The sequence below is a fragment of the Pseudooceanicola aestuariicola genome, from assembly GCF_045763785.1.
GTDB lineage: Bacteria > Pseudomonadota > Alphaproteobacteria > Rhodobacterales > Rhodobacteraceae > Pseudooceanicola.
Genome location: NZ_JBJGSF010000002.1, coordinates 115,344 through 228,331, shown reverse-complemented (window position 1 = coordinate 228,331; position 112,988 = coordinate 115,344). Strand labels below are relative to the sequence as shown.

The following is a 112,988-nucleotide window of genomic DNA, read 5'->3' as shown; positions in this document are numbered from 1 at the left end:
TTCACCGTCAGCTTCATCGAGACTTCGAACTGATGCTCGGCCTCACGCTTTTTTGCATCCAGCGCGACCTGCACCTTTACGTCCGGCTGCACCTGCCCCGAAGAGGGTTTCTGCGCCAGAATGTTTTCAAAGGACATGTCGCGGATGTATTGCGACAGCACGTTCATTTTAACTTGCGGCGGCTGCGCGGCAGCACCGTTTTCGACTTCGGCCATGAGTTACTCCGTCAGGATAAGAATATCGCCACGGGGCTTAACAGGTTCGTGGCCCCGTCTCAATGCTGCGCTCACTTGGGCTTAGTGGCGGGTCCAGCCCGAACCGTTGTGCGTGGGCTGTTTGGGCGGATCGACCTCGTGATAGCTGGCGTCGATGACGTCCTCATGATCGGGCGTATGGCGGCGTCGCGGTTGTGGACCCGTTGAAAACGCACGCATTTTCACGTTACGGCGCAGCCAGTTATAGGCGATCCGGCGAAACGCAGGGGTCAGCAGCGCAAAGCCGACGGCGTCGGTGAAGAACCCCGGCGTCAGCAACAGCGCACCGGCGACCAAGATCATCGCGGCGTCGGCCAGTGGTTCGGTCGGGTCGCGCAGTTCGGAAAAACTGGATCGTAGATTGTTCAGCGCCAGCGCCCCCTGCGCCCGGACCAGCCAGGTGCCAAGGATCGCGGTTGCCAGCACGATCAGCAGGGTCCAGCCCAGTCCGATCGCCCCGCCCACCTGAATGAACAGCGCGATTTCGATCATTGGAATGGCGATGAACGCCAACAGCAGCCACATGGCACCCTCCTGAAACGTAGCGGTGAGGTAGACTTACCCCAACCCAGCACCTACATAGGAACGCAACCGGGCCTTTTCCATGGCCCTAAGGTCTAAGCCCAAGGGGAATTGATGAACTCGCCACTTCTTCAGCTTTTGGTTCTGGCCGGGATCGCCGTCTTTCTGATCCTGCGCCTGCGTAGTGTTCTGGGCACCCGAGAGGGTTTTGAAAAACCTCGTTCGGTCGATACCGCGCCCGCGAAATCCGATCGCGCGAACAAATTTGAGGTGATTGAGGGCGGCCCCGATCACGACATCATCGACCATGTGCCCGAAAACAGCCCTGCCGCTGGTGCACTGGCGCGGATGAAACAGCTGGAACCCAGCTTTTCCGTCGGCGAATTTCTGGGCGGTGCGCGTGGTGCTTATGAAATGATCCTGATGGGGTTTGAGCGCGGCGAAATGGCCGAAATCAAACCCTTCCTGTCCAACGAAGTCTACGAAAGCTTTGCCTACGTCGTGAACGAACGCGAAGCCAAAGGCCTGACGGTCGAGGCGGACTTTGTCGGCGTCAAGGAACTGCAGCTAGTCGATGCAGAGCTGGACGAAGACACCCGCGAAGCGGAACTGACCGTTCGTTTCGTGGGCCAACTGACCTTTGCGGTACGCGACCGCGCCGGGGAAGTGATCGAAGGCGATCCCAAGGCGGTGAAGACGCAGCGCGACGTCTGGACCTTTGCCCGCCACATGGGCACCGACGATCCCAACTGGCAGCTTGTCGCCACGGGCGAATGACTCTGGCGCGGCTGGCTGCCCTGCTGGCCGCCCTGACCCTTCCGGGGTCGGGCGCAATTGCCGATACCACCATGAAAATACTGGACTTTTCCGACCTTAGCGGGTGGGAAGAGGATGATCATGATGCGGCGCTGACGACTTTTCTGAACACCTGCGACGATCTGAAAGCGCCCGATTGGGAAACGCTGTGCGCTGTCGCCTCGGTCCAGACCAACGCGCGCACGTTCTTCGAATTGTTTTTCACGCCTGTGATGATCGAAGACGGTCAGGACGCGCTGTTCACCGGGTATTTCGAACCCGAGTTGAACGGATCGCGCACCCGCACGGCCCGCTATCGCTATCCCCTGTACCGCCTCCCGCCTGAGGCGCGGAACCGCCAGTACCTGTCGCGCCGGGATATCGAAACGACGGGCGCGCTAGAGGGCCGTGGTCTGGAAATCGCTTGGGTCGATGACCCGGTGGAGCTGTTTTTTCTGCAAATCCAAGGCTCTGGACGCGTCCGCCTGCCGAACGGTGATATGATCCGCGTCGGCTATGGCGGTAAGAACGGTCACGAATACCGATCCGTCGGGCAGGAACTGGTGCGGCGTGGCGTCTATTCCCCGCATCAGGTGTCGGCGCAGGTCATCCAGAATTGGGTACGTCGCAATCCGGTCGAAGGCATGGACCTGCTGCACCACAACCCATCTTACGTTTTCTTCCGCGAAATCAGTGACATCCCCGCATCCGCTGGTCCCAAAGGCGCGATGAACCGATCGATCACCGCTGGGCGGTCGATCGCCGTTGATCCGGCGTACACCCCGCTGGGCGCGCCGGTCTGGATCGAAAAAGGTGGGGCCAAACCGTTGAACCGCCTGATGATCGCGCAGGATACCGGATCGGCCATCAAGGGCGCACAACGGGCGGATGTGTTCATCGGCACGGGCGACAAGGCTGGGCGCGAAGCGGGTCGGATGAAGGACCCGGGCCGCATGGTTGTTCTGCTGCCGATCCAGCGCGCCTACGCTATGCTGCCCGAGGACAACCTATGAGCCGCAAGCTGCGTCAGGACGAATTGGACCTGTGGCGCAAGGTGGCGGGGACGGCGGATCGGATGCACCGCCCCAAGCTGGCCCAGAATAACAAGCTGGAGGCCAAGCCCAAACCAAAGCCCGCCCGTCCTGATCCAAAGCCCGCGATCCCCGCCTTTCGGGTGGGGGACGCCGCGACGGGGCGGTCGAAGGGCCATGATCTGATGTCTTCCGTCGCGGATCGGATGGATGCCGCGCCCCTGAACATGGATCGCAAGACCCATACAAGGATGAAGCGTGGCAAGCTAAAGCCCGAGGCGCGGATCGACCTTCACGGCATGACCATGGACCGCGCCCACCCTGCCCTGACCGGGTTTATCATGCGCGCCGCATCCGAAGGGCGGCGGCTGGTACTGGTGATTACCGGGAAAGGTAAAGATCGGGACGAAGATGGCCCGATCCCAGTGCGCCGCGGCGTCTTGCGCCACAACGTGCCCCATTGGCTAAGCGTGCCGCCCCTGTCGCAACTGGTGCTGCAAGTCACCCCCGCGCATGTCAGTCACGGCGGGGGTGGCGCCTATTACGTTTACCTGAAACGGCTGCGTTAAAGCACGTAGCGGCTTAGATCGGCCGAGGCGGCGAGCTTGCCAATGTTGTTTTCGACGAACTCTGCATCGACCGAAACCGTGTCCCCGGATTTGTCGGGCGCATGGAACGACAATTCTTCGAAAACCCGCTCCATGATCGTATAAAGCCGCCGCGCGCCGATGTTTTCCACCGATTGGTTCACCTCGGCCGCGGTACGGGCGAGCGCGGCGATGCCGTCTTCGGTGAACTCTACCGTGACGCCTTCGGTTTCCATCAGCGCGGTGTACTGGCGCGTCAGGGCGTTGTCGGTTTCGGTCAGGATCGCCACAAAATCGGCTTCGGTCAGCGATTGCAATTCGACCCGGATGGGCAGACGACCCTGCAATTCGGGCAATAGATCAGACGGTTTTGCCACGTGGAACGCGCCGGACGCGATGAACAGGATGTGGTCCGTTTTGACCGGGCCATACTTGGTGCTGACGGTGGTGCCTTCGATCAGCGGCAGCAGATCCCGCTGTACGCCTTCACGGCTGACATCCCCGCCGCGCGCGTCGGACCGGGCGCAGACTTTGTCGATTTCATCAAGGAACACGATGCCGTTTTCTTCGACCGCAGACAGGGCAGCGCGGTTGACGGTTTCATCGTCCAGAAGCTTGTCCGCTTCTTCCCCGATCAACAGCTCATAGCTTTCAGCCACCTTCATCTTGCGTTTGACGGTACGCCCGCCGAAGGCTTTGCCGAAGATATCGCCAAGGTTCATCATCCCCATCTGGCTACCCGGCTGACCCGGAATATCCATCATACCCATAGGGTTGGAGTTATCGGCGAGTTCCAGTTCAATCTCGGTCTCGTCCAGCTCACCATTGCGCAGTTTCTTGCGGAACATTTCGCGCGTCGCATCGCGCGCATCCGTCCCGGCAATCGCTTCGATCACCCGATCTTCGGCCATCTGATGGGCCGAGGCTTTGACGTCCTCGCGCATATGGTCGCGGGTCATGGCGATCGCGCTGTCCACCAGATCACGCACGATCTGTTCCACGTCACGGCCGACATAGCCGACCTCGGTGAACTTGGTGGCCTCGACCTTGATGAAGGGCGCGCGGGCCAGTTTGGCCAGACGGCGGCTGATCTCGGTCTTGCCGACGCCGGTGGGGCCGATCATCAGGATGTTCTTGGGAAACACCTCGTCACGCAGATCATCCTTCAACTGCCGACGCCGCCAGCGCGACCGCAGCGCCACGGCGACGGCACGTTTGGCGTCTTTCTGGCCGATGATAAAGCGGTCCAGTTCCGATACGATTTCACGGGGGGTCAGGTCAGTCATTAATTATTCTTTTCCATCAAGTGTTTCGACGGTCAGGTTGCCGTTCGTGTAAACGCAGATGTCAGCCGCAATACTCATGGCCTTGCGCGCAATCTCCTCGGCGTTTTGGTCGCTGTCGATCATCGCACGGGCCGCGGCCAGCGCGTAGTTCCCGCCCGATCCGATGGCCGCAATATCATGTTCCGGCTCTAGCACATCGCCCGCGCCGGTGATGACGTACAGCTCTGACCCGTCGGTGACGATCAGCATAGCTTCCAGCTTTTGCAGGTATTTGTCGGTGCGCCAGTCTTTGGCCAGCTCAACGCTGGCGCGCTGCAACTGACCGGGGGTGGCTTCCAGCTTGGCCTCAAGCCGTTCCAACAGGGTGAAAGCGTCTGCGGTCGAGCCTGCAAATCCACACACCACATCGTAGCCGCCCGGCGACAGGCGTCGCACTTTGCGCGCGCTGCCCTTGATGACCGTCTGGCCCAAAGATACCTGCCCGTCGCCTGCGACGACGACCTGCCCACCTTTGCGGACGCCGATGATCGTGGTGCCGTGCCAGCCGGGAAACTCTGATTGTGCCATTGCGATTGCTCCTTGCGTTCGTGACTATATGCGACCGCGTCCGTCCGGCGACAACCCCGGGTCCCCGGATCGCCTTGTGGGGCAGGGGGCTTACGGCTAGCGTCGCGCCATGTCGCAGCACGTCGCCCTGTATCTGGATCCCGCCCTTCGCCAAAGCGCCGAGGCCGGAGAGCATAATTTCATCGCGCATCTTATGGCGGTGCTGGACGACCACGGGTTCAGTCTGGAAATCCGGCCCGAAGGCGAAATGGGCAAGGGTGGACGCGTTCGGGCGATCACTCACATGCGGCCACCGCCCGCTGGCGGTCTATGTTTCCGCCGCGCCTATCACTACCCTTTCTGGGGGTTGGAGCCGACGGCAGAGCGTTGGCGCTGGCACGTGGCGAAAACGGCTTATTCGCCTGAATTAGTGACTGATCCGGATGCGACTGGTTTTTACCAACGCTGGCAGAAACGGCTGTTCGATGACCTGCCCGGCACGGCGGATCGGCAGGGGTTCGTCTATGTCCCGCTGCAGGGCCGTATCCGCGAAAAGCGCAGTTTTCAAAGCTGCACGCCGATCGAGATGATCCGCCATGTTCTGGCAGCCGACCCCAAACGCCCCGTCATCGCCGCGCTGCATCCGAAAGAGGTTTATTCAGAAGCCGACGGCATCTCGCTAGAGGCGCTGGAGCGCGCGCATCCCCGGCTGAAAATCGTACTGGGGCAGATGGAGCCGCTGCTGAAGGACTGCGACTACGTGGTGACGATGAACTCGGCGGCTGCGTTCAATGGATATTTCTTCGGCAAGCCTGCGATCCTGTTCGGAGAGGTCGATTTCCACCATATCGCTTTGCGCGCCGGGCCCGACGATCTGTCGGCGTTTGAACGGGTGATGGGTCACCAGCCTGACTACGCGCGGTACGTCTATTGGTTCTGGCAGATGAATTGCATCAACGCGGGGCATCCAAGCGTTCGGGACAGGATCAGTGCGGCGTTGAAACGCGCGGGTTGGGTCGACTAGCCGCGTATCGACGGGCCGCGGTCCGGCGGGGTGTGTCCTCATTTCAGCAGCGATTTATTGAAGCCGTGATAGCGCGTCATCAGAGTGATGCGCTTGCGTCTACAGATCGCCGGGCCCGGGGGCGGCCCGTCGATGCGCGGCGGGGCTTCGCCCCTCGACTCCGCGCAGTGCAGACCTCCAACGAAAAAGGGCACCCATCCGGATGCCCCTCATTAACTCAGCATATCGCTAATCTCAGATCGACTCTTCGATCCAGGACTTCAGCGATGCTTTGGGCGCTGCGCCCGCGCGGTTCGACACCACTTCGCCGTCCTTAAAGATGAACAGCGCCGGAATGCCGCGCACGCCCATCTGCATCGGGGTGTTGGGGTTCGAATCAACGTCGACTTTGGCGATTTTTACTTTGCCGCCAAACTCTTCCGACAGTTCTTCCAGTGCCGGGCCGATCTGCTTGCACGGGCCGCACCATTCGGCCCAGAAGTCCACCACGACGGGGACATCGGAATTTTTCACTTCGGTTTCAAAGGTATCGTCGGTTACGGCAACTGTGGACATCGTCTGTCTCCTGATCGGGTGCGCTTGCGGCCACAAGGTAAGGACGGTTCCGGGGAAGATCAAGAAGGTGTGGTGTCGCGCAACGCCGCAATCACAAGATCCTGAGGCAACACCATCAACTGCGCGGTCCGGGTCCATAGCAATGCGGTGTCCACCGTCCGGCCGGGATAGATCTGCGCCAGCGCACTGGCATAGGCCCCCATTTGACGCAGCAAACCGTCGGGCACCTGCGCCGGGGTGTCCGGCACAATCGCATTGGTTTTAAAGTCCACGGCCAGCACATGGGTATCGCTGACGATCAACCGGTCGATGGTCCCGTGAATGCGCGCGCCGTCCAATTCTGACAGGTTCGCGGTGATCGACACTTCTTCTAGTGCCGCACCGTCGAAAATGTGCGCCAGATGCGGGGCGCGAAGTATCTTGTGCGCCTCAGCACTCAGATATTCTAACTCTGCGCCCTCGGCCCGGTCGGCTCCGCCGCCCAGCAGAAATGCCGCGCGATCAGTGAACTCATCGTCGGCGACATTCACCAGATGCTCCAACAACCGGTGCACCTGACGTCCTCGCCGTTTCGCGGCCTCTTCGTCCAGTCCCGCCTCTCCAGGCAGAGCTTTGGCCCCGCCAAGATCAGACGGGCTGAGCGTTATGATTGGGGCAATCACTGGCGGGGCGCGGCGCGTGGCCCAGTCGGGCAGGGCAGGGATCACAGGCGCGTCGCGCGATACGTCTTCGACCTGCAAGCCGTTCCAATCGCCCGACTCCAGCCGTAATCCTTCGCCCCCCGGCGCGTCCAAAGCCGCCGCGCCAAGCGCCATCATGCCACCGCGAATACGGTCGAACCACGTGTCGCCGTTTTTGCCCAGATCGCCGGCGGCCGCGACGATCAGCCATTTCTCGGCCCGGGTCATGGCGACGTAAAGCAGGCGGTCGACCTCTTCCAACTGCTTGCGCAGCTTGATCTCGCGCACCTCTGTCAGGGCATCGGGGGCCTGATCCTGCGCGACGTTCCACCATGCGATGGGACCGTCGGACACGATTTCCCCCTTTAGTTCATTCCGCCGCGCTTGGGTTTCCGGCAGGAAGACCACCGGCGCCTCCAGACCCTTGGAGCCGTGCACCGTCATCACCCGGATGCGCGACCCGGCGCTTTCCATCTGGCGTTTCACCTCCGGGTCGTCGCCCTGCAGCCAGACGAGGAACCCGGTCAGGCTGGGCACCTCTGTCCGCTCGTAAGCCAAGGCCTGATCCAGCAGCGCGTCGATGCCATCCTGCGCCTCGACCCCCAGCCGCGCCATCAGTTTGCGCCGCCCGTCATGGCGCACCAGCACCCGTTCCAGCAATTCGTAGGGCCGCAGGAAATCCGCATTGTCGCGCATGTCCCGCAGCACGGCGCGGGTGTCCGCGTGATCGTCCCGCATATCCAGCGCGTCCCACAGGTAGGTGGTCTTGCGCCGATGGGCGAGGTCGAAAAGCGCCTGTTCGTCCCAGCCAAAGATCGGGGATTTCAGCAGGGCGGCAAGGCTCAGATCATCTTCGGGCGTGGCAAGGAACGACAGCAGGGCGGTCAGATCCTTAACTGCCATTTCCGCCCCGATCCGCAGACGGTCGGCCCCGGCGATTTCCAACCCCTGCTGTTTGCAGGCGCGGATGATTTCGTGGAACAGCCGCGCGCGGCGACGCACAAGGATCAGGATATCGCCTTCGTGCAGGGGCCGGGCGCGTCCACCGCCAAGGGGCAGGGGTGTGACCGCGTCGATCATCTGCCGGATTTGCCGCGCGATCCGGTCGGCCAGCACCACGTTGTGATCCTGTTCGCCCTGCAGATCGACGGGCTTGTCCCAATCCTCGTTTTCCTCCTGATCCGTCTTTTCCAGATGCGGCCACAGATCGACGCGCCCCGGCAGGTCGGAATGAAAGGCGATGTGTGTTTCGTCCTGCGAAAACCCGGCGGCTTCGCGTCCTTCGAACACCTTGTCGACCAGCCCAAGGATCGCGGGGGACGAGCGGAAGGAATGCGCCAGCGCCATCCGCTGCAAGGGCGTGCCAAGCGCGGTGAGGCGTTCGTCAAAATCCTCTCTCATCCGGTCAAAGCCTGACGGGTCCGCGCCTTGGAACGAATAGATCGACTGCTTTTTGTCGCCGACCACAAAGATCGTTCGCACCTTGTCGTCCTGTGCGCCTTCGCCGCTGGTGAATTCGCGTGCGAGCGCCTGAATGACCTGCCATTGCGCGGGCGAGGTATCCTGCGCCTCGTCCACCAGAATGTGGTCGATCCCACCGTCCAGCCGGAACAACACCCAAGCCGACACATCGCGGTTCGTCAGCAGGTCCCGCGTTCGCAGGATCAGATCGTCAAAGTCCATCGCCCCGCGCAACAGCTTGGTATGCGCGTAGTCCTTCAGGAACACGCGGGCGAGGTCATATAGCGCGACGGTCTTTTCCAGCAGGGACAGCGCAAGCCGTTGATTGCGTGCGGATTCCACGCGGGCCATCAGCGGCTCTACCCGGTCCATCAGGTCTGGGTTGGCCGTGCGCACGCCCTTGGTCGGGACGCTGCCGATCTTGGCGGTGAACGGTTCTTTCGCCGATCCGCCCGTCAGGAAGCAACCTTCCAGCACCTCCAGGGCGGCAAGGTTCGGCGCGGTGATCGTCGCCAGTTTCTCTGCCAGCTTCTGATCCGATGGTCCGCTTGCCGCCGTCACATCCCGCAGCGCGGCCAGATCATCTATCTCTCCGCCCAGAAACACGCCGCTTAGCATCTGCGCCGCATCAAACCCCGCAGGCAGGCCCAGCTTATCCGCCAAGGCATCACGCCCCGGATGCACCGCCAACTGGTCCGCATGTCCGGTGATCGCAGCCGTCAGGCTTTCCATCGTCTGACCGGAATAGAAAAACGCCACACGTTCCAGCAGATGCGCGTCCGGGCCACGGGCGATGCGGTCGATCACCTCGGCGCGCAGCAGGGCGGCCTGACGGTCTTCCATCTCCATGAACTGGGGGCTGACCCCGGCCTCTAATGGAAAGCGGCGGAGGAGGGAGGCGCAGAAGGAGTGGATCGTCTGGATTTTCAGCCCACCCGGCGTTTCGATCGCGCGGGCGAACAGGGTCCGGGCCCGCGCCAGCGTTGCCGCATCCACGCCGTGATCGACGCCCAAAGCGGCCAGCTCATCCCGCAGGGCACCATCCGGCAGCATTGCCCAGGCGCCCAGCCGTTTGAACAGGCGGTTCTGCATCTCCGTCGCGGCGGCCTTGGTGTAGGTCAGACACAGGATGTTCTGCGGCGACTCTCCGTTCAGTAGCAGCCGCGCCACCCGGTCGGTCAGCACCCGCGTCTTGCCCGACCCCGCGTTCGCCGCCAGCCAGGTCGAGGCATCGGGACGCGCCGCATCCACCTGCCGTTGTGTCGCGTCGTCCCGGATCATCGTAGCACGTCCTTCCGCGCCCGGTCCGACACGTCCCATTCGCCAAAGCGGGCCAGATGGTCGTAGTCGCTGATCGAGTCCGATTTGAACATCGCCCGCCGCGCGGTGAAGGGCTGATCGGCGTCTAGGTATTCGCGGATCAGCGTGGCAAAGCGGGCCCAGACCTCATCGGCGGACAGCTTGTCCAAGGGCGCATCGACCTCTTTCGCGTTCGACCCAAGCCCGACAAAAGCGGCGCGGATCACATGTATTGGCGTCACGTTTTCAAACCCGCCGCGTTCGGCCATCGCGGCCTCTAGCAACAGTTGCAGATCAAACCGCATCTGTTGCGGCGGCGACGACATCGCCCCGGTCTTGTAGTCATAGATCAGCGCATGACCCCGCGGGTCCAGATCGATGCGGTCGGCGATGGCGGTCAGGTCAAAGCCCAAGTCGGGCAGGGTCGACCGCCCGCGCACCTCGTAAGCGGCGGGTTGTCCGGCGTCCAACCGCGCGGCTTCCCCAGCAACCAGCGGTTCGGCGATCCGCGCCATCCGCGCCAGCCAGAGGATCCGCGCTTCGGCCCATGGTACCTCTTCCGCCAGCACAGTAGCGGTGGTGGTCAACAACTCCGCAGGTGTCAGCTTGTCCGGGTTGGCCACGGCATCGCGGACGAAGACCTCCATCACCTTGTGCAGCGCGTTGCCCCGTTCCAGCGCGTCGGGTTCCTTCATCAGCGGATCCAGCGCGCGCAGACGCAACACCTCGCGGGCGTAGATTGCGTAGGGATCGCGGATCAGTGTTTTGATCTGTGTGACCGACAATTTGCGCGGGCGGGCCGCGACGGGCGGCGCGGGTGACGGGCGCGGCGCTGGGTCGACCTGTTCCACCGCGTCCAAGGCGGCGACCAGCCCCAGCCATTCCTGTCCTCGGGCGCGGGCCTGTTTCAAAACGTCCTGCCCCGTGTCACCCAACCCGGTCAGCAGGTTGGTGATCCGGTTCAGCCAACGCGAGGCAACGGTTTCCGCCTCTGACCCGCGCAGGGCACGCGTAATCCAAACCTCGGGCGCGGCGACGGCCTGTTGGAAGTCATGCGCCGACAGCCCGATGTTCCGGTCGGGCAGCAGCAAACCAGCCTCGGCTCGCATGGCGCGGTTCAGCCACGGGTCGGGCGACGGCATCTCCGGCCAAGTGCCTTCGTTCAGCCCGCCAAGGATGACCAGATCGGCGCCCTGAACCCGCGCCTCAAGCGTCCCCCAGATCAGGATATCGGGATGAGGGATCGTGCTGTCGCGCATTTCCGCCCCGCGCAGGATCGAGGTCAGCATATTCGTGAAATCTTGTGCCCCGACCTCTCCGGTCACGGGGGCAGCGTCGGTCAGCTCATTGACCTGCGCCAGAACGGCATCGCCTGCTGTCCCGTCCCACAAATGGCCAGTGCCTTCGGTGCTGCAGCCGCGGCTTAGCGCCTCGGCCCGGTCGCGCAGTAGGTCCAGCCGGTCGCTTAGCGTCAGGGTTTGATCGACGGCGGGCAAAGCATAGGCGGCGATCCATTCTGCCCAGTCGCTGGCCAAATCTTCGGGCTGTTTGGCGGCGAAATCACGGATCGTGTCCGCATCAGGAAAGGGCGGTCCATGACGCCGCAGGCGCAATTCCAGCGCGCGGGTCAGGGTCAGATGCGGGCCACGATCCTTGCCGGAATGACACAAGGGATGCTTCAGCAACGCCAGCAAATCGGCGGCGGTCCCATCACTGTGCCACAGCGCCGCGACCTGCCGCAGGAAACGACCCGGTGGCGTCAGGTGCAGCGGTTCACCGGCCGAGTCATCGGGCTGGATATCCCACCGCCCCAAGGCCGCCGTCACCTGCCGCGACAGCAAACGATCCGGCGTGATCAGCGCGGCCTTCTGCCCGTCTTCGGCGGCCTTGCGCAAACGCAGCGCGATGGCCTGCGCTTCGTCCCGGCCCGAAGGCGCCTCTAGCAGCGTGACGTTTCTCAAGGCACCGGGCAGATCGTCCAGCTTCGGCCCCTCGGCCAGCCATTGGTCGGTCACGGGCGCAGGCCGCAGCGCCAGAGAGACCAGCCGATTGCGGGCGTCATTTTGCGACGACGGCGTCCAGCGGGCCACATCGCGCGACCCGAGCCCCAACCGTGACATCAGGGTGCGGAAGCGGAATTGCGGATGGTCTTCGCTGTGCAGCGGATCTTTCAGATGCTCGGACCAGACGCGGTCCGGCATGTGGAAATCGAAACCCGGCAGAACCACCGCCCCCTGCGGCAACCGCGCAACCGCCTGCATCAAGACGTTCGTCGCCCCCCGCGACCCGGTAGAGCCTGCGATGATTACCGGATCGGTCAGCGGGTTTGCCTCCCATTCAACCGCCAGCCGTTCGGCAACCATACGCAACCGTGCGGACGGATCGGGCGCGGGGTCGTCGCCTTCGACCGTGTCGACGATGGTCAGGAACTTCAACGCCCGCGACCAGTGGTCGGAGTGGTGCGATACGTCGAGCCCGCGGATCGTATCAAAGCTGACGCCTTCGCCCCGCATTTCGTCGAACACTGCGGCCAGCGAGTCCGCCAGATCGTACAGCGCCGCGCGGGGGGCGATGTCCGGTTCCTGCTCCATCAGCGCACGGACCAGCGGGATCAGCTCAAGCCGCCGTTGCAAGGGGGAGACCGGCGCGGCGATATCGGCCAGCGCAGCACTGTCGGCCAGATCGGTGACCAGCCGGATGCGGGGGACAAGCGCTGCCGGACCCGCGTCGAACAGGTCGCGGACGCGGCGGGCCATGCGGCGGGTGTTCACGATCAGGGTGGTACGGCCCAGCACCTCTGGCGGCAGGTCGCGGGTGCGGGCGATTAGGCCGTCGACTAGATGTTTGGGAAAATCCGCGCCGGGCGGTAGGCCAAACAGGCGCGGAGCATCCGAGGGTTCAAACATGGTGTTATCAGGCATGACGGGCCAACATCGCCTCGGCCTGCGCGATCCCTTCAGGGCGACCCACGTCACACCATTCGCCATCGTATGGAAGGATGCCAAGCGTCCCACGGTCCAGCATCTGGTTCCACAGCACGTTCAGGGAAAAGGACGCGTCGGGGATGTCCTGCAAACCCTCGGTCCGGATGATCTGCGCGCCGGTATAGATCAGCCCCGGCCCGCGTGAGACCGGAGGGCCGGGCAGGAAATCACCCTGACCCGCATGACCCACCGCGCGGGCGGGATCGATACACAACAAAAGCGCCTCAAGATCGTCACGCCAGTGATCGCGCAACATCGTCAAAGGGTTCGCCCCGGCCCAGACAGCGTCCGAGTTCATCGTGAAGACCGGCCCGTCCCCCAGCAGCGGTAGCGCGTTACGCAGCCCGCCCCCGGTTTCCAGAATCTCTGGCCCTTCGCGCAGGGTTTGCACGCGGGTATCCGCCAGATGCGCCTCTAACACCTCGGGCAGGTAATGCAGGTTGGCCACGATCGGACCGCTGACGACCCTTTGGGCATGGCGCAGCGCGTGGTCGATCAGCGGCTGGCCCGCGACCTCGATCATCGGTTTGGGCCGATCCTTGGTCAGGTCCTTCATGCGCGTGCCGAACCCGGCCGCGAATAGCATCAGCGCGTCGGGGATCATCGGCGCAACCGGTCCAGAACGGCTGGGTCGGGCGCTGGCAGATCACGATGAATCAGCGCGGCCAAATCGGCCAAGGCGGGATGGGCGAGGTTCACCATCAGGTGGTCCCAGACGCGCGGCACCAGATCGATGTAATGCTTTTTCCCATCGCGTCGCGACAGCCGTCCGAACACGCCGAGGATCCGCAGGTTCCGCTGTGCGCCGACCACGTGATAGCGCGTCTCGAAACCCTCACGGTCCAGACCCATCTGGTCGCAGTAATAGCCGATCATCCGGTCGGCCAACGCCCGCGTTACATCGCGGCGCGCATCCATCAGCAAAGACACCAGATCGTAGGTGGGATCACCGATCATGGCGTCCTGAAAATCCAGCATCCCGACCCGTGCGGGGCCATCCCGCTCTGGCAGCCACAGCAGGTTTTCGGCGTGATAATCGCGCAGGATCGTCACGGTGCATTTGCTGTGCTGGACCAAGGCGTCGTGCATGGCAGTGGAAAAGTCTGCCTTCGCGCCGTCATTCGGGCCAATGCTTTCGCCAAGATACCAATCATAGGCCAGCGCAGCCAAAGGCGTGGTCGTGTCGGGATCGTATCTGCCCAATCCCCGCATCGGTTCGGCGCGGTGCAGGGCGATCAGGCAATCGACGGCGACGCGGTAGATGTCTTCTTCGATCTCGGGCTGGGCGATGGCAATGCGGGCGTACAGATCATTGCCAAGGTCTTCGAGGATCAAGAATCCGTGGTCCAAATCCCGTGCCAAGATACGCGGGGCCGACAATCCGGCGTCCAACAGATACTCCGCCACGGCGATAAAAGGCCGGACATCTTCGCCCTTGTCCACCGGCGCATCCATCAAGATCGCGGTCTTACCGTTCAGCGTCAGCCGGTCGTATTTCCGGTTAGAGGCATCCCCGGCGACCATCGTGGCAGAAGCCCCGGCCCAGTCGGTCGAAGCGATAAAAGCCGATTTCAACGCGGCGCGGTCGGTGTCAGTCAAGGGCGGTTCCTTTCGGCAGGTCGGCCCAACGGTCGGGTCCGGCGGCGTCGATCTGGCGGCTGTTTTCATCGGCCACGGTAAAGCTTAGATGCAGGGCCCCCGGCGGGACCAGATCGCCCAGACGGTCGGGCCATTCAACCAGACAGATGGCATCTTCGAAGGCTTCGGTCAGACCCAGTTCGATGACCTCGTCCGGGGCGGTCAGGCGGTACAGGTCGGCGTGCCAGACCTCTCCGCTGCGGGTGTCATAGGTCTGGACCAAAGTGAAGGTGGGGGAGGGGACGTCTTCGACGACGTGCAGCAGGGATTGGATCAGCGACCGGGCGAAATGCGTTTTCCCCGCGCCGACGGGGCCATCCAGCAAAAGCGTATCGCCGGGGTTTAGGAGGGTACCGATGCGCTGCGCAAGGTCCCCGGTATCTTCGGCAGAGGTCATGAGGTAACGGCGCGCGACGGTCATGGCCCGACATTACCGTCACCATGTTTCGCCGCAAGCCAGAAGCGCGCCTAGTGAGACTGGATTTCCCGCAGCGCGCCGATTGCCGCGACCCGGAAGGACGCCAGTGTTGCGCCGCCCTGTAGCGGCTTGAACCGACAGTCCAGCGTCCGCCCGTCGCGCATCCGAACGCGGGAATCCCATTCGCAACGATCGCCGAACCCAACCACGAAATCCCGGAAATCCCCCCAGGTCGGATCGGGGCCGCACAGCACCTGCCAAAGGCGCGACACCTCGGCCACCTTCTGATCCAGCTGTATCGCGCCGGTCGTGTCGCTGCCGTCTGTCCACAGCTCTCGGTACGCTTCGTTGGTGTAGCTCAGCACCCCCTGAGGCGAAAACACGGCCAGCGCGTCATCCAGCGAATCCATCACCGCCTGACTAAGGTCCAGCTGTTCGCGGAACCGGCGGGTCAGCGTCACCTCGGCGCTGACGTCGTCGAACAGAAAGGCCACCGCCCCGTTGGGATGTGGGCGCCCGGTAACGCGGTAGGTTTTGCCTTCGGGAAGCGTCCAGGTTTCCTGATACTGCGCGTTTTCGGCCCGGGTGATGACCTCCATGATCTGATCGCGCCAGGATCCGTAATTTCGCGGCTCTGGCATGATCTTTTCGTCGCGCAGCTTGTCGAAAAACGTCAGATGGCTGGGCCGGGCTGAAAGGAATTCTGCGTGGATGCCCGTCAGGTCGATCAAGGCGGGATTGAACAGCGCCAGATGCCGGTTCCGGTCGAATATCGCCAGACCGGTGGACAGTTGGGCGAAGGTCTTGGTCAGCGTCTGCACAAAGGCGCGCTGGGCGTTTTCGGCTTTGACCACGGCGGTCACGTCATTCGCCTGAAACAGGATACGCCCCTGATTTTGCGAACAGCGAATGTCGAACCACATGTCTGGCCCGCCGTCCTTTGGCGTCAGCTTTTCGCGGCTTTGCTGGCGATCCACGTAAGAGGTTTCGTCAGACCCGTTGTAAAAGATATGCTGACAGTCCGGAGCGTCATTGCCGATCAGTTTTTCCAGCTGGTGGTAGGCAGTGTTCGCCCATCTGACGCGCCCCGATTGATCAGTGATCCATGTCGGTTGCGGTGCTTCGGCCACGATCCACTGACCCATCTGCCGGGCGTGATCGCGGTAAAGGTCCACATGATGCGCCATCGCATCCTCGGCCGCCGGGTCGCGCAGCACGATAGAGATGACATGCGCCTTGTTCACGACGGTGAGTTCGGCGCGGTCCCCGGGTGCGCCGGCTGTGAATACTGCTGAACCGTCAGCCTCGAGGCTGGGAAAGTCGTCGGGCAGGTCATCGAACCGGAAGGCAAAGAAGGGGCGCAGATCGGACAGATCGCCATGCCAGCCTTCCCGTTCCAGTCGTGTCATCAGCGCGGGGTCACATTCGACGATCCGGCCATTGACCAGACGCAAAACCCCTGACGTCTTATCCCGAGGCTTAGGCCCACCGCGTGCGATCCCAAGCTGGAATGCGATTTTCAGCGCGAGGAGGGCCGTTAAAACGCAGACGAAACAGATGAAAACAAAATCAATAATTCCAAGCGACATACCCTTACCCAGGTTTTTTATAACTAGGCTAACTGTGGCTTGGGGATGGTAAACAAACCCTTAACGCAGCGCGCCTTTTGGCGCGGACCAGCGTCAATATTCAACTATGGCGGGAGGGCGATCACTCGATAATCTGGTTTTCCCCGATCGGCACGGGCGTCTCGCCCTTGCGCGCATCGATCTTGGTGCGCGGCCAGACGACTTCGACCACCGCGCCAGAGCGTTCGGAGTTATGCCCAAAGCGGCCATAACGGTCGACGCCATTGGCAAAGCTTAGCTCAGCCCCAGTCCGTTCCAGCAAAGTCTTGGCGATGAACAGCCCCAAGCCCATCCCTTCGTACCCCGGACGCTGGCCCGCATCCGGTGCTGACCGTCGGCGGCGCACGAAGGGATCGCCGATCCGCCCGATGACCTGAGGCGCATAGCCCCGACCGTCGTCCATGATCCGGACCGAAATGACCTTGTCGGTCCATTGCGCTTCGACCCAGACGTTGCCGGCGGCGAAATCAACGGCGTTCTGGATCAGGTTGCGAATGCCGTGGATCAATTCAGGCCGGCGCAGGATAGCAGGCGGCAGGTCTTCGCCGCCCTCATCCGGTCCGAATTCGAAATGCAGACGCTTCCCACGGTTCAAATGCGGTTCGGCTGCTTCTTCGATGACCGTGGTCAGCGGGGCTTGCCGCAGGTGCAGATCGTCTTTGCCCGCGCGCCCCATGGATCGCAGGATATCGCGGCAGCGGTCTGCCTGTTCACGGATCAGCCGTGCGTCTTCGGCCAGATCGGGACGGTCTTCCAATTCCTCGGCCAGCTCGGACGAGGTGAGTTTGATCGTGGCCAAGGGCGTGCCCAGCTCATGCGCGGCGGCGGCAACGACACCGCCCAGATCGGTGAGTTTTTGTTCGCGGGCCAAGGCCATCTGCGTCGCCTGCAACGCGTCGGACATCGAATGCAGTTCGGTGGCGATCCAGCGGGAATAGATGCCCAGAAAGATGACCGAAATCACGATGGCCAGCCATTGGCCGAACAGGAAGACATCGGCGATCTGCAGCACGAACCCCTGTGCGGTGCGCAGCGGCAGATGCACCTCGGTCAAAACGGTGACGATGGCGATGGCGATCGACCCGATAAAGATCGTGGATTTCCCCGACAAAGCCATGGCCGACACGGTCACAGGCCCGATCACGAGGATGGAAAACGGATTATGCAGCCCGCCCGTCAGATACAGCAGCAGCCCAAGCTGAAGCAGATCGAACAGAACGATCAGCAGGTTTTCAGCTTCGGACAGGCGTTTGTTTTCAGGAAAGACGAAACTGGCAACAAGGTTCCCGATGACAGAGATGCCGACCACAAGGAAACACAGCCCGTATTCCAGCGACAACCCATAGACCTGACGCGCTACGACTAGGGCCGCAAATTGCCCGCTGATCGCGCCCCACCGCAGCAGCGTGATCGTGCGCAAACGGATCCAATTGCCCCGTTCGTGCCCTTTAAGAACTTCGAATGCCTGATCTGTCATGGCCGCTGTGCGCAAATGTCCCGATTGAAACCCGTGGGGCTATTGTTATGTCTGACCGCAATCACACGCAATCACGCCAGAGGGTTGGCCCATGACACGAATTACCGCAATCATCGCAGCCGTTGTGGTTCTGGCCCTGACCGCGGGTGTCTATGTCTTTACGATGGGACGTGGCAGCGATGACAAATATGCCCAGTGCCGGGCCGGTGCGGTTGCCGGCGGCAGCGGCCAGATCGGCGGACCTTTCACGCTGGTTGATGAAACGGGTGCAACGGTGACTGATGCCGACGTGATCACCGAACCGACGCTGATCTACTTCGGCTACACCTACTGCCCCGACATCTGCCCCTATGACGCCGCCCGCAACGCCGAGGCCGTCACGATTTTGGACGACCGTGGGATTTCGGTGAAGCCTGTTTTTATTTCGATCGACCCTGAGCGCGACACGCCCGAACAGCTTGCCGATTTCACCGACTACCTTCATCCTCGCATGTTGGGTCTGACCGGGTCGCCGGAACAGGTCGCTGCCGCATCCAAGGCGTATCGCACCTATTACAAGAAGCAGCCAAGCAGTGATGGCGATGACGATTATTACCTTGTCGATCATTCGACCTTTTCCTACCTGACGATGCCCGAAGACGGCTTTGTCGAGTACTTCCGGCGCGACGTGACGGCCGAGGATATGGCCAATCGCATCGCCTGTTTTGCCGAGGCCAGATAGTATTCCCTGAATGTTTGACGCTGATCCGGTCGCGGGGTAGAACCGTACAACCTCGAAAGGCGTAAATTCAGGAGATCTATTCTATGGCCGAAGACCTGGATCTGGGCGAGGACAAGACGCTCCTGCTGCTGGACGATGATGAACCGTTTCTGAAACGACTCGCCAAGGCGATGGAGAAGCGCGGTTTCGACGTCGAAACCGCCGAGTCCGTGGCCGCCGGTAAGGCGATCGTCACCAACCGCCCGCCCGCTTACGCGGTCTGCGATCTGCGGCTGGGTGATGGCAACGGTTTGGACGTGGTCGAGGTATTGCGGGAAAAACGCCCCGATAGCCGGATCGTGGTGTTGACGGGCTATGGCGCGATTGCGACTGCCGTGGCTGCGGTCAAGATCGGCGCGACGGATTATCTGGCGAAACCGGCAGATGCGACGGATATCACCAACGCCCTTCTGGCGCGTGGTGATGAACTGCCCCCACCCCCTGAAAACCCGATGAGCGCGGACCGCGTGCGTTGGGAACATATTCAGCGGGTGTACGAGCTGTGCGATCGCAACGTCAGCGAAACCGCGCGCCGTCTCAACATGCACCGCCGCACGTTGCAGCGCATTCTGGCGAAACGCAGCCCGCGTTAATAGTCGTAGCGTTTTAGCACCTTATCGACGATCTGTCCGTTGCCCATGCGGTAGCCTTCGATACGGCCGTAGTCTTCGAACCCGCGAGATTGATAATACGCCAACCCGCCGGTGTTATCGGCGCGGATGTTGGCATTGATCCAAGCGTAACCTTCCGCGCGCGAGGCGTCTTTCGTCGCCTCGAACAAGGCTGATCCGATCCCCAGACCGCTGCGCCCCGCCCGCGCGAAGGTGGCGATTTCGGCGACGAATTCATCAGTGCCTTTCATTGGGGACACCCACTGAAAGCCCAGCAGTTCGCCAGCGTCATCTTCGGCCAGATGCCAGATGGCATGATCCTCGGCCATGCGCCCGATAAGGTATGGCGCGTCGATTGGATCGACATAGGCGGTGGTACCGCCAATCGCGATAACCTCGTTCAGCAGCTCGGCCATGGCGCGGGCGTCCATGTCCCCGGCGCGGCGGATATGCATTAGCCGATCTCCTTCAACAGGGCATTATGGCGGGCAGTAAAATCACTGCGGACCTCGACCGGCGGGCGCAGCTGGATCGACAGGCCGTCGATCACACCATGGTCGGGGCGGCCAAAGAACTTGTCGGCCTCGGCCTCGGAGAACCCTGCGATCTGCGTCGCTTCCATCCAAGCACTGATTTTGTCGGCCTGTTTGATCTTTTTCTTCAGCTTCGGTGGCGTCACGGCGGGCAGCCCGAACCGGATATGGATCGCCGCGGTCAGCCTGTCGTCCAGCGCGCCATACCCCGGCCCCACCGCCGCCTTAACCGGAGAGATCATGTCCCCGATCACGTATTCAGGCGCGTCGTGCAAAAGCGCGGTCAGCTTTTCTGCGGCTGTCGCTTTGGGGTCGATCCGGGCAAACAGCGCTTCGACCAGCAGCGAGTGTTCGGCAACGGAATAGGCGTAATCGCCATAGGTCTGACCGTTCCAGCGCGCAACGAAGGCCAGCCCATGGGCGATGTCTTCAATCTCGATATCCACCGGGGTAGGGTCCAGTAGGTCAAGCCGCCGTCCCGACAGCATCCGCTGCCATGCCCGTGCCTGTTTCGCCATGGAACTCTCCTTTTTCCCGGATGGATAAAAGCTGAATGTGACGATGTCACTGCAAGTCTTGGGCTTGCGCCTTACTGCGCGACAAAGATCGAATTATTCTCGATCGCGCCCATCAGCTTGTATTCGCCCGTCAGGTAATGATCGTTCAGCAGGTTCAGGATGGCGCGCGTCTTCCACGCCTTTTCCCCTTCGGTCACGACCATGGGCCGATATTCGGAAATGATCCGGCGCGCGCCTGTCACCGCGGCGGGTTCGAAACCTTCGACATCCAGATGGATCAGACTGACGGGCCGACCCTCTGGCACCAGCATGTCGAGCGTTTGGATATCAATCTCCAGAACGCGGTCGCCATCCGCTTCGAGCGTTTCGACCACCCGCTCTCCGGCGGAGATCGCCTTACCGCTGGGCCGTTTGACCAACAGCGGCATCTTGGACACGTCTTCGCCAACCCCGACCGGATGGATGGTCACGCCTGTCAGTTTGTTCAGCGCGATTGTTTTTTGTGCCGCCTGAAAAGACGTCGGAACAGGTTCAAACGTGTGAAGCATGGTGTTGGGCGCCATCGCCCGCCGCAGGGCGGGCAGGAAATCCCCGATAAAGGCACCGCCCGAAACAACATCCCCGTGGCCCAGATGGCGCGACAGGAAATTCAGCGTCGCGGGTTCATAAACCCCGCCAGAGGCAAGAATATCAGTGATATCGCGGCCAAGGTAATGATCGGGCATACAGTAAAAACCGTGCTCATTCGCGACGACCGAATAGTCAAAGTCCATCTGTGCCGGTTACCTTATGCAACTTGGGATTGATCTTTGGTGTGCACTCTATCCAGATCGCAAGGAAATGGAAAAGGGTCGTGCAGTAAAGACGCAGGGCAATTCATCTGGCTTGCCGCATGAGTTTCAGGGTGCTAGGCCACCCGCAACCGTTTTTAGGAGCAATCTCGTGTCTGATTATATCGTCAAAGACATCTCTCTGGCCGCGTTCGGCCGCAAGGAACTGGATATCGCGGAAACTGAAATGCCGGGCCTGATGGCCCTGCGTGAAGAATACGGGTCCAAAAAGCCGCTGGCTGGTGCGCGTATCGTGGGGTCGCTGCACATGACGATCCAGACCGCTGTACTGATCGAAACGCTCGTCGCGCTGGGTGCCGATGTCCGCTGGGCGTCCTGCAACATCTTCTCGACCCAGGACCACGCGGCGGCAGCGATTGCCGAGGCGGGCATCCCCGTCTTCGCGATCAAGGGTCAGACGCTGGAAGAGCATTGGGATTACTTGGACAAATCCTTCATGTTCGACGACGGCCCGAACATGATCCTCGACGATGGCGGCGATGCGACGCTGTATGTTCTGCTGGGCGCACGCGCCGAAGCGGGCGAAGACATCATCCCGGTCCCCTCGTCCGAAGAAGAAGAGGTGATCAAAAAGCAGATCGCCAAGCGTATGAAGCAATCCCCGGGCTGGTTCACCAAGACCCGCGATCAGATTCAGGGCGTATCCGAAGAAACGACCACCGGTGTGAACCGCCTGTACCAACTGGTCCGCGACGGTCAGCTGCCCTTCCCGGCGATCAACGTGAACGACTCTGTCACCAAGTCGAAGTTCGACAACAAGTACGGCTGTAAGGAATCGCTGGTCGACGGTATCCGCCGTGCCACCGACACCATGATGGCCGGTAAGGTCGCAGTGGTTTGCGGCTACGGCGATGTGGGCAAAGGCTCTGCCGCGTCGCTGAAAGGCGCGGGCGCTCGTGTGATCGTGACCGAAATCGACCCGATCTGCGCACTGCAGGCGGCGATGGACGGCTTCCAGGTCACCACGCTGGAAGACGTGGTTAGCACCGCCGACATCTTCGTCACCACCACCGGCAACAAAGACGTCATCCGGATCGAGCATATGCGCGAGATGAAGGACATGGCGATCGTCGGCAACATCGGCCACTTCGACAACGAAATTCAGGTCGCTTCGCTGAAGAACCACAAGTGGACGAACATCAAAGAACAGGTGGACATGATCGAGATGCCGAATGGCCATCGCATCATTCTGCTGTCCGAAGGTCGTCTGCTGAACCTTGGCAACGCCACCGGCCACCCGTCCTTCGTGATGTCCGCGTCCTTCACCAACCAGGTGCTGGCGCAGATCGAATTGTTCACCAAGGGCGACCAGTACGAAAACAAGGTCTACATCCTGCCCAAGCATCTGGACGAAAAAGTCGCCCGTCTGCATCTGGACCGTATCGGCGTGAAACTGTCGACGCTGGACAAGTCGCAGGCCGACTATATCGGTGTGAAGCCGGAAGGCCCGTTCAAGCCTGAGCATTACCGCTACTGATCCGCTTGTCATCAGACACGAAAAGGGCCGCCAGATCACCTCTGGCGGCCCTTTCAATTTGCCTGCGCCTTAGTTTTTGAAGCGCTTGATCTCACCCGACTTCAACCGCGCGACGTAGCTGTTCAGCTCTCGTTTCACGATGGGCATCAGCAGGTACAGCGCAATGATGTTGACGATCGCCATCGAGAATAGCATCGCGTCCGAGAAGTCGATCACCGGACCAAGGTTGGCCGCCGCACCGATGACGATGAACAGGCAGAAGATCACCTTGAACACGTTCTCGATCATCGCGCCTTCGCCAAAAAGATACGTCCAGGCTTTCAGACCGTAATAGCTCCACGAGATCATGGTCGAGAAGGCAAAGAGCACAACAGCGACCGCCAACAGGATCGGGAACCACGAGAACGACTTGGCATAGGCCGCCGAGGTCAGCGCCACACCGGCCACGTCCCCTTCGGTTGCGATCCGGCCAGCCGCTTCGTTCCAGACGTAAAGCCCGGTGTCGGGATCGACGTTCAGAACACCGGTGATCACGATCACCAACGCCGTCATGGTGCAGATCACGACCGTATCGATGAACGGTTCAAGCAACGCGACGTACCCTTCGGTCACCGGCTCTTTGGTTTTTACGGCAGAGTGCGCGATAGCGGCAGACCCGATGCCCGCCTCGTTCGAAAACGCGGCGCGTCGGAAACCTTGGATCAGCGCGCCGGTAAAGCCGCCGACGACACCCAGACCGGTGAAGGCCCCCATGAAGATCTGACCAAATGCCCAGCCGATCATGTCCCAGTTCATCAACAGGATGATTAGCGACACGATGACGTAAAAGATGCCCATGAAAGGAACGACCTTTTCCGTGACCGAGGCGATGGATTTGATACCACCCACGATGACTGCAAAGGTCACGACCGCAAGGATCAGACCGGTGATCCAACCGGGATAATCCCCAACGACGCCAGCAAGCTGTGCATGCGCCTGATTGGCTTGGAACATGTTGCCACCGCCAAGCGCACCCAGAATGGTGAAGATACAGAATAGTACCGCCAGCACCTTACCGCCGGGCAGTCCGCGTTCGCCGAAACCCTTGGTGATGTAGTACATCGGACCACCCGAGACGCGTCCGTCGGGGTATTCGTTGCGGTATTTCACACCAAGGGTACATTCGGTGAACTTCGTCGCCATGCCGAAAAGGCCCGCGATGATCATCCAGAAGGTGGCCCCCGGTCCGCCAATGCCGACAGCCACCGCGACCCCTGCGATGTTCCCTAACCCCACGGTCCCGGAAAGCGCCGTGGCAAGGGCTTGAAAGTGACTGACCTCGCCCGCGTCATCGGGGTCGGAATAGTCGCCTTTGACTAGTTGAATGGAATGCCAGAACCCTTTGAGCTGAATGGCCCCGAAATAGACCGTAAAGACCAGTGCACCGACCACCAGCCAAAGGGCGATCCACGAAAACGTCGTCCCCGGAAGGGGGGCGAAGATGAACGACACGTACCATCCTGTGTAGTCCGCGAAGATATTGTTGATGGTTTCGTCGATGCCCTGCGCGAAGGCCGGGGCAGGGGCCAGCGCGGTCAGCGCGGCAAGAGTTGATTTGAGTTTCATGGTTCTGCTCCTGCGCTCAGGGGACAATGACGGTGGGGACGGGGGCGACCTGCGCCAGACCGATTGGCACCGACCCGAACACCCGAGAGGCCATCGACGACGACCCGGCGCGACCGACGAAAATCATCGCAGCGCCTTCCTTCTGGGCGATCTCGCAGACCAGTTCTACGACCGAGCCGTAGCGAAGCTGGCATTCCACCTCGACCCCGGCGGCGCGGACCTTTTCCATGGCCGGATCAAGCACCGCAGACTTGGCGCGATCCATCTCTTCGATGCGCCGCGCTTTGCGTTCTTCCAGCTCTTGTGGTGTCAGAAACGAATAGGGTGACCATTCAAGGATATGCACCAGCACAAGACTGGTCCCATCCTTCTTGGCCCTATCAATCGCATAGTCGAGAAGAGTCGTATCACCGGCACTTCCTTCATATGCGACAACGAATTTTTCCGTAGTCATGATGTTCCCCCGTTGATTTTAAATGTTTTTCGAACCCGGCGATCGGCAGACATCGGTCGTGGGATATATGAAGCCTGCGGCATTCAACGGGAGGTTGTCACGAAAAAAGCGAAATCTGAGGCGCACCAAAAGCGAATTGGCAACAAAATGAGAAAAATTTTCCAGTTTTACCGGACAGGCGCTATGAATGATTTGTGGAAATCGAAATGCTGCGTGCAGCCAGTGAATTGGCGGTACCAAAACAGGGGATTATGACATGGGCAAACGTGACGATCTGATCGCGAAATACGCTGAAGACTTGAAAGACAAATGCGGGATGACCCCCGACATGGACCTGCTGACCAAGGTCACTATCGGCTGCGGCCCGGCGATCTACAACGACGATGCGTCGACCGTGGCCGGGTCTCAGCCAAGCGAGCTTGAGACGATCAAGACCAACTTCCTGATGAAGAAACTGGGTCTGCCGGATGGTCCGAACCTGATGGAAGCCATCGACAGCGTGCTAGAGACCTACGGCAAGTCCAACCGCAACAAATACCGCGCGGTCGTCTACTACATGCTGACCAAGCATTTCGGCAAAGAGTCGGTCTACGGCTAAGCCGACCCAGAGATCAAAGAAAGGCCCGTGCGTTTCGCCGGGCCTTTTTTTCATGTCTTCAGAACAGGCCCAGCACCAGCCCGATGATCCCCGGACCAAGCACGGAATAGCCCCCATCGATGATGGTCAGGCGACGGGGACGCATCGCATAGGCATAGTTCATCGCAACCCACGGTGTGATGAAAAACAGGCCAACGCCCAGCCCGGCCACCAGTCCGGCAAAGGGCCCGTCGATACCGCTGGTCGCGAACATGTGCCGCATCATGCCCGACACAAGGATCATCGCGACGCCAGAGATGACGAAAGGCATGGCTGATCCGTTGCCCTGCGGTTTGCCGTTTTCGTCCAGCGGAATCCCCGCGGCAGACATCCATGGCCGGGCCAGCGTCGTGTACCAAACGGCCCCCATGACAAAGCCCGCCAACGCGGCAACTAGTACTGCAATCACGCCCATCTCACCCTCCTGATCGCGCAAATGACTGCGATCAGCTTAGGCAGAGCCGCGGCATTCTGACCAGCTTTTTACAGGCCGCCCATTTTGCACAGCAGGTCCCATTCGTCCTGCGTGACCGGCTGCACGGATAGTCGAGAGTTCTTGACCAGAACCATATCGGCCAGTTCCGGCGTCGATTTGATCGTGTCCAGACTGACCGGCTTGGGCACGGGCTTTACCGCTTTGATGTCGACGCATTCCCAACGGTCGTCGTCGGTGGTGCTGTCGGGATGGGCTTCGGCGCAGATCTCGACGATGCCAACGATCTCTCGGGTCTTCTGGCTGTGGTAAAAGAACCCCTGATCGCCGACCGCCATTTCCCTCATGAAGTTGCGGGCCTGATAGTTGCGCACGCCGTCCCATTCTTCGCCCGCGTCGCCCTTGGCCACCTGATCGTCCCAGGACCACGTGTCAGGTTCGGATTTAAACAGCCAGTAGCGCATTAGCCGATGACCTTTTTCCATGCAGTCAGCTGGACCGACTGGAACAGCCCGGCCTTGGCATAGGGGTCGTTGTCCGCCCATGTCTGCGCGGCGTCCATATCGGCCACGTCGAGAATGACCAGCGAACCACACATCTCTCCGGCGTTGTCGAGAAGGGGTCCCGCCTGCGCCACGACGCCGGTGTCGTTGATATAGGCCAGATGCGCGTCGCGGTTGGCTTTACGCACGTCCAGCGCGCCGGGTTTGTCTTGGGCCATCAGGGCAACCAGCATTGTCATTCCTCCTTCAGTGGACGTGACAATAGCTGCGACATGGCGCGGCTGACGTCCAGTGTTTGATCGATCAACCCGACGACGACGTCGGTGATCGGCATCTCGATCCCCATCTCGGCAGCCCGTGCCTGCAACGCCCGCGCGGTTGCCGCGCCTTCGACCGTCACGCTGGTGTCAAAGCCAGACGCTTGCCCGATGGACAGCCCATAGCGGAAGTTGCGCGACAGCTCTGATGTACAGGTCAGCGCCAGATCCCCGAAGCCAGACAGCCCTGCCAGAGTGTCGGCCTGCGCCCCGAGTTCCAGTGCCATGCGCTGCATCTCGGCGTAGCCGCGGGTCATCAGGGCCGCTCGGGCCGAGTCGCCAAGCCCTGCGCCGATCGCCGCGCCGCAGGCAATGGCCATGACGTTCTTGACGGCCCCACCAATCTCGGCCCCCGGCACGTCGGTGGTACGATAGACCCGGATGTTCGGCGTCGTCAGGCGGGCCTGCAGGTCTTTGCCTAAACCCTCATCCGCACAGGCCAGCGTCAGCGCGGTCGGCAGGCCGCGTGCAATATCCTGCGCAAAGGATGGGCCGGTCAGGATAGCTGCGGGTGCTTGCGGACGCAGTTCGCTGATGACCTGCGTCGGGCTTTTTCCGGTCGACAGCTCAATCCCTTTGCAGCAGGCCACCAAAGGGCGGTCGCCAAAGTCCGGCAGGCTGTTCAGCGCATCGCGCAACTTTTGCATTGGCACGGCCAGAAGAATGGGACCGTCCGGCAGAGCGTTCAGCGAACTTGCGACGCTCAGGTCTTCGGGGAAAGGCATTCCCGGCAGGCGGGCCGAATTCATCCGCTCGTGTGACATTGCGCGGGTCTGTGCCGCGTCGCGTGCCCAAAGTGTCACGTGACCAGCGCGGGCCAGTGAAATGGCCAGCGCCGTGCCGAATGCGCCTGCGCCTAGAACGGAGGTCATGCTTTGGGCCCCTTTTTCCCACCGCCAAGCATCCCGGCGGCATCTTGGTCCAAGGGCCAGCGTGGACGGGCGGCTAGGGTCATATCGTCCTGACCCCCGCGCGCGAACCGTTCCAGCCCCGCGTAGGCGATCATGGCACCATTATCCGTACAAAGCGAGAGCGGCGGCGCCGTAAACGCCACCCCAAGATCTGCGCACAGACCTTGCAGCCCCTCGCGGATGGCCGCATTGGCCGCAACACCGCCCGCGACCGCAAGAACCGGGGTGGCGGGTGCGTCTTGCAGATAGATCGCCAGCGCCCGACGGGTCTTTTCCACCAGAACGTCGACAACAGCCGCCTGAAAACCTGCGCACAGATCGCTGCGATCCTGCGCCTTCAGGTGGTTGTCCTGCATCACCTCGTCTCGCGTGCGCAAAAGCGCGGTCTTCAGGCCGGAAAAGGACATATCGCACCCCGGCCGATCCAGCAGGGGCCGGGGAAAGCGGAACCGCTTGGCATCGCCCTTGGTCGCCTGGGACTCGACCGACGGGCCGCCGGGTTGGGGCAGCGCCAGCAATCGCGCGGTTTTGTCAAAGGCCTCACCCGGCGCATCGTCGATCGTACCGCCGAGCCGAGAGAAGTCTTCGGGCCCTCGCACCAGCAGAAACTGGCAATGGCCACCCGACACCAAAAGCATCAGGTAGGGAAATTCCGTGCCATCTGTCAGCCGGGGCGTCAGCGCGTGACCTGCCAGATGGTTCACCCCGATCAGCGGCAAACCGGCCCCGATCGCGATCCCCTTGGCGCACATGACTCCGGACATCACGCCGCCGATCAGACCGGGTCCGGCGGTCACCGCAACGCCATCCAGATCGGACAGGTTGACGCCTGCTGTGTCCAGCGCGTGGCGCACCACGACATCCATCCGTTCGGTATGGGCGCGGGCCGCGATTTCCGGCACCACGCCACCAAAAGCTTCGTGCAGGGAATTCTGCCCTTCGACGACCGAGGTCAGCACCTGCGCATCCCCCGGCAGGCCGCGCACAACGGCCGCGCCCGTATCATCGCAAGAGCTTTCCAGCCCGAGTAGAGTAAGAGGTCGCGCCATCAGACCGCCGATTGCAAGAAAGGTGCCCCGCAGGTAACACCGCCAAGACACTGAAACAATAATCTGTTCGAAGGGACCTGCCCCCGGATGACCCCGGTGATCGTGATGACACGCCCCGCGCCCGACGGCGCCACAACGGCCGATGCGCTGATGCAGGCGCTGGGCGTACGGGTAATCCTGTCACCGTTGCTAGAGATCCGGATGGCAGCCAAGTTGCCGCAGATCGACCCGCGGGCAAGGCTGATCTTCACCTCTCGGAATGGCGTTCGGGCCTATGCGGCGCTGGGTGGTCCCGCGCAACCGGCGATCTGCGTGGGCGATGCGACCGCCGCGCTGGCGCAGGAAAACGGGCTGGACGCGCAGTCTGCCGGCGGTGATGCCGATGCTTTGGTCGATTTCATCCTGTCGCAACCGGGCGATGACCCATTGGTCCACCTGCGGGGCCAGAATGCACGGGGCGACGTCGCCAAACGCCTGCGCGACGCCGGGCGGGATGTGTCCGATGCGGTGATTTATGAACAGGCGCTGACAGACCTTTCGGCTCAGGCGATTGCCGCGCTGAAGGGCGATGATCCGGTGATCGTTCCGCTTTATTCTCCGCGCACTGCCACGCAGTTCGCCGCGCGCTGTCCAGACGGTGCAGAACCCCATATCATCGCGATTAGCGAGGCTGCAGCCCTTGCCGCCGCGCCGTTGCGTGCCAAATCCCTAAGCATATCAGATACGCCTGACGCGGCGGCCATGGTCCGGGCTATAGCTGCGACCCTTCAACAGCTTGAGGGGCAGGACACCCCGGACTAAGGTGCCAGTGCTGCAAATGCAAAGCAGGGATTCGAAAGGACGGTTTCGTGGCTAGAAAGAAAGCTCCAGCAAAGACCGAGGTCGACAGCGAAACGCCCAAGACGGACGACACCCTGCCTGCAACCGACGCCGACGCAACGGCCACAGTCGCCGACGCCAGCGATACTTTGCCAGCCGAAACCGAAGACACGACCCCGCCCGCGGCCGAAGGTGATGATACCCCCCCGGTTGCCGATTCGACCGACACTTTGCCCGGTGAGTCTGACGATACCGTATCGAGCGACACATCCGGCGATACGGGCGGCGATACGACCGACAGCATCGACCTGCCTGAACCCTCGCAGGATGATGAACCCGACACGTCGACCACCGTAGCCTATGGCGATGATCCGCTGGACATCGACGGTCAGGCAGAGCGTGAAGACACACCCGCCGACATCACTCCGAACGATTACGACGCGGAAAAGCCGGTCACTGCTGGCACCGAACCGTCGCCGGAAAATGCCGCCACCCCGGCGCCTGTTGTGACGGAAAAGCGCGGCGGGTTTTTCCCGATGGTTCTGGGCGGCATCATCGCTGCTGCCATCGGGTTTGCCGCGGCGCTAGGCCTCGGCGGTCAGATCCCCGGCCTTGGCGGATCGTCCGAACTGACCGATCAGGTTGCTGCGCAGGACCAGACCATTGCCGATCTGCAAGAGGCCGTCGGCTCTATCGACCTGTCTGAAATTCAGACCATGGCCGAAGACAACAGCGCCGCCTTGTCGGAGCTATCTGATCAGCTATCCAGCCTGACCGCGCGCGTCGAACAGCTGGAAGAAACCGCGATCACGCAAAGCGTGTCGGAAGAAGCCCGCGCCGCCTACGAAGAGGAACTGGCCCGCCTGCAAGAGGCGATGCGCCAGCAGCGCGAAGAGGTACAGAACATGGTGACCGAGGCCGAAAGCCTGCGCAACACCGCTGCGGCCCGGTCGTCCGAAACGCAGGCCCGCGCGGCTGTCACCAATATCCTTGCGGCATTGAATAACGGCGACAGCTACGCCGAACCGCTGGAACAGCTGACCGATACTGGCACGCAGATCCCGCAGGTTCTGTCGGACAACGTCGATGGCGTGCCGACACTTGCCGACCTGCGCGACAGCTTTCCCGACGCCGCCCGCGATGCGCTGGCGGTGACTCGCGGGGCTGGCAACGGTTCGGTCACCGATTTCTTCAAAACGCAGCTGGGCGTCCGGTCCCTGTCGCCGAAGGATGGCAATGATCCCGATGCCGTCCTGTCGCGTGCCGAAGCCGCCGTTGCCGCAGGGGATATCCCCACCGCGCTGACCGAAATCCAAGCCCTTCCGCAAGAAGCTCAGGCTGAGCTGGCGGATTGGCGCACGGCTGCCGAAACCCGGCTGGCCACTGTCGAGGCCGCCAATGGCCTGATGACGGAACTAAATACGAACTAAGGAACGCCACCGATGCTTTGGTCACTTGTAAAAATCGTCGTTTTCGTCGCGCTGGTGGCGGCGGCTACCCTTGGGGCCAGCTATTTGCTGGACATGCAGGGCGGTGTGCGCATCGCCATGGCGGGGATCGAAATTAACCTGTCGCCGATCAAGGCGGTGATCGCGGTGCTGCTGCTGATCTTTGCGGTCTGGCTGTTCCTCAAACTATTCGGCCTGCTGATTGCGCTGCTGCGGTTCATCAACGGCGATGAAACCGCCTTGTCGCGCTATTTCGACCGCAACCGCGAACGCAAAGGTTACGAGGCGCTTAGCGAAGGCATGATGGCGCTGGCCTCCGGTGAAGGCCGCCGCGCGATTTCCAAGGCGTCCAAGGCTGAAAAATATCTGGACCGTCCCGAACTGACGACGCTTTTGACCGCACAGGCGGCTGAAATGGTTGGCGACAAGCGCAAGGCGGAAGAGGCCTACAAAAAGCTGTTGTCCGACGACCGCACCCGTTTCGTCGGCGTGCGCGGCATCATGAAACAGAAGCTGGCCGAAGGTGACACGACCACCGCGCTGGCGCTGGCTGAAAAGGCCTTTGCGATCAAACCGGGCCATGAAGAGGTGCAGGACACGCTACTAAAGCTTCAGGCCCAGCAAAGCGACTGGAAAGGTGCCCGCGCGACGCTGAAGGCCAAGCTGCGTCACGGCAACCTGCCGCGCGACGTCCACCGCCGCCGCGACGCCGTTCTGGCCCTGTCCGAGGCCAAGGGCGTGTTCCAAGAAGACGCCACCATCGAATCCCGTGAAGCCGCGATTGAGGCGAACAAGCTGTCGCCCGACCTGATCCCCGCAGCCGTCATGGCCGCAGAAGGTATGATCAAGAACGGCAACAAGCGTCACGCGGCCCGCGTGCTGAAAAAGGCATGGGAAGCGTCCCCGCATCCCGATCTTGCCGGCGCCTTCGCCGAGATTGAGCCGGACGAGACGCCCGACGCCCGCCTGAAGCGGTTCAAAAAGCTGGTCGCGACGACGCCGAACCACCGTGAATCTCGCCTTCTGATGGCCGAGTTGAACATTGCCGCCGAAGATTTCCCCGAAGCGCGCCGGTCGCTGGGTAATCTGGCCACGGAATCGCCCGATGCCCGCGTGCTGACGATCATGGCCGCCATTGAACGCGGTGAAGGGTCCTCGGACGCTATCGTGAAAGGCTGGCTGGCCCGCGCCGTCACCGCGCCGCGTGGCCCGCAGTGGACCTGTGAAAACTGCCATAACATCCACAGCCAGTGGACGCCGATCTGTGAAAACTGCGGCGCTTTCGACACGTTGATGTGGAAGGACACGCCGGCCAGCGAAGTGCAGACCCGTATGGGCACCGCAATGCTGCCGCTGATCGTCGGCCAGATCGAAGACAAGGCCGCCGACCCGGTAGAAGAACCCCCGGTTGAGGATGCGGTTGTCGAAGACCCGGTGATCGAAGCCGAAGAGGCCGAGATTCTGGCCGACGAGGTCGCGGAAAGCCGTGACGAGGATGCGCCGGAAAAGACGAAAGAATAAGTCTTTCCCTATGAGGAACGGGGTGCTATAGCCCCGCGGCACGGGGCCGCTGTAGCTCAGCTGGTAGAGCACGTCATTCGTAATGATGGGGTCGGGGGTTCGAGTCCCTTCAGCGGCACCACTTTCCCGTGAAAAATTTAATAGAATAAAAGACTTGGCGGTATAACGCTTGGTCTTAACCACCTTTTTATCCACCAGTTAAAAGTGCGCAGGCGCTTTCGCGATTATGAGGTTGCGTTGCGCACCGGGTGCGCGGCCTCTGATCGTGCTTCAAGGAATCGCCCTTTGGTCGTGTAGAGCTATTCACACTAAGTCATGGGTAATGAGAAAAGTGGTGGGGGCTCTACATCATGACAATGGCTCTGCCGGTTGGCGGGTCAGTATGTGTACAAGGTGTAAGAGTTTGCAGATTTTTTCGCGGACTCAACCGCAGCTTACTTATTAATTCAACGACGAATGGTTTGGCTTAGCCCGATAGGCTGGTCGGATTTATTGAACCTGAAGTACGATTGTCACAAAATCACGCTTACACTCTCGGCCCCACAATGCGCGCGGGTAAATCCCTGCTTAATGCTTGTCCTCGCTTATGCGCTCGAACTCTTACAACTTTACCGTTGGCGTAACGTCTTTCATGTTCGGCCACCCAATGCTCAGTAGGCGCAGCTCGGCTTGCGGCCTGTGCTTGCTCAAAGCGAATCCTGGCCTTTTGTTCAGCCAAGTGTCGCTCGCCAGCGGGTCCAATTCGAATAGTGACATGAGACTTAAGAACTTCAGTCATCCAAACCTTACCAAACTTCCGCGCTGTCTTGGCCTGTGATGTTGATAGGCTTGCGACTTCTTGCGATATTAAGTCGTCCTCACGCGCAGCGAGTGCAGCGAAGAGCATAAAGCCGATTACCATCTCGTATGTGAGGTGACCTTTGTGTTCCTCGAAGTAAGTCCTCATGGAAGCTTCGTCGGTCAACAGTCCTGCCCTCATAAATCCCGCTAGTACTGTTCGCTGAGGTTTCCAAAGGGTTTCATTAAAGTCGGGCCGACCATCTCTTGATTTTGAGATCTCCAGAACAAATGGTGCATCCAAGAAGGCCGTGTCAGTTACTGCCGAATAGAGGCGCACGAGCAGTTTGTCCGGGGAACGATTATCAAAGAGGAACCCTCGCTGGTGCCGGTTGCGTAGTTCTTCTTTGTCCAAGGTCGTTATTCTTCTAGTACAACGGTCTTCCCACAGTTTGCGGTCGACATATTCTATCCAAAAGAGGTCACGTGGAAGTTCGATATCACGCACATAGTCTTGTATATCGGACTCAGGGCGATCCTCCCATGGCATGCCTTGGACATCCATTCTCAAAGTGTCTAGATAATTCGCAGCGTTGTGGTCGAGCAGATAGATACTCGCCGAGGAGAGATTGCTGAGAACTTGTTGCCAATGCTGACGAGTTTCCTCGGACGAGACCCGGTGACCATCTGGACCGTGCATATCCATAGGCATTTCGTTTTCCAGGTGGTGTCCAAGCTTAAGAGCGATGGTTTTGTAAAGGATCATTGATTTCACTCAAACATTACGTGCGGGTATCTCGGGCGGATCGAATGCTCGTTGAGTCCTAGTTAAGCACATTGAAGCGATACGCCGGCGTGCGTTCTCTGCTAGCCTCGCTGCACTTTGGGATTAGCTCAACGGAAAAATCAGAGAGGCGGAGGCTCAAAGACTAGTTGATAATGCCTTCCGACGGTTGGCGATGTGCACATTTTGAGACGCCCGCTTTATTAAGGCCTCTTTGTAGCAACTCTGGTCTTGACGCACTCAGATCCGTTACCGTTGGAGAACAGCAGCTGTGAGGTTTCCGGCTCCTCTACCCAATGATCGGAATTGATTTGCTTACTTTCTCTTAACCGATACCCTCAATGCTCGACCTATGCGTGTGTGGAAACTCGAAGCTAGCCCGACCGAAGAAAGGTATCTCTCGAAATGGGGCTATGCCTTATCTTCTAACGCCGAGGAAGCTCTTAAGCTCTGTGAAAAAAACCAGTGGGCTTCCGAATAACTGGGTCCATGCCAAGGACCCCAATATGCTCTGGCCTGGACCGCCGGATGAACAAGTGATTTGGTCCTAAAATTGACCGGATGCGCGATCGGTGGGAAGAGAGCAAGCCCTTCAGCTGCTTTCGATTTAAAGGTGTTTCGTTCCTATTCCCAAATCGAACGCTGATATCGCAAGTGTTCAAGTGAGAGGAGGTGTTTCCGCACTAGACGCAGTGGATTTCCGGTGTTGGAAACCCGAAGATCGTCCCCTGTAGATAGGGCTCCGCGGTCCAGCAAAATATGGTGGTTTGGGCATAGGCAAAGAAGGTTTGCTAATTCATCGGGACCGTTGTGAGGTGCCCCCAAAGGGCGTATGTGCGCAGCTTCAGCGTAGGCGCCTCCTGCGCAATCCAAACGGAAACCACATACTTGACAGGTGTAGTCGTGGAGTTCCTTCACCTTGCGTCCGAGTGCTGTGTCCCTGACTATCCTTTGTACGGTTGTCGGAACCCGTCGCGTTGTGCCATCCGCGACAGGACCTGAGCTATCTATTTCTTTTAATTCCAGGGAACGGTTCTGCAGCATAACTAACCGGAATCTACAGACTTTGAAGCCATCTAAACCTGTTGACCGCCAATATTCATCAACACGAAATAATCCGTCGAAGCGATACCCCGTTTGTGGTGAGTGCTCGCTCTCGTGGCCTGCTTCACGGATTACTCTTACCGGCAGGCCTTCAAGACAGCTTTGTACCAGAGACTGGTTTTTTCCAGTAAACTCCTGGTCGGCTACTTGTCTCGTCGCGTTGGGAGCGCGCCCGCCGTCGCCTGTGTAGACAATGTATGAACCGTGATCTTCATCATCTTTGTAGCCGCCTGAAAGAACGATACTTTCAGCACCGACTGACGCGCGTCCAACAATGCCAGCCTGCAGCGCGCGATGTACGCCCGCGTCGTAGAGCTCCCGGCGACTGTCAAAATGTTCTCCAACTTTTGCACCCTCAACTTCCCCGATTGCCATGCGCTGGCCTCCACTGATTATTCCACGACCAACGTCTTCCCTGTTTGTGGCAGGGAGGAACTTTAGATTTTGATATTCTGGGTACTTGATCGCTGCAAGGTTCGTAGGCGCAATGCTCTAATCTGACTACATTCCGAAGGTTCCCACTTGAAAAGACGGCTAGGCTGAGAAGCGTCGCACTGGAGACTCTTTCGATACACTTAAGAATTTTAGCATTGAGAAACTTAGGGACAGCCATGCCAACGGGCAAAAACCACATCAAAACCGAAGCCGATGCACTGACGGAAATAGTGTCCTGGTCAAAACATCGACCGATCTGGCAGCGGAATGCGCAGTACATGTCGAGCGAGGTCTTCTGAAAACTTCCTTCGCCCAAGCCAAGACGGCTACCCCAAACCAAATGTCTATGACCGCTGCAATCAGGCGGAATATACATTGGGGTAGGATTGACGCGCAATTGACCTCAGAGTTACTTCGCCAGCTTTCAACCGATGCCGAGGCCCTATAGAAGCTCGCTAAGCTCTCGTTGTTTTGCCCTAGGTTCCTGTTTCTTGGCTTTCTCTTCAGCCCTCTGCTTGAAGATAAAATATTTTTCACCGAGCTTCCCGCTAAGCACGTTTAGAAGAAGCTTTGCATCAGCGGGTGATTTAGGAAGGAAAGGCTGGCCAATAAGTTCTATCCAGCGTTCAAAAACTACTTGATCAATGCTCTTCTTGAGTGGCTTCTGCGAACAATTCAGTTCATGCAGACTGACGACTGAAGTGTCCAATCCATCTAGGCTCATTTTCATCCGCCAGTCTTTTATTCTCTCAGGTTCTTTAACATCGGAAGAATTGTGGACTAGCCAGTTGGGTACCGCATCTTGGATCAAACTATCTAGAGCTTTGTTGGCATCCTTGCCCGGCTTCATCTTCTTTCTGATTAAATCAACAAATGAATTTGGTACGAATACTGTCTGTGCTTTCGTGGCATTTCTTGTGAAGTCGTGGGCTTCGCCCTGAAGAGTTCTAGTAAGTTTCCCTTTCATGGAGAATTTTCGCCCTGCAAACTCTTCATTTGCTTCGTGAATAAAGAGGGACTTTCTAGGGAGGACATCAACTATCTTTTTTGTAGTGTTCCAGTCGTCAGTTCCGCCATAGCGCGCAAGGGCAAACTGAGGATCATAGGCCTGCAAGAACCTTGGAGCGTTGAGAACCATTCCGTCCGAGCAGTGCAACCACCTAAAGTTGGAGCGCTCCCAAGGTCGCAGTTTGTAGAAACCGTCATAGCTGGGGAACCTGCTTTGTTCTTTGAGGGCCAAAAACCAGAGACAGGAGAACAGCAATTCATCGGTGGCCTCCGTTGCCAGTTCAGTCTGAAACGGCATTTCGCTTCCTGCGTAGGTGTTCCTCTGTAGGTTAAGCGGAAAGGAGCCAGATTTATCCCCGATTGAAAGCGCAGGGGTGCGAAATATATATGATCGCAATACTATGCCAGCGTTGTTGTTTTCGCCTGATCGCATCCGGTCGACCCGAGTACCCGAAACCCGAATTTGATTGACTGAAAGAGCGGGCTTGCCACTCTCGTAAGACCAATTCACTTCAAAATCGTCGGTTTCAAAGTAGTTCCAACCGCCCTCAAAAGAGTTGGCCTTCGTTGGTAGAAAACACTGCTCGTCCCAAGGAATATTCTTGTTATCAATGGTGTAGTTTAAGCTTGGTTCCCTACCAAAATATTGGCTAATCCCGCTGTGAAGGTCAACTTCACGTCGTCGATTATAGCCTAAGATTTCACCGACTTTTTTCTGAAGGTGCTTGGGCACCTTGATGGTGATTTTCGTTCCGACGGCACAGGCAACCTTCTCTACATTTATTGAGGTTGTCTCTACACCTGCTGAAAATCGAAGCCCATTTTTTTCTGGCTCTGAGTAGTGTCGAGTTTCTACTTCTATCTTTTCACCAATCAAGAAGGCGGCGAGCGCTCCGACACCGAAGCGCCCACTTCTTTGCACCCGAATTGATCCGTCGGCTTTTTCAAAGTGCTCCTTCCACGTGTCTGAACTTCTAAAGGAAGCCCCTGCTTTCAAGAAGTAGTTCTTAATGACGTCCGCAGTCATTCCAACGCCTCTGTCAGTGATCGCTACTTCAACAATCTTGGGATAGGGACCATCATCATCTGCATCGCTGACAAAATCTACTTGGACGTCAGCAGAGATGTCATTTCGACCTTCGGTCTGTTCAATCGAACCTTCAGAGACGAGGCTATCTAGTTCTTTGACCGCATCGGTCGCATTTTGGACCAGTTCGCGAAGACCAACAGAAATGTCGTTCGCGTAGAGTGGTCCTATAAGTAGCTTCAAAAGCTCGCTTCCAGCCGTGGTGAACGCGATTTGCTCAGGTAGGTAAGTTACGGATTGTGAGAAGCCCTCAGCATCATCAATGTTTGACCTTAGCCTGCGAATTTTAAGACCAAGCTTGTTTAGACCGCTGTGGGATTGAAGGCCGTAGACTTCGCCGAGCACGGCCCAAGACATGTCGAGTTCGCGTTGAAAGTCACCTATCCAGTACTTCAACCGCAAGAAAGTGTCGATGTCTTGAGGATAGGCAGTAATGTCAATTGCCTCGGGATCGGAGATGTTGGTTATGTCTGTAACGCACTGATGAACAGACCATTCCCGCGACGAGACCGGGCTCTTGAATTTTGAAACGTCAGTTCTTGCAGATGGTGCTCTAGCACTTTGAATTTGAAGATAATCGGCGACCCGGAGTAGAGCCATGAGAAAGACAGGATGTGCAGAACGCGTCTCTATCTTGTTGTTGTAGTGCTTTTCTAGGTACGAGAAGGTATCTCGAAGCGCCATGCCGTGGCTTCGAGCAATTAGTCCACTGATGTCATTGAGAAACCTATCTTGGTCAGAAGTGTCGGCGCAGAATTGAATGAGTGTGCCGTCTTTAGAGGGCATTCCGTACAATGCAATTTCATGCGCTAAGCGAGGGTGGTGCCTGCGAAGGAACTCACCAACTAGCAATATGTCAAATTCATTCCACGGTTCGCTGAAAGAAGGGAATTTGGTAATTGGCTCGTAGTTTCGCCCAAATAGGGCCTCCAGTTTCTTAGCGTCAAAACGCTTGGCTTCGGACAGAAAAGACACCCAAAGTTCATGCCAGGGAAGGTCGCCAAACCCTTCGATGGGAGGCATTGGGTTTTGGGGGCTAACAAGCGTCTCAAACCCATCTTTAGTCAGGTGCATGCCTAGATCATGAAGCATAACCGATGTAGTTAATGCAGCAAAGTCAATGCCAGTCATTAATTCCAGAGACTTGTCGGTCGCGAGGTCGACCGCAGTTTCTAGAACTGCTTCAAAGTGGGTGACATCATGATCGGTATACTCTGGAAAGAACACCATCTTGTTCGAAGAAATGTGGTCGGAAATCCGAGCAACGGAACCTTTGACATAAGCGTCCAGCGCATGGTCGTCTCTTATTCGTTCAAGAATTACTTCGCTAATTTTCATTTTTGCATAGCATCCGTACAACTGTTCTCCGAACCCTAACCACATTACCGAAGATTGCTAGTTGGAAGACCATCTGTGAAGCCAATCCTGTTGGAGGTTGACGGCCTCCAATTTTTTGGCGGTTAAGTCTCATATATACACAAAAGTTATTAAAAACAATAATTTATGTCGGCCTTCGTCTCCGCCATTCTGGCAACTATTGGCCGCGGTTTCTATCAGACCGCAGCCCTCAACAGGTGGCTGGTCGTCGATTTCAGTCGTTGGTGAAAACGCGGCGAATGCGCGCTTTGTCCGCGTCCTGGCCATTGCCAGCATTGGAATTGCTGCGCAGTCGATAAATGTCTGCTTCGGGGAAGCCGCGCTGCGGCGTAGGACGATGCGATGGATGTCGGCTTTGGGCCGACAACTGACTTGGCCGAATGGGCGGGAACCGGACCTTCGCTGCAAATGCAAGCAATTAGGTCGCGCTCTCCGAAAACCGACATTCAAAGATACTCATGCAGCGCCCGTGGGGCGCCGCATACCTTTGTGACGACAGAGACGTTTCTGGCGACGTTCGATCTGCCGAGCTTGCGGGACTTGCCGGAGTTGTCGATAATGACGGCCAATGGTGTGGCTGAGGCGAGCCAATGAGTGATCCAGTCGCGCGAAATGATGGTTCCCTTCCAGTTCGGAAAAAATCCAACGCCGTAGGACGCAAGGGCATATCGTTCGTACGAGATGCGGTTGAAGAGGCAAACTGTGTCTTCAAGGAAATCGATCGTGCTAGTGACTATGGTCACGATGCCTTCGTTTTGCTTGTCGACGGCGAGGAGCAACACCTATAACTCTCTGGTCTCAGGTTTCACCTGTTTGCTGCCGCCGTGATCCAAAATGAAGTCGATCTCCTCATCAATTCCTTCAACGGTGCGGAACCTTTCGATGACGTCCTGCGATCCGGATATATAGTAGCCAAACAGAGGGTCCACTTCCAGAACACCTTCGCGGCCAAGCTTCTCTTTAGTGACGTGCTGTTCCTCTTCGTCCTTGATCAGCTGAATGATCCCACTCCATTCTTCCGCGGTCATGCGCTTATGTGTGGTTTTTACTAACTCGACGACAACCTCGGAATGGCGCGTCGCAAGTTCCACAAACCGACTGAAACCACGGCTTTTGCTGCGAACAAGGAGAGGCCGCAAATAACTGGCATAGGCCCTGATGTGCTTATTCATTGCGCAAAGCGTGCGGCCAGCCTCGTAGAGCATGTCCAAGTAGGTACGCTCCGAACAACCGTACAGCAGGATATCCCTTTGAATGTCGTCGAGGAGTTGCTCAGCCACCGGCAGCTCACCCCTTTGTCTGAACAGGCGCGCCAGTAGCACTCGGTATCCCAAAGCCTCATGCTGAAACCCGTCTGCGCTTGCCCTGAATACGGCCGCCATGGTCTCCGACATGGCTTGTGAACTGGTTTTTTCGGTGTTGGCCAAGGCGCGGATTCGGTTGTGGATGAAGTCGGGGTCCCAGCGTCTGGGGTCTTGCTCCGTCACAAGGATTTCTGAGCTTAGCTCGATCGCCTCCGCGAACTTGCCCTCGAGGCACATAATATGAAGGTTCCGAGCACGAACCCTCTTCTGCAACGCGCTTCTCCCCTCCATCGTTGGCTCGTTGAGGTGCTTTCGAATTGTCCTCTCGACGGACCGGATGGTCTTTTTGGCGGTCTTGAGATCGTTGCGTTCCGTCAGCACTAGTGTCCTGTTGAGCTTTTCCTCAAGCGCTGATTTTGAGTCTTTTGCATGTTCATTCTCCAACGACTTGAAAAGCTTGTTAGCCCTTTCCAATTCGCCGAGATCAAGCAAGGCAAAGGCGCACTCGCGAAGATAGGAGACACGATACTTCGGATTGAGATTGGGGTGCGGTTTGCCAAGTTTTCTATTTTCGCCCATCAACTGCAGGAGTTCCGCTGCGTATTCAAACGCGCCGTGGCGCTTGGCTAGGGACCGGCCCTGCTGCGGTAAGTCAGCGACCTTGCCAAAGGCTTTGTTTCCGTTGATCTCTCGCTGAAAAATCCTTGAGTAGCAGAAGTTGATCACTTCTGAGGGGTCACATCCCAGCAAAGAGGGATCAGGCGCCTCCGGAAAAACGTCGTCTGACCCGCGTACAGTAAGGTCTGACGCCTCGCTGACCCCATCAACGCAGCACACTAGGTGCCGGATACACTCGCCAAGCAGGAAAATGCGTGACCTACCCCAGTGCGGCAAATAGGGGAATTCTTGCGCAAGGAGCTCTTTGCTGTCCTGGTTTTTCCATAGGTTTCTAGCCACGCGCCAATGGGCGACCGAGCGCTCGAATGGATCGACCCGGCGCCATTCATCCTGCACGATGGATCGAATTCCTAGGCTTAAGGTGAAAATCTTCTTTGCGTCTTCGTCGTCTCTCGGAAGCGTGGGGTCTTGGAGCGGGTCCGTTATGGGGCAAAGCCGATCTTTGACCTTATTTTCGAAGGCCTCTCTTGTGAGTTCTGATACCCTATTGCCCTCGGTGCCCTTCGGAGCGAAGGACTGACGCAAACTTTCCAATGCGGGCTCCGTCAGCCAATGCTTAGCTGTACTGCAAAAACGCAGCGCCCGCAGTTCGGGGCTTTGCTTCCCGGCAGACGCGCGAAGAATGTATGCGACCAGATCGTCATGAAAGAGCTCGATGCTTTTGGGAAGCGGCTCATCTCTGCCGCACAGCGCGTCGAACCCCATTGTTGGGTCGAAATACGCGTAGTTTCCGAAGTTTGAGGCGAAGTAGGCGCGTAGCCGGATCATACCTGGCCAGACGCTCCGCTCATCACTACGCCTTACCGCCTCGTAATGCCATTTGCCCCTCTTCAAGCGAGAACCGCCCTCTTCTGCACGGGATTCATCCCGGTGCGCTTTGTAGTGCTCGAAAAGCTCTCGATAGAACTCGAAACCTGTCTGTGACTTGAGTACTTTGTCCAACTGATAAGATCTGTTGTGGGACGCAACTAGAGCAGTGACTGCAGGAGACCGGCCGACCGTGATCACCGAGGCGCAGGTTCCTTTCGAGTGGACGTCCGCGGCACACCTTAAAACCTGATAGATCAGCAATTCTTTCTCATACGACTCTTTTTGAAACGGGATAAAGCAAACGTCAGACACAACCAAAAGGATGCGCTCTCTACGGAGTGCGCCTACGAGAGCCATAGGCGTGCTAGCCCTGTCCTCCCTGATACCTAACTCAGCGGCAAGCCGCTTAAGCTGGGCGTCAAATGGCGTTCCAAGGTCGGATGGCCTGATTGTGCAGATTTTGCTGAACGACTTCATAATCTCGTCGTGTTCTCGCAATAGATAAACGATGTAGCTCGCGCCCGACCACGGCTCGGCATCCCAGTGGACCACGCCGACATCCGACCGTAGCGCAAGCCGCGCGAGCATTCGCCACGCTCCGCGTTCTCCGCCAGAGAGTACCGGTTCCTGCTTGCTGTCCGAGCCCAAGCTGTGCATTTCGTAGTTTTGCTTGTGACTTGATTTGAAGAGGCTACTTCGCCGATTCAGGGTCAGCCCTAAGTCAAGTGCCGCCTCTTCCCTTAGCATTTTGTTTTCAACCAGCGTATCGACTTCGCTAGTGGTCTTGCATGCAAACAGGCCGTGAAGATCAAAGCTGTTTTCGATACGATCTCGTACCCTGTGGTCTTCGAGCGCTTTCATCACCCTTTCAGGTCTCGCTTTGCCGTTCAGAATTTTTGAAGCGTAGCCACGGGAGATGTAATAAGGCTCGTCCTTGTCCTTGTCGGACAGCGAAAACCCCATGTCGCTAAAAAGATCGTCGTGTTGATAGGTGCGGACTTGCTTTTGGAAACGTTTGTGGTTGCACCAGACGTAAGAAAGTATCTCTAGATGGTCCATTCTGCGAACTCGCCTTCCAAACGACTTAAACTGGTCGTTTCTTTAGTCGCTGAACAGCAGAGAGGAAACTTTCCTGTGTAAGACAACGATGCTCGAGGAAAGTCAAAAGTTTCCAAAGGAAAGTCAAGAAGTTTCCAACAGGCGCGGTCAGAAACTCAAGGAATCTTGCGGGACTCTTACGGAAATTGAAAAAAATTCCAGGACAAAGGTCTGGAAACAAACGTACATTCCAGAATCTTCCGTGCGTTTACCCTGATCTCTACTTGCTGCCTGTAGAGCGGCGAAATTGCCAAGCCGCTGCTCACTAGAACCAGCTAAAGGGAGAAGCAAGTGCAAGACTTAACAAAATTTTCCGCGGTGGGAGGTTGCTCCTGCAAGCTACCGGCTGACCAGCTTGACGATATGCTTAACGGGACGGGCGCCTTGGCGTTGTTAGCTGACAATGGGTCTGCCGACGACGCGGCGTTCTCTGAGCTCGCGAATGGTGACGTGCTTGTCACTTCGGTCGACTTCCAGAACCCAGTTTTGGATGACCCATACCATGCGGGTTTGATCGGTGGCTTGAACGCTTTAAGCGATATCTTTGCGTGTGGGGTTCAGCCGGAATGGGCGGAGGTAATCCTCGCGTTGCCGCAGATCGACAAGAAGACCAAAATTGCAGTCGGCCGCGAGATGATGCGTGGCCTTATGGACTCCTGTTCGAGAGTCGGCTGCCAAATAGTTGGTGGGCACACTATCGAGCAGTCCGCACCACTCATTGGTCTCGCGGTCCGCGGCACGGCGCAACCTGCGCAAATCAAGCGCAAGTCCGGTGCGCGACCGGGCGATGTGGTTCTGGTAACAAAACCCATCGGAAATGGGATTGCGGTTGCCGCCCGCCAGGTCGGTTTCCTGATCGATGCTGATTGGAAAGTGGCTCAGGAGACGCTCCTGACGGCGAATTCCGTTGGCAAGGACTTCGGTGCGATTTCAGCTGTCTCAAGCCTTACGGATATCACCGGCTTTGGCCTTATCGGCCATAGCTTGGAGGTTGCGATCGCAAGCAACGTGACGATCGAGATCAACGTCGACGACATTCCTGCCTTGCCTGGAACGAAACGCGCGGCGGAAACGGGGTTCGTTCCGCAGCTTGCTGCTTCGACCTGGGAGTTCTCGGAAGCACAAGTCGCCGGCAAAGAGAAGTTGAGCGATGGCGAGAAGATGCTTCTTGCTGATCCGCAAACCAATGGCGGGCTGCTCGCCACAGTCGCGAGGGGTGCGGTCCAGCAAGTCATCGAGGTTGCCCACCGCAATGGCGTCGAGGCTGTGGCGATCGGCGAGGTTCGTAAGCGCGCCACGCATTACTGCAAGGTAAAAAAGGGCAAGTCATGACAAAAACATCAATCTACTTGGACGCACAAGCGACCGAAATGCCGCGCCCAGAGGCGCTGGCAACAATCACGCACCACCTAACGCAAGGGTTCGGAAACCCCAGCGCCACAGCTCATGATCGCGGCCGTTCCGCACTGGCGCGACTCGAACGCGCCCGCGGCACGATGGCAAGCCACCTTGGTGCGTCTACCGACGGAGTAATCTTCTGTAGTGGCGCGAGCGAGGCGAACAACCTGTTCCTAAAGTCACTAGTTCGCCCCGGTGGTTTATTCGTGGCTAGCGCAATCGAGCACAAATCCGTTCTCCAACCCGGTGAAGCCTTCAGTCAAATCGGCACGCGTTTTCTGACTTGCGATGTCGATACTGACGGACGCGTGGATCCGAATGATCTGCGCGGAAAGCTGACTAGTTCAAATTCGGTTGTATCGGTTATGCACGCAAATAACGAAACCGGTGTCATTCAACCAATACGAGACATTGCCGAGGTCTGCCGTGAGAAGGGGGCTATTCTTCATGTTGATGCGGCACAGACTGTCGGCAAGATTCCTGTGAGTCTTGAGAAACTGGGAGCGGATGCGTTGACGGTGTCCGGCCATAAATTCGGTGGTCCTGTCGGGTCCGGCGCTCTCATCGTCAAGCCCGACCTGATTTCAAGCCTTGTACCTCAAATAATCGGCGGTGGGCAGGAGGCTGGCATTCGTGCTGGGACGACCCCAATTGCCCTAATAGCGGGTATGACTTCCGCTTTGGACGCGGCAATCGCGGAAATGAACAGTTCCGCCGAACGCATGCGTCGCTACCGCGATACCCTGATGACGGGAGTGCAAGACTTACCAGGCTTCTTCGTGAACGGGACTATGCACGGAAGACTTGCCAGTAACTTCAATGGTGGATTCGAAGGCGTGGATGCTAACCTGCTCATGCGTCAGGTCCCGACTCTACAAATCTCTGCAGGCTCCGCTTGTACGACCGGTCGGGCGTCTTCCCACGTACTTGAGGCCATGGGCGTTTCTGTCGCGCGACGGCGCGCCAGTCTGCGCGTGAGTTTAAGTTGGTCGACATCAAAGGCCGACATCGCAGAAGCGATCCAGTTGCTCAGGACTGTTGTGCCACGCCTGAGTGAACAGGCGTCGTCCGCATGACGGTCTTGATCACCAGCGGGTCGGCATACAGCGACATCGATGCCTTCGCCTGCGCGACCGCGCTGGCGGAGGCTCTTAGGCATAAAGGGCAAAATGCGGTTGCGTGGTTGCCGGGCCCGCCAAACCTCACGATCCCGGCTGAATTTCATCATCACCCGGCATTTAGACTGCCATGCCCTAAAGGTAACTCCGATGTAATCTTGGTTGATCTTTCAGATCCAGCGCATATTCCCAAGGCGCTAGCCATAGAACAGGTCGTCGCTGTCTTTGATCATCACTTTGGTCACGAGGAGTTTTGGGCCTCATCTGATGCGAAAGCCTCCATCGAACCTGTGGGCGCGGCCGCGACGCTCATCTGGGAAGAGGTTCTTTCTCTAAAAGCCGCCCAACACCTCTCCGCTGGTGTGCTTAAGGCACTTTGTTGTGCCATCGTCTCCAACACTGTATGCTTTAAGCTTCCTCTGACAACGCAACGCGACCGGGACGCCCTCGAGATGATTGAAGGGATGCTCGCCTTCGAGATTGATTGGCGAGAGCGGTTTCTTCAGGAGGTGGACTATGGGATCTTCAAGAATCTGAAGCGAGCAATTGCCACCGATACGAAGGAAATCGAATTGACGGCAACACAGAGCTTTCGCGTGGGTCAAATTGAGGTTCATGATGGTGCTCGAGCTATTGAAAGTCTTGGGTCGCTTGTCGCAGCAGGAGAAGAACTGCCTGATCTTGTGGTTGTCGCAGCAAGGAGCGCCGAGCGAACATCGCTCGTAACGACCCAGATCAGAATTGCTGAAAAACTAGCAGAATACTATGGCGTTGACCTGGCTCAAAAAAGCGCGCTGTTCGAGTGTCGCCTGCCCAATTTTCGACTGAGGAAGATGATGCTGCGAGACTTCTCACGCGTTATGCTGGATTAATAGAGTGCGACTACGTTCTCCGTCAGGCAGCAAAAAGACCTCTGGTCTGCGGTAGAAACACGTTCGACTATCAGTGTTAGCAATTTCCCCAAGAGTTCCAAAAAACCGCCCTCTTTGCCGGTAACGATAATTCTCGGTTATCGTTACCGTAAACCGATGGGACCTGGATTTGGTCCTGGACGTCCGCTTTGGGGAAGCTGCATCGCAGCATTTGGTTTCAACGTGAGCGGCAGCTCCGGGCCGGAATTGGTCGCGCGCTTTACTCAGCGCTAGGGTCGAGAAGCATTGAGGCTCATGCGCCAACTGCGTAGCTATTCTTTCCGCTGTGCCGCTTCACGAGTAATACATTTGACATAAAAAAAGTCGATCTAATCCTGGTCTGCTTCTCAACCGAACTTAGCAGCCGTTGAGTGTATACTTCGGCGCTAGGTCGCGCCATGTGCGAACTATTCAGTATCTTCGGTCTTTCGGTCTAATTGTCTCACCGATGCTGGTGTTTTGCACGAGCTCAATAGGTGGAGCAAACGCTGTTGAACAGCGCCTTCCTGCGAGGTCACAACGGCGAAAGAAACAATAATTTCATTGCAAAGGCGAAAATAGGTTGTGGTGCGCATATACATGGGACGTGGCGGTATGAGCGGGCCCGCACCGGGTGCGCAGCCGAGTTTTGCTCGCAGGTTATTCAGGCGCGCGTGGGCCGCGGCGCACATGCCTTGCTGCGTTCGATAAGGTAAGCCGCAGCTATTTCGGCACATTGTTTGCCCATCCTTAAAATACAGTACTCGACACCGGTGTCGGCATGGGCCGTGCGGTGCGGTGTGTCCGCAAACGATGTGGCTTCGGGTACCACCTTTGCTGCAGGCGACGTGCTCAAGTGTGTGAGACGATTTGGTACATCGACGCTTTTGTTGGTGCGGTCCGGCAAAATAGCTGAAGTGGATCGCGCTTGCCGTTTTCTTTATCGCGACGGTTCCGCCAAACGACAGCCGGTGCACGACATAATTCAGCTCGCGGGAGCCGTGAGTCCGTACAAACCGATCAATGTCAAACGTCGGCAAGTCGTTTAAACTAAGCGGAAGAATCCCGCTGTGCCGCCCTGAGCCGTAGCCACCCATCCGGATTTTCCTCTAAATCGTTTGGCCATTTTGCGGTCAGCTTGCGTCCGCATCGAGCGCCCGCTTTGCGAAAATGCGTATCTTGCGCATCTTTTTATCATGAAACCGCAAGCGACCGGTCCAGGCTCCAAAAGCGTAGACGAGCGACCGATGCTTTTTGTCCGTCTCTAAAACGATGTTCGAAATCTCTTCTTCACAAATCGCAGCACGCAACTCTTGATAGCAGTTGGCGCGGATTAGCCGTGCTCTCTCAGTGTTATCACGTGACATTGTAACCATGAGACGGGTTCCATTCGGTTCGAGATGATACCCCAAAAACTCAAATGGGTCCCATGGCGCCAAAAGCGTTTCGACTTTGTGTTCCCCAAGCGGCCCAGCGGGGTGCTGTTGGAGCGCGTCGCGCAGGCTGTGAGCAGCGTTTCGGAGCATTGCTCTGTCCCTTGTTTGCACCATGAAGTTGTCGGCAAAGCTCGTCACCTTGATGTCTCCAACATCCACCAAGGCGATGTGAACCAGTGACAACATCACATCCGCAATCAAAGGCGAAACCTTGCTCCCTGTGCTCAATCCGCGCCGAGCCTTTTCCAAGTACTCCTCGCTGAGACGAGGGTTCATGGAGTTAAAGGGAACACGATCCTCCCTAATAGTAGAGGAATGTTCGATAGCGAAGTTCTGTCCCGTGAGGACATTGTTCGCCACCTCTTCAGGCAGAGAAAGCTCTTGCGCGACTTTCTCTACATTGAAGCTCGAGAAGCATTCTACGACATCCAAGTGGCACGCGAATTTGTACCCTTCTTCGTAGTTTGCTTTGATCTGTTCTATGGCGGCTTTAGTACCACCGTTGAAAAGTTTTTGATCCCATGGCCGTTCGCCGAATTGAACAGAAATGAGGTTCCTAACTAGGATTTGCTGCGCACGACGTTCAACGCCGAAGTTCAAGGTAGGCCGGAAGTGACCGTCAGGCTTCGGCTTCAACGTGAGTTGCACTGGTTCATCGCATGGTGCGAAGGCGTCCATCCGCCGGGCAAGCTCAGCCGGAGAGTATTCGATCTCGCGCGGGTCAAAATCTTTGATGGCTTCACGTGCGGCGAGGAGGCGGGCTGAATAGCTTCGTAGTATGGCTTCGTTGGCTTCAAATAGCGCCACACCGGCGACGAACTTTTCAGAAAGCGAGCTCGGGGCTTCATGCAGCGCGCGTGCGGTTCGCGCATGTCTGTTAAGCTTTCTCACTTGTCGTTCAGCGCGCGCAAACGTCAGCCGCTGTAGTCGCTTGGGGCGCTTGGGTTGAACTGACGGGGCTCCATTCTCCGCCGAAACAGGCTTAGGAGTCTTCATCGATGAATTTCGTGAACGCCGAGGTTTGTCGCGGGCATCCTGCCTACGGTTTTTCTCTGTCATTAGCCTACCCTCGTCTTCCGCACCGGGTGCGGAGTGGGGTTCGTGCCAACCTCAGGGCGCTCAGCTTTCATTTTATCGAGACAATTGGCAAGCTCGGATTGCGCCCAGCGGGTGATGCCACCGAAGCGCACGGGCTCGGGCAAAGAGCCATTTGCTACATGCCGCCAAACCGTCGAAACGGAAACGCCGAGTAGCTTGGCGACTTCACCTACTTTGAGCAGTCTTTCAAAATTATCATCATCCACTTTGGCATCTCCAGGCACGTATTTGCATGGGGCGAACCTGCGGGAGATAGGACGAGATAACTAGGTAATGAAATGTGCGATTTTTTACCCATGCAATCAAAAACGCGGAATACCAATTTTTTCCAAGGTATTAGGGCGAACAAATTCCAAATCCCATCCGAGGTAGTCCAGCTGGCGCGGTTTCAATTTACCCGCTCTGAGTACGTGGCCGATTTCACTTATCGCCACATAGTATGCAGCGCGTATCGTTTCATGAGATCCAGCGGCCCAGGTGTCCTTCAAAAGAAACGACGCAATTTCGAAAGCGACGTCTTGCGTCATTTTGTCAGGGTTCAGGTCGATATTTTCAGATTTTGCGGCATTTTCCTGGGCCTCGGTGAAGCGCATTCTAGTCAGCCGGTTGGTGTGCTCCGATACGGGATCAACGGCGCCGCACCAGCGATAGACACGGTGAGCCGTTCTTGCGCGTTGACTAATTTTCAGTTTTTGGAGTTCTTGTTTGTGATTGCCCTGAATCGATTTTGCCGTGTCCTTCGTTGCCAGCGATCCGAGCATGTTCGTGGTCCAAACTACCAACCATTCAGGCTGCATCCGACCGTTTTCATGACAGATGTCTATCGCGTCCAGAACACCTGTTAGTCGGCCCAAACCGGCTCTTTTGCGGGCCCTCCAAAGTTCATTGTCGATGTTGTTCACACTTTGAAGACACGCGGCGGGCGGCATGTCGTTGTTTTCATAGATTGTTTCTATTTCAAGGCCATCAAGGTCTTCGGGAATCTGATCGCGTGGGTGACGATCTCGCCACATGTCTACGATTTCCCCCGGTGTGGGGTCCGCGCCGAGCAGGCGTTCAAGGTATCTTTCCTCTTGCGCCTTTGTCGGCCTATCAATCGGCAAACGCTGCCTCCCAGTCATTTAGATACTTCGTCGAGCCTGGCGTGTATCGGCAAGACCGTGACGCTGTCTTGCTTCGTAACAAACCGTCCCCATCGTTCCATCAGTATGCGGCGTTTCTCCAGAAAATCTGAGCGCCGGTAAGCGCGTTCGACAGCATTCCCGACGGTATGCGCCAGCGCGGTTTCGGCGATGTCGCGCGGTGTGTCAGTGGCCTCGGCGCACCATGTCCTGAAGCTTGAGCGAAAGCCATGCGGCCGGGCTGCCATGCCCAGTCTTTCCATGTATCGCGACATGGTCGCATCACTGATGACACCTTTGCGCACGCTAGGGAACAAGTAGCCGTCGCGAGCATGCGGCCGTGCTGCTTCGATTACGGCGAGTGCTTCGGTCGAAAGGGGAACGCGGAAATCGGCTTCCCTACCTTTCTGCGACTTCATAATCGCTGCAGGCACAATCCACGTATCCCCGACGATCTGTTCATGTCGACAAAACCGAATTGGTTTCGATCGCAAAGCGGTCAGTATTAGCATTCGTAACGCCAAATGCGTGACGGTTGGAGCCTTCAATCCTTCATAAAAATCCGGGACCTCCTGCCAAGGCACTGCTGCAATATGCGTGGCGTTGTGCCGGGACTTGCCTAGGAGGGCTTTGGCCTTATCTGTCGCCTGAATGTCTACGTCGAGACCTAAGGCTGCGCCGTGCTTCATCACTATGCCCAGTCGATTGAGTGCCTTTCGAGCCGTCTCGGCCTTAGTGTGCCAGAGCGGCGAAAGCGCGTCGCGGATATCACGCTGATCAATCTCTTCGATCGGAACCTGGCCCAGTTTGGGCAGAACATGGAGTTCGAGGGGCGAGAACCATAGACCTGCTCTCCCGTCTTCCTTGAGTTCGGCCTGACGCGCGGCAAACGCTGCCTCCGCGATTTGCTTTAGTGTGTTGCCTTCCCTTGTCGCTTCGCGTGCCAGTCGCTGCCGCTCTTTGATAGGGTCAGTGCCTGCTTTCGCGACGGTGCGCTATTTCTGGGCCTCTAGCCGCGCCTGTTTGAGCGATACGGCGATCTCAGAACCCAGACCCATCTCGCGCCGCCGACCGTGGATCTGTACGCGTAGGAACCACTGGCCGCCGCCATCGCTCCGCCTGTGAAACCAGAGACCTCCACCATCGTTGTACTTGCCAGGTTTTGTGTTGCGTACTTCTAGGGAAGTTAACTTATGAAGCGCGGGCATGATTATCCACCTTTTCATCCACCCATATACGTAGCACAGAATGGGATGAACTGCGACAGACTGAGAACAGAAAACTTTTGAAATCAAATTGCTGGCAACCTATCGCAATAGCATGGCACGACATGTATCAGGTATGCAGTGCCCTTCAGCGGCACCACGCACTTTCCACCGGAAAGTGCCTTCCCGGTCAGATTTCTCTAGAATTTCAGCACGCATGTTTGGGTAAACCACTTAACCCAAACAAAAATCCTGTATTTCCTGTATCTCGTGTTAACCTTTCGCGCGGGCGCGGTGATCTGGCTGAACCCCCCTGAACAGGGGGGGAGCAATTAGGCAAAGTCAGTTTAGGTTAACGCCAGCCCCAGAATTTTATCTGGTACTAGCGAAAGCACATTGAATTGAGACGACTCCACATTGCCCCGCTGATCGGTCTTGGATTGGCGGCTGCCTTTTCCACCATCCTTGTCCTGTCCGTTGCTTTGACCCGCCCTTGGGTTGGGTTGACGCTGGTCGCCGCTGATGACGCCGTGATCGTCACCGATTGGGCTGCAGCACGGGATGATGCCCTGCAAGGCGGCGATCAGGTGCTTGCTCTGCAGCAGGGCGACCTGTCCATTCCAATTACCCCGGCGGACCGTATCGAAGAGCCCGATGGCTTGCCGACGACCACCGATATGAAGGCGCTTTTCGCGCGGTCTGGCCAGATGGACCAGATGCTGCAAAGCGGAGAGGCAGACCTGCTGATTCAGCGTGGTGCCGCGCAGGTGGCGATCCCGGCGACGCTGGCGCAGAATCGGCCCGTGGCAGACCTGCCGCTGGTTTTCTGGGTTCAGATCTTCGTGGGCGTCACCAGCATGCTGGTCGGCGGGTGGGTCATGGCTTTGCGCCCGAACGAAGTCGCCTCGCGCTGGTTGGCATTGGCGGGGGTGGGCCTGATGGCGGCCTCTCACGCGGCGGCGATGTATTCCACCCGCGAACTGGCCCTGCCCGAAGGCGTCTTTGCCTGGGGGTCTGCGCTGAATTCTGCAGGCGCGCTGTCGTTTGGCTTGGGCATGATGTGTCTGTTCCTGACCTACCCGGTCCGGTACCTGCCAAAATGGCTGATCTGGGGCATATCGCTATTCTTCGGGGCTTGGATCGTCCTGTCGTTCTTCCGCTTCAGTGACGCGCCCGCGATGCTGATCCATATCCCCACCTTGGTGCTGATGATCGGTATCCTCTTGGGCGCAGCGGGTCAGGTCTGGGCGACGCGCGGCAACCCTTCGGCCCGCGCCGCGATGCGGTGGTTCGGCCTGTCGGTGACCATCGGGGCGGGCAGTTTTGTCGCGCTGATCGCTTTGCCGCAGGCGATGGGCTTTTCGCCTCAGATCAGTCAGGGCTATGCCTTCGCGCTGTTCCTGATCGTTTATGCCGGGCTGGCCGCGGGTGTCGCGCGCTATAAACTGTTCGAACTGGAATTCTGGGCCTTCCGCGCCTTGTTTTATGCAGGCGGCGTCGCGCTGTTGCTGATCCTTGATGCGCTGTTGATCTACACCGTCGCGATCGACCGCATCCCCGCGTTTTCGATCGCTTTGCTGGTGGTGGCCTTCGTCTATCTGCCCGCCCGGGATTACCTGTCGCAGCTGTTCACGGGCCGCAAAAGCATCACCACGACCGAACTGTTTGATCTGGTGTCCAATGCCGCGCTGGCCCCCGGGGCCGCCGCGCAGGAGCAGGCCATGCGCCGCCTGCTGGACCAGTTGTTTCACCCGCTGTCGATCGAAAGCGCGCCGGAGCCCGTCAGCCATGCAACCCTTCTGAAAAATGGTGAAGCGATGGACGTGCCCGGGATCGAAGGGTCGCCTGACCTGCGGATGTACTGGGCGCATCGGGGAAGGCGGCTGTTTTCGACCCGCGATCTTCACACCGTGCAGGCGGTGATCCAGATGTCGGCACAGGTCGTCGAACGCCGCCGCGCATACGCGGCCGGGGCAGAAGAGGAACGCCATCGCATCAACCGCGACATGCACGACCATATCGGGGCGCAGCTGCTGGGCGCGCTGCATTCAGGGTCGGACGACAGAAAGAACGCGCTGATCCGGCAAACGCTGACCGACCTGCGTGAAATCGTGTCGAACCCCGGCGGGGATCCCTTCCCGCTGCACACCTTGCTGGGTGATCTGCGGGCAGAGCTGTCAGAGCATCTGAGTTCGGTCGATGTTGCGCTGAACTGGACCGAAGGCGATCTGCCGGATGTGGACGCCGCGCCCATCGTGGTGTCGTCGATCCGGGCGATCCTGCGCGAAGGAACGTCAAACATTCTACGCCATTCCGGTGCCACGACCGCTTGGGTCGACGTGACAACCGACCGCACCGGCGGGCAGGAGTGGTTGAACATCACCATAGGCGACGATGGCCGCGGGCTGGCTACCCAGACGGCTATGGTCGACCCGCATTCTGGCAATGGGTTGCGCAACCTGACCACCCGGCTGAATGCCCGTGGCGGTCGGTTCAGCGCCGAAACCGGGCCAGAGGGCAAAGGCACCGTCCTGACCGCCCGCCTGCCGCTGCTGGTGGCCACGCCCAAGGTGATGGCGCTGAAAGAAGCAGGGGAATAACAGATGCGCGTCCTGATCCTTGAAGACATCAGCGAAACGAGGGACTGGCTGAAATCTTTGACGGAACGGGCCTTTCCGGGGGACACGATTGTCGAAACCGCCTCGATGATCCGGGAGGCACGGCAGATGATGCCGCGCGGCTACGACATCGCTCTGCTGGATCTGGGGTTGCCTGATGGGTCCGGCCTGACCTTGTTACGAGAGATCAAGGCCGACGCACCTGATACCACCTGCATCATCACCACCGTGATGGGGGACGATGCGACGGTGGTGTCTGCCCTGTCCGCGGGGGCTGATGGGTATTTGTTAAAGGAAAGTCCCGGCGCGGTGCTGATCCGTCAGTTGCAGCAGATCACCGATGGGGTTCCCGCGCTGTCACCGTCGATTGCGCGGCGGATCATGCAGCATTTCCGCTATACCGGACCGTCCGAGAATTCAGACCTGAACCTGACCGATCGCGAATCCGAGGTGCTGGCGCTGATCGGGCGAGGGTTAAGAAATGCCGAGGTGGCGCGCACGCTTGGCATCACCGAAAACACCGTCGCGGGCTATATCAAGGACGTCTATCGCAAGCTGGGGATTTCCAGCCGGGCAGAGGCCGCATGGCACGCCGCCCGGCTTGGTCTGGCCCCGCGTTAGGCTTTGACCGCTTTCTGCGCGACACTCAGGCACAGGTCTGTCGCAACCGCCATGTCCTGTACCGACACCCATTCCAAAGGCCCATGGATGTTCTGCATCCCCGTAAACAGGTTAGGCGTGGGGATCCCCATTTCCGTCAGGCGTGACCCGTCCGTGCCGCCGCGGATCGGGACCGAAACAGGCTCTAACCCTAGGGATTTGGCCGCATCACGAGCCAGATCGACGGGGGTCATATCCTTTTCCAGCCAATAGCGCATGTTGCGATATTGCGGTGTGATGGTGCAGCTGATCTGCGCGCGCGGCTCGGTTGCTTGGACCGCGTCGCAGACCTTGCGCACGATCTCGCCCTTCTGCTCCAGCCCGTCCATTTCGAAATCGCGCAGGATCAGTTTGATCCGCATCTCGGTCGAACCGCCCTCCATATCCGTCGCGTGGATAAACCCTTCGCGGCCAGAGGTAAGCTCCGGCACCATCGTCTGCTGCGGCAGCATATCGATGATCTTGGACGCCAGATGGATCGCGTTCACCAGCTTGCCGGTCGCATAACCGGGGTGGATCGAGACGCCTTTAACGATGATCTCGGCCCCGTCGGCGCTGAAGCTTTCGTATTCAATCTCGCCCACTTTGCCGCCGTCGAAGGTATAGGCGAAATCGGCGGCAAAATCGCGGGTCAGCTCTGGCCCGACGCCGCGCCCGATTTCTTCGTCCGGGGTGAAGGCCACGCGAATGGGGCCGTGCGGAATGTCGGGGTTTTTCAACAGATGATGCATGGCGGTCATGATGATCGCGACACCCGCCTTATCGTCCGCCCCCAGCAAGGTCAGACCAGATGCGGTGACGATGTCATGCCCCTGTTTCGACCCTAAATAAGGGAAATTGTCAGGTGACAATACCAGATCCGGGTTGTCCGGATAGGTGATGTCGCCGCCGTTGTACCCCTTGATCACGCGCGGCTTGACGCCCGTCGCGTTGAACTGCGGCGCGGTATCCACATGCGCGGCAAAGCCGATGGTCGGGCCCTCGGCCGTGCCGGGGATGGTCGCCAGAACCACACCGTAATCGGTCAGCGTGACGTCCTGCGCGCCCATCTCCTCCAGCTCGGCCTTCAGCATCCGGGACAGGTTCAGCTGAATATCGGTGGATGGCGCGGTGGGGCTGTCGGCGTCGGACTGGGTGTCGACGGCGCAATAGCGGACCAGCCGGTCCTCAAGCTCTTGATCAAAACTCATGGGCTGTCCTCAGATGTCAAAGACCACGCCCTGCGCCAGCGGCAGGTCGGTGGAATAGTTGATGGTGTTGGTCGCCCGGCGCATATAGGCGCGCCACGCGTCCGACCCGGATTCGCGCCCGCCGCCGGTTTCCTTTTCACCGCCAAACGCCCCGCCGATTTCCGCGCCCGAGGTGCCGATGTTCACATTGGCGATCCCGCAGTCCGATCCGCGCGCCGACAGGAACGTCTCCATTTCCCGCAGGTCGGTGGTGAAGATCGACGACGACAGACCACCGCCCACTGCGTTGTGATCTTCCAGCACCGCGTCAAAGTCGTCGTATTTCATGACATACAGGATCGGAGCGAAGGTTTCGCGCAGCACCGGACCGCCGTGTTCGGGCATCTCCACGATTGCCGGACGCACATAATAGGCCGCATCGCTTTCCACGTCCTGCCGACCGCCGCCATGGACCTTACCGCCCAATGCCTTGGCTTCTTCCAACGCTTTGCCCATGCCGTCGAATGCCGCCTTGTCGATCAGCGGACCGACCAGCGCGTCGGTGGTCAGGGGGTTGCCGATGGTGACGGACTCATAAGCTTTGATCAGGGCCGGAACGATCTGGTCGTAGACCGAGGAATGCACGAAGAGCCGCCGCATCGTCGTGCACCGCTGCCCCGCCGTGCCCATCGCGCCAAAGGCAATCGCCCGCAGCGCCATGTCCATATCGGCCGAGGGGCAGACGATGCCCGCGTTGTTCCCGCCCAGTTCCAGAATGCATTTGCCAAAGCGTTCGGCGACCTTCGGCCCCACAATCCGCCCCATGCGCGTCGACCCGGTGGCCGAAATCAGCGCGACTTTTTCGCTGGTTACCAGTGCTTCGCCGACGTCCGGTCCGCCGACCAAGACCTGAGACAACCCATCGGGCGCATCGCCAAACCGCTCTAACGCGCGGTCCAGCACTGCCTGACAGGCGAGTGCGGTCAGCGGCGTCTTTTCGGACGGTTTCCAGATCACCGGATCACCGCAGACCAGCGCGAGGGCCGAGTTCCAGCACCACGGCGCGCAGGGGAAGTTGAACGCGGTGATGATGCCTACGACGCCCAATGGGTGCCACGTCTCCATCATCCGGTGGCCGGGGCGTTCGGTGGCGATGGTCAGGCCATAAAGCTGACGCGACAGACCCACGGCGAAATCGCAGATGTCGATCATCTCCTGCACTTCGCCCAGACCCTCGGACGGGGATTTGCCCGCCTCGATGCTGACCATGCGGCCAAGGTCTTCTTTGGATTTGCGCAGCTCTTCGGCGAACAGGCGCACCAGCTCTCCGCGGCGCGGGGCAGGGACCATGCGCCAAACCTTGAAGGCCGCGCGGGCCTTGTCGATGGCAGCGTCGGTCGCGGCCGCGTCATCAGTGGCAAGGGTCGCCACGACCTCTCCGGTCACGGGGGACACGATCTCCATCCCGCCCGACACGTTAAGATCAGTGGTATCCCCACAGGCTTTCATGGTGTCGCGGGTGGTCTCTGCTAGCGTCATGGTCAACGGTCCTTTCGAATACGTGTTGGCGGCACCCTATCGCTGGCGTGAGGCAAAGATCTAGGGCAGCCGTTACCCTGCGCGAACTGCCCCAAGGGCATGTGCCGCCAATGCGCCCGTTTCGTAATACAAGCCGCGCAATCGGGGCAGGGGATCGCGGTAGCTGTCGATCGGCGCGATGGGCAGATCGCCCTCATCACCTGACAGAACCGCGCGCGCCATTGCCTTGCCAAACACCGTGCCCGTGCCGATTCCGCGACCCGAATAGCCGAAGGCCGACAGGCCACGTGGCCCCAGCCGCAGCACCTTTGGCAAGTGATCGGCCGTATTGGCGATCACGCCGCTCCACGCGGTGGTCAGGGGTAGCCCGGCCAGCTGAGGGAAAAGCGACGCCATTTTGTGCGCGGCCCACCGTCGATGCACCCCGGACGCCGCGTGACCCATGCCCCCGATCGCGCCGACGATCATTCGCCCTGCCTTATCCAGACGGAAAGACGTCATGACGGTCGCCGTGTCCCAGCAGCCTTCCTTGCCAGGCAGGATCCCGTCCAGCAAGGCATCGGGCAAAGGTTCGGTGGCCATCTGGAAAAAGTTCAGCGGGGCAAAGCGGCCGGGGGTGGTGCCATTGGCGTTTGTCCCTTCGATCAGCGCATCAGCCGTGATCTGGGTCCCGTTCACATCAACCTGCCAGACCCGGCCATCATGGCGATACCGACGCACCGGCGACCCTTCGACAATCATCGCCCCCGCGTTGCGCGCCGCACGGGCCAGCCCCCGAGCATACCCCAGCGGCTGGATTGTCCCTGCCCGCGGATCGAAAAGCGCGCCTTGAATCGCGCGGCTGCCCACACGTTTCTGCGCGGCATCTGTATCCAGCAAAACGATCGGTGCGCCGGTTGCGACCAGTTGGTCATGCCGCGCAATCAGGTTGCGCATTCCGGCTGACGAATGGGCGCAGTGCAACGTGCCATTGCGCACGACCTCACACTCTATCTGGAAGTGTTCGATCAGCTCAAACACCAGCGCCGGACCTTGTGCCAGCGCCTGTGTCAGACGGCGGGCGGGGGCCTCCCCCATTTTGCGGGCGACCTCTCCGGGCGGCAACCAAAGGCCCGCATTCACCAGCCCCACGTTCCGCCCTGACCCACCGAAGCCAATGGTCTTGGCCTCGGCCACCAAAACCCGCGCGCCGTCTTGCGCGGCGTGTAGGGCCGTCGACAAACCGGTGAATCCTCCGCCGACCACAATGAGGTCGACGTGCGACGGCAAGGCGTCAGGCGGCGTCGCCTCCACCGAAGGTGCCGTTTGCGTCCAGAGGTTTGAGCTTGCCTGCGTCACGTATCACCCGAGCTGATCTTGAAAGAGCCTAGCGATCTTCTGACGGCAAAGGAAAGGGGGGAAGGCAAGGCGATCGGACCGAGAGGTTTGGGCCATGTGCCAGATTTTGAATTGTCGCCAGCGGCGCAAAACTAGCGACCGCACATTCCGCCGTCTGGAAGAAATCGGTGGTGCATGTTGCGGCGATCGTCATAACGCGCCGCGCTACCGCACAGATGAATTTCCAGCACGCCCATTTCGCCGTGCTTGGTGCGACCGTCGTCTTGGCCGCCGAAACCCGCAAGGCGTGGATCGTCGCAGACCCCGAGATGATGGAAGGGCTGGAAGAAGGTCAGGAGGTCGCCTTTACCGCCGACCGCGTGAAGGGCAAGCTGACCGTGACCGAGATCATGCCCGAGTGACCGACCGAAGGGCCGCGGTCTTGCGGCCCTTCATTCTGCTGCGTGCGTCCGCTGGCGTTGCACCTCTTGCGCCCGCTCGGGCCACGTCGAACGGATGAAGGCGAGGATATCCAGAACCTCGTCCTCGCTCAGCGTCTCTTCAAATGCGGGCATCCCGCTTTTGAACCCGGTGACGCCGCGCGCCTCCAGCGCGGCCTGTCCGCCCTTTAGGGTGTATTCCAACAACAGCGGTGTATCGTGGTGCCAGGTGTGGCCTGTCACGTCGTGCGGCGGCGCGGGCATGACGCCATCGGGACCGGGCGAACGCCAGTTCGGTTGCCCCTCAAGGTTCGCGCCGTGACAGGACGCGCAGGCCTCTGCGTATAGCTGCGCGCCTGCAGCCAGATCCCGACCCGAAAGCCGATGATCGGCCTGTGCAGTCGTAGCAGCACAGGCGATCAGAAGGACACCAAGTCTCATTTCGCACGGAAATCCGCGTGGCAGGCCCCGCAGGATTTACCCAGTTGCCCCATGGCCGGGCCAAGGTCAGCCTCGGCCTGGATCGTGCCAGCCAATCCACCCGCCAGCTCTTCCAGCTCAGTCGCGTGGGCGGTGAAGCTGTCCCAGTTGTCCCAGATTGCGGGCAGCGCCTCGGATTTGGGATCGGTTGCCTTATTCTCAAACAGCGAGGGGATGTAGGACGCCTCTTCCGAGATTTTGGCAAGCGCTGCGTTGGCCGCATCGGCGTCAAAGGCTGCCTCGCCTTTGGCCATGGTGCCAATAACCTTCATCTGTTTGGCCAGTTCCGACATGCCCATCATGCGGTTCATCACATCAGGGTTCTTCACACCGCTGTGGGCGAAGGCCGCGGTGCCAGAGGCGATGAGGGCGATCGCAATATATTTCTTCATATTCAATCCTTCCTGAGGGGGGAATTAAGTTACGTTGATCCAAGTGGTCATGCCCGAGGCCGCATGGCCCAGCATATGGCAGTGGAACAGCCACTTGCCGGGGTTTTCGGCGACAAAGGCGATCTCAAGCGGTTCGTCCGGATAGCTGAGGATCGTGTCGCGCATCGGGCCAAGGGTGCCATCCTCGGCCACCTGCCGGAAATGCATCCCGTGCAGGTGCATGGCGTGGGCAAAGGCTGTGTCGTTGGTAATCTTCAGCCGAAGGGTTTCGCCCCGGTCAAGGTCTGCAAATGGCGTGTCGGTCATGCCGACCTGTCCGGCCAGCGCCCAGAACTGTCCCTGCTGCGCCATCTGCCGGAACCCCATGCGATTGCCGTTCATCATGGCGCCGGACATGCGCCCCATGGCGCCGCCTTCCATCGCCATGTCCAAGCGGCGTGCGTCTTTCAGGCCGGGGATCTCCATGCCGGGGTTTGGCGGCAAGGGCGACGGGGCCGCGCGTTTGGCTTTTGTTGCGGTGCCCGCAACGGGCATGCGCACCTGTGGCCGCCACTGGTCGTCGTCGTCAAACCGCAGCAGGGCGGCGATGTCGCCATCTGCCGCCGTCACGTCGACGATCAGGTCAACGCGCTGCGCCGGGGCAAGGATGATCTCGCTCTCTACCGGCGCTGGCGCGTCCAAAGGCATACCGTCCAGCGCGACGGTCCAGCCGTCCAGCCCGGTCAGGTTAAGCACGAAAATCCGCGCGTTCGAGGCATTGATCAGCCGAAGCCGCATCCGTTCGCCGGATTTGACCGGCAGGGACATGTCGAACTGACCGTTGGTGCCAAGCAGATTGCCCAGACGGCCACCGTGGCTGAGGCTCATCATATGGCCGAAGGGTTGGGCGAATTGACCGTCTTCGGGGTTCAGCAACCAATCGTCCAGCATCAGGACCTCATCCCGATCCACATCCGGCGGGTCGATCTCGTCAACGATCAGTGGGCCAGAGAGGCCACGCGCAACTTGTTCGAACGAATTCTTGTGGGCGTGATACCAATAGGTTCCGGCGTCCGGCACGGCGAAGTCATAGTCGAAACTTTCGCCCGGCGCGGCAGGGGCCTGCGTCAGGTCCGCCACCCCGTCCATCGCGTTGTCGATGCGGATGCCGTGCCAATGGACCGAGGTCGGCACAGGCAGGTCGTTCTGTAGCCGCCGCACGATCCGGTCACCCTGCCGTGCCCGGATCAGCGGACCCGGTATGCCGCCGTCATAGCTCCAGACCTCGGTCGGGGCGTAACCGGGTGGGGCAAGCTGCGCCGACGAGACACGAGCGGTCAGTGTGGTCGCCTCGGCCGCGCGCAGGGGCATTGCAGCCAGCCCCGCTGCGCTGGCCAAGCCGCACAGTACGGTCCGTCGGGAAATCAAAGACATCTCAGTCGATCCCGTTCGCGCGCTGAAGTTCGCGGACATATGTGATGATGCCGGCGACATCCGCCTGTGTCAGACCGGATTGCGCGGGCATGTCGCCAAACTGCCAGTGATGCGCCCGGACCCCGTTCTGAACGGCCAGCACAAAAGACATGTCAGCGTGATGGCTGGGTTCGTAAATCTTGTGAACCAGCGGCGGTCCAAAGCCCATTTTCCCCGCAGCGTTTGCGCCATGGCAATCCGCACACACCGCGTCAAAGGCGCGGTGTCCGACCATGGCTTCCTGTGACAAGGTGGCGGGTAGCGTGACATCCACCATCGCCTCACCCTCGGCCGGGGCTTCAACCGGGGGCAACGTTTGCGGTTGGGTCAGGTAAAAGCCCGCGCCTATGATGGCTGCACCAGCCACAGCGACCAACAGTGTTTTCTTCATTTTCAACGTCCCGAATTGCGCGGCAGAACCGCGCGATTGCCTTTCCTGCGGTCCATGCCACAGCGCTTGTTTGCCAGATATTCAGATACGAGGAGGGGGCAGATCATGTCCCAAAGCGATGGATCGCAACATGGCGAAATCGTCCGGGTTCAAATTTGGCTGGGCCTCTGGTGCTGCAATGCGGAAGCTGGCAGATGACAGGCTCATTGGGATCGCCGTGGCACAACCGGCACCATGATGACAATCATGCGCGGCACGTTGGTGAGAGGTCTGATCCAAAACCGGACAATCCGGGCAGTTTGGCTGCCGATCGGCCATCGCCATCGCATCATGCGGCATGTCGTGCGCCTGCGCAGCACCGGGCAGAATAACCCACGCTGTGATGAGCAGGATGAAGATCGCAAAGACGTGTCGCACGGTAGTTTCCTTTGATCCCGACTATGCCTTGCGAAGCGAACCGGGGTCAATCGACCCGGCCAGAGAGTTCAGGATTGCACAGTCCGGGGCGTCATCGCCGTGGCACTGGCCGATCAAGGACTTCAACTCGTCTTCCAAAGCGCGCAGCTGGTCTATCTTTGCCCGCACGGCCTCCAGATTACGGCTGGCCAATTCGCGGACGTCCCGGCTGGCTCGGTCAGGGTCGGCGTTCAGATCAAGCAACTGGCGACATTCCTCAAGTCCGAACCCAAGATGCCGCGCCTGCGCGAGCATCCGCAATTGCGTGATCTGCCGGTCGCCAAAATCGCGATACCCGTTTTCGGCCCGATCCGCATCGACCAGACCGATGTCTTCGTAATAGCGGATGGTTTTAACCGACAATCCGGTCTCTTTCGCGGCGCGTCCGATGTTCATAAGGCGATTCCTTTGCCGCATAGGTTAAAGTCTCCACCGGCTGGAGGGTCAAGCCGAACACTGTCACGCCTTGGTGACGGGGCCGCGGCACGGCGGCCCCGTGAGCAATCACAGTTTCTTCGCCCGCAGACGCAGGGCGTTCCCGATGACCGACACCGACGACAGGCTCATTGCCGCAGCGGCAAAGATTGGCGACAGAAGCACGCCGAGGAAGGGGTAAAGGATACCCGCCGCAATCGGCACGCCTGCGCTGTTGTAGACGAAGGCAAAGAACAGGTTCTGCCGAATGTTCTTCATCGTCGCCTCGGCCAGCCGCCGCGCCCGGACGATGCCGCCCAGATCGCCTTTGACCAGTGTGATGCCCGCGCTTTCCACCGCCACGTCGGCGCCGGTGCCCATGGCGATACCGACATCCGCCTCGGCCAGCGCTGGCGCGTCGTTGACGCCATCCCCGGCCATAGCAACGGACAGACCTTCGCCCTTCAGCTTCTTCACCAGCGCGTTCTTGTCCTCGGGGCTGACCTCGGCGTGTACCTCGTCGATCCCCAACTCTTTGGCGACGGCCTGTGCCGTGGCTTCGGCGTCGCCCGTGGCCATGACGATGCGAAGACCCAGATCGTGCAGCGCGCGAATGGCCTCCGGCGTCGTTTCCTTGATCCGGTCGGCAACCGCCACCAGACCCGCCGCCTTGCCATTGACCGCGACGAACATCGCGGTCTTCCCCTCGGCCTGAAGCGCCTTGGCCCGGTCTGCCAGATCACCCACCTCGACCGAGAGGTCTTTCATCAAGGCGCTGTTGCCAAGCGCGACGCTTTGCCCGTCCACCTTGCCGGTGACGCCTTTGCCGGTGACGGCCTCGAAATCGGTGCTGTCCTTGCGCGTCGCGCCCCGGTCTTCGGCCCCGGCAACCAGCGCCTCGGCCAGCGGATGTTCTGACCCGCGTTCCAGCGCGGCGACCAGCGTCAGCAGCTCCGCCTCTTCCATGCCTTGCGGTTCAACGTCCGTCAGGGTCGGCTTGCCTTCGGTCAGCGTGCCCGTCTTGTCGACGATCAGCGCATCGACCTTGGCGAACCGCTCCAGCGCCTCTGCATCGCGGATCAGGACGCCTGCGTTCGCGCCACGGCCCGAGGCGACCATGATCGACATCGGCGTCGCCAGACCAAGCGCGCAGGGGCAGGCGATGATCAGCACGGATACGGCGGCGACAAAGGCATAAGACAGCGCGGGCGACGGACCAAAGGCCCACCAAACGACAAAGGCCAGAAGCGCACAGGCAACGACCGCAGGCACAAAGTACCCCGCGACCTTGTCGGCCACCGCCTGAATCGGCGCACGAGACCGTTGGGCGCTGGCGACCATCTGCACGATCCGGTTCAGCGTCGTTTCCTCGCCGACGTTCTGCGCTTCCATCAGGAAGCTGCCGGATTTGTTCAGCGTGCCGCCGGTGACCGGCTCTCCTTCGACCTTTTCGACAGGGACGGGTTCGCCCGTGATCATGCTTTCATCGACGGACGATCGCCCCTCGGTCACCACACCATCGACGGGCACAGAGTCACCGGGACGGACGCGCAGGATATCGCCGGACTTCAACTCATCCAGCGGCACGTCTTTTTCGTCATCGCCGTTCACCCGGCGTGCGGTTTTGGGCGCAAGGTCCATCAGGGCACGGATCGCATCACCCGTCCGTTCGCGTGCGGCCAGTTCCATCACCTGCCCGATCAGAACAAGTACAAGGATGACCGCCGTCGCCTCGAAATACACCGGCGTCATGCCCATGCCGTCCGACATCTGGTCGGGCAACAGCCCAGGCGCCAGCATCGACACGATGGAAAACAGGTAGGCCGCCGCCGTGCCCAGCCCGATCAGGGTCCACATGTTGGGGCTTCGGTTCTTGATCGAATTCCACCCGCGTTTAAAGAACATGCGTGTGAACCAGACCACCGCCGTGGCCAGCACAAACTGAATTGCGACAAAGACGTTGTGGCCGAGCCATTCCGCAAACGGGATGCCGACGTGGCTGCCCATTTCCAGCAGGAAAACCCCCGCCGCCATTGGGGCGGTGATCCAAAGACGCCGTTTGAAATCGACGTATTCCGGGTGTGGACCGCTATCGAGCGACGGCGTCATCGGCTCCAAAGCCATACCGCAGATCGGGCAGTCGCCGGGGTGATCCTGCACGATCTCCGGGTCCATGGGGCAGGTGTACATCGTGCCTTCCGGCATCGGCTCCGGCTCTGGCCGGTCGCCAAGGTACTTCTCTGGCTCGCCCTCGAATTTGGTCTGGCAGCCGGAGGAGCAGAAGTAGAACCGCTCGCCCTCGTGTTTGGTCATATGCGCCGCTGTCGCCCGTTCGACCGTCATGCCACAGACCGGATCTTCCGAGGTGCGATAGGCCTCGGGATCGCCTTCGAACTTCTTGCGGCACCCGTCCGAGCAGAAGTGATACGTGTGATCGTGATACTCGACCGTCGGCTTGCCCGCGTTGGGATCGACCGTCATCCCGCAGACAGGATCGCGGATGATGTCGTTGGTGTCAGAGTGCTGGGTTTTCGCGGCGGGCATGACGGGTCCTTTCCTTCACTGAAAGATATGGACCACTGATCTGGGGTCTCCAGTCGCTGGAGGGTCAAGGGGGTTTTTGTGATCTTGTTTCGGCGACCGGTAAGATCAGGTGTCTAACAGCGTATCTCGACCACGCGAAAAATCAGGCCGCGCGGTGGAAGTCGATCTAATCATTGGGAAAGTCCGGCAGCGGAGGAGGGACTTGGCGGCAGACCCCACTTTCTGACTATTTGTAAAATCAGAGTTCGTAAGAGAGATCGATGAGGTTCGAGGCAGACATGGTCAGAAATCTTGGCTCACGCAGTGGAATCCGTCAGTTCGCGGCGCTCGGAGCCAAAGTCTAATCCGGGCGGAGAGGGGAAGTTCACTGCGGCCGCGAAGGCACCCCTGCCGCACCGCCGAAGCGGAGATTCAGGCGAGGGTAAGGCCGAAGCCCGTACCCCGCTTCCGCGGTTGGATGGCGGGCTAGGACAACCCGCCCGTTCGCGGGACCTGTTGGCAAGATCGCTGTATGCGATGCGCGTGTGAATCGGCCCAAGATCAGTCTAATCCAAACAGTGCGACCAAAAGCGCAAAGACCGGGATGTTCGCCAGCATACAAAGCAACCCATAGGTCAGGTTCCAACGCCATGTCAGGACTGTCGTCCCGATATTGCCGACCCGGTTGATCATGATCACCACCGTGGACAGCGGCGACAATAGCATCGACACGGACCAACCCATGGATATCGAAAGCGCAATCAGGGTGGGATCTGCAGGCAGAACCGCAAGCCCCCCAAAGAAACTGCCGAAGAATACGGCGGTCATGATCGGAGAGAGCCCGAACAGGCTCATCGTGGCGATGGCGGGCGGAATTGCGGATAGCAGCAGGAAATCGGGAACGCCCTGAAGCCCAAGTCCGTCCGCCACCGCCTGTGCGGGTATTAGTCCTGACGCGGCCCGACCGATAAAACCGGCGCATCCAAGTGTGACCGCCATACGTGCCGAATTTGGCAGGTTCCCGAACGCTATGCCATTCAGGCGCTGGCCCAAGGCCGACCAACGGATCTGGGCACCCTTGCCGTTCTGGACAGCAAGCCACCCGACCAGCATGACCGGACAGGCCGCCATAAGGCCAAGGATGATCGTTTCGTCGAAGATCGTGCTGACCGTGATCGCCAGCGCGAAAAGCCATCCACACGACAGCGCAAACATCGCAACGGCGTGACCGGGAAAGGATGGGCTGTGCTGACCGGGGCGCGGTTTGTAGGCGCGGAAACGGATACGGTCCTCGATCGCGCCGAAGACCATGTAGGCTAGGAATATGCACATTCCCATGATGATCCAGAGCTGTCGGTCAATGTCGGGTATCAGCTCCATCAGGGCCAAGGGGGCGACGGCCGTTGGCGACCAGATCACCGCCCAGGCAAAACCGCGCAACAGGGCCGACACCTGACGTCTTTCGCGCACCGGGTTCAACGGATCGTCCGGGGCCGTCGCCTGAATTCCGCGCTGGATCAGCGGCACAAGGAAACTGACCACCCCGAGGTTGAACAGGATCGACATAAGTCCCGTCCCACCGAACAGAGCATAAAAGCGCCGACCAGCCGGCTGCCGGGAGAGAAACTGACCCAACGCTGTGATCGAAGGAGAGGTACCCGCAGCTTCGTGCAGCAGCCCCAGAAGCATTACGAAGGCCATCAGAAAACTGGCCTGCGACAGGGCGGGGCCCAGTTCAGCGACGGGATCATCGAACCGGATCACCAGCATGACGGACAGCGCCACGCAAAGGCTAAGCATATACGCTTCGCGAAAGCGGAAACGGGGTATCGCCATCACCACGGTGATGCCCATCACACCCCATGCAGCGATCTGAAGACCCACTGCATCTGTCATGCGTGCCAGCAGTTCGCAACCCATCAAAGCCAGGATCATGCCACCCAGGATTCGATCCGCTGGAACCCGTGGCCTAGGCCCGACGTCGGTTGTTTGCGTCGTCATCATGTTCTCTTGTACCGAACGCGGAGGCGCGCGGGGCAACGCGATACGGCTTTCGTCATGATCACCGTTTTCACTTGTTGGCCTAGTTTCGCACAATAGGGGAGCATGCGGCGGGCCGGAATGCAAAGGTTGGACACCGACCAAACTTGGCCTGCGCTGCCAGAGGGCAACATCCGGGCCCGTTCGGCCCGTTTCTGCGACATGGCTCGCCCTAGGCCGACTTCATCGAAAGGTCGATGATATTGACGGGCTGCGTGACGTGGTCCGGGTTATGTGACTTGGGAATCGCGTTCAGAAGCTTGCGGGTATAGGGCGCTTGCGGTTTGGCAAACAGCTTCTCTGTCTCTCCGCTTTCGACGACCTGACCGTCTTTCATCACATAGACATGATGCGCGATCTGGCGCACCACGGCCAGGTCATGAGAGATGAACAGATACGACAGGTCCAGCTTCTTCTGCAGATCGGCCAGTAGGTCTAGCACCTGCTTTTGCACGATCACATCCAGCGCGGATACAGCTTCGTCCAGCACGACCAGGTCCGGCTCAAGCACGAGGGCACGGGCGATGGCAACGCGCTGACGTTGCCCGCCGGACAATTCCGAGGGAAGGCGGTGGATCAGTTCACGCGACAGGGCGACGGAATCCAACGCCGCCTCGACCTGTTTGCGTCGCGACGCATCCGAGCCGATGCCGTGCAGGCGCAATGGTTCGGCGATCGAGGCACCGATCGTCCATCGCTGATCCAGTGATCCGTATGGGTTCTGAAAAACAGGCTGAACCCGGCGTCGAAAATCCCTGAGGAAGCTTTTCTTCAGGTTCGTGACCTTCAGACCGTCAAACAGGATTTCACCGTCCGTCGGATCTTCGATACGCAGCAGCATCTTGGCAGTTGTCGATTTGCCGGACCCGCTTTCGCCCACAATGGCAACAGTCTGGCCGCGTGGGATCCGCAGATTCATATCATGGACCGCGACAAAGGGTTTGGCCTTGCCGAACAGTTTTGCGGCGCCGGGGTATTCCTTTCGCAGACCGACAAGTTCGACCAGAGGCTTTTTGGCAGTGCCGACTTGTTCCTGTGTTGCCGAACCGACAAGCCGCTGCGAGGCAAGGGTAGGCGCGGCTGCGATCAGGCGCCGGGTGTAGTCGGATTTGGGCGCGCGCATCACGTCTGCCGCCGTGCCACGTTCCATCATCTCACCGCGGAACAGCACCAGCGCTTCGTCGCAGCGTTCCGAGGCTAGGGCCAGATCGTGTGTGATCAGAATGACGGCAGTGCCCATTTCGGCGGTCAGTGTCTGTAGTTCATCCAGGATGACCTTCTGGACGGTCACGTCCAGCGCCGAGGTTGGTTCGTCCGCGATCAGCAGTTTGGGTCGCGAAACCAGACCCATAGCGATCAGGACACGTTGGCGCATGCCGCCCGACAGTTCGTGCGGATACTGGCGTGCGCGACGTGCGGGTTCGGGTATACCGACACGGTCCAGCATCTCGATCGCGCGGGCCATGGCGTCGGCGCGGCTGGCACCTTCGTGTACGCGCAGCACTTCGGCAATCTGCGGGCCGACGCGTTGAATAGGATTCAGGTTGGACATTGGGTCCTGTGGCACCAAACCGATGCCGCGACCGCGAATGCGGCGCATCGTGGCTTCATCTGCGCGGGCCAGATCGGTGCCGTCGAACAGGATCGTCCCCTTCGCGACGCGTCCGTTTCCAGCCAGCAGACCGTTCACTGCGGCGGCCATGGTCGATTTTCCCGATCCACTTTCACCGACAACCGCAACGGTCTGGCCGGCCCTGAGGTCAAGATCGACCCCGCGTACCGCCGATACCGGCCCTTTGGGCGTGTCAAATTCGATGTGCAGGTCGCGGATGGAAAGCAGTGGGGCGTCAGGGGAAGAGGTCACGGGGAATCTCCGGTCTGTGCGGGCGCGATGCCCTGTATCTTTCAGGGACCGGCGGGACGTTGCGTCCCGCCGGTCTGGGTCTTATTCGGCGGCTTCGGCCTGGGGCATCCAGGCTTCGGCCACATCAGTCGTCTTGATGACCTCGCCAAACGACCAGCCCATGCCGATCAGCGCGTACTTGTTGCGCTCTGGCGTAAACTCGGCCACCGCGTCCTCAACCACGAACGTGCCGTAGTCGCGCTGTCCCGCATCCCGCACCGTGGTTTCCACGCAGATGTTGGTGGTCACACCACAAACAACCAGGTTGCGGATTCCCATGGAGGTGAGAAGAGGCTCAAGTCGGGTGCCGTAGAAGGACGACGGACGTGACTTGTCGATGACCAGGTCATCCGGCCGCGGATCGAGTTCGTCGATGACTTCGATTTCCTCGGTCCCGAAGGCCAGTGTTTCGGCCTTCAAGCGGTCTTCGCCGCGTGCCCCCTTGTGCAGGCCGAAATCGACCATGCCAGGGTGATAGACGTACCGGGTAAAGATCACCGGCACACCCGCGGCGCGGGCCATGTTCACCAGCTTGATGCATCCAGGAATGGCATCCTGCAGGGGCGTGACGTCCATGCCGATCTGACCAAAGCTGTACTGGTTGTCCAGAAAAGCTTTTTGCATGTCGACAACGATTAGCGCTGTATTTTCAACAGGTACTGTCATGTGTCAGACCTCACCGGAAAACCATCATGCCATCGGGGCGCGACGACCATTCGATGTCTTTGGACACGCCGTAGATATAGCTGTCGATGAACAGCGGCGCGTAGATCGTCCGCTCGTAGTTGATCTTCGAAATCTCGGCCAGGTCTGCGGCACGGGCTTCGGGATCACCTTCGCCAACCTGTTTCGCCATCAGCTCATCGATGCGGTCGTCATAGATGTAACCTTCCTGATCTTTCGCCAGCAGCATGTAGAACGGCAGGTGTGCGTCCATCACTGACGGCGCAAAGGCAAAGATGAACAGGCCTTCAAACTTGTTGCCGAACCAGTTGCCGTAGAAGGTGTTCTGTTCCTGCGGGTCCAGTTCGGTCTGGATGCCGACCTCGTTCAGGAAGAAACCGACCGCCTGTGCCAGCTGGTCAACCTGCGGCAGACCCGTGGTGGGGTAAGAGATCTTGATCGGCGTGCCGTCATACCCGACTTCTTCCAGCAGGGCTTTGGCGCGATCCACATCCTGTTCGGTCGCTGGCAGCGAGGGGTCGAAGCCGAAAGTCACCGGTGCGATGAGCTGTGCGGTCGGGGTGGCCGCACCGTTCAGCAGACGTTCGGAAATCAGCGTACGGTCAATGGCCAGATCGACTGCCTTGCGCATGCTGGGTTCGGACAGGAAGGGCACGGTGCCGTTGAAACCAACATAGACAACGCGGTTGGCATCCTGTTCCTGAATATTGACCGAGCCCTGAGCTTCGACCGCTTCGACCTGTGCCGGTCCCAGCAGGGCGACATCCACATCACCCGACTGAACAGCCGAGGCGCGGGTGGTTTCGTCCGGGATAGGCTTGAACGTCACCTTTTCGTATTTGGCGGGTTCGCCCCAGTAGCCGTCGTAGCTTTCCAGTACGATGGCGTCACCGGCGATCCAGTCAGTGACCTGGTAAGGACCCGAGCCAACGGGCGACCGCGCGAAGGCGTCCTGGCCCATTTCCTCGTACGCTTCCTGGCACACGATCGGGATCAGCGAGACCTGGCGGTCGAACGGTGCAAAAGCCTGCTTCAGGTTGATGACGACCTCGGTGGGTGTGGTCGCCTCGACCGAGTCGACAAGACCAAGGTAACCACCGAGGCGCGATGCGCTGTCGCCGGTGGCGGTGTCGAAGGTGAACTTGACGTCGGCGCTGTCCATCGGGTTGCCATCCTGGCAGGTCATCCCTTCGTTCAGAGTGAAGGTCCAGACGTCAGCGGTTTCGTTCGCGCTCCAGCCGGAGGCAAGGTTGGGCACGACATCGCCATTGCCGTCGATCGTCGCCAGACGGTCGAAGACGTTGTAATAGACGTTCAGCGCCGGAAGGTTGGTTTCGAAAATCGGGTTCAGTGCGTCCGGCTCGCCGTATAGCGCGGCGGTGACTTCGGTCGCCTGCGCATGGGCCGCCACCGGCAGCGCGGAAAGCAGCGCCATCGCCGAAAGGGTGGATTTTAAGGATCTGTTGGTCATGTCTGTCTCTTCTTTTTTGCAGTGAGGAGTTTTGGTTTTCAGTTGCGGGACGGCTTTGCGGCCGCCAACCCCTGCCCGGCAAACTGAATGCCGCCGATCAGGCAGAAGATTACGAAGGCTGGCAGGATGGTCAGATGCGGATCGGTCTGCAGATACCGCTGACCTTCCGAAATCATCATGCCCAGCGAAGGGGTGGGAGGCTGGATGCCCAGGCCGATAAAGGACAGCGAGCTTTCGATCGCGATCACCACGCCGGTGTCGAAAGCCGCAAGGATCAGCACCTTGGGGGCAACGTTCGGCAAAAGATGGCGGGTCAGGATCCAGCTATCCGAAGCGCCAGCTGTCTGCGCGGCGATCACGAATTCCTGCTCGCGCAGACCCAAAACCATGGACCGGGTCAGGCGGCCATAGTTCACCCAGTTTGTGAGCCCCAGCAAAAGCACCAGCAACCAGGTCGAGGCGCCAAGCGCGGCGACAAGGACGATCAGCAGCAGAACCACCGGGATGGCCAACTGAACATTGCCCAGACCCATCAGAAGGGTATCGGCCCAGCCACGGTACCAGCCTGCGATCATCCCCAGAAACAAACCACAGCACGCGCTGATCGCGACCGCAGCAGAGGCAATCAGGATTGAAACCTGCGTGGCCTTTGCCAGCCGCGACAGCACATCCCTGCCCAGGGCGTCGGTGCCAAAGGGATGCGCCATGTCTTCAAAGGCCGGGGCCATAGACCCGAAAAGATCCTGTCGTAGCGGGTCGTAGCCTGACCACAGTGGGGTCAGCGCTGCGATTGCGACCGCTAAGCTCAGCATCGCGATGGCCATCATGGTTGAAATGGTCGGCAGACGGCGACGGGGACGGAAAGTGGCGGTATCGGTCATGAAAGCCTCACACGCGGATCAAGCGCCGCATAGATGAAATCGACACACAGGTTGATGATGACAAAGGCGGTCGCGATCATCAGCACGCCCGCTTGGACGACGGGAAAGTCGCGCTGGCTGACGCTATCGATGATAAGGCGGCCAAGACCCGGCCAGTTGAATACCGTCTCAAGCACCACCAGACCGCCGATCAGGACACCCAGATTGACGCCGGCGACGGTGATCACGGGCAACAGCGCATTGGGCAACATGTGGCCCAGCACTAGGCGCGAGCGGGAAATTCCCTTGGCGCGGGCGGTCCGCACCCAGTCTGCCGTGCGCATTTCGTCAAAGGCCGACCCGATCAACCGTAGGTACAGCGCAATTTCGAATGTCGCGATCGTGGCGACGGGAATGACATAGCTGGCCCAGCTGTTTCGTCCGATCGCCGGCAAAAGGTTCATCTGCACCGACAGCAACAGTACCAGAAGGATACCGAACAGGAATGGCGGGATAGACTGACGCGCCGTGGCGATCCAAAGCACAACAGTGCGAAACCGGGCAGAACCCGACACCTCGCTTGTGGTGGCCAAGGCAACGGCGGCGATGAAGCCGACCCCGAAGGAAAGCAATGCCAGTTCCAGCGTCGCGGGCATGCGTTCCCACACAACCTCTATCGCGGGCCGACCCTGACGGATCGAGTCGCCAAGTGATCCGGTCAGCGCATTGGCAACAAAGTCCAGGTACTGAGCGATCAGACTGCGGTCGAGGCCCAGGGCCTGGCGCATTCTTTCCACGTCTTCGGCAGTCGCCTGGTCAGGCAGCATCAGCCGCACAGGATCGCCTGAAAATCTGACAAGCAGAAAGACGAAGGTCAGCACCGCCAAGAGGGTTGCTGCGGCCGCGAGGACCCGGGACAAGAGGAAACGCGCCATCGTATTCTCCGGACTTCTAACATTTTCGCCTGAAAACAGGTGTCTGAAGCTTTTCGCAGCCAAAGGAACACCCGTCAGGTGATGCCTCAATGCTGCGCTTGCAACATTGGCTCTGTCAACCAAACAAATTCATTATTTGGACATTTCTAAAAAATAGTTTGATTATAGAAATTAGTGTGTCAATATTTGAACAAAGTGATTAGTTGATGGTCACGTGCCTTGAGTCGCTGCTTCGCATCATTCTCTATGGGGCGTCCGACGATCCCGTACACAAAGGATCGTTGGGCGTGCAGCGACAGGAGGTAACGAACGCAATGCAAGAAAATGCCGAACGAAAGGGCAAAGGCGCGCAGGATGAAAGTCAGCCCGCAAAGAAAAAAGCCCCACAGGGAAGTCAGACGGTCGATAAGGCTATGGGTTTGCTCAAAATCATCGCGGCATCCTCGGCGGATGGGTTGCGCCTGATGGATTTGGCAGAGCAAAGCGGCTTGGATCGCGCGACCACCTACCGCCTGGTGACCAGCCTGGCGAACCACAACTTCGTGGATCAGGATACCCTGTCCAAGCGCTATACGCTCGGTTTGGAATTCTTCGCGCTCGCCTCTGCCGCCTCGAATCGTCACGACCTGTCTGATCGAGCGCGCGAATCACTGGAACATCTTGCCGATGCGACCGGGGACACAGCGATGTATTGTCTGCGGTCCGGTCTAGACGTGATCTGCATGGACGTGCAGATGGGCAACTTTCCGGTTCGTACAATGCCGATGGACATCGGGTCCCGTAAACCGGTTGGCGCGGGCGCCACAGGCATCGCAATGCTGGCCCCCCTGCCAGATCCCGAAGTCGATGAGATCATTGCGCGGTCCGCGTCCCGGCTGGCGCGTCTGCCGGGATCGGACCCTGAAACCATCAAACGTGAAGTGCAGCTCTGTCGCGATCGGGGCTGGGCCCTGGCTGCTGACGATACGCACGGGCGGATCATGGGGCTTTCGCTTTGTCTGACGTCCCGCAATGGCCGCCCGCTTGGCACCCTGACCCTGACCGGCATTCCCGAACGATTTGCCGATGATCGCGTGGCCGGTCTGGCCGCATTGCTGCGCGAAGAGGCGCGCGCGCTTGATGAGCAACTAAACCGACTGCCGGATACAGAGCGTCACAGGACGCGTTGGTCCGGCGGGCGGGGACAACAAACCTAATTCCCGCCCTGTCACTGCGGTGAGCCACGGGGCATTCTACAGAAAGGAAGTTTTCAGAATGACTACGACGGAATTTCTTGGGGGACGCCTGCGTCTGCCTGTTATCTGTTCGCCCCTGTTCATCATCTCGGGGCCCGAGCTGGTGCTGGCCCAATGCAAGGCGGGCATCGTCGGGTCATTTCCCGCCCTGAACGCACGTCCGCCCGAACTGCTGGACGATTGGTTGGCGCAGATCACCGAAGAGCTTGCGACTTACAATGCCCGCCACCCCGAGGCCCCGGCGGCCCCATTTGCCGTCAATCAGGTCGTCAATAAGATGAGCAAGCGTCTCGATCAGGACATGGCGATCTGCGAGAAGCACAAGGTCCCGATGCTGATCACGTCGCTCGGCGCGAGAGAGGACATCAATGAGGCCGCGCATGGCTGGGGTGGAAAGGTTTTCCACGACGTCACAACGAATTTCTTTGCCCACAAGGCAATCGACAAGGGCGCCGACGGTCTGATCGCGGTTGCTGCAGGCGCCGGCGGACATGCGTCCGATGTATCGCCATTTGCCCTGATGCAGGAAATCCGCGCCTGGTGGGATGGCCCGCTTGCTTTGGCGGGGTGCATTTCGACCGGCCGGTCAATTCTGGCAGCCGAGGCCATGGGCGCCGATTTCGCCTATATCGGTTCGCCCTTCATCGCAGCGGCCGAAGCCGATGCTGCCGAGGCTTACAAACAGATGGTCGTCGACAGCGAAGCCAAGGACATCATGATGACCGATCTCTTCACCGGCCACCCCGGCAACTATCTGCGCCCTTCGATTGAACGCGCTGGGCTGGACCCCGCAAAGCTGCATCTAGAGACGAAGGAAACACTGGAATGGACGCTGAACCACAAGAAGGTAAAGCGCTGGAAGGACGTCTGGGGTGCCGGTCAGGGCATCGGGGCAGTAGATGCCGTTCGTCCCGTGTCCGAGATGGTGGATCGTTGGGTCGAAGATTACGATCAGGCCAAGTCTGGCCTTATGGGAACAAGCCCGCAGATGCGCTCGGTCGCGTAATCGACTCAAAGCATGAAAAAAGGCGCGTAGGTAACCCTGCGCGCCTTTATTTTATTGGTGTGCGTTAGGCTAATAAAAGCGCGTCCAGCACTGCGGGTTCCGTTTTGCGGCCCAGGAAGATGGCGGTCGCATGCGCCTGCAACATTTCAAGATCCGGCACTTCGGGCAGGGGACGCTGATGCGCCGCGTCGCGTTGGAACCAGGGATCATAGCTTAGCCCGTCGCGGGCCCGCCACCAGGCCGCCATCAGATGTGCTCCGCTCCAGTCGCTGTCGATATGCTGGATATAGGCTGCCCGCAGCGCCGCAAGATCTTCGCCCACGGGCAGCGGATCGTGGATCTGGTCAATCGTGAAACGGTCGCGCGGCAGGCAATCAGCAACGCGTGCGCCGGTGAACCAGGCGGTAACGGTCGCCTTTCCGGGGACCACATCGGACACGATGGCGGCCATCCTTTCGGCGAGCGGCACGGGGTCGTCGCCAAGGGCCGCTGATTGGCCCGATCCGGGAAGATCCGGAACCCAGACCAGACCCGCCAGCGTTGCGGCATGCCGCATCAGCATCTGCCCCGATCCGGGATGGCTGTGTAACAGAAGCTGCGCAGGTCCGTCGTTGGACCCGATCCGCCGCATCATCATGCCTTCGCCCGTGAAAAACATCCTGCTGCTTTGTGGCGCAAGCGCGGGCGAACGGCCCGGATGATCCAGCAGTTCACCGATGGCAGCGCCCCATGGCGCGGGGTCCGGCGGCAGGCCGATGGTCTGGGCCTGTGGGGCTACTTCGGTGACGCGGGCCAGATGAGGGAACAACAAGTCATCCTCGCGACAGATATATTTTACGTCCAGGTTCTGGGTTGCTGCGATTTTCGCTGCTGCATGGGCGTCGTAGCGGAACGCAGCCCCGTAACCCGTGGCATAGTTTGGGGTATCCGCGACACCAGCCGCCAATAGATCGGCGATGACCTGATCGTGGAATTCGATCGGTGGCGGATCAAAGCGCAGGCGGTTGGCCTCGCCATGGGCGTACCAGGGATAGAACATCAGCTGATCCCGGACGCGCGCCCAGAGGGCCGCCATGTGTTCTCCGGACCAGACCGTGTCGAACCGCGGCAGGTAAAACCGCAATTGTTCTTCTTTTTCCTGCCGGGTGAATAGCGGCAACCCGTCAACGACCACGCGCGTGCACAGTGCCGGGTGCCGAACGGCAAGTTCCAGTGCGATCTCGGCGCCGGTATGGGTGCCGTACAGGGTAGGCGCGTCAAGGTTCAGCGCAGCTATCAATGCAGCAGTCGCATCCGCCAGATCGGCGATCTCGGGTCGGGCCAGGGCGAGTGGTTCTGACTGGCCATAGCCCGGCGTGTCCGGGCAGATTACCGTGAATCTGTCGGCCAGCATCTGCGCAAGCGGCAGAACCTGCACCGAGGATCGCGGTGACAGATGTAGCAGGACGACAGCCGGGCCTTGGCCCAGAATGCGAATGTGATGCACGCGACCGGCGACGTCGACGGTGCGGCGGATGACAGGATGAATCATGAATCGGGGTCCAGTAGAGAGCGTCCGGGTGAAATCGCATCGATATCGGCGCCCCGGTCGCGACCGATAATCAAATATTGAGCACCGCTAGGATTCGCTTCGATCTAAGTGACTGCAAACGAATTCCCCCAAAACCTGCCCATTTCTAGACATTCCGCGCAGGTTAAAGATGAATTTTTCACCAACAATTTCAAATAGTGAACTAATTATGTACAAACTAGGCATTATTCGAAATCGTTATTGACGCTGGGTATGCTGCGGCGCAACATTTCCCTAAAGCGGTGCAGTGGCGCAGCGACGCGTGCCGCAAGACCCGACGCCATGCAGGTATCCACTATGTCTTTAGACTCAGAAACAGTCCCGTCCTCTGCGCAAGATGGAATGGACGATCCTGGCCTTGAAATGATCCGCGACCAGGTCAGGGCCTTTTTTCAGAACGATTTCGATGAACCTGCGATACGGGCGGCTGACCGTGCGCGCAAGATCCCGGCCGAGATACTTCAAGCCATCAAACGCTTGGGTTGGACCGGTCTGACCATCGATCAGGATTATGGTGGCTCGGGGGCGGATGTGACACACGGCGTCGTGCTGGTGGAAGAGGTTTCGCGCCGCTTCCCGTCGCTGGCGACGAACCTTGTCGGCTTCTTCATGAGCGCCCGCGCCGTAGCGGAACACGGTACCGATGATCAGAAAGCCGAGTGGCTGCCCAAAATGGCCACCGGTGAATTCACCTTCGCCTTCGGTATCTCGGAACCCGACGGCGGCACCGACGCCCTGCGCGGGCGCACCCGCGCAGAACAGATGGAAGACGGCCGATGGAAGGTTAACGGCCGCAAGCTCTATACATCTTTCGCGGCCGAGGCAGATGCCGTGCTGGTTATGGCGCGCACCTCTCCTGCGCCCGAGGACAAGCTGGCGCGCGGACTTTCCCTGATCATGACGCCCACGGATCAGCCCGGCCTGGAAGCGCGCCGTATGGAACTGATGGCGCACAGGGCCGCCTGTACCTGCGAAACATATTATGATGACGCTATTGCCCCCGCCGATGCCCTTCTGGGCCAAGAGGGGCGCGGCTTCTATCACCTGATCAAAACCTTGGACGAAGAACGTATCCTGGCCGCGGCGATGTATATCGGCATCATCCAAGGCGTTCTGGATCAGGCGCTTCAATATGCCAAGGATCGGCCCGCTTTTGGTCGCCCGATCGGGGCCTTCCAGGCCATCCAGCACCCGCTGGCAGATATTGCCACCGATCTGCACCACGCGCGCCATTTCACGATGTCCGCTGCCGCTAAAATTTCGCGCGGACAGGAATGTTCGATGGAGGCCGCCATGGCCAAGCTTTTCGCATCCGAAGCCGCGCAGCGCGCGACCGACCGCGCCATGCGCGTTCTGGGTGGGTATGGCCTGGTCGAAGAAAGCCCGATGGAGCGCCTGTTCCGCGACGCACGACTGGGTCTCTTCTCCCCGGTCTCGAACGAGATGAGCAGAAACTATATCGGCGAACGGCTGGGCCTGCCCCGATCCTACTGAAGATTTCCGACTGACTGTCGTAACGCAAGGACCAAAACAATGAACGCGATCACCGTAATCGAACCCGACAGCTATCCGTGGCTCGACTATAAAAAATATGCCTTTGCGCTTGGCAAGAAGACACCTGCAGGCCTGTTCCTGTCGGGCAAGACCGGATCGGCATATGCCGATGGTGCCGTGTCCACCAAAGGCACGATGACGGATCAGGCCAAGCTGGCCTGGGACAAGATCGAACGTGTGCTTGCGGCGGAAGGTTTCGACCTGTCGGCCATCACGCGGGTCGTCGAATACGTGCCGATCGGATCGCTGGAAGCCTATGAAGAAGCCGTCGCAGTGCGCCAAAATGTGCTTGGCGATCGCGAGGTCTGTGTCAACACGGTGCCGGTGAAGGCCCTTCTGCGTCCCGACAGCCTGATCGAGATCGAAGTGACCACCGATATCGCGGCCGAGGGTCTTTCAAAAGGCATCGTCCACCTGCCGACGATCCAGCCGCTGAAGGACGGAGAAATTGCCTATCCCGGCGACGTGGTCGGTCAGACGGCGCGTATCTTTGAAATCGCTGACGACATGCTGACCAAGATGGGTCTGGGTCTGGACCACGTGGTGCAGACGATCGACTATCTGGTCCCTGAGGTGCGCCGTGACTATCGCGCATCGGGCAAGCCACGTTTTGATGCGCTTGGACCGGTTTATCCCGGTGCGGCGGGCATCATGATGCCTGGGCTGCTGCATCCAGATGCGGTCGTGCAGTACGACATCACCGCCAGCCGCGACACCCCCGAACGCATCCGCGTGCCCGGTTGGGATCGCTACGACAACCTGTCCTATTCCGCCGGTGTAAAGGCAGGCAAGTTCATCTTCGGGTCAGGTTTCGGGCCACTGAACCCAGCGACGGACGAATGCTTCCACGATTATGACGTCGTGGCGCAGGCCGACATGATCTATGCATCGATCCAGACGATGCTGGCGGTGGCGGGGGCCAAGATGGCCGATGTCGTTCACACGCTGGAATTCGTAGAAGCGCAGACGTTGGACGAATACAAGGCTGTCGCGGACGTGCGGCGCAAGTACTTTGGCAAGACGCTGCCGGCTGCGACTGGCGTTGTCTGCGAAGGCATCTTGAAGCGTAGCTTCGTCATTGAAATCGTCCCAATCGCCCTGATCTCGGAATGAGCGGGCTGCTGACAGATCAGATCCGCGCCATGATTGGCGCGGAGCGAACCTATCCCGCGAAGGAAGAGATCGGCGGCATGGCGATCCGCTATTTCGCGATTGCCGTCGGCGACACCGACCCGCTGTACTACGACGATGAGTATGCACGTGCGCAGGGTTATCCGTCGCGCATTGCGCCGCCCACCTTCATCACGGAAAGCGGCCAGTACGCAGGTAATACACCCAATGCCCATGGATACCTTCCCCATGAATGGGATTGGCCTGCTGGTTTTCGCACCATTCGCGGTGGACAGGATTACACCTTCGCGCGGCCCGTTTTGCCCACGGACCGCATTTCCGTACGGTACCGTTTGGAAAGCATCGAGGAAAAATCCTCTCGTGACGGGCGCGGGCAACTTCTGGCAATTTCTCTGGCCGAGTTCATCGACGCCGATGGCGCAGTTGTCGCGACAAACCGCGAATTGTTCTTCCTGCAACCTTTGGCGACCAAGGGCGCGGCATGACCCTACAGACCGACATACACCTGCCGGGCGCAGATCTACCGGTCATTGAGAAAACACTGACCGCAGTGGACCTGATGGCATATGGCGCGGCGACCTGGGATTGGTATGCCTGCCATTTCAACGATGCCGCTGCGCAGGCGCTTGGTGTTGACGCCCCGTTTGTAGACGGCCAGATGTGGGGCGCCTGGTTTGGCCGCCAGCTGCGCGCCCATTGCGGACCCCAGGCCTTTGTCCAGTCGATGAAGCTGCGCTATCACGCCATGTGTTTCGCCGGCGACACCGTTATCTGTCGCGGTCGTGTCGAAAGCGGCGCGCCAATTTCCGCAGGCCATGTGCTGACTATCCGCCAGAGTATCGAAAAGGATGGCAAACCGGTCGCCTCGGCCGTGTCGATGGTCCTTTTGCCCGCTGAAAATCCGTCTTCCTCACCTGCTACAGAAGGCTCTGATTCGTGAACGTAGGTCATCATCTTACTCAGGCCGCTGCGCGCTGGCCGGACAAAACCGCGATCATCTTCGAAGGCAAGCGCTACAGCTATGCCGAGTTCAATCGTTTGTCGAACCGGGCCGCGAATGCCTTTGCTGCGCAAGGGATCCGGCCCGGTGACCGTGTTGCATTCATCACCTGGAACCTGCCCGAGCAGATCGCCTGCTTCTATGGCCTGATGAAGATGGGCGCCGTGCCCGTGCCCATCAACTATCGCCTTGCGCCGAACGAGCTGAAATTCATCATTCAGAACGCCGGCGCCCGTATGGTCGTTTTTGATGACGAACTGGTAGGCCAGATTGCGCCCATTGTGCCGGATCTCGATGTACTGGGATTTGTGAATATCGGTACAGCGCGGCCGGGTTTCGCGGCCGAGTTCTATGATTTCATCGGTCCCGCTGCGGATACCGAACCGACGCTTGGCGCGGGTTGGGACGACACTGCGTTTATCATGTACACGTCGGGCACTACCGGCCTGCCGAAGGGGGTGCTTCGGTCCCACCGGGCCGAAACCATCGGCGCTATGATGATCGCGCAGGAGGTGGGCTTCCGCCACACCGACACCTGCATCCACAACAAGCCGCTATTCCACATCGCCCAGCTTCAGTTGCAGGTTCTGCCCTTCATCATGATCGGCGGAACCGCGATTATCACCCGCGGTTTCGACGTGGAAGAAACGATGAACTACGTCGTGTCGGATCGCATTACGGTGCTCCACGGTGTTCCAACGCAGCTGGTCATGATGATGCAGCAGGATTTGTCCAAATATGATCTCAGCTCTTTGCGGACTGGGTTCTTCGGCGGGCAGAACCTGAACGACGAAACCACGCGGGCGGCCATGTCGATTTTCAAAGACCGGTTCCTGAACCTATTTGGCATGACCGAAGCTCTGACCTGTACCGGTATCGATTATTTCCAGCGTCCTGATCGCATCGGATCGGTTGGCCATACACTGCCGTCTGTTCAGATGCGGATCATCAAACCGGATGCCACCGATCCGAACGACGTGGTTGCGCCCGGCGAACTGGGCCAAGTGATCATGAAGACACCAGCAGTCATGGATGGCTATCTTGGCCTGCCTGAAAAGACTGCGGCTGTTCTGAAAGACGGATGGTATTTCACGGGTGATGGCGGCAATCTGGACGACGAAGGTGGGCTATATGTGCACGGGCGGATGGATTTCACCATCAAGTCCGGCGGCGAAAACATCCACCCGTCCGAGGTCGAAAACGTCCTGTTCCGTCACCCCGCCATTTCCGACGCAGCCGTCATCGGCATGCCGGACGCCAAGTGGGGCGACATGGTGACAGCGGCTGTTGTCCGAACCGATCCAGACCTCAGCGCCGACGCGCTTGACCGCTGGTGCCGGGAAAGCCCCGACCTGGCCGATTTCAAGCGTCCGCGCAAATACTTCTTCGTGGATGAGATCCCTTCGAATTCGACCGGCAAGGTCGAACGGATCAAACTGAAGAACCACCTGATGTCGCTGCTTGAACCGCAAGCTACGTGACCGGAGACACCCAATGAATACGATCGCAACGCCCACCTTGCTAGATTATCCCTTTCCCGAACCGCCCGCGCCAGGCGCTGCCGTAACGCTTGCGCCCGGCCTGCTGTGGATGCGATTGGCCCTGCCATTGGCGCTGGATCATGTGAATATCTATGCAATCGAAGACGGTGACGGGTGGTTCATATGGGATGCAGGCATGGGGGATTCACCCAGCCTTGAGGCTTGGGAAACCCTGCTGAACGGACCTTTGGCGGGTCGCCCTGTGACGCGCCTGCTGGTCACACACCATCACCCGGACCACGTCGGCGCGGCCGGCTGGTTGTGCGGCCGCACCGGCGCAGAACTGCTGATGGTAAAATCCGAATTCCTGCTGAGCCGGGTACGTATCGGCGGGCTGTTCAAGGACACCGACACTGCTGACCGCCAGTTTTATCGCGAGCGCGGTTTGTATGACGAAGCCGCCGACGGTATTCTGGGCCGCGGTCCGATCTATATCGACACGGTTGGCACCCTTCCGGCCGCCTACAGGTCGATCAAGGCGGGCGATGTTTTGACAATTGGGGGGCGCGACTGGCACGTGCGTACCGGCGGAGGCCATTCTGACGAAATGGCCATGCTCTGGCAGCCGGATCAGCGCGTCTTTCTGGCCGCCGATCAGGTGATGGAAAAGATCACCCCGAACATTGGCGTCTGGCCTCACGAACCCGATGCACGTCCACTGGACGATTTCCTCACCTCGCTGGCCGCCATCCGGGACGAGATTCCGGACGACACGCTGATCCTGCCGGGTCACAAACTGCCATTCCGCGGCCTGCACCAGCGCATCGCCGAACTTGAGGCGCACCATGCCAAAATCTGCGCCAAGATCATGAAGGCCTGCGACGCGGGTCCGGCCAGCATCGGCGATTTGATCCCCAAGCTTTTCAATCGTGAACTGCCGCCACATCACGCGGGCCTCGCCTTTGCGGAAACGTTGGCCCATGTGAATTCGCTGATCGAGCAAGGCGACCTGATCCATGACACCGAAGCCGATGGCATGATGCGACTGCACCGTACCGATGCCTGATGTTCTCGTCACTGTCCGGGACGGCGTCGCAGTCCTGACCCTGAACCGGCCCGACCGTATGAATGCCTGGACGCCCGGTATGGAAGAGGCCCTGAAACAGGCGTTCACACAGGTCGAAGCCGACCCGGAAGCGCGCGTTCTGGTCCTGACCGGGGCCGGTCGCGCCTTCTGCGCAGGCGCCGATATGGACAGCGCCGAAGCGGATGCCGCGACGGCCATGAAGTCACCGCCCCCCCGCGAAGGCGATTTCAACCAGCGATATTCCTACCTGATGGGCGGGTCCAAGCCGTTGATTGCCGCAATCAATGGCGGGGCGGCCGGCGTCGGATTGGTGCTGAGCCTTTTCGCAGATATCCGCCTCGCCCGCGCCGGGGCCAAGATGACGACCTCTTTTGCGCGGCGGGGCTTTATCGCGGAACATGGTTCCGCTTGGCTATTGCCCCGTCTGATTGGGCCGATGAACGCGGCCGATCTGCTGCTGTCGGGGCGGGTCTTTACCGGCGCCGAAGGGGCCACGCTTGGCTTATGCCGCGCGCTTCCAGATGACGGTTTTCTGGACGCCGCGTTGGCCTATGCCGCCGACATGGCAGCCCAGTGTTCCCCAAGGTCCATGTCGGTTATCAAGCAGCAGCTTCGCGCCAGCTATTCACAGACGCTGACCGACGCGACCCGGCTGGCCGAACAAGAACTTGAGGTCTGCGCGACCGCACCCGACATGGCCGAAGGCGTCCAAAGTTTTCTGGAAAAACGCGCGCCCGCTTTTCCACCGCTTTAAAGTCCGTAGAACTGGCGGGCCGCCCCGCCCATCAGCGCATCACGCGCCGCATCCGGCAGGGCCATCCGGTCGATCTGGGCCAGGGCGCGCATTGGATCGACAACAGGCCAGTCGGTGCCAAAAATCACCTTGCCCAGACCCGGACCTTTCAGGAAGTCCACCAGTTGCGCGGGCCATTTCGACGGTGGATAGGCATCGGTCATGATCCTGACGTTAGGATGCTTGAACGCGACCGAGATCATTTCGTCCGCCCAAGGAATGCCGATGTGGCTGCCGATCAGCTTGGTTTCGGGCAGATCACAGGCGATCCTGTCCAGTGCCATGGGATGACCTTGGCTGCGGGGCGGGCGCGTCGGATCATAGATCAGCGCATGTCCGACTTGTACCTGTACCGGAATATCCAGCTCGCAACACTTGGCGTAGTATGGATAAAGGCGGCGATCATCGGGTGCCATGTCGAACCAGTGGGGATAGACGTGGGCACCTACGAACCCCAGGTCCCTGACCGCATGTTCCAGCTCGCGTAGGCCGGTCATGCCTTTGGTCGGATCAATACCAGCCAGACCACGGAACCGATCAGGGTGGTGAGCGCAGACAGCGGCCACGCGCGCATAAGGGATCTCGAAAGACCCCTGCATTCGCATGTCGCCGGCCCGCACGGCTAAAAGAAAGCTCAGGTCGATGCCCGCGGAATCCATCCCTGACAGCAATCCGCCCACGCCCAGCCCGTCCGAGGCATCGCTACCCAAGTTCAGCTGATCGCGAAAGGCAGCGGACATGCCACCTCCGTGGCTGGTTGCATCTGCGGGTTCGTGCAGGTTGCAGACAGAGTCGATGATCCGAGGTTCTGCCATGGATCAGTCTACCGGCTGAGGGCTTTCAGCCCATGTTGGATAGTCGATGTAGCCCGTTGCGCCCCCGTCGTAGAAGGTCATCGGGTCGGGTTCCGCCAGGGGCAGGCTGTGACGTAGACGTACCGGCAGATCTGGGTTGGCAATGAACAAGCGACCAAAGCCGACGGCATCGGCGCGCCCCTGCTGGATTACATCCCGCGCGAGTTGCGGCGTTAGTCGCGAATTCATCACAAGCGCGCCGTCGAAATGTGGTTTCATCAACGGGCCGATGGCCTGATCGGATTGTTCCTCGCGCAGGTAGACAAAGGCGATCTGGCGGTCCGACAGCATCTTGGCCACGGCGACAAACAGCGCTTCGGGATCGCTGTCAGACATCGAAAACCCGTCACGCGGGGAAAGATGCACGCCAATGTGGTCACTGGGCCACTCCTGCGACACAGCATCTATAAGTTCGGCCAGAAAACGGATGCGGTTGGATATAGACCCGCCATAGTCGTCCGTCCGTAGATTGGATCCATCCTGCAGGAACTGGTCGATCAGATAACCGTTCGCGCCGTGCAGCTCGACCCCATCGAACCCGGCCGCCTTGGCGCGCCGTGCGGCCGCGCGGAAGGCATCAATGTTGTCGTCGATATCGCTGCGGTCCATCGCGCGGGGTGTATCCCAAGGTTTTTTCGGACGGATGCGTGTCGCCGTACCCTGAGCGGCAACTGCACTGGGCGCGATCGGTTGTTGACCACCGTTGATCGAGGGATCAGACAACCGCCCTACGTGCCAAAGCTGCGCGACAATCCGGCCGCCGGCGGCATGGACGGCATCCGTCACGATCCTCCAGGATGCTGCCTGTGCGTCGTTCCACAGACCCGTCACCCCGGCATATCCGACCCCGATGGGTGTAATCGGGATACCTTCGGACAGGATCAGACCGGCACCCGCGCGCTGCACATAGTACTCTGCCATCATGGGGGTCGCCAAACCTTCGGGGGTCTCTGAGCGGCATCGCGTCAGCGGCGACATCAGGATCCGGTTTGGAAGAGAGAACGCACCGATTTGTATCGGATCGAAAAGGGTCGTCATGGTCTGGTGGTCCATTGATTTTGCCCACCAATTTTCGCAGTTAAGGCGCGGATAACAATGGTCGGGACTACAAAGACCTGGCCAGGAAGCGCGTATGCCTATCTTATCGTCATTCCACAGAAATCGCCTTAGGTTTGCGTGTCTGTCGGGCAGGATTTTCGCATAAATTCAGCTCTGACATCGACATCGATCCGCCTTGTCTGGCCACCGCACACGGCGTCCCCCGATGCGTTGTCAGCACGGATGCGTCTGCGCCTGCCCGACAGAAACAGATCAAAGGGGCGCGTGATTGGCTAAGCGATCCGGGATACGCTCATCAACGCCCTGGTTTCTAGTCAACGTTAGGGAAAGTCTGGTAGCGGAGGAGGGACTTGAACCCCCGACACGCGGATTATGATTCCGCTGCTCTAACCAACTGAGCTACTCCGCCAGACCGGGGCCGTTTAGGCCAAGCCGCAGGGTAGGTCAAGCCTGAAAACCCGGTGATCTGCTTGCCGCTCGCCCCTTGCCATTCCCTGCCTGTCCGCCGCATCATCGCCCCGCTTGGGAGGAGCGCGCATGATCGAACAACTGGCCGCCATCGTTGGGGAAAAACACGTACTGACAGGGGCGGATCGCGCCCCCTATGCCAACGATATCTCTGGCACGCGCGAAGCGATGCCTCTGGCCGTTGTGCGTCCCGCCGATACGGCCGAGGTTTCGGCAATCGTCCGGTTGGCGAATGATATGAAAATACCGGTGATTCCAGTGGCCGGTCGCAGCGGGCTATGCGGGGGCGCGGTAGGTGAGGCGCTGATCGTCTCGGTCGAGCGTATGACCGCCATCCGTGAGATCCGCGCCGACGCCCGCACTGCCGTGGTCGAAGCGGGCGCGATTCTGTCCGACATCCACGACGCGGCCGAGGCGCAGGACCTTGTGTTCCCGCTGACCTTCGGCGCCAAGGGCTCTGCCCGCGTCGGGGGATTTCTGGCGACGAATGCAGGCGGCTCTAACGTTCTGCGTTACGGCAATACCCGCGATCTGGTTCTGGGGATCGAAGCTGTCCTGCCGACCGGAGAAGTCGTCGACCTGATGAGCGGGCTGCACAAAAACAACTCTGGCTATGACCTGCGTCATCTGCTGATCGGGTCCGAAGGCACCTTGGGCATCATCACCGCCGCGACGTTGAAACTACACCCCAAGCCCGGGGCTTATGCGACCGCGATGATCGGGATGCAGTCTTTGTCGGACGCGCTGCCCCTGCTGAACGAGGTTCAGCGCGAAACCGCCGGATCGGTGGAGGCGTTCGAATATATGCCGGACCGCTATATCGAAGATCACATCGCCCTGAACCCGGCGCACAAACGCCCCTTCGACACCGCCTACCCGGTGAATATCCTGATTGAAATCGGCGCGCTTGCCCCGCGTGATTGTCAGGTGAACGACGCGGGCGAGATTCCGATCGTCAGCTACCTCGAAGATATTCTGGGTCGCTACCTTGAAGACGGGCGGATCGACGATGCGGTTGTCGCCAAGACCGAGGCGCAGCGCAAAGAGATGTGGGCCCGGCGCGAAGCGGCCGCCGAAATCGCCACCGGCCGTGGTGTGCGCCTGACTAACGATGTTGCCGTGCCATTGGACCAGATCGAAACCTTCCTGACCCGTGCCGACGCCGTGCTGGCTGAAGTGGACGCAGGCGCCGAAACGTCGGTCGTGTCGCATCTGGGCGATGGCAACGTGCATTACACCGTCTTTCCGTCGCAGGCCGATCCGGAATTGAAAGAAACGATCATGGAGCGGGTCGAAGATATCGTGCTGGACCTGCGTGGATCCTTCAGCGCCGAACACGGCATCGGCACGGCTAAACTGTCGTCGATGCAGCGCCGCAAGGACCCTGCGGCCTTGGCGGCGATGCGGGCGATCAAGGCCGCGTTGGACCCGAACGGGATCATGAACCCGGGCAAGGTTCTGCCTCCAGCTTAAGGTCGAAATAAGAGACTAAATAAGGGAAATCGCGATGCTGACGAACTTTTCCACCACGCAGGAGATCCGCAAAAAGGTCACGCAGACCATGGGCGGGGTGGTGGCGTCGCAGCATTCGCTGGCGTCGCGGGTGGGCGCACAGATCCTGAAGGATGGCGGTGATGCGGTGGATGCGGCCATCGCCACCGGGTTCGCGCTGGGCGTGCTGGAACCTTGGATGAGCGGCCCGGGCGGCGGCGGCGCGATGGTGATCTGGCGGCAGAAGGAACAGCGTGCTTATGCGCTGAACTTCGGTATGGCCTCTCCGGCCGGATTGAACCCCGCTGATTACCCGCTGACGGGGCAGGGGCGGGTGTCCGACCTGTTCCCATGGCCCGCGGTCCGCGATGATCGCAACGTCACCGGTGCCACGGCCATCGCGATCCCCGGAATGGTCGCGGGGATGGAGGCCGCCTTTGGCCGTTTCGCCACAATGGATTGGGCTGACCTGCTGGACCCGGCAACGGCCCTAGCGCGTCAGGGGCCGCTGGCCGATTGGTACTCCGCGCTGCTGACGACATCCTCGGCCCGGTTGATTGCAAAGGACCCCGATCTGGCAGCAATCTTCCTAGAGGACGGCACATGGCCCCGCATCGGCGGCTGGACGGCAAGCGGTCAGATGCGGTTGGATATGTCCGGAATGGCCCGCACGTTGGAGCGATTGCAGATCCACGGCGCCCGCGACTTTTACGAAGGTCAGATCGCGGGTGATCTGGTGATGGACGTGCAAGGCAAGGGCGGATGCCTGTCGCTGTCGGACCTGCGCGACTACAGGGCCGAATTTTTCCAACCGCTGACCTTCCAGCGGGCAAGCACCACCTTCCACACGATGCCCGGCCTGACCGCTGGACCGACGCTTGCCGATTATTTCCAACGCCTTGCGCCCACGCCAGACGTGCCCGCCATGGCTGATGCTTTGGCCGCTGCTTATGACCACCGTCTGGCCACGATGGGCCACGACGGCGAAACCCATACCAGCCCCGGCTGTACCACCCATTTCTCGGTCGTCGATCGGGACGGCAACATGGTGGCGGTGACCCAGACTCTGCTGTCGATCTTCGGGTCGCGCGTCCTGTCGCAATCGACCGGCATTCCGATGAACAACGGCATCATGTGGTTCGACCCCGAACCGGGCAAGCCGAATTCTCTCGCCCCCGGTCAGCCCTGTCTGATGAACATCTGCCCCACCATCGCCCGCGATCCGACCGGAGGGTTCGCCATTGGCGCGTCCGGCGGGCGCAAGATCGTCGGAGCCGTCGCGCAGCTAAGTACCCTGATGGCCGAACAGGGCCTGACGCTGGAACAAGCGTTCCACCACCCCCGCATCGATATCTCGGGGGACCAACTGATCGCGGATGCCGCGCTGCCAGAGGACGTCATTCAGACGATGGAGCAGAGCCACCCGGTCACCCCCCGTCCGAACAACATCTACCCGTTCCACTGGGCCTGCCCCTCCGCCGTGCGGCGTGTCGACGGCTGGAACATGGGCGCGACCGAGGTGATGTCGCCCTGGGCCGATGCGATCAGCGAAGATGTGGTTTAGGGCAGCGGGTCGGTCCGGTAGAGTTTGACCTTCAGCCCACCGTGATCGATCGCGCGCTCTAGCGGCAGAAACGGCAGACCCGTCGCCTTGGCCAGCCCGCCATCGTCGGTGATGATCCCCACGCGCCAGCCGGAAAAGCGCTGCGATAACACCTCTCCCATCGTGCCGTAGAGCGAAAAGAGCATTTTGCGGTTGCCGATCCGCCCACCGTAAGGCGGGTTGATTATGACCAGACCGGGATCGCCCTCGGGCCGCTGCAGGTCACTGATGGCTGCGCGAGTAAATTGCGTGACCTCGGAAACACCTGCCCGCTCTGCATTGGCGGTGGCGTTCTTCACGGCCCCCTCGTCCCGATCAGAGCCATAAAACCGCAGTTTAGTCTCTGATGTCGGGGCATCACGCAGGGCGGCGACCTGCTCCAGGTCAAAGCTTGCCAGATGTTCGAACGCGAAGGATCGGCTGCGCCCCGGGACCAGCCCCAGCGCCATCTCGGCCGCCTCGATCACAAAGGTGCCGGACCCGCACATCGGGTCCACTACCGTTTCGGCCCCGGTGTACCCACATCTGCGCAGAAACAACGCGGCCAAGGTTTCCCGCATCGGCGCTTTGCCGACAGCGGCTTTGTGCCCACGCTTGTGCAGCGATTCGCCCGAGGTATCGACCGACAACGTCACAAGGTTGTCGTCGATCCGCACCATCACGCGGACAGGCGCATCCCTCTTAACCTCGATCCCGGCCTCTTCGGCGATGGCTTTTTCGACCCTCTGTGCCGCGGCGCGGTCATGGTAGATCTTGGATTTCAGGCAGGTCGCTTCGACCGAGACCGGCACGTCGGTGCGTAGAAAATCCAGCCAAGGGAATTTGCGCGACCGCTTGTCCAATTGGGCAAGGTGAAAGGCGCGGAATTCGCCAATCCGGGCCAACACCCGCGTCGCGCCACGCAGAGAAAGGTTCGCGCGCCAGACATCCGGCCAACCGCCCGTGAAACTGACCCCGCCCGGCACCTGTTGCGCATCATCAAAGCCAAGGCGCAGGGCTTCATCCCGCAGCTGCGGTTCCAGCCCCGGCGCGCAGACCAGAAAAATTTCGAAAGGATCGCTCATGCCGCTTCATACCCCGAAACTGGAGTGGACCCCATGGGGGAATTCGGCCACCGATCTAAGGGAAATTGGTGGAGCCTAGCGGGATCGAACCGCTGACCTCCTGCATGCCATGCAGGCGCTCTCCCAGCTGAGCTAAGGCCCCAATTGCACGGGCTGAATCGCCCGTGCGGCGCTGTGTATGGGAAGGCGAGAAACGGATCAAGCGAAAAACGCGATCCTCGGCCTTCCGGATGAATCAGTCGTCGTCGTCGTTCGACACGTCGGCGATTTCGTCGAGAGAGACGTTATCGTCATCCTCGTCGTCATCCAGCAGATCATCATCCAGATCCACATCGACGTCGTCATCGTCCAGAACCACGTCTTCGTCGGCGTCGTCCTTGACCTTCTTCGCGGATGCATCTTCGGCGTCTGCCGCGATCATCCGGTTCTTGCTTTCGTCGAATTCGACCACTTCGCCCGTGTAGGGGCTGACGATCGGATCCTTGTTCAGGTCGTAAAACCGCTTACCGGTCGTGGGGCAAACGCGTTTGGTACCCCATTCTTCCTTGGGCATGGACATTCCCTCTTAGATGACATCACTTGCCGACAATCCGCGTCCCCTGCCATACACGGCTGGGTGTGTCAAAGCCTTTTGGCGCGGTGCGGCGAAGAACGGTGGACATATGGGCCAGCATGTCCTGCCGGGCAACCCCCCGGTGGAAATCAACTTGAAACGATCTGCACGGGCTCGTCGGATATCGCTGCGCGTCTCGTCGCTGGATGGCCGTGTCACGCTGACCCTGCCCAAGGGCGTGTCGGATCGGGCCGGGTTGGACTTTGCCCGCGAAAAGGCCGACTGGCTGCGCACCCATCTGTCGCGCCATGGCGGAACCGTGGCCGTTGGCGCAGGTGTCGAAGTGCCCTTGGCCGGTCAGCCCTTGGTTCTGACCCCGGCCTCTGGCCGGTCGGTGCGGGTCGAAGGGTCACAGCTTCTGGTGCCCGGCGCGCCGGACCGTATGGGGGTTCGCTTGGCAGCCTATCTGAAAACGCTGGCGCGCGATCGTCTGGCCGAAGCGTCGGATCGTTACGCTGCCCGATTGGGCCGCACATATTCGCGCATCACCTTACGCGACACGCGGTCCCGTTGGGGCAGTTGTTCGTCGCAGGGCGCGCTGTCGTATTCCTGGCGCCTGATCATGGCCCCAGCCGAGGTTCTGGACTACGTCGCCGCGCACGAGGTCGCGCATCTGGCGGAAATGAACCATTCCCAAGCCTTCTGGGACAAAGTCCAGGACATCTACGGCCCCTACAAGGCACAGCGGACGTGGCTGCGCACCCACGGATCAGCCCTGCATCGGTACCGGTTCGAGCCCTTGGATTAACGCCCATTGACCGGCCTTCTTTTTGTGATCACAGTGCTCCCATGTTGATGCAAACCCGCCCAGATCCGTCGCCCGCTGCCCATGAACGCGTCTATCGCGGTCTGCGAACGCGCATCATGCACGGAGAGATCCCTCCCGGAGAGGCGCTGACCCTGCGCGGGATCGGTAAGGAATACGGGGTATCAATGACGCCTGCGCGCGAAACCGTGCGCCGTCTGGTGGCCGAAGGGGCGCTGACCCTGTCTGCCTCGGGCCGCGTGTCCACACCCGAAATCACCAACGACCGGATCGAAGAACTGGCCGCCCTGCGCGCGCTGCTCGAGGTCGAACTGGCCTCTCGTGCCTTGCCGCGCGCCCATATCGCGCTGATCGATCGTCTGCAGACCATCAACGGCACGATTTCCGAGATGGTCGAGCGTCACGATGCCGTCGGCTATATCCGCACCAATCTGGAATTCCACCGCACGCTTTACTTGCGCGCACAGGCGCCTGCGATGCTGGCCATGGCAGAAACCGTCTGGCTGCAGCTGGGGCCGACGATGCGCAAGCTTTATGGCCGTCTGCAACGCAAGGAATCACCGCAGTACCACCGCCTAATGATCGCCGCGCTTAAGGCCGGGGACGAACCGGGCCTGCGGTTGGCGGTGCGGTCAGATGTGACCCAGGGCCTGCGCCTTCTGACCACATGATTCGCCTTTGGGGGTTTCGCCAGTCGGTTTATGTTCGGACTGTCCGTATGGCCTTGGCAGAACGAGCCCAGAGCTATGAGCTGATTGAGGTCGATCCCTTTGACCCCACCCAATCCAGCCCGCACCCCTTTGGCCGCGTGCCGCTGATGGCGCACGAGAGCTTCCGCCTTTACGAAACCGCGGCGATCACGACCTATATCGAGGCGGCCTTTCCCGGCGACGCTTGGACCCCGTCGGACCCGGCGACCCGAGCACGGATTGCGCAGGCGATCGGCATCATCGACAGCTACGGGTACCGTCCGATGGTGCATGACGTTTTCGCAAATACGGCTGCAGGCCCGGAACAGATCGATCGCGACAGACTATCGCGCGGGCTTAAGAAAGCCGCCCCCGTTCTGGACGAATTAGAGACTATTGCAGCGGAAAACCGCATTCTCAACGGCACGATCACACGTGCCGATCTGCACATTGCGCCGATGTTGGACTACTTTGCACGCTGGCCAGATGCGGCCGCGATGCTGGCCGATCGTCCCACGCTGATGGGGTGGTTCACGATGATCCGCGCGCGGGCTTCTTTCCAGCAGACCGACCCGGATCAGCCGACGGCTGATTAAGCCGCCAGCCCCTTGGAGCCCATGTCGAGGAATTTGCGCCGCCGATCCTGAATCAGCTTGTCGCGGCTTTGGCCTTCCATGCTGTTCAGCATCCCGTGCAACGCCTGCCGCACGCTGTCGATGGCGACAGTGCGATTGCGATGCGCACCGCCCAGAGGTTCCGGCACGATGCGGTCGATCACGCCAAGTTCCTTCAGGTTCTGCGCGGTCAGGCGCAGCGCTTCGGCCGCTTCGCGCATCTTTTCGGCATCTTTCCAAAGGATCGACGCGCAGCCCTCGGGCGAGATCACGGAATAGACCGAATGCTCCAGCATGGCGACTTGGTTCGCGGTGGCGAACGCCACAGCACCGCCAGACCCACCTTCGCCGATGATGACCGACATCAAGGGCACGCCGATCTGCAGGCATTTCTCGGTCGAGCGGGCAATCGCCTCGGACTGACCGCGTTCTTCGGCACCCTTACCCGGATACGCACCGGGGGTGTCGACCAGAGAGATCACGGGCAGGTTGAACTTGTCCGCCATTTCCATCAGGCGGATCGCCTTCCGATAGCCTTCGGGGCGCGCCATGCCAAAATTGCGTTCGATCCGCGATTTGGTGTCGTTGCCCTTTTCGTGACCGATCACAACCACAGCGCGGTCGTCGAAGCGCGCCAGACCGCCCATAACCGAATGGTCATCGGCAAAGTTCCGGTCCCCGGCCAGCGGCGTGTATTCGGTAAAGAGCGCCTCAATATAGTCCTTGCAGTGCGGACGATTTGGGTGACGGGCCACCTGACATTTCCGCCACGGCGTCAGCGACTTGTACAGATCGCGCAGCATCGTGTCGGCTTTGGCGTCCAGCCCTGCGGCTTCGGCCTCAATGTCCATGCCTTCGGTTTGCCGCGCCATGGCGCGCAGTTCACGCGCCTTGCCTTCGATTTCGGCCAATGGCTTTTCGAAATCCAGATAGTTATGCGGTTCGTTCGCGGGTTTGTCGGTCTTTGCGTCGGACATCAGGACACCTCCGGGGTTTGGGCGTATATGCCTATGGGACGGGGTCTTTGCAACTCTGCCTGATGCAGGGGTGGCAAGCATCAGGTTCTGGATGCACCCCATCCGACGCCTTTGACGCGCGTTCAGCCAGAAATTGCCAATCCATGGCGCAAAGCCAGCTCGGGTGAGGTCAGGACAGGCGTTGCCTCATCAACCAACCGCGCAGCCCCCGCCATAGACGCCTGCGCCAGAACGATACCGTCACAATCACCTGGAACCTCGCGCACCGCGTCGGCGATGGCGGCGTGAAACGCGGTGACGTCCTGACGTTCAAACAGCGGCCAGAGGTGCGTCAGGTCCAGCATCTGCAAATCCTCGGCCCGGCCGCCCTCGGCCAGAAACAGATCGCAGCTGGGGTCCTTGGTCGAATCCAGTGCGTAAGCCATCACCACGCGCCCCAGACTGGCCGCCTTGCGCATCATCGGCTGATCGATCCGCGTCGCGCCGTGGCGCGCGGCAACCTCTCCGATCGTGGTGCAGGTGCAGATCACGGGGCCGGGCGCACCCACCAAATCAGCGATACGCGCCTCTAGGTCCGGGCTGATGCCGTCCTGAGCTTCGGCCAGCAATTCCGGATGCACCAGATGGCGCAGCGCGGCCCCCGGGGCGATCTGGTCGCGCAGGGTGTCGAAGGTCGCCACATGAACGGCGGCAGTGTGCAGCAGGGTCAACATGACCCAGCTTTAGATCAGCGGGATCAGCGACGCCACAAGAAGCGCCGCCATGGTCCAGTTGAACGCCCGCAGGCGCGTCGGGTTCGTCAACACGCGCCGCAACTGCTGGCCCATCACCGTCCAGATCGACACACAGGGAATGCAGACCAGCCCAAAGACACCCGCGACGATCCCGATGGCCAGCAGCGAATTATCCGCCGCATAGATGGTGATGGCGCTGATCGCCATGGTCCAGGCCTTGGGGTTCACCCACTGGAACAGCGCAGCCTGCAGCGCGGTCAACGGGCGGGCTTCGGTATCCGGTTTGCCCTCTGGCGGGGCGGCATTGGCGATTTTCCAAGCCAGCCATAGCAGGTAGCCGACGCTGGCAACGGTCAGGATCTGATGCGTGACCGGATACAGGGTGAACACTTGGATCAGCCCCACACCGACCAGCAGGGTCATCACGGCAAAGCCCACGGCGATGCCCGCCATATGCGGCAGCGTGCGCCGATAGCCAAAGTTCGCGCCCGAGGCCATGACCATCAGGTTGTTCGGCCCGGGCGTGATGGTCGAGACGACGCAAAAGACAAACAGCGCAGACAATAAATCGATCGGCATCGCGCCCTCCTATTTCGCGCAATCATGTCTGGAGTTCTGGTGCATTGGGTTGCATATTCACAGCGTCTAATGGCTTGTGACGCAATAATTGATGAATATGGACCATCTAAACCAAAAGATATTGCGCGAACTGGCGCGCGATGGCCGCATCTCGAATCTGGACCTGTCGGCCAAGGTCGGCCTGTCCCCGTCGGCCTGCCTGCGTCGCGTTCAGGATCTGGAGAAATCGGGGGTCATCAAGGGCTATCGCGCGATTTTGGACCCGGGCCAGCTTGGGATCGGGTTTACCGCTTACGTTACGGTCGGGCTCAACAGTCACACGAAGTCCGCGCAAGAGGCGTTCGAACAGGCCATCGCCAGTGCCCCGGAAGTGGTGGAATGCCACAACATCACGGGCGCTTGGGAATATCTGTTAAGGATCGAGGCGGCGGACCTCGCCGCCTATAAATCCTTCCACACCGATGTTCTGGGCACCGTCCCACAGGTCGGATCAATCACGTCCTACGTCGTGATGGCGTCACCCAAGGATAACCGGGCCTGAGGGCGCGACGACGCGCATCACTTACCGGCAGTAAGCAGCCTGTTCCCGGATCGCCTGACCAGAGCCAGCCAGTTCGACGGGAAGGCTTTGTCCTTCGACCTTCAGCATCCGGCCATTCCGCAGGGCCGTCAAAAAGGCCTTCTGCGCGGCCGCGTCTTCGAACGTCATCTCGTAGCCAAAGACATTGCCCTTCAGAAAATTCGGGTCCTGCGTCTTACCGGTGAAGGTGACGGGGACGCGCATATCCTTACCGTCAATGGTCACGCCGACATCTTCGGCGCTGCGCCGTTTCGGATAGGCGATGCGCACCGACTGCGCCGACCCTTCACAGCGAATGGAAAAATATTCGCCCGCGGCCGACCGTTCCTGTGTCAGATACATCAGGATACCGTTCTGAGAGGGGTCTTTGGACTGCACCCATTTCCCTTCGAAAACCTTCATCATCTCGTTTTCGAGGATTTCGGCACGCACCGGCAGGGCCAGGGTGCAGGCGATCAGGGCTAGGGACATCAGGCGCATTTGGGACCTCTTCTTCGACGTGCCCTTGTTTTAAGGCGCTGACCCGGTTTGCCAAGGTCCGATGCCGGCACGCCGTTCACTTCCGTTTGAGCGGAATTGACCACCCAGAAACGACAAAGCCCGCCGGATCAACGGCGGGCTTTGCTTGAATTTAGGCTCTAACTCAGGAGTTTTTGGCGATCAGTTCGGCCTGTTTCACGATCACCTCGGCCTGTTTGATCGACGCGATATCGACCAGACGACCCTTGTAGACGACGGCGCCAGCACCCGTGCGCGTGGCTTCTTCCATCGCGGCAAGAATCTCTTTCGCCTCGGTCACCTTGTGTTCGGGCGGGGTAAAGACCTCGTTCGCCAATGCGATCTGGTTGGGGTGGATGGCCCATTTGCCGACCATGCCCAAGGTGGCCGAGCGCAGCGCCTGCGCCTTGAACCCTTCGGGATCGGAAAAATCGCCGAACGGCCCATCGACCGGCAGAACACCATGCGTCCGGCAGGCGGCAACGATTGCGGTCTGCGCCCAGTGCCACGGATCGGACCAGTATTTGTTGCCCTCGTGCAGCATGTAATAATCTTCCTGCGTACCCCCGATCCCGGTGGTCTGCATTCCCATCGACGCAGCAAAGTCGGCGGCCCCAAGGCTCATCGCCTGCAAGCGGGGGGAGGCGGCGGCGATTTCTTCGACATGCGCGATACCGGCGGCGGATTCGATAATGACCTCGAAGGCGATCGGCTTGGTCCGGCCCTTCGCGCGTTCAATTGCGGTGACCAGCGCGTCGACGGCATAGATGTCCTCGGCACAGCCGACCTTGGGGATCATGATCATGTCCAGACGGTCGCTGGCTTGTTCCAGCAGGTCGACGACATCGCGGTACCAATAGGGGGTGTCCAGACCGTTGATCCGCACCGACAGGGTCTTCTTGCCCCAGTCGATGTCGCCGATGGCCTCGATTGCCAGCTTGCGCGCACTATCCTTGTCGTCAGGCGACACGGAATCCTCAAGATCGATGTTGATCACATCCGCGGCGCTGGTCGCCATTTTCGGCGGCAGTTTGGTATTCGACGCTGGCCCGAACAGCTGGCAGCGGTTGGGACGCGACGGCGGGGTCGGCTGAAGACGGAAAGACATGGCGGACCTCATGAGTAAGGAAATTACGTTTTTGTCGTGTTGAGGGTTATTAAGTTACCGCCCCTTTCGCAAGGAGTTATTGCGCTGCAGCAAAAGCCGCAGCCGAGGGAGGATCGGGGCGTGTGTGATTTGAAACGTGCAAATTTCTTCGACAGTTCTAGCCAATCTTCGAAGAAATCACCGAAAACCGACTTTGCAGTCGCGGAATTGCAAAGTCATTTCACGCGAAATCGGCGACTCTGCCCGCAACGACAGGAGATTCCCTATGATCGAAACACCGTATCTTCTTTTTCTTGGCGACGCCCCCGACCGACTGGCCGCGAAAGTGGCGCAGGGCATCCGTGATTGGCGACCCGAAAATGCCGTGGGCCAGTTCCGGATGGAGGGCTGCAAGGCCGACATGAACCTGCCCGACATGACCTTGACTGAGGCCAAGGCGGCTGGCGCCAAGACGCTGGTAATCGGCGTGGCTAACCGCGGCGGCGTGATCTCGGCCGCGTGGAAAAAGGTCTTGGTCGAGGCGCTGGAGGAAGGGTTTGACCTAGCCTCTGGCCTGCACAACCTGCTGCGGGATGAACCCGATCTAAAAGCCGTGGCCGAAGCAACGGGTCGCAAATTGCACGACGTACGGATCCCGTCGGTGAAATACCCCATCGCGAACGGGGAAAAGCGCACCGGCAAACGTTGTCTGGCCGTGGGCACCGATTGTTCGGTGGGCAAGATGTACACCGCCATGGCGATGGACCGCGACATGAAGAACCGCGGGCTGAAATCGTCGTTCCGCGCCACCGGCCAGACCGGCATCCTGATCACCGGCGAAGGCGTGCCGCTGGACGCCGTGATCGCGGATTTCATGGCCGGGTCGGTCGAATGGCTGACGCCCGACAACGATGATGACCACTGGGACATGATCGAAGGGCAGGGCAGCCTGTTCCACGTGTCATATTCCGGTGTGACCATGGCACTGATCCACGGCGGCCAGCCCGATGCGCTGATCCTGTGCCACGAACCGACCCGCGATCACATGCGCGGTCTGCCGGGCTACAAACTGCCCGAGTTAGAGACGCTTCGGGACACCGCGCTGCAACTGGCACGGGTTGCGAACCCCGACTGTCAGGTGGTCGGCATTTCGATCAACACCCAGCACATGAGCGAGGAAGACGCCGTCGCTTACATGAAAGAGGTCGAGGATCGCATGGGCCTGCCCACCGTCGATCCCTATCGCCACGGGTCCGACCGTCTGGTGGATGCCTTGGTCGCGCTTGGCTAACGTGGTGTCCGTGGCCGGGGGCTTATGCCTCCGGTGGGGATATTTTTAGCAAGAGGATGGAGGATACCCGTGCGCATTGACGTGACAGCCGACACTTTTCCGCTGGCCGAAGTGTTTACGATTTCCCGTGGATCGCGGACCGAAGCAAAGGTGCTGACCGTGCGTGTGACGGACGGTGACCTGACCGGCTGGGGCGAATGCGTCCCCTATGCGCGGTATGGAGAGACGCTGGAATCAGTCACGGCAGAGGTGATGCGGATTGAGGGCGTCACCGACCGCGCGGGTTTGGCAAAAGCTTTGCCCGGCGGCGCAGCGCGGAACGCGTTGGACTGCGCTATGTGGGACCTAGAGGCGAAGCGGGCCGGGAAACGCGCGTGGGAACTGGCCGGTCTGACCAAACCGGGGCCCGAGATTACCGCCTATACCCTGTCACTGGCAGAACCTGAGGCGATGGAAGCCTCGGCCCGGAAGCATGCGCATCGGCCTTTGCTGAAGATCAAGCTGGGAACGCCCGATGATATGCCACGGCTAGAAGCCGTCCGGCGTGGCGCACCCAATGCAAAGATCATCGTCGATGCCAACGAAGGGTGGAGCGCCGAGGTCTACGCCGATCTTGCCCCGCATCTGGTCCGCCTTGGCGTGGCACTGGTGGAACAGCCCTTGCCCGCAGGTGACGACGACGCCCTGATCGGGATGGAACGGCCCGTGCCCGTCTGCGCGGATGAAAGCTGCCATGACCGTGACAGCCTCCCCGATCTGAAGGGTAAATATGACGTGGTGAACATCAAGCTGGACAAAACCGGCGGCCTGACCGAGGCGCTGGCGCTGCGCGCGGCCGCCATCGAACAAGGCTATGGCATCATGGTCGGCTGCATGGTCGGATCTTCACTGGCCATGGCGCCTGCGGTGCTGGTGGCGCAGGGTGCGATGGTGACGGATCTTGACGGGCCGCTTTTGCTGGCCCAAGACCGCGATCATGCCCTGCAATTCGATGAACAGGGCGTTCACCCGTCTACCCCCGCCCTCTGGGGCTGATCCGCCGAGAAGGAGTTTCCCATGTCCCGCACCGTTTACGTGAACGGCGAATATTGCGCCGAAGAGGACGCCAAGATTTCCATCTTTGACCGCGGGTTCCTGATGGCGGATGGCGTTTACGAAGTGACCAGCGTGCTGGACGGCAAGCTGGTGGATTTTGACGGCCACGCCAAACGGCTGGAACGGTCGCTTAAAGAGCTCGACATGGCGTCGCCTGTTACCATGGACGAACTGCTGGAAATTCACCGCGAATTGGTGAAGCGCAACGATCTGGAAGAGGGTGGGATTTACCTGCAGATCACCCGCGGCGCGCCTGCGGACCGTGATTTTGCCTTTCCCGATCCGGCCACGACACCGTCGTCGATCGTGTTGTTCACGCAGGTCAAAAACCTGGCGAATGCGCCGGCCGCCCAAACCGGGATCAGCGTGATTTCCATCGAAGATCAGCGCTGGGCGCGGCGCGACATCAAGACGGTACAGCTGCTCTATCCGTCGATGGGCAAGATGATGGCCAAGGCTGCCGGTGCAGATGACGCATGGATGGTCGAAGACGGTCAGGTGACCGAGGGCACCTCGAACAACGCGTATATCGTGAAGGGTCGCAAGATCATCACGCGGCAGCTGTCCAACGACATCCTGCATGGCATCACCCGCGCCGCCGTTCTTCGGCTGGCGAAAGAGGCGCAGATGGAAGTCGAAGAGCGCGGCTTTACGATTGAAGAAGCGCAGGACGCGGACGAGGCCTTCATCACCTCGGCCACGACCTTTGTGCAGCCGGTCGTGAGCATCGATGGCGAAACCATCGGCACCGGCAAGCCGGGCAACATCGCCCTGCGGCTGCGCGAAATCTACATCGAAGAAAGCCGCGCCAAGGCGATCTGATCGTCAGAACGCGACAGTCATTCAGGCCCCGAAGCGATGCTTTCGGGGCCTTTTCTATGGCGGTCCCGATGGCGGCCCTTATGGCGGCGTAGCGAAAGTCGGTGAAAACCTCAGCACCGGTGCGGTCACGTTGCGCGCCGGATGATCTGTGGGATGGACGGGGATCGGGCTGCCGATCTAAAGTGGGCGCAGGGACAGTCGGGGACATAAGATGTATGATTTTGCCGCCATGGGCGCGTGGCTGGAATTCGCGGTGCGCTGGGTGCACGTCATCACCGCCATCGCTTGGATCGGGTCGTCGTTCTACTTCATCGCGCTGGACCTAGGCCTTCACCGGGATCGCAACCTGTCCAGCGGTGCGGACGGAGAGGAATGGCAGGTCCACGGCGGCGGGTTCTACCACATTCAGAAATATCTCGTCGCGCCCGAGAAAATGCCCGACGACCTTGTCTGGTTCAAATGGGAAAGCTATTCGACCTGGCTGTCGGGCTTTGCCCTGTTGTTCCTGGTCTATTACCTCGGGTCCGAGTTTTACCTTGTCGACCCCGCCGTTGCGGACATCTCTGGCCCCGTCGCTGTGCTGATTTCACTGGCATCTCTGGCCTTTGGCTGGGTCGCTTATGACCAGATCTGCAAATCCAAATTCGGCGACGACAACACCCGCCTGATGATCGCGCTTTACATCATCCTTGTTGGGATCGCGTACTTCTATACGCACGTCTTTTCGGGTCGCGCCGCGATGCTGCACCTGGGTGCGTTTACCGCGACGATCATGAGCGCCAACGTCTTTTTCATCATCATGCCGAACCAGCGGATCGTCGTGTCGGACCTTAAGGCCGGGCGCGTTCCGGATGCGAAATACGGCAAGATCGCCAAGCAACGGTCGACGCACAACAATTACCTGACGCTGCCCGTGATTTTCATGATGCTGTCGAACCACTATCCGCTGGCGTTCTCGACCCAGTACACGTGGATCATTGCCAGCCTCGTCTTCCTGATGGGCGTAACGATCCGGCATTATTTCAACACCATCCACGCACGCAAAGGCAATCCGACCTGGACCTGGCTGGCAACGGTTCTGCTGTTCCTGCTGGTTATGTGGCTGTCCACTGCGCCCATGTTCCGCGCGGATGAGCCGGAAGAGGCGACCGGCCCCGCCCTGAAATACGCGCAGGCCGACGGCTTTGATCAGGTGCATGATATCGTGCTGGGCCGCTGTTCCATGTGCCACGCGGCTGAACCGGCTTGGGAAGGCCTGCACTGGCCGCCCAAAGGTGTGCGGCTTGAGACGGAACACCAGATCGCCCGACAGGCGCGCGCGATTTATCTGCAGGCGGGGCTTGGACATGCCATGCCGCCGTCGAACCTGACCTATATGGAGCCGGAAGAGCGGGCCGCCATCATCGCATGGTACGATGCCGCGACGCAGTAGCGCCTAGCATCCGGTTCCCCGCACGACGGCCCCGAAGGTTTGCCAGAGGATCCTGAGGTCGGTCACCAATCCGCGCTGTTCTGCATAGGTGGTATCGATCCGCAGCCGACGATCATAATCGGAATTTCGCGCCGTGACCTGCCACAGCCCGCTGATGCCGGGACGCAGGGCCAGATAGGCCTGAACGGCATCACCGGAGTAGTGGCGCTGAAACTCTGCCAGTGGCACGGGACGGGGGCCGACAAGGCTCATATCCCCAAGCAGAACGTTCAGAATTTGCGGTATCTCATCCACCGAATAGCGACGCATCCAGCGGCCCAACGGTGTGCAGCGCGGATCATGGGTCAGCTTGGCCTTAGTGGCCCATTCTTCTGCCATCTGTGGATCTCGAAGGATTTGATCGACCCCATTGGCCGCGCCCGGAACCATCGAGCGAAACTTGATCATGCGAAAGGGCCGGCCGTGCCGCCCCAAACGGTCGTGCAGGTAGAAAACCCGCGGCCCTTGTGCCGCGCAAATGACCAACATCAGCACCAAAAGCACGGGCGCCCACAGCGGCAATGTCACCAAGACCAGAATTAGATCGAACAAGCGTTTGCCATCTGGCACGCGCAACGGCGTGGCGGGCACGATCGGAGAGACGTGATAAATCATGCCTTAGCCTAGTCAGACCACCGCTAATAATTCGTTGTCCCACCGCGCGCTGCCCCCGCCGGATTAGATCGCATTTGACACAAATCCGGCCATTCGAATTCCGCAATAAGGAATACCCTTCCACAAGCGCGCTATTCCGGTATCTTCCCGCACAGGGAGGAATGACATGGCCAATACATTCGAACAGACGACGCATATCCACACGGACGAGGCATGGCTGGGCAAGCTGACCGAGGAAATCCTTGAACCCGATCTGCCCATAATCGACCCGCACCACCACCTGTGGGACCGCCTTGGCCCCTATTTCACGGATGAGTTGCTGGCCGATCTGACCTCGGGCCACAACATCCGGCAATCGGTCTTTATTCAGTGCCGCTATGGCTATCGCACCGAAGGCCCGAAAGAGATGTTGCCGGTGGGCGAAACTGAATTCGTCGTGAAAATCGCCGAAGAAGCCGCCGGGAAACGCCCTGACATCGGGGCCTGCAACGGTATCGTCGCCCACGCTGATCTGATGCTGGGTGAGGGGGTTCAACCTGTCCTCGACGCGCACAAGGACGCCGCCAAGGGCCGTCTGCGCGGCATCCGTCACATCACCGCATCCGGGGGGGAGGCGTTTTCCGGCGCGGTCCCGAATTCTCCGCTACGTGTGATGTACGAAGACAAGTTCCGCGAAGGCTTTGCCCAGCTGGGCAAGAACGATCTGACTTTTGACGGCTGGCTGTATCACCCGCAGATCCCTGATTTCACCGATCTGGCCCGCGCCTTCCCGGACACCACGATGATCTTGGATCACTTCGGCGGCCCACTGGGCATCGGGCCTTACCGTGGCAAACGCGATGAGGTCTTTGCCGAATGGCTGGGCTACATGAAAGACCTCGCCACCTGCGACAATGTCTATATTAAGCTGGGCGGGCTGGCGATGGACGTGAATGGCTTTGATCTGCACAAAGAGCCGCTGCCGCCGTCGTCTGGTGAATGTGCGCGCCTGTGGCGGCCCTATTTCGAAAACGCGATCGAGCTGTTCGGCCCGGATCGCTGCATGTTCGAAAGCAACTTTCCGGTCGACAAGGGCGCTGTGTCTTACCCTGTCGTCTGGAACGCGTTCAAACGGATCGCAAGCGGGGCCAGCGACGACGAAAAGGCCAAACTGTTCCACGATACGGCCGCCAAGGTCTATCGACTTTGATCTAACTCTGCCGGGTTTTGCACCCGGCAGAGACCGCTCGTTTAACCACTTGCTAACCCCCCGCCGGTATCCCTGATCCCGGGTGAAATATAGGTGAGTGGATGAGCGCGCAGTCAAATGTTGCGCCAATCATCATCAAACGGAAAAAGGTCGTTGGCGGCGACGGGCACCATGGCGGTGCCTGGAAAGTTGCCTATGCAGACTTCGTGACGGCCATGATGGCCTTCTTCCTGCTGATGTGGTTGTTGAACGCGACGACAGAAAAACAACGCAAAGGGATCGCGGATTACTTTTCGCCGACGATTCCGATCAACCGTGTCTCTGGTGGGGGCAACGGGGCCTTCGGTGGCGACTCGGTCTTTACCGAGGAATCGCTGGCGCGGAATGGCACCGGTGCAAGCTCCTCTAATCCGACGGAACAGAACAAGGCCAGCGGACTGGACGGCGATGACAAAGCCGAAACAGAGATGTTGCAAGAGGTCGAGGCGCGGTTGCTGGGCCGCACCGGCGAAAGCAACGTTGCGCCCGAGATTATGAAACACATCATCACCCGCGTCACCGACGAAGGTCTGGTGATCGAGGTGTTCGATCTGGAAGGTGCCCCCCTGTTCGACGGCCCCGGCGCGGAACCGACAGAGCTGCTGACCGACATTGCCGCCATGTTGGTGCGCGTGACCCGGATGGTCACGAACCCCATCGCGGTCGAAGGCCACGTCGCGGCCCGACCTGTCGTGCTAAGCAACAACCCGGTTTGGGAAACATCGGCCGCGCGGGCAAATGTCTTTCGTGCATTGATGGATGCCAAGGGTCTGAAACGTGGACGGGTGACGCGGGTCACGGGTCATGCGGATCGCGAACCCAGTCTGCGCAACCCGATGGCGGCGCGGAACAACCGGTTAGAAATCATCCTGTTGCGCACGAAGATCTAAGGGCGTCGGCGATCAATCAGAGGAAATAGACAGCATTTTAGCTGTTAGGCGGATCTTAAATCCCTGTCGCCTAGAGATGTGGCCGACGAAGTGTCGATGCAGCAGAAAGGCGTATTCATGACGATTTCCTCCTCCCTCAATGCGGGGGTCGCTGGCCTTCAGACCAATGCGACCAAGCTTGGGACGATCGCCGACAACATCTCTAACTCTTCCACCTACGGCTACAAACGGGTGGAAGCGGATTTTCATTCGCTGGTGATTGGCGAATCCTCAGGGTCCTATACTGCCGGCGGCGTGCGGGCCACGACGATGCGGATGATCGACGAACGCGGACCGCTGGTCACCACGTCGAACGCCACTGATCTGGCTGTACGTGGTCGTGGTCTGATCCCCGTCGCGCCGGCCTATCAGGTCGAAGCCACAGGTGGATTCGACGACATGATGCTGACCACGACCGGATCTTTCCGCGCGGACGAAGAAGGGTACCTGCGGACCGAATCTGGTCTGGTCCTTCTGGGCTGGCCGGCGGATAGCGACGGGTCGATCCCTTTGCTGCCACGCGACACGTCGGACGGTCTGGCCCCGGTGCAGATCAACCCGAATCTGTTCCAAGGTGAACCGACGACGTCGATGACGTTGGGCGTCAACCTGCCCGCCACCGATACCGAAGCGGGCGCCAGCGGCGCTGCGCAGCAACTGTCGGTCGAATATTTTGACAACCTTGGCAAATCCGAAAGCGTGACCATCGATTTCACGCCGACGATTCCCGCCACGGGCGCGTCCAACGAATGGACGATGACGATCACCGACAGCGCCCAAGGCGGTGCCCTGATCGGCGAATACACCCTGACGTTTAGCGACGCCCGCGTCGCGGGCGGCACCCTCGCATCGGTCGCAGAAACGACCGGCGGCGCCTATGACCCGGCCTCCGGCGCCATCATCGTCGATGTCCTTGGCGGCCCGATGGAAATTGATCTGGGCATGATCGGCGGCACCGGCGGCCTTAGCCAGCTGTCAAACGTCTTTGCACCGCTGTCGATCACCAAAGACGGGTCCGCCGTGGGCAACATGACCGAAGTTGAGGTCGACGCGAACGGCTTTGTTCACGCCTATTTCGACACCGGGGTCAAACGCACGATCTATCAGATCCCCTTGGCCGACATGCCCAACGCCAACGGTATGGAAGCGATGGATTACCAGACATATCGCCCCAGCCCCGAATCCGGTGCCTTCTTCCTGTGGGATGCCGGTGACGGCCCGACCGGCGACATCGTGGCCTTTGCCCGCGAAGAATCCGCAACGGACGTGGCGGCCGAACTGACGGACATGATCCGTACGCAGCGGGCATATTCGACCAACGCCAAGGTGTTCCAGACGGTCGATGAGATCCTGCAGGAAACCACGAATATCAAGCGCTAAGGACAGGCGGCCCGCGCGCCGCCTTTCCCGTTTCTCCAGAATGGCCACGTTGTTCAGAAAGGATCGGACATGAGCATTTCCGGCGCTCTCTCAAACGCCCTGTCGGGATTGACCGCCGCCTCGCGGGCGGCCACCACCGTATCCTCCAACGTGGCCAATGCGCTCAATGAAGGCTATGGCCGACGAGAGCTTGAAACCACCACGCGCACCACCGGCAGCTACGGTGGGGTGCAGGTGGCAGGCATCACCCGTCACGTCGACAAACAGGTCGTGTCAGACCTGCGAATTGCCGACAGCGATATGAACTTTTCGGACACGGTCACCACCTTCCGCACCCGGATGGAGGATTTGGTCGGCACCCCCGAAGACGCCAATTCCCTCGCCGCGCTGGTCGTGAATATGGAAAGCGCGCTGGTCTCGGCCTCCAGCCGTCCGGACTTGCCCGAACGGCTGACCGCGGTGCTGTCGGCGTCGCAACGGCTGACGCAGAATTTCAACGAAACCTCTCAGGGCATCCAGACCCTACGGCAAGAGGCTGACGCCGAAATCAACGCCTCGGTCGATCGCCTGAATGAGCTGTTTCAGCAGGTCGAGCGTCTGAACAACGATATCACCCGCGCGGGTAACACCGGTGCGGATGTGGCGGGCCTGTTAGATCACCGTCAGAACGTGATCGACGACATTTCCCAATATATCCCCGTGCGCGAAATCGAACGCGACGGCGGGTCGGTCGCCCTTCTGACCCCCGGGGGCAGTTTCCTGGTCGACGGCCGCGCGGCCGAGCTGGAGTTTACCGGCACCCCGATCATCACGCCCTATCAGACGATTGATGCGGGCTTTCTATCGGGGCTGACCCTGAATGGTCGGCCGGTCACGACCGGGCCCGAGATCAACGAATTGGGCGGCGGCCGTCTGGGGGCTTTGTTCCACATCCGCGACGACCTCGCGGTTGAGGCACAGGCCCAGCTCGACACCGTGGCCCGTGACGTCATCGAACGGTTTCAGCAATCCGGTCTGGATGCCACGCGCGGGGCGACTGATCCCGGTCTATTCACTGACGGTGGCGGCGCTTTCGATACGGCTGACGAGGTCGGCATTTCTGCCCGTATCGCCGTGAACACCCTGGTCGACCCCGCGCAGGGGGGCGCCACATGGCGACTGCGTGACGGTCTGGGCGCGGCCACTGCTGGCCCGCCGGGACAAAGCGCCCTGCTGAACGACATGATCACTGTGCTGCAGGAACGCCGTACGCCCGCCTCTGGCAGCTTCGGCACCAGCGGGGTGACCGCGTCCGGCCTTGCCGCCAGCCTGCAATCGCAGGTCGGCACCGCGCGCCAATTGTCCGAACAAAGCCTCGCCTTCGACACGACGCGCCACACGGAACTGAAAGAACGGCTGCTGGCCGGCGGTGTGGATACGGATGACGAAATGCAACGCATGCTTTTGGTCGAACAGGCCTACGCCGCCAACGCCCGCGTCATTCAGACCGTGGACGAATTGATGAACATTTTGCTGGGACTTTAAGAAATGAGCCTGACAACAATCGGCGACCTCGCCCAATCCTACTTGATGCGCCGCCAGAACACTGATCTGAAATCGCAGATGAACACGCTGGTGCAGGAACTTTCCAGCGGCCGCACCGCCGACCTCGCCCGGCACCTGTCGGGCAGCTATTCCTACTTGGCCGACGTGGATCGCAACCTGTCGCTTCTGGAAGGCTACGACAGCGCCACGAACGAGGCCAAGCTTTACACCCAGACGATGCAGGACGCGCTTGAAGGGTTTCAGACCGTGGTCAGTGATCTGGGTCTGGCGCTCATGTCGTCTGCCCAGTCGAACCTGCCTCAGGCCGTGTCGACCACTTCCACTCGCGCCCGTGACGACTTTGGCGCCTTGATCGGGCGGCTGAATACGACAGTGGGCGGACGGTCGCTTTTCGCTGGAATAGACACTGATATGGCCCCGATGGCCAAAGCAGACGACATCCTGAGCGCGTTGCAAACCGCTGTCTCTGGCGAAACGACCCTTGCGGGGGTCGAGGCCGTGTTGGACACGTGGTTCGCCCCCGGCGGTGACTTTGACACCCTGGCATACGAAGGCGCGACCACCTCCCTGTCGCCGATCGCATTGGGCGCTGGCGAAACGGTTACGCTGGACCTTCGCGCTGATGCAGACGCCTTCAGGACGTTGTTGAAACACACGGCCATGGGCGCGCTGGCATCGGACCCGGTGCTGGGGTTTGACCGTAACCTTCAGCTAGAGCTTGCCCGCACTGCAGGCGAAGGTCTGACGTTCGAACAACATGCTTTGACAGAAATCCGTGCCGATCTGGGCTATGCTCAGGCCCGGATCGAGGAAAGTGGCATCCGCATCTCTGCCGAACGGACGTCTTTCCAGATGGCGCGAACCGAACTTCTGGCCGTCGATCCCTACGAAACTGTCACCCGGCTAGAGGACGTGCAGTTCCAACTGGAAGGCCTGTACACGATGACCGCGCGCCTGTCGCGCCTGTCGCTGGCGGATTACCTATGATGTTGGGCCGCGTTCTGACACTGGTCTTTTGCCTCACCGCATCAATGGCTTGGGCAAATCCTATTCGCATCAAAGACCTGGTCGAATTCGATGGGGTGCGCGGCAACGATCTGGTGGGCTACGGCCTTGTGGTCGGCCTCGACGGATCTGGCGACGGCATTCGCAACGCCCCCTTCACCGAAGAGATCATGTCCAACATCCTTGAGCGCTTGGGCGTCAACGTCACCGGCGAACAATTCCGCCCCAAGAACGTGGCGGCAGTCTTCGTCACCGCCGAACTGCCTGCTTTTTCCCGCGCCGGAAGCCAAATCGATGTGACGGTGTCCGCTATCGGCGATGCCAAAAGCCTGTTGGGCGGCACGCTCATCATGACGCCGCTGAACGCCGCGGACGGGCAGATTTACGCCGTTGCGCAAGGCACCATTATCGCTGGTGGAGCCACAGCGCAGGGTGATGCCGCGCAGGTCACCCAGGGCGTTCCGACCTCTGGTGTCATTCCCGCCGGTGCTCGGGTTGAGCGTGAGATCGACTTCGATCTCAGCTCTCTGAGCAGTTTGCGTCTGGCCCTTCGGTCGCCGGATTTCACCACCGCTGGACGGATCGAGCGTGCCATCAATCAGGATTTCGGCCGTAATGTCGCGGTGATGCTGGATGGGGGTACCGTGCGGTTGGATATTACGTCGACGCGGATGCAATCCCCGGCTCATGCAATCGGTCGGATCGAAAACATCTCGGTCACGCCGGAACGGAAGGCTCGCGTGGTTGTGGATCAACGGTCTGGGACAATCGTGATGGGCGAAGATGTTCGCATCAGCCGGGTCGCGGTATCGCAAGGCAATCTGACCCTGCGCATCGAAGAAGCGCCAGTGGTGGTCCAGCCGAACCCCTTCACCGATGGTCAGCCCGTCGTCGTACCCCGCACCCGCGCGGAGATCGAGGAAGAGCCAGGTATCGGTTTGGCCGAAGTCCGCGAAGGCACATCCCTGTCAGAAGTGATCGCCGGGCTGAACGCCTTAGGCGTCTCGCCGCGCGACATGATCGACATCCTGAAAAGCATCAAAGCAGCTGGCGCCCTGCATGCCGAGTTCGTGGTGCGGTGAGGGCTGCGCCCTCTTCCGCGCGCTAGGAGACGATACTGGTGAGTTGAGCCAGCCGGGAGATTGGCCTTCAACCTGAAGACACTGGGCGAAACGATCTGAGCAACGGCAAAAGGGCGGCTCTACCGAGCCGCCCTTTTGCTTTTCAAAGTGCCGACGTTCAGAAGTAACTTCTGACCAGACTTCCTGCGATCAATGACCAGCCATCCGCGATGACGAAAAAGCCAAGCTTAAACGGCAGCGACACGATGGCGGGCGGGACCATCATCATCCCCATCGACATCAACACGGCTGCGACGACCAGATCGATGATCAGGAATGGCAGAAACACCAGAAAACCGATCTGAAAGGCCCGGGCCACCTCGGACAGCATGAAGCTGGGCACCAGAACCGACAAAGGTGCTTCTTCACCGCGGGCCATCTGGGCCGCGTCGGGACGCAGGGCCGCCATCGTTTCAAAAGTGTCGCCGTCGACCCGTGCAGCCATAAAGCTGCGGAACGGATCGATTGCATTGGCGATGCCGTCTTCCATGGCCAACTGCCCTTGGATCAGAGGATTGATCCCGGCATCCCAAGCGGCCTGAAACACTGGTTCCATAACGAAATAGGTCAGGAACAGGGCCAGCGACACGATCAACATGTTCGGCGGGGATTGCTGCATCCCGATCGCCTGCCGCAGGATCGACAGAACGGTCACAACGAAGGGAAAACAGGTGATCATGATCGCCAGCCCGGGCGCGATGCTCAGGATGGTGATCAACGCGATCAGTTGCACTGACCGCGCCGAGATCGACCCACCGTCGCCCAGATCCAGCGTCAATTCCTGCGCGCCGACCGCCGTTCCCGCAAACATCAGGGAGAGTGCGATCAGCGCCGGGCCAAGCCGACGCGCTGTCACAGGCCGTCCTGCAGATCTGCGACTTCGGTCAGACGCACAGCCAATTGTCCGGCCTGCGCGCCTTCAAGCTCTTCCAGCTCTCCGCGCGCGATCAGACGATCGCCGACGTAGAGTTCCACCGGATCTTCGACCCGCCGGTCCAGCGGCAAGACAGAGTTGTTCTCCATCGCCAGAAGGTCGCGGATCAATGGCCGCGCACGACCGACCGCGATGGTGATTTCGATAGGGACAGAGGCAAAGGGATGACCCTTATCACCTGTGGGGTTATCCATGTTTCAAGGTCCTTTCCGTGTCATCCAATATGCCCGCCACCGCGTCTTTGATTCCGGTCATCACGGCGCTCATGTCGATCTGGCGTTCGTCCCCGGTCATCCGCAAAATCACCTGACCTTCGGCCAGACTGGCGTCGGCCCGGGCAGAGATCGGGAAGCCAAAATCGCGGTCCAAGAGCGCCTGAATGACTGGCAGATCGCCTTCGCTGGCCGCCAGTTCGATCGTCTGCGCCCCCGCCTCTTTCGCCATATCGTTCAACTGTTCCACGACGCGGAACCCGATGGTTTCGCGCACGACCTCCGGCAGGATGGTATCGACCAAATCCTGCAACAGGGGCGCCATGGATTGCATCACGTGGCTGTGCGCCTCGTGGTATGTGAACGACAAGTCCGACAGGTTGCGGGCAAATTCTTCCGAGATGCGCGCATGCTCTTCGGATTGGGATCTCAGCGCATCTTCCCACCCGGCTTTGTAACCGGCTTCGAACCCTTCCAAGCGCACGGATTCGACCTCTTCCTCGGATAACCCGGGAGAGGCCGAGGCGACCGCGCTGCCGAAGTCTTCTAGAAGATGGGCGATCGACATCACGCCGTTTCCTCTCGATCTTCAAGCCAGCCGCGCAGAATTTCCACCGTCTCGTCACGCCGTTCTCCGATCAGGGATTGCAGCCGCGCCACCGGGTCAGAGCTTTGAACGTCATCGAAACCGGGCAGGCCGCCCGTATCGAAGTCAGAGATCACCGGCAGGTCCGGCAGCGTGAAATCGTCGTCCGAAATCTCTCCGGTCAGGGCATCGCTTTCGGGCGCGACCGTGTTTTGGGACGGCGCAGGCAGGGCGACGGAATTGCCTGCCGGGCCGCGCAACACGGGCCGCACCACGAACAGGCCCAGCACGATCGCGACCAAGGCGAGGATACCCATCTGGATCAGCGCCATCGGATCCAGCGCAAGTCCATCGGTCCAGGACCCTGACGCCAAGGTTCCTTCGGGCACGATCTCTTCGAAGAGCATCGATTTGATCGTAATGATGTCACCGCGGTCTTCGTCGAACCCGACGGCAGAGGCGACAAGATCCTTCAGCGCCTGCAGTTCTTCATCAGCACGCGGTTCGATCACCTGTTCGCCCTCGGCGTTCACGCTGGTTGCGCCGTTTACCAATACCGCAACCGACAGACGTTTTACCGCCCCGGGTGCGCGGATGATCTCTCGCTCTGTCTCGGATACTTCGTAATTTACGCGTTCCCGCGTTTCGGTAGATTGCGACGACGAATTGTCCGACCCCGCCGCATCACCATCCGGCAGGTTCGACGCAACCGTGACATCATTTGCCGAATTTTCGGAGGTGCCGGATCGCTCTTCGGTATCGGTCGAAATCGCAACGCGGCTTTCCGGATCGAAGCGGCGTTCGCGAATCGACTCTCGTTCCGTCACGGTGTCCACAGACACCTCGACCACCGCATTTCCAAACCCCACGCGCGCCTCAAGCAGCCTTTGCACACGGTCGCGCAGCTGATCGGCACGGTCATCGGCGCCTGTGGCCCCCTGTTGCCGTTCGTCCCCGGCCAGCAATTCGCCGGACGAATCGATAATGGCGACATCTTCGGGACGCAGCCCCGCCACGGCGGATGCAATCAGGAATTTCAACGCCCGCACTTGCCCGGACGACAGGCTGCCGGAGCCGGTGACCGAAACGGAGGCAGTAGGTTTCAGATCCCTTTGGA

The 112,988-nt window shown here is 59.9% G+C and carries 105 protein-coding genes and 3 tRNA genes (2 of these 108 cut by a window edge); 43 read left to right on the top strand and 65 right to left on the bottom strand.

Going from position 1 to position 112,988, the window contains the following annotated elements:
• Together secB and ACI3GR_RS08960 are read right to left on the bottom strand one after the other, a co-directional pair.
• Window positions 1–215: the 5' end (the start) of a protein-export chaperone SecB gene (secB, locus tag ACI3GR_RS08965; RefSeq protein WP_407493862.1), read on the bottom strand. The gene continues 271 nt to the left of window position 1, outside the view; the window shows 215 of its 486 coding nt (coding positions 1–215); the start codon lies at window positions 213–215; the stop codon falls past the left edge of the window.
• Window positions 216–296: 81 nt separating this feature from the next.
• The gene (locus ACI3GR_RS08960; RefSeq protein WP_407493861.1) at window positions 297–779 is read right to left on the bottom strand and encodes an FxsA family protein; all 483 of its coding nucleotides are present in this window, start codon (window positions 777–779) and stop codon (window positions 297–299) included.
• 111 nt (window positions 780–890) lie between these two features.
• Here ACI3GR_RS08960 and ACI3GR_RS08955 point away from each other — a divergent pair, with 111 nt between their 5' ends.
• From ACI3GR_RS08955 to ACI3GR_RS08945, 3 genes are read left to right on the top strand one after another with little or no spacing between them, the layout of a single operon-like run.
• Complete coding sequence (locus ACI3GR_RS08955) at window positions 891–1,553, top strand: Tim44/TimA family putative adaptor protein (RefSeq protein ID WP_407493860.1); 663 nt, start codon at window positions 891–893, stop codon at window positions 1,551–1,553.
• Window positions 1,550–2,584 carry a murein transglycosylase A gene (gene mltA / locus ACI3GR_RS08950; protein ID WP_407493859.1) on the top strand — a complete coding sequence of 345 codons (1,035 nt, stop codon included), beginning with the start codon at window positions 1,550–1,552 and terminating at the stop codon, window positions 2,582–2,584. Before ACI3GR_RS08955 ends, mltA begins: the two co-directional genes overlap by 4 nt.
• Window positions 2,581–3,171, top strand: coding sequence for a Smr/MutS family protein (locus ACI3GR_RS08945; RefSeq protein ID WP_407493858.1), 591 nt, complete (start codon window positions 2,581–2,583; stop codon window positions 3,169–3,171). The genes mltA and ACI3GR_RS08945 overlap by 4 nt, the downstream gene beginning before the upstream one ends.
• On the opposite strand, the gene hslU is transcribed toward ACI3GR_RS08945, so the two are convergent.
• Both hslU and hslV read right to left on the bottom strand, forming a co-directional pair.
• On the bottom strand, window positions 3,168–4,475 hold the full coding sequence (gene hslU, locus ACI3GR_RS08940) for an ATP-dependent protease ATPase subunit HslU (protein ID WP_407493856.1): 1,308 nt from the start codon (window positions 4,473–4,475) through the stop codon (window positions 3,168–3,170). The two genes, ACI3GR_RS08945 and hslU, sit on opposite strands and share 4 nt — an antisense overlap.
• Before the next feature lie 3 nt (window positions 4,476–4,478).
• Entirely contained in the window at window positions 4,479–5,042 is a 564-nt protein-coding gene (gene hslV / locus ACI3GR_RS08935; protein WP_407493855.1) for an ATP-dependent protease subunit HslV, read from the bottom strand.
• Window positions 5,043–5,151: 109 nt separating this feature from the next.
• On the opposite strand from hslV, the gene ACI3GR_RS08930 reads away from it, so the two are divergent.
• Entirely contained in the window at window positions 5,152–6,045 is an 894-nt protein-coding gene (locus ACI3GR_RS08930) for a hypothetical protein (protein ID WP_407493853.1), read from the top strand.
• A gap of 234 nt (window positions 6,046–6,279) precedes the next feature.
• On the opposite strand, the gene trxA is transcribed toward ACI3GR_RS08930, so the two are convergent.
• The 8 genes from trxA to regB all read right to left on the bottom strand — a co-directional run bounded on the left by trxA (window position 6,280) and on the right by regB (window position 18,185).
• Window positions 6,280–6,600, bottom strand: coding sequence for a thioredoxin (gene trxA / locus ACI3GR_RS08925; RefSeq protein ID WP_407493852.1), 321 nt, complete (start codon window positions 6,598–6,600; stop codon window positions 6,280–6,282).
• Between the two features lie 59 nt (window positions 6,601–6,659).
• Complete coding sequence (gene addA, locus ACI3GR_RS08920) at window positions 6,660–10,022, bottom strand: double-strand break repair helicase AddA (protein ID WP_407493851.1); 3,363 nt, start codon at window positions 10,020–10,022, stop codon at window positions 6,660–6,662.
• Window positions 10,019–12,946 (bottom strand): double-strand break repair protein AddB, encoded by a 2,928-nt coding sequence (gene addB, locus ACI3GR_RS08915; protein ID WP_407493850.1) that lies wholly within the window; start codon window positions 12,944–12,946, stop codon window positions 10,019–10,021. Before addB ends, addA begins: the two co-directional genes overlap by 4 nt.
• Window positions 12,947–12,953: 7 nt before the next feature.
• A complete protein-coding gene (locus tag ACI3GR_RS08910; protein ID WP_407493849.1) occupies window positions 12,954–13,628 on the bottom strand; it encodes a nucleotidyltransferase family protein in 675 nt (224 codons plus the stop codon).
• Window positions 13,625–14,623, bottom strand: a complete 999-nt coding sequence (locus ACI3GR_RS08905; RefSeq protein ID WP_407493848.1) for an aminoglycoside phosphotransferase family protein — start codon at window positions 14,621–14,623, stop codon at window positions 13,625–13,627. The genes ACI3GR_RS08910 and ACI3GR_RS08905 overlap by 4 nt, the downstream gene beginning before the upstream one ends.
• Window positions 14,616–15,083, bottom strand: a complete 468-nt coding sequence (gene tsaE / locus ACI3GR_RS08900; protein WP_407493846.1) for a tRNA (adenosine(37)-N6)-threonylcarbamoyltransferase complex ATPase subunit type 1 TsaE — start codon at window positions 15,081–15,083, stop codon at window positions 14,616–14,618. The genes ACI3GR_RS08905 and tsaE overlap by 8 nt, the downstream gene beginning before the upstream one ends.
• A gap of 47 nt (window positions 15,084–15,130) precedes the next feature.
• Entirely contained in the window at window positions 15,131–16,669 is a 1,539-nt protein-coding gene (locus ACI3GR_RS08895) for a PAS-domain containing protein (protein WP_407493845.1), read from the bottom strand.
• A 121-nt stretch (window positions 16,670–16,790) separates the two neighbouring features.
• Complete coding sequence (regB, locus tag ACI3GR_RS08890) at window positions 16,791–18,185, bottom strand: sensor histidine kinase RegB (protein WP_407493844.1); 1,395 nt, start codon at window positions 18,183–18,185, stop codon at window positions 16,791–16,793.
• Window positions 18,186–18,276: 91 nt separating this feature from the next.
• Here regB and ACI3GR_RS08885 point away from each other — a divergent pair, with 91 nt between their 5' ends.
• Window positions 18,277–18,906 carry an SCO family protein gene (locus ACI3GR_RS08885; RefSeq protein WP_407493842.1) on the top strand — a complete coding sequence of 210 codons (630 nt, stop codon included), beginning with the start codon at window positions 18,277–18,279 and terminating at the stop codon, window positions 18,904–18,906.
• A gap of 83 nt (window positions 18,907–18,989) precedes the next feature.
• Entirely contained in the window at window positions 18,990–19,538 is a 549-nt protein-coding gene (locus ACI3GR_RS08880) for an ActR/PrrA/RegA family redox response regulator transcription factor (RefSeq protein WP_407493841.1), read from the top strand.
• On the opposite strand, the gene ACI3GR_RS08875 is transcribed toward ACI3GR_RS08880, so the two are convergent.
• From ACI3GR_RS08875 to ACI3GR_RS08865, 3 genes are all read right to left on the bottom strand, one after another.
• Window positions 19,535–20,011 (bottom strand): GNAT family N-acetyltransferase, encoded by a 477-nt coding sequence (locus tag ACI3GR_RS08875; protein WP_407493839.1) that lies wholly within the window; start codon window positions 20,009–20,011, stop codon window positions 19,535–19,537. The two genes, ACI3GR_RS08880 and ACI3GR_RS08875, sit on opposite strands and share 4 nt — an antisense overlap.
• On the bottom strand, window positions 20,011–20,607 hold the full coding sequence (locus tag ACI3GR_RS08870) for an HD domain-containing protein (RefSeq protein WP_407493838.1): 597 nt from the start codon (window positions 20,605–20,607) through the stop codon (window positions 20,011–20,013). The genes ACI3GR_RS08875 and ACI3GR_RS08870 overlap by 1 nt, the downstream gene beginning before the upstream one ends.
• 71 nt (window positions 20,608–20,678) lie before the next feature.
• Window positions 20,679–21,380 carry an FkbM family methyltransferase gene (locus ACI3GR_RS08865; RefSeq protein WP_407493837.1) on the bottom strand — a complete coding sequence of 234 codons (702 nt, stop codon included), beginning with the start codon at window positions 21,378–21,380 and terminating at the stop codon, window positions 20,679–20,681.
• A gap of 169 nt (window positions 21,381–21,549) precedes the next feature.
• Here ACI3GR_RS08865 and ahcY point away from each other — a divergent pair, with 169 nt between their 5' ends.
• Window positions 21,550–22,935: an adenosylhomocysteinase gene (ahcY, locus tag ACI3GR_RS08860; protein ID WP_407493836.1), complete on the top strand. Its 1,386-nt coding sequence runs from the start codon at window positions 21,550–21,552 to the stop codon at window positions 22,933–22,935.
• A 69-nt stretch (window positions 22,936–23,004) separates the two neighbouring features.
• On the opposite strand, the gene ACI3GR_RS08855 is transcribed toward ahcY, so the two are convergent.
• Window positions 23,005–24,540 (bottom strand): alanine/glycine:cation symporter family protein, encoded by a 1,536-nt coding sequence (locus ACI3GR_RS08855; protein ID WP_407493835.1) that lies wholly within the window; start codon window positions 24,538–24,540, stop codon window positions 23,005–23,007.
• A 16-nt stretch (window positions 24,541–24,556) separates the two neighbouring features.
• Entirely contained in the window at window positions 24,557–24,994 is a 438-nt protein-coding gene (locus tag ACI3GR_RS08850) for a universal stress protein (protein WP_407493834.1), read from the bottom strand.
• 256 nt (window positions 24,995–25,250) lie between these two features.
• On the opposite strand from ACI3GR_RS08850, the gene ACI3GR_RS08845 reads away from it, so the two are divergent.
• Window positions 25,251–25,592, top strand: a complete 342-nt coding sequence (locus ACI3GR_RS08845; RefSeq protein ID WP_407493833.1) for a DUF2853 family protein — start codon at window positions 25,251–25,253, stop codon at window positions 25,590–25,592.
• Between the two features lie 58 nt (window positions 25,593–25,650).
• Here ACI3GR_RS08845 and ACI3GR_RS08840 read toward each other — a convergent pair whose 3' ends face one another.
• From ACI3GR_RS08840 to tsaD, 5 genes are all read right to left on the bottom strand, one after another.
• Window positions 25,651–26,046 (bottom strand): DUF1761 domain-containing protein, encoded by a 396-nt coding sequence (locus tag ACI3GR_RS08840; protein ID WP_407493832.1) that lies wholly within the window; start codon window positions 26,044–26,046, stop codon window positions 25,651–25,653.
• 68 nt (window positions 26,047–26,114) lie between these two features.
• Window positions 26,115–26,528, bottom strand: coding sequence for an EVE domain-containing protein (locus ACI3GR_RS08835; RefSeq protein WP_407493831.1), 414 nt, complete (start codon window positions 26,526–26,528; stop codon window positions 26,115–26,117).
• Complete coding sequence (locus ACI3GR_RS08830) at window positions 26,528–26,800, bottom strand: YciI family protein (protein ID WP_407493830.1); 273 nt, start codon at window positions 26,798–26,800, stop codon at window positions 26,528–26,530. Before ACI3GR_RS08830 ends, ACI3GR_RS08835 begins: the two co-directional genes overlap by 1 nt.
• Window positions 26,801–26,802: 2 nt before the next feature.
• Window positions 26,803–27,756, bottom strand: a complete 954-nt coding sequence (locus ACI3GR_RS08825; protein WP_407493829.1) for an NAD(P)H-dependent glycerol-3-phosphate dehydrogenase — start codon at window positions 27,754–27,756, stop codon at window positions 26,803–26,805.
• Complete coding sequence (tsaD, locus tag ACI3GR_RS08820; RefSeq protein ID WP_407493828.1) at window positions 27,753–28,844, bottom strand: tRNA (adenosine(37)-N6)-threonylcarbamoyltransferase complex transferase subunit TsaD; 1,092 nt, start codon at window positions 28,842–28,844, stop codon at window positions 27,753–27,755. Before tsaD ends, ACI3GR_RS08825 begins: the two co-directional genes overlap by 4 nt.
• A gap of 105 nt (window positions 28,845–28,949) precedes the next feature.
• Between tsaD and ACI3GR_RS08815 the strand changes: the two genes are divergently transcribed.
• From ACI3GR_RS08815 to ACI3GR_RS08800, 4 genes are all read left to right on the top strand, one after another.
• The gene (locus tag ACI3GR_RS08815) at window positions 28,950–29,645 is read left to right on the top strand and encodes a uroporphyrinogen-III synthase (RefSeq protein WP_407494886.1); all 696 of its coding nucleotides are present in this window, start codon (window positions 28,950–28,952) and stop codon (window positions 29,643–29,645) included.
• A 47-nt stretch (window positions 29,646–29,692) separates the two neighbouring features.
• Window positions 29,693–31,093, top strand: a complete 1,401-nt coding sequence (locus ACI3GR_RS08810) for a COG4223 family protein (RefSeq protein WP_407493827.1) — start codon at window positions 29,693–29,695, stop codon at window positions 31,091–31,093.
• Window positions 31,094–31,105: 12 nt separating this feature from the next.
• Complete coding sequence (locus ACI3GR_RS08805) at window positions 31,106–32,632, top strand: heme biosynthesis protein HemY (RefSeq protein WP_407493825.1); 1,527 nt, start codon at window positions 31,106–31,108, stop codon at window positions 32,630–32,632.
• Window positions 32,633–32,677: 45 nt separating this feature from the next.
• Window positions 32,678–32,753: transfer RNA gene (locus ACI3GR_RS08800), tRNA-Thr, on the top strand.
• 405 nt (window positions 32,754–33,158) lie between these two features.
• On the opposite strand, the gene ACI3GR_RS08795 is transcribed toward ACI3GR_RS08800, so the two are convergent.
• From ACI3GR_RS08795 to ACI3GR_RS08775, 5 genes are all read right to left on the bottom strand, one after another.
• Window positions 33,159–34,175: a hypothetical protein gene (locus ACI3GR_RS08795; protein WP_407493824.1), complete on the bottom strand. Its 1,017-nt coding sequence runs from the start codon at window positions 34,173–34,175 to the stop codon at window positions 33,159–33,161.
• Window positions 34,176–34,817: 642 nt separating this feature from the next.
• Window positions 34,818–35,672, bottom strand: a complete 855-nt coding sequence (locus ACI3GR_RS08790; RefSeq protein WP_407493823.1) for a YDG/SRA domain-containing protein — start codon at window positions 35,670–35,672, stop codon at window positions 34,818–34,820.
• Between the two features lie 502 nt (window positions 35,673–36,174).
• Window positions 36,175–39,165 carry an HD domain-containing protein gene (locus ACI3GR_RS08785; protein WP_407493822.1) on the bottom strand — a complete coding sequence of 997 codons (2,991 nt, stop codon included), beginning with the start codon at window positions 39,163–39,165 and terminating at the stop codon, window positions 36,175–36,177.
• A 485-nt stretch (window positions 39,166–39,650) separates the two neighbouring features.
• Window positions 39,651–39,986, bottom strand: a complete 336-nt coding sequence (locus tag ACI3GR_RS08780; RefSeq protein WP_407493821.1) for a hypothetical protein — start codon at window positions 39,984–39,986, stop codon at window positions 39,651–39,653.
• Entirely contained in the window at window positions 39,987–43,055 is a 3,069-nt protein-coding gene (locus ACI3GR_RS08775; protein ID WP_407493820.1) for a hypothetical protein, read from the bottom strand.
• Between the two features lie 330 nt (window positions 43,056–43,385).
• On the opposite strand from ACI3GR_RS08775, the gene selD reads away from it, so the two are divergent.
• Genes selD through ACI3GR_RS08760 form a run of 3 tightly spaced genes read left to right on the top strand, consistent with a single transcriptional unit; the run spans window position 43,386 to window position 46,482 of the window.
• On the top strand, window positions 43,386–44,426 hold the full coding sequence (gene selD / locus ACI3GR_RS08770; protein ID WP_407493819.1) for a selenide, water dikinase SelD: 1,041 nt from the start codon (window positions 43,386–43,388) through the stop codon (window positions 44,424–44,426).
• Window positions 44,423–45,568 carry a cysteine desulfurase family protein gene (locus ACI3GR_RS08765; RefSeq protein WP_407493818.1) on the top strand — a complete coding sequence of 382 codons (1,146 nt, stop codon included), beginning with the start codon at window positions 44,423–44,425 and terminating at the stop codon, window positions 45,566–45,568. The genes selD and ACI3GR_RS08765 overlap by 4 nt, the downstream gene beginning before the upstream one ends.
• On the top strand, window positions 45,565–46,482 hold the full coding sequence (locus tag ACI3GR_RS08760) for a DHH family phosphoesterase (protein ID WP_407493817.1): 918 nt from the start codon (window positions 45,565–45,567) through the stop codon (window positions 46,480–46,482). Before ACI3GR_RS08765 ends, ACI3GR_RS08760 begins: the two co-directional genes overlap by 4 nt.
• A 1,151-nt stretch (window positions 46,483–47,633) precedes the next feature.
• Here the strand turns inward: ACI3GR_RS08760 and ACI3GR_RS08755 are convergent.
• The 5 genes from ACI3GR_RS08755 to ACI3GR_RS08735 form a co-directional block, all read right to left on the bottom strand.
• Window positions 47,634–48,995 carry a reverse transcriptase domain-containing protein gene (locus ACI3GR_RS08755; RefSeq protein WP_407493816.1) on the bottom strand — a complete coding sequence of 454 codons (1,362 nt, stop codon included), beginning with the start codon at window positions 48,993–48,995 and terminating at the stop codon, window positions 47,634–47,636.
• Entirely contained in the window at window positions 48,995–49,240 is a 246-nt protein-coding gene (locus ACI3GR_RS08750; RefSeq protein ID WP_407493815.1) for a helix-turn-helix transcriptional regulator, read from the bottom strand. Before ACI3GR_RS08750 ends, ACI3GR_RS08755 begins: the two co-directional genes overlap by 1 nt.
• Before the next feature lie 96 nt (window positions 49,241–49,336).
• Entirely contained in the window at window positions 49,337–50,137 is an 801-nt protein-coding gene (locus tag ACI3GR_RS08745) for a hypothetical protein (RefSeq protein ID WP_407493814.1), read from the bottom strand.
• A 14-nt stretch (window positions 50,138–50,151) separates the two neighbouring features.
• Entirely contained in the window at window positions 50,152–51,060 is a 909-nt protein-coding gene (locus ACI3GR_RS08740; RefSeq protein WP_407494884.1) for a tyrosine-type recombinase/integrase, read from the bottom strand.
• A 90-nt stretch (window positions 51,061–51,150) separates the two neighbouring features.
• Entirely contained in the window at window positions 51,151–51,363 is a 213-nt protein-coding gene (locus ACI3GR_RS08735) for an Arm DNA-binding domain-containing protein (protein WP_407493812.1), read from the bottom strand.
• A gap of 398 nt (window positions 51,364–51,761) precedes the next feature.
• Here ACI3GR_RS08735 and ACI3GR_RS08730 point away from each other — a divergent pair, with 398 nt between their 5' ends.
• Window positions 51,762–53,960: a sensor histidine kinase gene (locus ACI3GR_RS08730; RefSeq protein WP_407493811.1), complete on the top strand. Its 2,199-nt coding sequence runs from the start codon at window positions 51,762–51,764 to the stop codon at window positions 53,958–53,960.
• A gap of 3 nt (window positions 53,961–53,963) precedes the next feature.
• Window positions 53,964–54,599: a response regulator gene (locus ACI3GR_RS08725; protein WP_407493810.1), complete on the top strand. Its 636-nt coding sequence runs from the start codon at window positions 53,964–53,966 to the stop codon at window positions 54,597–54,599.
• Here ACI3GR_RS08725 and pepT read toward each other — a convergent pair.
• From pepT to ACI3GR_RS08710, 3 genes are all read right to left on the bottom strand, one after another.
• On the bottom strand, window positions 54,596–55,828 hold the full coding sequence (gene pepT / locus ACI3GR_RS08720) for a peptidase T (RefSeq protein ID WP_407493809.1): 1,233 nt from the start codon (window positions 55,826–55,828) through the stop codon (window positions 54,596–54,598). The two genes, ACI3GR_RS08725 and pepT, sit on opposite strands and share 4 nt — an antisense overlap.
• Window positions 55,829–55,837: 9 nt before the next feature.
• Entirely contained in the window at window positions 55,838–57,346 is a 1,509-nt protein-coding gene (gene amaB / locus ACI3GR_RS08715; RefSeq protein ID WP_407493808.1) for an L-piperidine-6-carboxylate dehydrogenase, read from the bottom strand.
• Window positions 57,347–57,418: 72 nt separating this feature from the next.
• Window positions 57,419–58,684 (bottom strand): NAD(P)/FAD-dependent oxidoreductase, encoded by a 1,266-nt coding sequence (locus tag ACI3GR_RS08710; RefSeq protein WP_497204828.1) that lies wholly within the window; start codon window positions 58,682–58,684, stop codon window positions 57,419–57,421.
• 167 nt (window positions 58,685–58,851) lie between these two features.
• Here ACI3GR_RS08710 and ACI3GR_RS08705 point away from each other — a divergent pair, with 167 nt between their 5' ends.
• Window positions 58,852–59,085, top strand: a complete 234-nt coding sequence (locus ACI3GR_RS08705) for a copper-binding protein (protein ID WP_407493807.1) — start codon at window positions 58,852–58,854, stop codon at window positions 59,083–59,085.
• Window positions 59,086–59,115: 30 nt separating this feature from the next.
• On the opposite strand, the gene ACI3GR_RS08700 is transcribed toward ACI3GR_RS08705, so the two are convergent.
• From ACI3GR_RS08700 to ACI3GR_RS08640, 13 genes are all read right to left on the bottom strand, one after another.
• Window positions 59,116–59,544 carry a c-type cytochrome gene (locus ACI3GR_RS08700; protein WP_407493806.1) on the bottom strand — a complete coding sequence of 143 codons (429 nt, stop codon included), beginning with the start codon at window positions 59,542–59,544 and terminating at the stop codon, window positions 59,116–59,118.
• Entirely contained in the window at window positions 59,541–59,975 is a 435-nt protein-coding gene (locus tag ACI3GR_RS08695; protein ID WP_407493805.1) for a c-type cytochrome, read from the bottom strand. Before ACI3GR_RS08695 ends, ACI3GR_RS08700 begins: the two co-directional genes overlap by 4 nt.
• A 24-nt stretch (window positions 59,976–59,999) precedes the next feature.
• Window positions 60,000–61,388 carry a multicopper oxidase family protein gene (locus ACI3GR_RS08690; protein WP_407493804.1) on the bottom strand — a complete coding sequence of 463 codons (1,389 nt, stop codon included), beginning with the start codon at window positions 61,386–61,388 and terminating at the stop codon, window positions 60,000–60,002.
• 1 nt (window position 61,389) lies between these two features.
• Complete coding sequence (locus ACI3GR_RS08685; protein ID WP_407493803.1) at window positions 61,390–61,818, bottom strand: c-type cytochrome; 429 nt, start codon at window positions 61,816–61,818, stop codon at window positions 61,390–61,392.
• Window positions 61,819–61,899: 81 nt separating this feature from the next.
• The gene (locus ACI3GR_RS08680) at window positions 61,900–62,235 is read right to left on the bottom strand and encodes a hypothetical protein (RefSeq protein WP_407493802.1); all 336 of its coding nucleotides are present in this window, start codon (window positions 62,233–62,235) and stop codon (window positions 61,900–61,902) included.
• 21 nt (window positions 62,236–62,256) lie between these two features.
• A complete protein-coding gene (locus tag ACI3GR_RS08675) occupies window positions 62,257–62,670 on the bottom strand; it encodes a MerR family DNA-binding protein (protein WP_407493800.1) in 414 nt (137 codons plus the stop codon).
• 108 nt (window positions 62,671–62,778) lie between these two features.
• Window positions 62,779–65,232, bottom strand: a complete 2,454-nt coding sequence (locus ACI3GR_RS08670) for a heavy metal translocating P-type ATPase (RefSeq protein WP_407493799.1) — start codon at window positions 65,230–65,232, stop codon at window positions 62,779–62,781.
• Between the two features lie 540 nt (window positions 65,233–65,772).
• Window positions 65,773–67,212 (bottom strand): hypothetical protein, encoded by a 1,440-nt coding sequence (locus ACI3GR_RS08665; protein WP_407493798.1) that lies wholly within the window; start codon window positions 67,210–67,212, stop codon window positions 65,773–65,775.
• Between the two features lie 211 nt (window positions 67,213–67,423).
• Window positions 67,424–69,115 carry an ABC transporter ATP-binding protein gene (locus tag ACI3GR_RS08660; RefSeq protein ID WP_407493797.1) on the bottom strand — a complete coding sequence of 564 codons (1,692 nt, stop codon included), beginning with the start codon at window positions 69,113–69,115 and terminating at the stop codon, window positions 67,424–67,426.
• Window positions 69,116–69,196: 81 nt separating this feature from the next.
• On the bottom strand, window positions 69,197–69,820 hold the full coding sequence (locus ACI3GR_RS08655; protein WP_407493796.1) for a cysteine hydrolase family protein: 624 nt from the start codon (window positions 69,818–69,820) through the stop codon (window positions 69,197–69,199).
• Between the two features lie 10 nt (window positions 69,821–69,830).
• On the bottom strand, window positions 69,831–71,309 hold the full coding sequence (locus tag ACI3GR_RS08650; RefSeq protein WP_407493794.1) for an ABC transporter substrate-binding protein: 1,479 nt from the start codon (window positions 71,307–71,309) through the stop codon (window positions 69,831–69,833).
• A gap of 38 nt (window positions 71,310–71,347) precedes the next feature.
• Entirely contained in the window at window positions 71,348–72,190 is an 843-nt protein-coding gene (locus ACI3GR_RS08645) for an ABC transporter permease (RefSeq protein WP_407493793.1), read from the bottom strand.
• Window positions 72,187–73,104: an ABC transporter permease gene (locus ACI3GR_RS08640; protein ID WP_407493792.1), complete on the bottom strand. Its 918-nt coding sequence runs from the start codon at window positions 73,102–73,104 to the stop codon at window positions 72,187–72,189. The genes ACI3GR_RS08645 and ACI3GR_RS08640 overlap by 4 nt, the downstream gene beginning before the upstream one ends.
• Window positions 73,105–73,310: 206 nt before the next feature.
• On the opposite strand from ACI3GR_RS08640, the gene ACI3GR_RS08635 reads away from it, so the two are divergent.
• A complete protein-coding gene (locus ACI3GR_RS08635; protein ID WP_407493791.1) occupies window positions 73,311–74,300 on the top strand; it encodes an IclR family transcriptional regulator in 990 nt (329 codons plus the stop codon).
• A gap of 58 nt (window positions 74,301–74,358) precedes the next feature.
• Window positions 74,359–75,345, top strand: coding sequence for an NAD(P)H-dependent flavin oxidoreductase (locus tag ACI3GR_RS08630; protein WP_407493790.1), 987 nt, complete (start codon window positions 74,359–74,361; stop codon window positions 75,343–75,345).
• 64 nt (window positions 75,346–75,409) lie between these two features.
• Here the strand turns inward: ACI3GR_RS08630 and ACI3GR_RS08625 are convergent, their stop codons facing one another.
• The gene (locus ACI3GR_RS08625) at window positions 75,410–76,876 is read right to left on the bottom strand and encodes an alpha/beta fold hydrolase (protein WP_407493789.1); all 1,467 of its coding nucleotides are present in this window, start codon (window positions 76,874–76,876) and stop codon (window positions 75,410–75,412) included.
• Window positions 76,877–77,257: 381 nt separating this feature from the next.
• On the opposite strand from ACI3GR_RS08625, the gene ACI3GR_RS08620 reads away from it, so the two are divergent.
• The 7 genes from ACI3GR_RS08620 to ACI3GR_RS08590 are packed head-to-tail and all read left to right on the top strand — an operon-like array spanning window position 77,258 to window position 83,922.
• Complete coding sequence (locus tag ACI3GR_RS08620) at window positions 77,258–78,409, top strand: acyl-CoA dehydrogenase family protein (protein WP_407493788.1); 1,152 nt, start codon at window positions 77,258–77,260, stop codon at window positions 78,407–78,409.
• 39 nt (window positions 78,410–78,448) lie between these two features.
• On the top strand, window positions 78,449–79,582 hold the full coding sequence (locus ACI3GR_RS08615) for a Rid family hydrolase (RefSeq protein ID WP_407493787.1): 1,134 nt from the start codon (window positions 78,449–78,451) through the stop codon (window positions 79,580–79,582).
• Complete coding sequence (locus ACI3GR_RS08610; protein ID WP_407493785.1) at window positions 79,579–80,085, top strand: FAS1-like dehydratase domain-containing protein; 507 nt, start codon at window positions 79,579–79,581, stop codon at window positions 80,083–80,085. Before ACI3GR_RS08615 ends, ACI3GR_RS08610 begins: the two co-directional genes overlap by 4 nt.
• The gene (locus ACI3GR_RS08605) at window positions 80,082–80,540 is read left to right on the top strand and encodes a MaoC/PaaZ C-terminal domain-containing protein (RefSeq protein ID WP_407493784.1); all 459 of its coding nucleotides are present in this window, start codon (window positions 80,082–80,084) and stop codon (window positions 80,538–80,540) included. The genes ACI3GR_RS08610 and ACI3GR_RS08605 overlap by 4 nt, the downstream gene beginning before the upstream one ends.
• Window positions 80,537–82,081, top strand: coding sequence for a class I adenylate-forming enzyme family protein (locus ACI3GR_RS08600; RefSeq protein WP_407493783.1), 1,545 nt, complete (start codon window positions 80,537–80,539; stop codon window positions 82,079–82,081). Before ACI3GR_RS08605 ends, ACI3GR_RS08600 begins: the two co-directional genes overlap by 4 nt.
• A 13-nt stretch (window positions 82,082–82,094) precedes the next feature.
• A complete protein-coding gene (locus ACI3GR_RS08595; RefSeq protein ID WP_407493782.1) occupies window positions 82,095–83,147 on the top strand; it encodes an MBL fold metallo-hydrolase in 1,053 nt (350 codons plus the stop codon).
• Complete coding sequence (locus ACI3GR_RS08590) at window positions 83,140–83,922, top strand: enoyl-CoA hydratase-related protein (RefSeq protein ID WP_407493781.1); 783 nt, start codon at window positions 83,140–83,142, stop codon at window positions 83,920–83,922. The genes ACI3GR_RS08595 and ACI3GR_RS08590 overlap by 8 nt, the downstream gene beginning before the upstream one ends.
• Here the strand turns inward: ACI3GR_RS08590 and ACI3GR_RS08585 are convergent.
• From ACI3GR_RS08585 to ACI3GR_RS08575, 3 genes are all read right to left on the bottom strand, one after another.
• The gene (locus ACI3GR_RS08585; RefSeq protein WP_407493780.1) at window positions 83,919–84,776 is read right to left on the bottom strand and encodes an amidohydrolase family protein; all 858 of its coding nucleotides are present in this window, start codon (window positions 84,774–84,776) and stop codon (window positions 83,919–83,921) included. The genes ACI3GR_RS08590 and ACI3GR_RS08585 overlap by 4 nt on opposite strands.
• Before the next feature lie 3 nt (window positions 84,777–84,779).
• Complete coding sequence (locus ACI3GR_RS08580; RefSeq protein WP_407493779.1) at window positions 84,780–85,868, bottom strand: alkene reductase; 1,089 nt, start codon at window positions 85,866–85,868, stop codon at window positions 84,780–84,782.
• A gap of 338 nt (window positions 85,869–86,206) precedes the next feature.
• Window positions 86,207–86,283 (bottom strand) — tRNA-Met (locus ACI3GR_RS08575).
• Window positions 86,284–86,411: 128 nt separating this feature from the next.
• On the opposite strand from ACI3GR_RS08575, the gene ACI3GR_RS08570 reads away from it, so the two are divergent.
• Window positions 86,412–87,815 carry an FAD-binding oxidoreductase gene (locus ACI3GR_RS08570; RefSeq protein ID WP_407493778.1) on the top strand — a complete coding sequence of 468 codons (1,404 nt, stop codon included), beginning with the start codon at window positions 86,412–86,414 and terminating at the stop codon, window positions 87,813–87,815.
• A 34-nt stretch (window positions 87,816–87,849) separates the two neighbouring features.
• On the top strand, window positions 87,850–89,397 hold the full coding sequence (locus ACI3GR_RS08565; protein WP_407493777.1) for a gamma-glutamyltransferase: 1,548 nt from the start codon (window positions 87,850–87,852) through the stop codon (window positions 89,395–89,397).
• Here the strand turns inward: ACI3GR_RS08565 and ACI3GR_RS08560 are convergent.
• The 3 genes from ACI3GR_RS08560 to ACI3GR_RS08550 form a co-directional block, all read right to left on the bottom strand.
• Window positions 89,394–90,500: a THUMP domain-containing class I SAM-dependent RNA methyltransferase gene (locus ACI3GR_RS08560; RefSeq protein WP_407493776.1), complete on the bottom strand. Its 1,107-nt coding sequence runs from the start codon at window positions 90,498–90,500 to the stop codon at window positions 89,394–89,396. The two genes, ACI3GR_RS08565 and ACI3GR_RS08560, sit on opposite strands and share 4 nt — an antisense overlap.
• Window positions 90,501–90,566: 66 nt before the next feature.
• Window positions 90,567–90,642 (bottom strand) — tRNA-Ala (locus tag ACI3GR_RS08555).
• 93 nt (window positions 90,643–90,735) lie between these two features.
• A complete protein-coding gene (locus ACI3GR_RS08550; RefSeq protein WP_407493775.1) occupies window positions 90,736–91,053 on the bottom strand; it encodes a TIGR02300 family protein in 318 nt (105 codons plus the stop codon).
• Between the two features lie 109 nt (window positions 91,054–91,162).
• Between ACI3GR_RS08550 and ACI3GR_RS08545 the strand changes: the two genes are divergently transcribed.
• Genes ACI3GR_RS08545 through ACI3GR_RS08535 form a run of 3 tightly spaced genes read left to right on the top strand, consistent with a single transcriptional unit; the run spans window position 91,163 to window position 93,164 of the window.
• Window positions 91,163–91,861: a M48 family metallopeptidase gene (locus ACI3GR_RS08545; protein ID WP_407494880.1), complete on the top strand. Its 699-nt coding sequence runs from the start codon at window positions 91,163–91,165 to the stop codon at window positions 91,859–91,861.
• A gap of 41 nt (window positions 91,862–91,902) precedes the next feature.
• Complete coding sequence (locus ACI3GR_RS08540; RefSeq protein ID WP_407493774.1) at window positions 91,903–92,550, top strand: GntR family transcriptional regulator; 648 nt, start codon at window positions 91,903–91,905, stop codon at window positions 92,548–92,550.
• Entirely contained in the window at window positions 92,547–93,164 is a 618-nt protein-coding gene (locus tag ACI3GR_RS08535) for a glutathione S-transferase family protein (protein WP_407493773.1), read from the top strand. Before ACI3GR_RS08540 ends, ACI3GR_RS08535 begins: the two co-directional genes overlap by 4 nt.
• Here ACI3GR_RS08535 and ACI3GR_RS08530 read toward each other — a convergent pair.
• The 3 genes from ACI3GR_RS08530 to ACI3GR_RS08520 all read right to left on the bottom strand — a co-directional run bounded on the left by ACI3GR_RS08530 (window position 93,161) and on the right by ACI3GR_RS08520 (window position 95,472).
• The gene (locus ACI3GR_RS08530) at window positions 93,161–94,159 is read right to left on the bottom strand and encodes an acetyl-CoA carboxylase carboxyltransferase subunit alpha (RefSeq protein ID WP_407493772.1); all 999 of its coding nucleotides are present in this window, start codon (window positions 94,157–94,159) and stop codon (window positions 93,161–93,163) included. The two genes, ACI3GR_RS08535 and ACI3GR_RS08530, sit on opposite strands and share 4 nt — an antisense overlap.
• Window positions 94,160–94,281: 122 nt before the next feature.
• Entirely contained in the window at window positions 94,282–94,872 is a 591-nt protein-coding gene (locus tag ACI3GR_RS08525; RefSeq protein ID WP_407493771.1) for a hypothetical protein, read from the bottom strand.
• 9 nt (window positions 94,873–94,881) lie between these two features.
• Window positions 94,882–95,472, bottom strand: a complete 591-nt coding sequence (locus tag ACI3GR_RS08520) for a LysE family translocator (RefSeq protein ID WP_407493770.1) — start codon at window positions 95,470–95,472, stop codon at window positions 94,882–94,884.
• 97 nt (window positions 95,473–95,569) lie between these two features.
• Here ACI3GR_RS08520 and ACI3GR_RS08515 point away from each other — a divergent pair, with 97 nt between their 5' ends.
• Window positions 95,570–96,013: an Lrp/AsnC family transcriptional regulator gene (locus ACI3GR_RS08515; protein WP_407493769.1), complete on the top strand. Its 444-nt coding sequence runs from the start codon at window positions 95,570–95,572 to the stop codon at window positions 96,011–96,013.
• A gap of 21 nt (window positions 96,014–96,034) precedes the next feature.
• Here the strand turns inward: ACI3GR_RS08515 and ACI3GR_RS08510 are convergent, their stop codons facing one another.
• Together ACI3GR_RS08510 and ACI3GR_RS08505 are read right to left on the bottom strand one after the other, a co-directional pair.
• Complete coding sequence (locus tag ACI3GR_RS08510; protein ID WP_407493768.1) at window positions 96,035–96,532, bottom strand: hypothetical protein; 498 nt, start codon at window positions 96,530–96,532, stop codon at window positions 96,035–96,037.
• 163 nt (window positions 96,533–96,695) lie between these two features.
• Window positions 96,696–97,658 carry an L-malyl-CoA/beta-methylmalyl-CoA lyase gene (locus ACI3GR_RS08505; protein WP_407493767.1) on the bottom strand — a complete coding sequence of 321 codons (963 nt, stop codon included), beginning with the start codon at window positions 97,656–97,658 and terminating at the stop codon, window positions 96,696–96,698.
• Between the two features lie 265 nt (window positions 97,659–97,923).
• Between ACI3GR_RS08505 and dgcN the strand changes: the two genes are divergently transcribed.
• From dgcN to ACI3GR_RS08485, 4 genes are all read left to right on the top strand, one after another.
• The gene (dgcN, locus tag ACI3GR_RS08500) at window positions 97,924–98,928 is read left to right on the top strand and encodes an N-acetyltransferase DgcN (protein ID WP_407493766.1); all 1,005 of its coding nucleotides are present in this window, start codon (window positions 97,924–97,926) and stop codon (window positions 98,926–98,928) included.
• A gap of 69 nt (window positions 98,929–98,997) precedes the next feature.
• Window positions 98,998–99,963 carry an N-acetyl-D-Glu racemase DgcA gene (dgcA, locus tag ACI3GR_RS08495; RefSeq protein WP_407493765.1) on the top strand — a complete coding sequence of 322 codons (966 nt, stop codon included), beginning with the start codon at window positions 98,998–99,000 and terminating at the stop codon, window positions 99,961–99,963.
• 21 nt (window positions 99,964–99,984) lie between these two features.
• Window positions 99,985–100,845 carry a D-amino-acid transaminase gene (locus tag ACI3GR_RS08490; RefSeq protein WP_407493764.1) on the top strand — a complete coding sequence of 287 codons (861 nt, stop codon included), beginning with the start codon at window positions 99,985–99,987 and terminating at the stop codon, window positions 100,843–100,845.
• 211 nt (window positions 100,846–101,056) lie between these two features.
• Window positions 101,057–102,277: a urate hydroxylase PuuD gene (locus tag ACI3GR_RS08485; protein ID WP_407493763.1), complete on the top strand. Its 1,221-nt coding sequence runs from the start codon at window positions 101,057–101,059 to the stop codon at window positions 102,275–102,277.
• 3 nt (window positions 102,278–102,280) lie between these two features.
• Here the strand turns inward: ACI3GR_RS08485 and ACI3GR_RS08480 are convergent, their stop codons facing one another.
• Complete coding sequence (locus ACI3GR_RS08480; protein ID WP_407493762.1) at window positions 102,281–102,931, bottom strand: sugar transferase; 651 nt, start codon at window positions 102,929–102,931, stop codon at window positions 102,281–102,283.
• A 166-nt stretch (window positions 102,932–103,097) separates the two neighbouring features.
• Here ACI3GR_RS08480 and ACI3GR_RS08475 point away from each other — a divergent pair, with 166 nt between their 5' ends.
• From ACI3GR_RS08475 to ACI3GR_RS08450, 6 genes are all read left to right on the top strand, one after another.
• Window positions 103,098–104,120, top strand: a complete 1,023-nt coding sequence (locus ACI3GR_RS08475) for an amidohydrolase family protein (RefSeq protein ID WP_407493761.1) — start codon at window positions 103,098–103,100, stop codon at window positions 104,118–104,120.
• A 101-nt stretch (window positions 104,121–104,221) separates the two neighbouring features.
• The gene (locus tag ACI3GR_RS08470; protein ID WP_407493760.1) at window positions 104,222–105,049 is read left to right on the top strand and encodes a flagellar motor protein MotB; all 828 of its coding nucleotides are present in this window, start codon (window positions 104,222–104,224) and stop codon (window positions 105,047–105,049) included.
• Window positions 105,050–105,166: 117 nt separating this feature from the next.
• Entirely contained in the window at window positions 105,167–106,468 is a 1,302-nt protein-coding gene (locus ACI3GR_RS08465; protein WP_407493758.1) for a flagellar hook protein FlgE, read from the top strand.
• Window positions 106,469–106,537: 69 nt separating this feature from the next.
• Entirely contained in the window at window positions 106,538–107,992 is a 1,455-nt protein-coding gene (flgK, locus tag ACI3GR_RS08460) for a flagellar hook-associated protein FlgK (protein ID WP_407493757.1), read from the top strand.
• Window positions 107,993–107,995: 3 nt separating this feature from the next.
• A complete protein-coding gene (locus ACI3GR_RS08455) occupies window positions 107,996–109,000 on the top strand; it encodes a flagellin (protein WP_407493756.1) in 1,005 nt (334 codons plus the stop codon).
• Entirely contained in the window at window positions 109,000–110,100 is a 1,101-nt protein-coding gene (locus ACI3GR_RS08450) for a flagellar basal body P-ring protein FlgI (protein ID WP_407493754.1), read from the top strand. Before ACI3GR_RS08455 ends, ACI3GR_RS08450 begins: the two co-directional genes overlap by 1 nt.
• A gap of 157 nt (window positions 110,101–110,257) precedes the next feature.
• On the opposite strand, the gene fliP is transcribed toward ACI3GR_RS08450, so the two are convergent.
• The 4 genes in view from fliP to fliF are tightly spaced (at most 41 nt apart) and all read right to left on the bottom strand, a layout consistent with a single transcriptional unit that may run on beyond the window.
• Window positions 110,258–110,950: a flagellar type III secretion system pore protein FliP gene (gene fliP, locus ACI3GR_RS08445; protein ID WP_407494878.1), complete on the bottom strand. Its 693-nt coding sequence runs from the start codon at window positions 110,948–110,950 to the stop codon at window positions 110,258–110,260.
• Window positions 110,951–110,991: 41 nt separating this feature from the next.
• The gene (locus tag ACI3GR_RS08440) at window positions 110,992–111,267 is read right to left on the bottom strand and encodes a FliM/FliN family flagellar motor switch protein (RefSeq protein WP_407493753.1); all 276 of its coding nucleotides are present in this window, start codon (window positions 111,265–111,267) and stop codon (window positions 110,992–110,994) included.
• Window positions 111,260–111,853 carry a FliH/SctL family protein gene (locus tag ACI3GR_RS08435; protein ID WP_407493752.1) on the bottom strand — a complete coding sequence of 198 codons (594 nt, stop codon included), beginning with the start codon at window positions 111,851–111,853 and terminating at the stop codon, window positions 111,260–111,262. Before ACI3GR_RS08435 ends, ACI3GR_RS08440 begins: the two co-directional genes overlap by 8 nt.
• Window positions 111,853–112,988, bottom strand: partial view of a flagellar basal-body MS-ring/collar protein FliF gene (gene fliF, locus ACI3GR_RS08430; protein WP_407493751.1) — the 3' portion only. The gene runs 463 nt beyond the window's last position; the window shows 1,136 of its 1,599 coding nt (coding positions 464–1,599); the start codon falls outside the window, past its right edge; its stop codon occupies window positions 111,853–111,855. The genes ACI3GR_RS08435 and fliF overlap by 1 nt, the downstream gene beginning before the upstream one ends.

What these genes read in the sequence shown, in the direction of transcription:
- ACI3GR_RS08960 (WP_407493861.1), bottom strand. Translation starts at nt 779, where the DNA reads ATGTGGCTGCTGTTGGCGTTCATCGCCATTCCAATGATCGAAATCGCG.
- ACI3GR_RS08955 (WP_407493860.1), top strand. Translation starts at nt 891, where the DNA reads ATGAACTCGCCACTTCTTCAGCTTTTGGTTCTGGCCGGGATCGCCGTC.
- mltA (WP_407493859.1), top strand. Translation starts at nt 1,550, where the DNA reads ATGACTCTGGCGCGGCTGGCTGCCCTGCTGGCCGCCCTGACCCTTCCG.
- ACI3GR_RS08945 (WP_407493858.1), top strand. Translation starts at nt 2,581, where the DNA reads ATGAGCCGCAAGCTGCGTCAGGACGAATTGGACCTGTGGCGCAAGGTG.
- hslU (WP_407493856.1), bottom strand. Translation starts at nt 4,475, where the DNA reads ATGACTGACCTGACCCCCCGTGAAATCGTATCGGAACTGGACCGCTTT.
- hslV (WP_407493855.1), bottom strand. Translation starts at nt 5,042, where the DNA reads ATGGCACAATCAGAGTTTCCCGGCTGGCACGGCACCACGATCATCGGC.
- ACI3GR_RS08930 (WP_407493853.1), top strand. Translation starts at nt 5,152, where the DNA reads ATGTCGCAGCACGTCGCCCTGTATCTGGATCCCGCCCTTCGCCAAAGC.
- trxA (WP_407493852.1), bottom strand. Translation starts at nt 6,600, where the DNA reads ATGTCCACAGTTGCCGTAACCGACGATACCTTTGAAACCGAAGTGAAA.
- addA (WP_407493851.1), bottom strand. Translation starts at nt 10,022, where the DNA reads ATGATCCGGGACGACGCGACACAACGGCAGGTGGATGCGGCGCGTCCC.
- addB (WP_407493850.1), bottom strand. Translation starts at nt 12,946, where the DNA reads ATGTTTGAACCCTCGGATGCTCCGCGCCTGTTTGGCCTACCGCCCGGC.
- ACI3GR_RS08910 (WP_407493849.1), bottom strand. Translation starts at nt 13,628, where the DNA reads ATGATCCCCGACGCGCTGATGCTATTCGCGGCCGGGTTCGGCACGCGC.
- tsaE (WP_407493846.1), bottom strand. Translation starts at nt 15,083, where the DNA reads ATGACCGTCGCGCGCCGTTACCTCATGACCTCTGCCGAAGATACCGGG.
- ACI3GR_RS08895 (WP_407493845.1), bottom strand. Translation starts at nt 16,669, where the DNA reads ATGTCGCTTGGAATTATTGATTTTGTTTTCATCTGTTTCGTCTGCGTT.
- regB (WP_407493844.1), bottom strand. Translation starts at nt 18,185, where the DNA reads ATGACAGATCAGGCATTCGAAGTTCTTAAAGGGCACGAACGGGGCAAT.
- ACI3GR_RS08885 (WP_407493842.1), top strand. Translation starts at nt 18,277, where the DNA reads ATGACACGAATTACCGCAATCATCGCAGCCGTTGTGGTTCTGGCCCTG.
- ACI3GR_RS08880 (WP_407493841.1), top strand. Translation starts at nt 18,990, where the DNA reads ATGGCCGAAGACCTGGATCTGGGCGAGGACAAGACGCTCCTGCTGCTG.
- ACI3GR_RS08875 (WP_407493839.1), bottom strand. Translation starts at nt 20,011, where the DNA reads ATGCATATCCGCCGCGCCGGGGACATGGACGCCCGCGCCATGGCCGAG.
- ACI3GR_RS08870 (WP_407493838.1), bottom strand. Translation starts at nt 20,607, where the DNA reads ATGGCGAAACAGGCACGGGCATGGCAGCGGATGCTGTCGGGACGGCGG.
- ACI3GR_RS08865 (WP_407493837.1), bottom strand. Translation starts at nt 21,380, where the DNA reads ATGGACTTTGACTATTCGGTCGTCGCGAATGAGCACGGTTTTTACTGT.
- ACI3GR_RS08855 (WP_407493835.1), bottom strand. Translation starts at nt 24,540, where the DNA reads ATGAAACTCAAATCAACTCTTGCCGCGCTGACCGCGCTGGCCCCTGCC.
- ACI3GR_RS08850 (WP_407493834.1), bottom strand. Translation starts at nt 24,994, where the DNA reads ATGACTACGGAAAAATTCGTTGTCGCATATGAAGGAAGTGCCGGTGAT.
- ACI3GR_RS08845 (WP_407493833.1), top strand. Translation starts at nt 25,251, where the DNA reads ATGGGCAAACGTGACGATCTGATCGCGAAATACGCTGAAGACTTGAAA.
- ACI3GR_RS08840 (WP_407493832.1), bottom strand. Translation starts at nt 26,046, where the DNA reads ATGGGCGTGATTGCAGTACTAGTTGCCGCGTTGGCGGGCTTTGTCATG.
- ACI3GR_RS08835 (WP_407493831.1), bottom strand. Translation starts at nt 26,528, where the DNA reads ATGCGCTACTGGCTGTTTAAATCCGAACCTGACACGTGGTCCTGGGAC.
- ACI3GR_RS08830 (WP_407493830.1), bottom strand. Translation starts at nt 26,800, where the DNA reads ATGCTGGTTGCCCTGATGGCCCAAGACAAACCCGGCGCGCTGGACGTG.
- ACI3GR_RS08825 (WP_407493829.1), bottom strand. Translation starts at nt 27,756, where the DNA reads ATGACCTCCGTTCTAGGCGCAGGCGCATTCGGCACGGCGCTGGCCATT.
- tsaD (WP_407493828.1), bottom strand. Translation starts at nt 28,844, where the DNA reads ATGGCGCGACCTCTTACTCTACTCGGGCTGGAAAGCTCTTGCGATGAT.
- ACI3GR_RS08815 (WP_407494886.1), top strand. Translation starts at nt 28,950, where the DNA reads ATGACACGCCCCGCGCCCGACGGCGCCACAACGGCCGATGCGCTGATG.
- ACI3GR_RS08805 (WP_407493825.1), top strand. Translation starts at nt 31,106, where the DNA reads ATGCTTTGGTCACTTGTAAAAATCGTCGTTTTCGTCGCGCTGGTGGCG.
- ACI3GR_RS08795 (WP_407493824.1), bottom strand. Translation starts at nt 34,175, where the DNA reads ATGATCCTTTACAAAACCATCGCTCTTAAGCTTGGACACCACCTGGAA.
- ACI3GR_RS08790 (WP_407493823.1), bottom strand. Translation starts at nt 35,672, where the DNA reads ATGGCAATCGGGGAAGTTGAGGGTGCAAAAGTTGGAGAACATTTTGAC.
- ACI3GR_RS08785 (WP_407493822.1), bottom strand. Translation starts at nt 39,165, where the DNA reads ATGAAAATTAGCGAAGTAATTCTTGAACGAATAAGAGACGACCATGCG.
- ACI3GR_RS08775 (WP_407493820.1), bottom strand. Translation starts at nt 43,055, where the DNA reads ATGGACCATCTAGAGATACTTTCTTACGTCTGGTGCAACCACAAACGT.
- ACI3GR_RS08765 (WP_407493818.1), top strand. Translation starts at nt 44,423, where the DNA reads ATGACAAAAACATCAATCTACTTGGACGCACAAGCGACCGAAATGCCG.
- ACI3GR_RS08760 (WP_407493817.1), top strand. Translation starts at nt 45,565, where the DNA reads ATGACGGTCTTGATCACCAGCGGGTCGGCATACAGCGACATCGATGCC.
- ACI3GR_RS08755 (WP_407493816.1), bottom strand. Translation starts at nt 48,995, where the DNA reads ATGACAGAGAAAAACCGTAGGCAGGATGCCCGCGACAAACCTCGGCGT.
- ACI3GR_RS08735 (WP_407493812.1), bottom strand. Translation starts at nt 51,363, where the DNA reads ATGCCCGCGCTTCATAAGTTAACTTCCCTAGAAGTACGCAACACAAAA.
- ACI3GR_RS08725 (WP_407493810.1), top strand. Translation starts at nt 53,964, where the DNA reads ATGCGCGTCCTGATCCTTGAAGACATCAGCGAAACGAGGGACTGGCTG.
- pepT (WP_407493809.1), bottom strand. Translation starts at nt 55,828, where the DNA reads ATGAGTTTTGATCAAGAGCTTGAGGACCGGCTGGTCCGCTATTGCGCC.
- amaB (WP_407493808.1), bottom strand. Translation starts at nt 57,346, where the DNA reads ATGACGCTAGCAGAGACCACCCGCGACACCATGAAAGCCTGTGGGGAT.
- ACI3GR_RS08700 (WP_407493806.1), bottom strand. Translation starts at nt 59,544, where the DNA reads ATGAGACTTGGTGTCCTTCTGATCGCCTGTGCTGCTACGACTGCACAG.
- ACI3GR_RS08695 (WP_407493805.1), bottom strand. Translation starts at nt 59,975, where the DNA reads ATGAAGAAATATATTGCGATCGCCCTCATCGCCTCTGGCACCGCGGCC.
- ACI3GR_RS08690 (WP_407493804.1), bottom strand. Translation starts at nt 61,388, where the DNA reads ATGTCTTTGATTTCCCGACGGACCGTACTGTGCGGCTTGGCCAGCGCA.
- ACI3GR_RS08685 (WP_407493803.1), bottom strand. Translation starts at nt 61,818, where the DNA reads ATGAAGAAAACACTGTTGGTCGCTGTGGCTGGTGCAGCCATCATAGGC.
- ACI3GR_RS08675 (WP_407493800.1), bottom strand. Translation starts at nt 62,670, where the DNA reads ATGAACATCGGACGCGCCGCGAAAGAGACCGGATTGTCGGTTAAAACC.
- ACI3GR_RS08670 (WP_407493799.1), bottom strand. Translation starts at nt 65,232, where the DNA reads ATGCCCGCCGCGAAAACCCAGCACTCTGACACCAACGACATCATCCGC.
- ACI3GR_RS08665 (WP_407493798.1), bottom strand. Translation starts at nt 67,212, where the DNA reads ATGACGACGCAAACAACCGACGTCGGGCCTAGGCCACGGGTTCCAGCG.
- ACI3GR_RS08655 (WP_407493796.1), bottom strand. Translation starts at nt 69,820, where the DNA reads ATGACAGTACCTGTTGAAAATACAGCGCTAATCGTTGTCGACATGCAA.
- ACI3GR_RS08650 (WP_407493794.1), bottom strand. Translation starts at nt 71,309, where the DNA reads ATGACCAACAGATCCTTAAAATCCACCCTTTCGGCGATGGCGCTGCTT.
- ACI3GR_RS08645 (WP_407493793.1), bottom strand. Translation starts at nt 72,190, where the DNA reads ATGACCGATACCGCCACTTTCCGTCCCCGTCGCCGTCTGCCGACCATT.
- ACI3GR_RS08640 (WP_407493792.1), bottom strand. Translation starts at nt 73,104, where the DNA reads ATGGCGCGTTTCCTCTTGTCCCGGGTCCTCGCGGCCGCAGCAACCCTC.
- ACI3GR_RS08635 (WP_407493791.1), top strand. Translation starts at nt 73,311, where the DNA reads ATGGTCACGTGCCTTGAGTCGCTGCTTCGCATCATTCTCTATGGGGCG.
- ACI3GR_RS08630 (WP_407493790.1), top strand. Translation starts at nt 74,359, where the DNA reads ATGACTACGACGGAATTTCTTGGGGGACGCCTGCGTCTGCCTGTTATC.
- ACI3GR_RS08625 (WP_407493789.1), bottom strand. Translation starts at nt 76,876, where the DNA reads ATGATTCATCCTGTCATCCGCCGCACCGTCGACGTCGCCGGTCGCGTG.
- ACI3GR_RS08620 (WP_407493788.1), top strand. Translation starts at nt 77,258, where the DNA reads ATGGACGATCCTGGCCTTGAAATGATCCGCGACCAGGTCAGGGCCTTT.
- ACI3GR_RS08615 (WP_407493787.1), top strand. Translation starts at nt 78,449, where the DNA reads ATGAACGCGATCACCGTAATCGAACCCGACAGCTATCCGTGGCTCGAC.
- ACI3GR_RS08610 (WP_407493785.1), top strand. Translation starts at nt 79,579, where the DNA reads ATGAGCGGGCTGCTGACAGATCAGATCCGCGCCATGATTGGCGCGGAG.
- ACI3GR_RS08605 (WP_407493784.1), top strand. Translation starts at nt 80,082, where the DNA reads ATGACCCTACAGACCGACATACACCTGCCGGGCGCAGATCTACCGGTC.
- ACI3GR_RS08595 (WP_407493782.1), top strand. Translation starts at nt 82,095, where the DNA reads ATGAATACGATCGCAACGCCCACCTTGCTAGATTATCCCTTTCCCGAA.
- ACI3GR_RS08590 (WP_407493781.1), top strand. Translation starts at nt 83,140, where the DNA reads ATGCCTGATGTTCTCGTCACTGTCCGGGACGGCGTCGCAGTCCTGACC.
- ACI3GR_RS08585 (WP_407493780.1), bottom strand. Translation starts at nt 84,776, where the DNA reads ATGGCAGAACCTCGGATCATCGACTCTGTCTGCAACCTGCACGAACCC.
- ACI3GR_RS08580 (WP_407493779.1), bottom strand. Translation starts at nt 85,868, where the DNA reads ATGGACCACCAGACCATGACGACCCTTTTCGATCCGATACAAATCGGT.
- ACI3GR_RS08570 (WP_407493778.1), top strand. Translation starts at nt 86,412, where the DNA reads ATGATCGAACAACTGGCCGCCATCGTTGGGGAAAAACACGTACTGACA.
- ACI3GR_RS08565 (WP_407493777.1), top strand. Translation starts at nt 87,850, where the DNA reads ATGCTGACGAACTTTTCCACCACGCAGGAGATCCGCAAAAAGGTCACG.
- ACI3GR_RS08560 (WP_407493776.1), bottom strand. Translation starts at nt 90,500, where the DNA reads ATGAGCGATCCTTTCGAAATTTTTCTGGTCTGCGCGCCGGGGCTGGAA.
- ACI3GR_RS08550 (WP_407493775.1), bottom strand. Translation starts at nt 91,053, where the DNA reads ATGCCCAAGGAAGAATGGGGTACCAAACGCGTTTGCCCCACGACCGGT.
- ACI3GR_RS08545 (WP_407494880.1), top strand. Translation starts at nt 91,163, where the DNA reads ATGGGCCAGCATGTCCTGCCGGGCAACCCCCCGGTGGAAATCAACTTG.
- ACI3GR_RS08540 (WP_407493774.1), top strand. Translation starts at nt 91,903, where the DNA reads ATGTTGATGCAAACCCGCCCAGATCCGTCGCCCGCTGCCCATGAACGC.
- ACI3GR_RS08535 (WP_407493773.1), top strand. Translation starts at nt 92,547, where the DNA reads ATGATTCGCCTTTGGGGGTTTCGCCAGTCGGTTTATGTTCGGACTGTC.
- ACI3GR_RS08530 (WP_407493772.1), bottom strand. Translation starts at nt 94,159, where the DNA reads ATGTCCGACGCAAAGACCGACAAACCCGCGAACGAACCGCATAACTAT.
- ACI3GR_RS08525 (WP_407493771.1), bottom strand. Translation starts at nt 94,872, where the DNA reads ATGTTGACCCTGCTGCACACTGCCGCCGTTCATGTGGCGACCTTCGAC.
- ACI3GR_RS08520 (WP_407493770.1), bottom strand. Translation starts at nt 95,472, where the DNA reads ATGCCGATCGATTTATTGTCTGCGCTGTTTGTCTTTTGCGTCGTCTCG.
- ACI3GR_RS08515 (WP_407493769.1), top strand. Translation starts at nt 95,570, where the DNA reads ATGGACCATCTAAACCAAAAGATATTGCGCGAACTGGCGCGCGATGGC.
- ACI3GR_RS08510 (WP_407493768.1), bottom strand. Translation starts at nt 96,532, where the DNA reads ATGCGCCTGATGTCCCTAGCCCTGATCGCCTGCACCCTGGCCCTGCCG.
- ACI3GR_RS08505 (WP_407493767.1), bottom strand. Translation starts at nt 97,658, where the DNA reads ATGTCTTTCCGTCTTCAGCCGACCCCGCCGTCGCGTCCCAACCGCTGC.
- dgcN (WP_407493766.1), top strand. Translation starts at nt 97,924, where the DNA reads ATGATCGAAACACCGTATCTTCTTTTTCTTGGCGACGCCCCCGACCGA.
- ACI3GR_RS08490 (WP_407493764.1), top strand. Translation starts at nt 99,985, where the DNA reads ATGTCCCGCACCGTTTACGTGAACGGCGAATATTGCGCCGAAGAGGAC.
- ACI3GR_RS08485 (WP_407493763.1), top strand. Translation starts at nt 101,057, where the DNA reads ATGTATGATTTTGCCGCCATGGGCGCGTGGCTGGAATTCGCGGTGCGC.
- ACI3GR_RS08480 (WP_407493762.1), bottom strand. Translation starts at nt 102,931, where the DNA reads ATGATTTATCACGTCTCTCCGATCGTGCCCGCCACGCCGTTGCGCGTG.
- ACI3GR_RS08475 (WP_407493761.1), top strand. Translation starts at nt 103,098, where the DNA reads ATGGCCAATACATTCGAACAGACGACGCATATCCACACGGACGAGGCA.
- ACI3GR_RS08470 (WP_407493760.1), top strand. Translation starts at nt 104,222, where the DNA reads ATGAGCGCGCAGTCAAATGTTGCGCCAATCATCATCAAACGGAAAAAG.
- ACI3GR_RS08465 (WP_407493758.1), top strand. Translation starts at nt 105,167, where the DNA reads ATGACGATTTCCTCCTCCCTCAATGCGGGGGTCGCTGGCCTTCAGACC.
- flgK (WP_407493757.1), top strand. Translation starts at nt 106,538, where the DNA reads ATGAGCATTTCCGGCGCTCTCTCAAACGCCCTGTCGGGATTGACCGCC.
- ACI3GR_RS08455 (WP_407493756.1), top strand. Translation starts at nt 107,996, where the DNA reads ATGAGCCTGACAACAATCGGCGACCTCGCCCAATCCTACTTGATGCGC.
- ACI3GR_RS08450 (WP_407493754.1), top strand. Translation starts at nt 109,000, where the DNA reads ATGTTGGGCCGCGTTCTGACACTGGTCTTTTGCCTCACCGCATCAATG.
- fliP (WP_407494878.1), bottom strand. Translation starts at nt 110,950, where the DNA reads ATGTTTGCGGGAACGGCGGTCGGCGCGCAGGAATTGACGCTGGATCTG.
- ACI3GR_RS08440 (WP_407493753.1), bottom strand. Translation starts at nt 111,267, where the DNA reads ATGGATAACCCCACAGGTGATAAGGGTCATCCCTTTGCCTCTGTCCCT.
- ACI3GR_RS08435 (WP_407493752.1), bottom strand. Translation starts at nt 111,853, where the DNA reads ATGTCGATCGCCCATCTTCTAGAAGACTTCGGCAGCGCGGTCGCCTCG.